The sequence below is a fragment of the Methanobacterium lacus genome (assembly GCF_000191585.1).
GTDB classification, from domain to species: domain Archaea; phylum Methanobacteriota; class Methanobacteria; order Methanobacteriales; family Methanobacteriaceae; genus Methanobacterium_B; species Methanobacterium_B lacus.
This window is the reverse complement of the sequence record NC_015216.1, coordinates 1,304,902-1,420,244: the sequence shown is the minus strand read 5'-3', so window position 1 is coordinate 1,420,244 and position 115,343 is coordinate 1,304,902. Positions and strand designations below refer to the sequence as shown.

Below are 115,343 nucleotides of genomic sequence, written 5' to 3'. Positions count from 1 at the left end.
TAATGGTCAAAGCAGATGGTAATGAGATCACAGTATCTTTTGATGGAAAAATTGGATACGATTCTAGGGGAAATTTTAAACAAACACACTGCATCTTCAAGGATATTACTGCTCAAAAAGTGGCTGAAAATGCCATGAAAGAATCTGAAAAATATTACAAAACCATATTTGAAAATACAGGTACCGCAACCATCATAGTGGAGGAAGATTCAACCATTTCCCTTGTGAACACCCAGTTCGAACATTTATATGGAGTTAAGTGGGATGAGATCGAGGGGAAAATAAAATGGACAGATCTGGTAACGATCCAGCACCTTCCGAAAATGTTGAAATACCATAAACTCAGGAGATCAAACCCTGAAGAAGTTCCTAGAAACTATGAATTTGACTTCATCGACAGTTCAGGAGTCATCAAAAATATATTTGTGACTGTTGCCATAATTCCTGAAACATCCAAAAGTTTAGTTTCACTTCAAGACATCACCTGCATGAAGGTAACAGAAGACACATTAAAAACCACCATAAATGAGAAGGACACCTTACTAAGGGAAATACATCACAGGGTGAAAAATAATTTGCAAATAATATCCAGCCTTTTGAACCTTCAATCCAGATATATACATGACACAGATACATTAGATGTTTTCAAAGAAAGCCAGAACAGGGTACGTTCCATGGCAATTGTCCATGAAAAGTTATACAAATCTGATAATATTTCTAAAATAGATTTTGGAGAGTACATCCAAGATCTTGTAGGCAACCTTCTTTACAATTACGACATTGATCCCAATAAGATCAGATTTAATACAAACATCAAAAATATCTTCTTTGATGTGGATACATGTACTCCATGCGGACTCATTGTGAATGAACTACTAACCAACTCCGTTAAACATGCATTTCCAGGAGATATGAATGGGCAGATCAGTATTGATCTTAAGGATAATGAAGGCACCTATACATTATATGTGAGTGATGATGGTGTTGGTTTTCCTGAAGATGTTGACTACACAAACACCGACACCCTGGGACTGCAACTCGTAACCAACCTAGTAAACCAACTGGACGGCAGTATAGAAATTATAAATAAAGGTGGAACCACGATTAAAATCGAATTTAAAGACTTTAATATGTGAAATCTCAAACCAAAAGCAAATTTTTATTTTCCATTAACAACATAAACATATTAACAGATTCTAATCAAAGAATTTGGATGCTCAAACTGAACTATAAAAATCATTTATAAAAAGTTTAGAACGAGTTTGGATTAATTCATCGAAGAAATGAAAAAAAATTCCTGTGGGAGTTGGATTATTTTATGGCTGACCAAGAAAAGTATGAAACTGCAAGTTTTGCTGCAGGTTGTTTCTGGGGAGTAGAAGCAGCTTTCAGAGAATTGAAGGGTGTTATTGAAACAACGGTGGGTTACATGGGTGGACACACTAAAGACCCAAACTACAACGAGGTCTGCACAGGCACAACAGGCCACGCAGAAACACTTCAGCTCAAGTACGATCCAGATGAAATAAGCTTTGAAAAACTGTTGGAAGTGTTCTGGAACAAACACGACCCAACAACAAAGAACAGACAGGGTCCAGATATTGGAGAGCAGTACAGATCAATAATTTTTTACCATAACCCCGAACAAAAAAAATTGGCTGAAGAATCCAAAGAAAAACTTGATTCATCAGGTAAGTACAGAAATCCAGTTGTAACAGAGATAATTCCAGCCGGAACTTTTTACCCTGCAGAGGATTACCACCAACAGTACCTAGAAAAACGTGGCAGAAAGTTCTGTGGAATCTAACTCTTCTGCAAACAATACTTTCTTACACTTTCTTTTTAACAGGAATGGAACATTTTCTTAAGCTTTGAATAATTTATTCTTAAATTATCATAATTTAAAAAGAAATCCATCCCATTCACATGTTTTTAGCTTCTATTTTTTTAGAGTTTTCTGTGCAAGTTTTCATCATCCACAGTTAACCAAAATTTCATGTCCATTTATAGATCATCAAATTACCCCTAAAATTAAATCAAAAATCATTAGTTAACTCTATTTAAATTTATCATAAAAAAAAAGTAAATCAGCTCATGCTAACTGGAAACAAATAATCCATTCAATTATATTATGTTTTTATAATTTTCATATAAAAAAAAATGGATCTTAATCTTTTATTTGTATGCAGGTTCTTGAAAAGGTTAGATCCAAATTAATAACGTTCCATGATTACCTGTAAAATCTAGGTATGGACTGATTGAGGGATGTTGATTGCCACCATTGTGGTACGAGGAATAATGTCCATATCCAAAATAAAATTACCACGATGTTCAGGACAACTATTATAATTCCATGGGTTTTGGCATTGGAATTGTTTTGTTGGTAGGTTTTGTAACCAAGAATTAATCCCACTATACTTAAAGTTCCCAATGAAAACAGTCCCAATATAATGAAAACATATCCAGATATTTTTAAGAGATTATATTCACTTTCTTCGCTCTTGATGTTGTTTAAAATATTATCTAAATTAGCATGACAATTTTTACATTCTTTAACATCTTTTGGATTTTCAGTTCCACACACCGGACAGTAAACCATTACTAACACCCCAAAGATCCATCAATAAACTAAGTTAATTGATCCTACAATTTCAGTTATTATTATGTTCAGATCAACATATATTTTTTTACAAATCTGCCATGATTTTATCTTCCCTGATCTCGATGGGATAAGTTTTAAGATCTTTTGGAGACTTGAATATTTTGGCTGCTGTTAATTTAAGCCCTTTCCAGTCGGTCCATCGAATTACATGACCATCAACAAGATCAAATTGACTGTGATGTTTGGGGCAGGTAATTACAGTGCCTTCCAATTTCCCCTTGGATAGGTCACCACCCATATGTGGACAACGATTATCAGAAACCATGAATTCATCCCCAACCCTGGCAACTAAATATTCATGTCCATCTATATCCACCATTTTAAGTCCACCATCTTCCAATTCAGACTTCTTTAAAAGTTCTACAAAAACCATTCTTAAACTCCCTCCAATAATTGCTATTTTCTTTTTAGGGACCCACAGAGTCCTAATTAAATGATTATCTAAACACCAATTAATCCACTCAAAAAAATATGGAATAAAATCTTTACGGATTTGATTCGTACACCCTTTAGCTTGGGGCGAATATTCCGAAGAACACTATCCATGCCAACATTGTTTTGGCAACGAAGCTCAGGATTATGTAAACCCTCTCACCGTAGAGATAGTCTTTCCACTTGGAAACACCTTTGTACTGGAGTATCATGTTTATTGAGAAGGTATTGAATAGAATGAAGTAGAACAACAGTATGTAGTATACAAAGGCTGGTGGTTTAGTCTGTGAAGAACCCAATTCTGCTATGAAATATGCAGCAAGCACTATCCATGGTGTGAAACCTGCTAAACAACCCAGAAGATATGCTGACCAGTCAGTTTTCTTTGTGTGGAAGTTTATTTTCTCCATCAAATATCCACACAGAATCATGGTTGCGTTTAAAACGAAGATCATGACCAGCGACCATAGATCCCAAACACCAACGAAGGTTGCTATTATAACCAGCATAATTGAACTGGTGATTGCATACTCATACCAACGGTAGGGATTCATACCCTTTTTCAGATTCTCTACGTAAGGCTTATACTTGACAAATCCAATTAATAGAAGAGCCAAACCCGAGATAAGTAGGAAGGATGATAGTATCACACCAAGGTGAGTCAGGGTGTAAACAACCTGAGGATCGGGTTGTATTGAAAATGAAGGAGGAACAACACTAATAATTTTAAATTTAAGGTAGAACGTATAAATATCCTTGTTCCAAGTAAGAAGGTATCCTAATACAACCATCAAAATTCCCTGGACAAAAAGAAAAATTCCAGCACCAATATTAAGCTTCCTTAGACTTGAAAAAGTTATGGATGATTTAGCTATTAACTCACGACGCATATCATTATCCAAGAACATCAAACCCCCATATACATATTATATGCATTTGAAAGTTATTAAAATTTTTTCATAAATTTAAGGTTATTGCAGTGAAGTGTAATCTATGATCTAAATTTTCTCGCATTTATATTCGTAATTACAATGAAGAACTTGAAAGTTATCGATTCCCAAATACTCAAACCATAGTTCTACATTTTTTGGATATTCATACTCTATCTTTATACATCACTTCTTTAAAACTGATTTTAAATTCTGTTCCATCGGTTCCATTAACTTTTAAATTCCCTTCCAGTTGGTTCACAAGATTTTTCACTAGTTCAAGACCTAAAGTATCAATGTTCTCTATGTTAAAGTCTTTTGGTAATCCTATTCCATTATCAGCAACTGTGAGTTCCATATCTTTTTTTGAAGAACTCAATTTAATGGTTATAATTCCATTTAAGTCTGGAAATGCATATTTAACACTGTTAGTTACCAGTTCATTGATGATTAGTCCCAGTGGCATTGCAGTGTCAATATTTAAATTAATATCTTCGATGATCAGGTTGGTTTTGATCATCCTTCTTCCATAACTGTAGAGTATGTCGTACACGAGTTTCTCCGTAAATTCCCTGAAATTGATTTTACTCATGGAGGATGATCCATAGAGTTTCTCATGAACTGTGGCCATGGTTTTAACTCGACCCATGCTCTCCTTTAAGACATTATCTGCACATTGATTATCGTTAATTTCTTGCAGGTTAAGTAAACTAGCAATTATTTGGAGATTATTCTTCACTCTGTGATGAATCTCACGAAGAAGAACTTCTTTTTCATCAAGAGACTTTTTTATCTCGGTTTCTATTTTTTTACGTTCTGTGATGTCACGGGCAACATGAACCACTCCCCTCAGTTTTCCGTTATTGTCGTTGAGCGGTGAAACACTAACTATGAAATCACCACCCAGATTATCCTCATGGATCTCTGATGTATGCTCGTGACCATCTAAAAGCAGTTTACTAAATGGACAGAAGGAGGGCACTGAATTTATACCATGCACCACCTCATGACATGTGAGTCCAACCATTTCTTCGGGTGTTGTATTAAATTTCTTTGCCATGGCCTTGTTTGCACGAAGAACCTTGAAGTTAGTGTCTAATATGACAATCAGATCAGGCACAGCATTAAAGGTGTCCTCCCATTCTTCCTTTGCACGAATAATTGCATTTTCAGCCATTTTACTTTGGGTTATGTCACGTATTATGCCCCTGTAACTTGTAATAACACCATTTTTCTTGACTGCTGTTAGAGAGCAGTGGGTGATCATTTTTTCATGATTTTTCTTCTTGACAACCACCTCGTACTCTGCACTTCCTTGATCATTAACTAGTTTTAGAATCTTAGCCCTATCAGTGGGATCATCGTAAACGTCCTCCATGAGATCAAGATCCAAAATTTCATCTTTTGAATCATATCCAAACATTTCTATCCCTTTCTTGTTCATATCAAGAATTTTTCCATTTGGTGATGTTATAAACAAACCATCAAAGGATTCTTCATAGATTTCCCTGTATTTCTTTTCACTTTCACGAAGTGCTGTCATTACCTTTTTGTATTCTTTGATGTCCCTTGCTGCTGCGAACACTCCGATGATCCTTCCAGTTTCATCGTTGTAAACGGATGCGTTGTACAAAACAGGGGTTTTTGTTCCGTTTTTGTGTTGGATTTCCAGGGAATAATCCTTCACAAATCCTTCTTTGAAAACTTTTTTATACCCTTCATCTGCTTTTTCAGGTTCTGTGAAGTAGTTTGAGAAGTTTGATCCGATTATTTCTTCCTTTAAGTAGCCTGTTGCCTTTTCTGTTGCACTGTTGACATCTGTTACCTTTCCATCTGGGCCTATGGTCACTAGAGGATCTAAACTGGCCTCAATTAAACTTCGGTTGTAGCGACCCGCAAGTTCAAGTTCATTTTCTATTTTTTTACGTTCTGTGATGTCCCTGGCTATGGTTGATATGGCAATTAAATTTCCATAATTGTCAAAAACAGGGGAGAGTGTTATTGAAACATTTATTATGGAACCATCCTTTTTCAATCTGATGGTTTCATAGTGCTGAATTTTTTCGGATTTTTTTATTTTTTCAATTAAACTGGATATCTCATTGCTGAGGTTTATTGGTGCTATTACAGAAATATTTTCTCCAATTACTTCTTCGGCAGAATAACCATAAATCTGTTCTGCTCCTTTATTCCAGCTTAATATGGCACCATCTAGGGATTTGATTATGATAGCATCATCTGTTGACTCCACCACATTGGCCAGTAACTGATTGTTCTTTTCTGCTTGAATTAATTGACTAATATCTCTTGCTGCTGCGAACACTCCGATGATCCTCCCGGTTTCATCGTTGTAAACAGATGCGTTATACAAAACAGGAATTTTTGCTCCATTTTTATGCTGGATTTCAAGTGGATAGTCCTTTACAAATCCTTCTTTGAAAACTTTTTTATACCCTTCATCTGCTTTTTCAGGTTCTGTGAAGTAGTTTGAGAAGTTTGATCCGATTATTTCTTCCTTTAAGTAACCAGTTGCCTTTTCTGTTGCACTGTTGACATCTGTTACCTTTCCATCTGGCCCTATGGTCACCAATGGATCCAAACTGGCCTCAATTAAACTTCGGTTGTAACGACTTGCAAGCTCAAGCTCAGCTTCGGCTTTTTTAAGTTCTGTTATGTCTGTATGTAAAACAATACTCGGATTATTCTTCCCGATATCCTCGTACAACGGTGAATGCTTTGCTATTGTCCAAAGTACTGATCCATCCTTTCTCTTGAATTTGCATTGTATTTCAAAGGTTTCACCATCGAGAATTTTTTTAAGAGATCCTTCCATTTGGGGCAGCTCACTCTCATCAATGAATTTTAGTAGATCGTGGCCAATTAATTCTTCTTTTTTGTATCCAATCATGGCCTCAAAAATCTTATTAACATAAATAAAACCGCCTTCAGGAGCTATAATTGTCAATCCTTCAGGCAAAGTATTTAAAGTATCAGTGTACTGTTTTTCATCACCTTTCAATATATTTTCAATCTTATTCCTATGCATGGCAACATCTAGGGCATATTTAAGATCACGGGATTTGTGGGCTTGGATTATGTATCTGTAGTGGTTTATCTGATTGATTAATCTAATTTCAGAATCTTTAGAATGAGTATTTAAATAAATAATTGGGATGTTTGATTCGTAAATCTTAGAAAATGTGTTAATAGATTCTATTTCTTCTTTTTGGGTTATGTCCATTAAGATAATGTCTGGAATTATTTCTAGAGCTTTCTCTACAGCTTCTCTGGCACTCGATGTAACATATTGAACTTTATAACCAAAGAATTCCAATTTGTTCTTAATATTTGTGGTTTTTGAGTTTTTGTCCACCAACAATAAAATATTTACACCAAACAATATGAACACCCAATTAGATTTTTGTATGAACTCCTTTATTTTATTATTGTGATTCATTTATTCTGATTTTTTATTCATTATCCCTTTTAGCTAATCATACAGATTGGATAAGGTTTAAATAACTATTTAAATTTATTTAACGGTTATATTTGGCTTTTTGTTTTTGAATATAGGTTTAAGTTGTTGAAAGGGCACTGAATGATTCTTTTCGTTCTTTAGATATGAAGAAAAAATATATATGTAATGAATGATTAGTCAGTCATAATAGATGATTAGTCAGTCGACAAATATTTGAGAAAAGGGAGTGGATTAATTATGAAAATCGGAGAGAATGTATATGCTTTAGAATCGACAAAAGGTAGCTATTCATATTTAATAATGGATAAAGAACCAATATTGATAGATACTGGATATCCTGGAAAATTTGAGGATATTTTAGAAGAAATCAATTCTTTAAATTTGGAACTAAAGAGTATAAAACACATACTTTTGACTCACCACGATGTTGATCACGTTGGAAATGCTGCTTTACTGCAAGAGGAAACAGGTGCCACATTATGGGCTTCAAAAGATGATATTCCCTATATATTGGGAGATAAATGCAGGCCCGGTATTAAGAAGTTAGTATCATTTATCTTGAGACCTAAAAAACCTGAAAAAATACAAGTATATCAGAATACTACCATTGGGGATGTTCAGATCATATCAACTCCGGGCCATACACCTGGCCATGTTTCGTTTCTCTACGAAGATATTTTATTTGCAGGAGATCTTGTTGGGAATACCAATGGAAAACTAAAGAAACCTCCAATATTCGGGAATTCCAACACAAAATCTATTGATGAATCCATTATTAAAATGAACGAATATGATTTTAACTGGATATGTCCTGCCCATGGTGAACCTATAGAACTAAAAGATGAGTGGAAACAGTTGTTAAATAATATAAGGAGAAATTGAATGTTTCATCAAAAAAAACACTTATACCGTGGGTATTGATGTAAATGATTGATTTAAATTTAGTTTTACTTCCCTTATTTGGGCTGTTAATAGGCCTTCTTGTATCCATGTTCGGTGGGGGTGGGGGTGGATTGTATGTTCCAGTTTTAATATTGATTTTTGGAGTCACTCCACAAGTTGCAATCGCTACTTCCCTTGCATCTGTTTTACCAACCTCAGTGGTGAGCTCTATAAGCCATTTTCGAGAAGGAAATGTAGATATCCGTACGGGATTAATTCTGGGAATAGGTGGCGTAGTAGGTACATTAGTAGGGGCAGTGATAGCCAATCTAATACCTCCGGTACTTTTAGAAAAGATCATGGGAATATTTACACTTATCATGTTAATTCCTATGTTGAGAAGTTTGGTACAAAGACAACAAAAAATGAAGGAATTAAACGGAGAAAATCAAGAAAAAACTACACTTAAAGGTCCTAAAAGAGCTGTTGCTTCTCTATTTGGAGTTGCATCTGGATTGTTGGCAGGTGTTTTTGGAATAAGTGGAACGCCTCCAATTATTGCAGGACTTTACAGTTTAGGGTTACCAGCGCTTATGGTTGTAGGTACATCTGTCTTTGTGCTTATCTTCAATTCACTTGCTGGAATAGGAGGTTTTTATTTATTAGGCAGGTTAAATCTTACTTTAATCATACTATTAGGTGGCAGTGCTGCGGTAGGTGCTTTTATAGGGCCACTATTGCTTAAAAAAATTAATCCCAATACCTTTGAGAAAATCTATGGACCTGTAATCATGGGAACAATGATTATTTTCGCCTTAGGATTGATAATTGCTTAAAAAATATTTTATAGATCAAACTTATTTTGAATCTAAAAAAGGAAAATATTCTAAAGTTTAAAGATCAAATCAGATACAATTGATCTATGATTGAATAAACCAGTTTAATGTGGTTAGAAAAATGGATGCAAAAGATAAAAAAAACAGAATTCTGGATGCGGCATTGAAGTTATTCAATGATAAAGGGATAGATAACACTTCAACTTCCCTAATTTCTAAGGAAGCCGGTGTTGCAACGGGAACTCTATACATATATTTTGAAACCAAGGTAGATCTCATCACTGAATTAGGTAAATCCATACAGGAAGAAAGTTTGGAAAGTTTTAGGGATCTTATTGGATCTTCAGCTGGGCACAGTTCATTAAAAAAATATTGGCTCGATAAAGTGGAGTGGGGAGTAAATAATCCTGATAAACATAAATTTATGTTACAATTTAAATCATCACCCTACAATAAAAATATCGAACTAAAAATTCCTGATCACGAAGAAAAACTTACAAATTTTATTAAAAATGGAATTGAGGCTAAAGTATTGAAGGATCTATCTCCAAAATATGTTTCAAAGTTTTTTTCAAACCATGTTACATTTACAGTCGAGTATATCATCCATACCAATACTCGAGAAAGGGAAAGATTTTTTGAAACATTTTACGATGGAATAAAACATGAATAAGCTCTTAAAATTTGTTTAAGAATTTAATGGATATTTAAAACTATATTAAATGATTATTTTAATTTTTAAAAAAATTGAGAATTTAATGAAGATTTTCTTGGTTACAAATTGATTAAGAACAAGAAGTAGATAATCAATGCTACTATAACAATCACTACGTTTGTTACCAATCGTTTCAAAAAATTATCTCTAAGATACTTTACATCAACAAAGACTATTAAAGCTACAAATAGCAACACAAAAACTATATTTACTATTATATTTGCCATTAAACACCCCAATTATTATATAATGATCAGTGGAGCACTTCAATGTTTTGTTTTAATATCCATACAACGGGGGGGGTATTGTTAACAACAATTTGACTGGATGTTGATGAATTTGATTATGGAGTGTCTGGTAGTAACTGTTTAAACACTATTTTCAAACAATTTAACCAGAATTTATTCATTAAATTCGTTACTCATGTAAATATCCTTTAAGAAGAAACATATTACAAAACCCAGCAGGTTCATTATTAATGCAGCAATGAATACGTTATGGAGTGCTGTGACTAGTAGTGTTGATGCCATATTTGCTGTGCTATTTTGCAGGTTGTAATTCAGTGTGGTGTTCATAATTGAACCTAGAACTGCTAAACCAATAACACTTCCGAGTTGTTCGAAGTACATCGACGACGAAGTAACTACTCCTAAATCCCGTTTTGAAACCGCATTTTGGACTGCAATCATGAATATTGGCATGGCTAATCCTGCACCTATACCAGTTATGAGTTCGTAGATTATGAGCTCAAGGTTCGTTGTGCTGGGGGTGAGTGTTGATAGTAGGAACATTCCGAGGGCTCCTGTTGCAAAGGAGACGATGGCCAGTTTTTTGTAAGTACCTGTTTTTGAGATTATTTGTCCAGATAAAATTGCAGTCACTATCATGGAAAACATCAGGGGAGTTAGAAACAAGCCTGAAATTTGAGGACCCATTCCCTGAACCAACTGAAGAAAAACAGGTATATAAACTGTTCCTGCTAGGGTTATGGCTCCTAAAAGAAAGACTGAAACAGTTGAAACAGTGAACACAGAATTTTTAAACAGGTATAATGGTAATACTGGTTCTTTGGCCGTTTTCTCAGCATATATAAATCCTGCGAGCATGATCAACGAGACAAGCCATAGTAGCTCCACGTAAATTGGAGCGACAGTACTCTGCTGGCTGAAGGTTAATGCAGCCAGAAACGATGTTAAGGCAACTGTAAAAGTTATTAGGCCATTGTAATCAATTATTTTATCTTTAACAATAACTCCTAATTCAGGAAGGTAGGGAATGATTAAGCTAAGTGTTATTATTCCTATTGGAACATTTACAAAGAATATCCATTGCCATCCAAGGAAATCTGTTATGAATCCTCCGAGTGTAGGGCCGACCACAGTTGAAATACCGCCGGCCACACCAAATAAACCCATATATTTTCCTCGTTGTCTTGGTGGGAACATTTCTGCAATTATTTTCTTTGGCACAGTCACGATGATACCTGCACCCAAACCCTGCAGAGCTCTAAATAGTATGAGTTCGCCCATGTTTTTGGAAAATCCGCATAGAACAGATCCAACTATAAAAACCATCAAGGCAACTATCAATATTTTTTTGCTTCCATAGAAGTCTGTGAGCTTGCCAGAAAGCATGGCAGAAATAATTACAGTTGTGAGGTATATTGTAAAGGGCCAAACATAGTACTTTAAACCACCTAGACTTGCAATAATTTTAGGCATGGCAGTTGTGGTAATTGTACTGTCTATTGCAACAATTAAGAGACTGATAATAAGTCCAGATAATATCAATTTGTAATGTTTTATAAGATTATTTTGAGTGTTTGTAGAGTTCATGGATATTTTCTCCATATCCAGCTCAGTTTCTATGCTGGATTTTTTTAAAGGTAAATTAATAATTTTGTGTTGAAAATTTTTTTTGAGAGCCCTGGCTAACCTTGTATAATATATTTAGAAAAGTTAGCCTAGTTGGCTTAATATTAAACTGTTATCTAAGTTATTTGATTGATTTTTTTAGTTTCTCGAGTCTTTCTATCAAGGATTCTATTGAGTCTTGGTAAGGTGTTATATCCTCTTTATTTGCGTCTTCCATGTATGATACATGCCAGTTTATTGCAGTTAATGAATTTTTTAAGGATATGGGTAGTGGATCTCCATTTTTTTGTGATTGGAAGTGTTCAAATAAATTAGTCGTAACAATATGTCCCTTTTTTGTTAATTCATATCTTCCATCTTCTTTTTTTGTTATTAAACCTTCAGATACCATTTTTTTTAGCATGGGATATATTGATCCTGGTAAGAGTTTTTTTGATTTTATATCTGTTTCTGGATGGGGATGTTTATGGGTGTCATTGTGCCATTGTACCTGCAGATCGTAGTGTGCTTGGACATTGGCCATGATTTCAACACCGTTACTTGGTCCAGTTTCATCTAATACATGAAGTATCCACATCCTCAATTCTCCAACTTGTTTCATTTCATATTCTCCCAGAATTCAAATTCTCTAAAGATATTAATATCAACTTTTTGATATCAATAATTTGATATGAATTACTTATATACCTTTGGATAATCTCAAAAGTTCTTCAATAAAATACCTTAGAATTACCAATTTTAACATAATAGATGAATTCATCTTTCAATCATTTAAAATCAATATATACATACTTTAACCATAAATTAAATCAAAAAATAGGATTATTAGCTGGACATCATTGATAAATTCATTAGGTTTCGGTTGTTTACTTATTCCTCATCAATGTTTTAATAATCATTGCGAACTCGAAAAAAATATCCCACAATTAAAACATAAATTATCTTAGGTTACTATTTGGATAGGGGTGAAAAGTAATGGTTGAAATTAAGTGGAAGCCTGTTTCAATTGGTTTAGTAATTGCCATTGTAATAGGTTTGATCCTTGGAATTTTAACATCTTGGGGAGATTTATTAGGCTATTTAATAGGATCAGCAGTTGTTGCCTACTTGGTAGGTGGGACCTACAAAAATGGAGTGATCTATGGAGCAATCGTTGGTTTGGTTGCTGCAGTGGTTGTCCTAGTAGTAGGTTTAATGGGTTTGAGTGTTGCCTATACCACTAACCTGTTTTTAGTTGGATGGATAGCAATATCAACAGTCATAGTCCTTTCCATAATTATTGGAGCAATTACGGGTGCAATTGGTGGAATAATAGGAATAATAATAAAAAATAGAAGCAACTGATATTCGGGGGCTAATGCGATCTTAGAATTTTTAAGCACGGATTTAAAACACTATGAAATGAAATGACAGAATCATTTTGTTGGTAAACGGGTTTTTACTTAGTTATCTATGGGTATGGTGAAGTAGAAGGTTGAACCTTTTCCAAGTTCTGATTCTGCCCATATTTCCCCACCTTGTTGTTGCACAATTTTTTGTGCTATTGATAGTCCTATTCCTGTTCCATCATATTCTTCACGAGTATGTAGTCTTTAGAATATTGTAAATATTTTATCCAAGTGGTCAGGGGACATCCCAATCCCATTATCTTTGATACTGAATAAATATTGGTTCTTTTCTTTTTTTGCAGATACATGAATTTGTGGGGTATAAAATAAAAAAAGGATTAAATAGGGATGAACTTTCTACTTATATCCATAGAATCACTTAGATATAAATTAAACCAACTAATGTCCTGAAAGATGGAACTAAACGATGTTAAATGTTGTTATTAAACGATATCTTAAATCTTTAATTAAAAAAAGGGTTCATTTAAGAATAGAAATAGAAAAACTAGAATGCCCCACCTCCACCTCCACCAGAGCCTCCACCAGCCCCACCTGCTCCTCCTCCGCCTAATCCTCCAGATCCACCAGTTACATCATGTCCTATTATATAGGCTTGCATTGCTCCATATGCTCCCATGTAGGAGATTAAGGTTGTTCTAAATTGTTTGTATTCACTTGAATTTTGGAAGATGTAGAGTGGAATGTTCAAAAGATCCTCCTCTGGAAATTTTTTCCCAATTAACTTCGTGATATTATCCCCAACACCCAGGGCAGTTCCATAGATGATGTAATTATCAAAGGCCTTCGGATCTTCATAATGTTTTGAATTTTTCATGTATCCCTTGTAAGTCTTCCAGTTGGCTCGGTACTCCTTGCCAATATCAGTCCATTTTACATTGACTTTGGAAGTAATGAAAATGGATAGAATTGAAACTGGAAGCAGTAATATCCCGGAATAGAAAGAGTAAGTACTCCCAGGAATGGGATTGTTGTAGGTCATTGCAATTATGAGAATGGAACCTAGTAGGGTGACGAAGCCATAAATATACATTCCAAGGTTATTTCTCTCGACAAACATGGTCTTTAACCTACCACCTTTGAGTTTTTTATTAACCTGCTTTCTCCAATCCAGGAACTTCTTTTTAAAATGGGCTTTTTCAATGTTGTCACCCATGTTATCCATATGTATGATTCCGTTTTTCTCAAAATTCCTAAGGAAATCTAGAACAGTTTTTTCAAAACTCTTAAGATGCTTAACATCCTGATTTTTATTAATTTTAAGTTTAAGACCTTCCTCTTCGTAATAGTAATGATCCACAATTAGGTACCTTCTTTTTATCAGGTCCATTATGGTTGCAAGGAATCCATCAATTCCAGGATCGCCTATTTGTTTTGAAATTCCGTTCCCACAGATTGCGTTTACAATTGCGGGAGGATCATTTTCTGGCAAATTGCCTGTAGATCTACCCTTAGTTCTGAGTTGGCCTCCCCATGATTGGTATATTATGTAGAATGGGTAGATCAAGCTGATCAGTACTATCAGCGGCAGTATGGTGAATAGAAATTCTTCAAACCATACCATGTTAGCATAATCATGTTGAATATTCTCTATGGCAAGGGCACCATTTTCATTCACCTTTTGACCTTCACCATAACTTGTAAACTGATTTAAGGGAATGGCCATTCTTACTTCATACCAGTTATTCCTTGGTATGTTTGTACTGGTCACCAGAAGATTTGAATTGTTCCATGATGAATTTTCTGTTAGATATGGGGGATTAAACCAATATTTAACTCCATCTTCAGATCTAAGATGTACCACTGTGTTTACACGGCCCACCGGAACTTTCCAACCTTCTCCCCAGACTTTGTACTGAAGTTCTGCAACATCGTTATAAAACTTCACAACGTGAAGCATATCATAACTGTAAACAACATCAATATCCCTGTCCTGAATTGGAATTGTTTTTTCAGGGTCTTCAAACAGATAAACATTCAGTTTTATTTGATTACCAGTATTCTCTGTTGTGTAGTTGTAGTAGGCACCAGTCACGTTAACCCTGATGTTATCGATGTTTTCATAACTTTTAAGGGGTATGTTTCTGTTAACACCATTGTAAGTTCCTGTAAAATGGTAATGGATTATCTCAGTTACATGCAGTGCACCATTATCCCCAACAACCAAATCCATATTTGCCCAGGGTATGGAGTAGTTTCTATCATCCGCATAAACTGAACACACAATTCCAGTTAACATGAGCAAAATAATAATCGCTGTAAATATTATATTTCCCTTGAAATTCACAATTCGGTCTCCAAACTTGTAGATCATCAATAATTTTACTTAAAAAATTTTAATATTCTAAACAGTGTAGATTAAATTACTATAGAAGAGTTGGACCAATTACAAATATAAATACATGGCATAATAGTGCCAATTATTTCATACGATACTTTGGCAAAGTACTGGGCTAATGTTATTAGAACCACATATTTGGATTAACATACAATGTGATTTGGACAAGTTATTTGAGATTTAATTAATTATTAGGTTTGAAATTTTTACGATGTCTGTAAGCAGGTGTGTAGTCAGATTTAAATACATTGATACTAAACCTTTTCATAAATAAAATCTGTTTAATGAATTTTTTGGATAAAATAAAATTTAGAAGGGGGCGGGGGATTATATCGATAATAATGGAATATTTGAATGGTATAAAAGGGTTAAAAACCAGTAAAATAATGTTATTTGCCCTGGTTTTAATTGGTATGGTACTTATTTTTTCAAATGGTATGGGTGATGCTTCGGCAGTTTCAGTTAACGACACCTACAAACCAACCATCAGTGCTGTTGACCCGGCAAACAATGCTGTGGGTATTTCCACATCTAAGACTGTTAAACTAACATTTAGCGAAGCTGTTAAAAAGGGGAATATGTGGATAGAATTTAAAAACAGCAAAGGACAGGCTGTGCAATTCACATCTAACCTGACTGGTAAGACACTCTACATCAAGCCAAAATCTCAATTGGCACATCAAACCAGTTACACAGTAACTCTCCATTCTGGCAGTATTAAAGACCTGGCTGGAAATGGAATTGCATTGTACTCAACAAAATTCACCACCGTAAAAGCAACTAAAACCTATTCTGATGGTCAAATAAAGTTTAATTATCCAGCTACATGGCACTTAGATTCGGATTTAAAAGATGGGGATAAAATTTTGTTCGGCATGAAATATTATGGCACATTATCTCCTCAATTTCAATTGGAAATACAAAAAACTCCTTATGGCATGAGTGACCAGGATATGGAGGCTTCAATGATATATACTGAATATCCAAAGGGTTATACTATTATTTCCAAGCAGTGGTATACTTTAAATGGAAACAGAGTATATGAAGAAGTTTGTACAATCAAACCCGATAAATATTGCCCTGTAACTCTGGAAAACAAGGAAATGACAATTATAAAAAATCACAAAATCTACACATTTGATTTTACAGCACCTCTAAAAACTTTTTCAAACTCAAAAACAGACTTCAACACTATTGCACAGAGCTTCAAGATCCTATAAAAAAACAATAATCTACATTTTCACTTTTTTTAAAATAATCTATTTTTTTTATCTCTTGAATTACTCATTTCCTATTGGCATATTACCTATCAATGATTTATTTTTTTATAAAACTCCAACCAATTCATAGATAAATTTATATAATATAACTTTTAAATGGAAACTTCGGATTCATTAACCTATTCAATCCATGGAAATCCCAAGGATTTCTGAACAAAACTGTAAAAAAAAATCATTGTATTTGTAAAAGAGGGACCTTAAAGAAATGTAGTATGATTTAAAAGTAGAATGGAAATATAACCAATATCAACTATTTAAACCGTAATTCAAAGTATGGGAGTTTTTTTTAAATATTAAAGCATTATCATAGGGTTGCCATGCTTATCAGAGTACTGCTTTGAATTTGCTAAATTAAAATTTAAAGAGAAACAGGGCAAGATCCATTGAAGACTTGCCATTACGAATTTAAAAAAATACATAAATGAAGATTTAGTATTTGATGTGAGGTGATGCAATGAAGATACGCCCTATTATGGGGATATTAATCATATGTTTAATGTTACAGTACAGTATGGGTGGTTTGTGTGCAAACGCAGTATTATTAAACGATTCACAGGGTGTGAATAACAGCGTCACTGTTTCAGAGAATACTACGGCAAACAAGTTAAATGCAACTGCTAAAACTACAGATAACAACACCACAGTTAACAACACAACTTCAAATTATAATAAATACCCCTTGAATTGTCCCAAGTGGGAAGATTACAAAGATAAATATAGTTCACCCATAACGAGCTTCAAACACTACTTGAGCGATCTCGAGGAGTTAGTAAAGAACTTCAAACAGATTGATGATAACAATGTTGCACTCTCTAAGGCTAACTATGAAAATAACACGGGTTACTTCAGTGGAAATCCGGTGAGCGGTGATACAGATTACAGGTACATGCCAACCAGTGAACTGAACGAAGCTTACGGTGCAGCATCCCTTGCAAAATCAAGGATAACCATAGCAAACTCGTTGAGCACGAGTTTACAATCCCTATACACCATAATATCAATTGTTTTAGGAATAGTGTCCGGTATTCTCGGTGTAATAACTGCCATAGCAGGTGCAATCACAGCTGCAAGTGGAGGTGGAGCTTCACCATTTTTAATTGTCTGTATAACCTTCACAGCAATATTGGTGGCCACCACCATAGCCATTGGTACCTGTACTGTTGTCATGACCCTTACCAGTTCAGGTATAAATGAAGAGTCTTCAAAAATTGAAAACCGTCTCGTAATGATGAATGCAGAGTTAATCTACAGGGCTACATTACCTGTAAAATGTACTGAAAATCTAGCCAGTGCAAACGCAACAGTTCTCAACCATACCAATATGACTGACAACTCTTCAACAGTTAATCAAACATTTAACAACACCACAGTTCTCAACACCAGCATCAACATGAGTCTTAATTTGCAAAATTTAACAGTTTCAAATGGAACGAAACAGAACAACACAAACTCTAGCAAAACTAACTCTACAAATGGAACTGTTTCAAAAAATATCATTGGAATTAACGATGTTTCACCTTCAACTGCACCGATACCAGGAAATGTAACTTCCACACGTTCCGGAACATACCTTGATGAGATCTACAACGTTGATTTGTCAGGATTACCACAGGAACCTTCAAAACCACATCCAAAATGGTATCAATTCTGGAAGTGGATTGAATACGGAGCTCAATACGTGGGATGGATCGCTAAAGTAGCAGTCTGGGGAATAAACCACACTGAAACATTCAACATAATAATTGGAATGTCCAACCACATCATAGATGATTCCATGAGTTTGAACGATTAAACCCTATATTTCAACCTTTCTTTCTTTTTTTTTGTAGATAAAATTTGAATTGAACTACTTAATTTTGTTAAGATCCAGTGCTGGAAATTTCAAGAATTGCATATGAAAAGAAATTTATGAAGTTAAAATAAGCCTGATCAACGTTGATTTCCTGTGTTGGATACACCTAAAAAAATTCTTCGAATGGTTTTGAGTACTTAAGTACACCGTTCACACGGCTTAGGGTATCGGGTACCAGTTCATACACCATAAAAACATCTTCAGGTACTTCAAAAGGATGTTCTATCCTGTTTTGCTCTGCAGAAATGAAGCCAAATCTTGGATAGTATCCTGGATGTCCCACCAGTATTATGATGGAATGGCCATGATTTCTACATTCAATAATCCCGTTTTCAACAAGTTTGGATCCAATACCCTGTTTTTGATATTCTGGTAAAACTGCTATGGGGGCGAGTATGAGTGCTGGGAAAGATTCTTCATCATTTTCAATGGTTAATGGGCTGAAAAGTATATGGCCAACCACTTTATCTTCATGAACAGCCACCAATGAAATTGTATCCATAGAACTTCTAAGCTTATCAACTAGGGTGGCTTCAATATCGGTTGGAAATGCTTTGAGATTTATTTCCCGCACTGCTTCGTGATCCTCAATTTTTTCATTACGTATAATCATAAACTAACAACCCTCAAGTGTTTATTATTAATTTATATCCCAGATCATTTATATAGTGGGTTCTTGAGGGTTTATTAGTAAAATTTTAGATCCACAATCCAAATATTCAATGGAATTTTATAACTGAATACGTTGATCATGAGGAATAAACAAGCAGCTTGATTGTTCATAAAATATTTTTTATGAAATAAACAAACAAGTTTAATCCGATTAGGCTATAAATCTATTAATAGTCTTTACAGTGATGTTTAAATTACAACATCAATTTAATGGGATAAATGTTGAACTTATGACATTCAGAATGCTTTGGTCCGGTAATTTATTGAATTTAAAAGAAAAAAATTAAAGAAAGAAGGGAAGTTATTATACGTCCCAATATGCTGTTTTAACCTTTTTTAAGCTGTTTTCTTAGGTCATTCCAGTAGTACCATGTCACAGAGTGTTTGGTGTAAACAATGTCCACATATGGTTTTCCTTCCATTGGTGGGCTGAGTATTCGGATTTTATTTGCGGTGATCTTCTTTAGATCCATCCAATCACTGGCACCATTTCTGTAGTATTTTTTGGTTTTTTTGTTGTAGTTGTAGTAGTATGTATGGATGTAGAAATGGTTTAGAGCATATTTGTACACTTTGTAGGTGGCAGCATCTCCACTTTGACCTCCACCAGGATATTTAACCATAAATTTATCTGTCACTTGTTTATCGGATACATGTGCCGCAGATACAGCAGGTGCGGCTTGAAGTCCAACAACTACCATTGCAAAAAACAAAGTTAAGAAAATTAATTTAGTTTTTATTCATATCCCTCCAATATTTTTTTAACAACCCTAAAAATTTTTTGGTTCTCACAACTAGCAGAAATCCTAACTGACTCTAGAAATCATGGCAGGTGGTTGAATAAAATAAAAATGTTAAACACATACGTGTTTTCAGTGTATAATGATCTATGATGTTTATGTAACTGCTAATTGTTTCAATTAACATTTTATATATATAAACACACCAGTATATAAAATTTTATCATACCTACAGAAGCTGATCAAAACAACTGAAACTTCGTATGAAACCATAATAAAACATATTAAACCTTGAAACAATATTATAATCCGGAGTTTAGAATTATATGTCTGATAATATATTTATTCTGTGTATAAATTTTGGATGTTTTTATCATGTTGGAACCAGAACAGATCAAAGAATTCTTTAAAAATGATAAACTTGCAGCCTACCTTGGAATTGAACTTGTCGATGTCTCTGAGGGGTTTGCAGTTTCAAAGATGGAGATCAAAGAAGAGCACTTAAACGGTATCAACACTGCGCATGGAGGGGCCATATTCACACTAGCAGATTTCACATTTGCTGTGGCAGCCAATACACACGGAACTGTTACAGTGGCAATAAATGGGAATATGTCTTTCATGAAAGCAGCATTTAAAGGTGGAATTTTAACTGCAACAGCCACAGAAGTTTCCATCAATCCCAAACTCGGAACATACACGGTCAACGTCACAGATGATAATGGAGATTTAATAGCCATATTCCAAGGAATGGCCTACAGAAAACGGGATAAAATTAAAATATAAACTTTCATTATCGATAAATTATTTAATTAAGATTTGAATCCAACTATTTTTTTTATGTCCCATGTTCCTGCTTATAATCCCGTCCAGAACCCTTATCTTATGTGGATGACAAATATATTTTTAACATTCCTATGATGAATACCATTTTCTGGGGTGGATAATTTTGAAAAATGATGAAATTATCAGATTTTTAAATGAGGATTTCGTGCGGGAACTCGAAGCTACAATGATATACGTTTACAATTCCTTTGTTATGGAGGAATGCGACCCAAGCCGTGTAACAGAAGCCATATCAGTAGATGAAATGAGGCACATGTGGTGGCTTTCAGATCTCATAACCAAAAGGGGTGGAAAGCCCACAATGGAACATAAGGAACTGGATTTTGGGGGTAAAGATCTCAAAAGTCAGCTCGAGCATCAGATACAACTCGAAACCAATGGCATCAACAGGTACACAGAACAGATCAAAATAATCGATGATGAAGAGGTTGTCGGAGTTTTAAAACACATCTTGGATGAGGAAAAACGGCACAGAAAAGAGTTTAAAACCCGGCTTGAAGGACTTGATTGACGAGAACCTTTTCAAAATAGTTACTCTTTTTAATTCATTTTTTTTTTAATTAGCTTAGTTATCACTTACCATAATTATTTATTTAATTCATAAAATAAGTTCCAATGAATTTTAAAATATAATTATGGGGTAAACCTGTATAAAGCGATAAATAACATATGGCAAAGATTAGCCACTCTTCTTGGACCAATATTGTTAACTCTTTTTGTGAGCATCAAATTCACAGATCCTAATTTTTCCTGGCTGGCCTTTTTATTCTGGATTCATTTACCACTCATAATGATACACGAAACTGAGGAGTACATTCTATCCCCAACAAGATTGAAAAATTTGCCAATTACGATACAGTACTGAGCAAGGATCCACCAGAGGAAAAATTACCATTGTCCCCTGCCTATGGATTATTCGTTAACATATCCATATGTATATGGGCTATTTTGGGAGCATTACTTGTAAACTTCTCACCATGGTAGGTATGGGATTAATATTCTTCCAATTACTCATAAATGGTGTACAGCACACCATAATATTCCAGATAAAAAAAACAGGATACAATCCAGGGTTTCTAACTCCATGGCTGGTTTTAAATCCATTCTGCGTAATAACTATTTTCTATGCCTACTACATCCATGCCTTAAGCTCTCTAGATTGGTTACTTGCAATAATATTGGGAGTTGGTTTTATAGGAGTATTGTTTGCAAAAACCATGAGTAAACGTAAATAATTGCCTTCTTCAATTTTTTTGATTTAAAAATATGATTTAATTTTTTTTAACTTTCTAAAATTATTTTTCCAGTATTTTTAGCATTTTCAAATTTAGGATCTAATTTTAATGCTTTATCATAACATTTTATTGCTTCTTGATGTTTTCTAAGTTTATCAAGCATTACTCCCCTGTTGTGCCATGCTACAGCATCTTTTGAATCAATTTCTAATATTTTATCAAAGCATTTGAGTGCTTCCTGATTAAAATTACGTTTTGAAAGAGCAGCACCTTTATTATTTAAAGCTTTAATATCCATCGGATCTGTTATAAGATCTTTTTCAAAGGATTTTATAACATGTTGATAGAGATCCATCTCCTTAATAATCCCATAAGTTTCATAGATAGTTGTTAAAATGAAGACCATCACAATAATGTATGAATATTTATTGCTTCCATGATATTCTGGCGAAGAAGCTTGATTAAGAATTAATGTGGTCACAACAACCAGAATTATTGCTGTTAAAATTAAATAAATCATATAATTATAATATTTCATTTTCAGGAAGATACCAGTCATAATAAGCCAGGTACTACTTCCCAAAATAAATAAAAAGAAAATGTATGTGATTGATAATTTTTGATCAGATAGTAAAATAGAATATACAAATAATGACAATAATAAAGATAATCCCCCGTACACTATCCATTTGTAGCTACTATCCATGTAATCCCTTGTTCAAATAAATAACGTTATATTATTTTTCCAGATAATAAAGCTTAGGAATCTAAATAAGGGAATATTCATTTTTTGATGATAAAATAACCATGAAAAATACTATTTATCAATTTTAACCATCTTTACTTCAGCATTACAGTATTATAATAAATGTGTTATTGATCATTTGGAACATTTTAATGTTTATAAATACTAAAAGTTGATTTAAAGATTGAGGATATTCAATTAATGGGTGGTTTGATGGTTTCAAATAACGAGATTAAGCAAATTCTATCAGAGAGGCGGCAAGGAATTTTTCGAAATGGATATTTGGTATGTGATACTTGCCAAGGTGTGTATGAGCTAAAGGATGGAGAAAAACCTGATGACTTCAGTGAGGAATGTGAATGTGGAGGTCATTTATCATACACAAGAACTTTAGAACTTGGTGAAGAAGACCCAGATGAGGATTTCTTTGATTCACCTACTTTAAATTGGTTGAGTAAACGTAGAAATATCCTAAAAATTAGAATTGTACTTAGTACAATTACATTTCTATTCATAGGGGCGTTTTTACTTATTATGATATTGATGAAATGATTAATAATGTTGAAGGTTAAGATGAGGATTTATTATATGAGTAACAATAAAATAATTTTTAATATGTTATTTTCTTCAATAATATTATACAACAAATACAGTATGTTATTGGATACTCCAATTAAATATGAGATAAAAGGAAAAATTCTAGTGACTTAATTGTTGATGTTAATTGGTATAATTTTTCTTATGGTTGGTTATATATGAACATCAAAAACTTCAAATATTTCTGTCGGTTAATTGCTGTAAATCTAATGTAATTTAAAATAGCAACGACTGTATACATAATATAACGATTTGTTTGATTAATAATCCTCTAAAAAAAACTTTCTTTACTACCTCATGAATTTGATTAGTAAAATAATAGATATAATTGGTATGAGAATGCCAGATAAACTTATATTATAAATAAAATGAGCAAGAACAATCCAAATAATATTTATAATCCAAATTAAAAAATAGTGAGTTTTTAATGTTGTTTCATTTTTCATTGAGCCTGAACTTTTTATTAAATCTACTAAGTTTCTGATAAATCCATTAAAAAAATAAATCCACAATATTGCACCGGGGATTAATGTAATGAGAGTTAATATGATTTGAAAGTTCAAATTCATGAATACATAAAATCTTGGAATCAAAATTGTTCCTAATATAATTAATGCTATTGAAAAGTAACCCGATAAAATTTTTCTTCTATATTCATCAGGGATCTTATATTTATTTTGACTAATTTTAATCATTTTAACTCCAATTTGGATATAATTCTGTTTCATTTAAATTTATGTTTCTATCACTGCAATGAATGATATAACATCCCCATGATTATTAAAAACAATATATGAAATGAGTTATGAGTTTATCGAAGTTAAAAAAGTTATATACAATTATTTTATGAATATCCTAAAAATAGATCAAACTATAAAAAATTGATCAAGAACTTAAGAAATAATAAATTTAGATGTAATAAATGAAAGCTATACGAAAAACCAAAATTTAAAGAGAATAAATTATAATAATAATATTAACCCTTTTCTGTTAAATTATTATTAAAGTGATATAAAATGAATACAAATTATATGGTACTGTCAATTTTGGGTTTAACTTTTATAGTTTACAATAGTATTAGACTTAAAAAATATGGTCAATCAGGTAATATGCGAGCATTTATAATATATATCGTATTTGGTTTTATTCTGATCATAACCTCAGTATGGGGTTCTATTTTTTTATCATAGGTTAAAAAATCCAAAGATGTTCCTATCCAAGAACTAATAAATCGATAAATGATCAGACAACACACTGTTATTAAATAACATCTTGTTATTTTTAATATAGATACGAATTTAAAACTTTGAAGTTAAATTGAGGTTCATCATATTTCTATTCAGCTCTCAGAACGTATCACAGTTAAGTTTGCAGCGAATACAGTGGTTAAGAACTGTAAAAATGGTGATATGAATATCATGAGAATTATCCAACCTATGAAACTTGCAACAGGATCGTAGAGTATCATGGGAAGGCCAAAATGGGCCATGTCCGCTGTAGGTCCCCAAATCATTGGAATTATTCTGCCCCATGCAATTATCATCATTAGAAATGTAAATCCTGAAGTTATTAGTGAATATTTAAATATTTTATTTAAAAGTGTTTTAACACTTAAATCTGGACTGTACAGTCGTTTTGAAACGTACCATCCCACTGGAAATCCTAACAGTATTGAAAAGAAGGGCACAGTCATTCCTAACGGCCCTAAACATATTAGATCTACTATTATGTAAATAATGAAAGCTTTTTTAAAATTCAAATTCCATAACCAGTCCATTTATATTTCACCCAGTATACAGTGTATGGATTGAATTGTGTACATAAATTTATATAGCTTTCTATTTCATTGTAACATTCCCTATTTTTTATTATCTTGGATGATTGGCTTTGATGAAGTTAATTATTTCCCTACGAACATCATCTGGCAGACCTCTAAATGGTCTGGGCTTCATGGTTCCAAAGTAGATATCCTCGAACACTAGTCCCTCAAATTCCACTGCATGATCGTACCTTGGAATTAGGTGCCAGTGAACATGGGGATCAGGTGTTTCTTTAAGGTAGGATGCATTCATAAGCGATCCCCAGTTGAACAGGGTAACATCAAAACATTTCTTAAGGGTTTCTTCCATTTCTCTGACTAACTCTCCAAAATCAAGCCATTCCTCCCTTGTGAGTCCTGAAAGATCAGATTCGTGCCTGTTTAAGGCCACCACACATGTTCCAATATTGCTCTGCTGTGGAGCTAGAAAAATTATCCAGTGTGTAGTTTCCATTATGAAATCGCCAAAATCGTACTTCTCAAGTTTTTTGCAGTATGAACAATCCAAACACCCATTCCCCCATAAAATACATAATGTAATTCATAACTTCAATACTTTTTTGTACACACTACCATAAATAATTCAATCATGAAATTTAGTTTATACAACTAAACTGCAGAGTTCTAAACTACTCCACTACTTGTATTTCCATATCCAATGGATGGGGGTCATGTTTAACACTAATTTAAATATTATTTCATCCAGATAATTCAATGTAAATAATTGGTTTAAATTTGAACATTTGCTTAAAAGTTTGCTATGAAACATGAAACTTTTTGAAAAGGGGTAATTTTTTGTGATGAACAATTTTAAACTACAATCTATATCAATACTCTTGGTACTGTTGTTATTTTTCAGTCTGCTTTCATTCGGTATTTTATTCCAAATATTGAGTTTAATTCTGTTTGGGGCCATGATAGCCTATATTGTAAGGCATTTAGCAGGAAAGTTACATCCATTTGTAAGGTTTGAAACGCTGGCAATTTTTCTGGCCATGATTATACTGGCAGTACCCATAGTACTGGTTGCCTACTTCACAATTCACCAGCTATTCCTAGTTGCAGTTGATATTACAGGTGCGTTACCTGCTCCAAATACCAATACAACTATGATTAATCAAACTATGGTAAGCAACGATGTTCAAAGTGCAGGTCCAATAAACGGTGTTGCAGCCAACTTATTGGATGAAATTGCTAACCTGGTTGCCCAGTCTGTTGTGTGGTTGGTTGGTCAAATAATTTCCTTCGTGGCATCACTTCCAGCACTCTTCACAGATGTTATTGTGCTTCTGTTTTCGGTGTTCTACTTTGCCAAGGAAGGGGATAAATTCGTTGGATTCATAGAGGATCTCCTACCAAAAACTCCCACTTTCTCAGAGATCTACAGCGAGGTTGATGCCATCTTGAAATCCATCATGATAACTAACATCCTCTGTGCTGTGATCCTTGGTTTACTATCGGTGGTTCTTTACTATATACTGGGATATCCTTACATTCTTTTATTGGGAATTTTAACGGCATTTTCAGAATTTGTACCTGTGGTTGGGCCCTGGATAGTGTACGGGGCCCTCGGAGTTGTGGACATCCTAACAGGCAATCCAGTCAGGGGAGTCATAGTGATCGTTGTGGGCTGGCTCATTGACACGGTTGTTGACATGTACATAAGACCCAAGCTTGCAGGTGAATTTACCAATGTACACCCCCTAATATTCTTGGTGGGATTTTTATTCGGAGCATTAACATTAGGACTTCCAGGACTGTTCATAGGTCCTTTAATTGTGGGAGTAACCTACGTACTATTTGAGAAGTACAGGGAAGAGAGATTAAAAATCAACCAACAAACAAAATGAGGGTAAAATAAACGCTATTGCTTAAATTAAATTCTAAATTATATTTGATAAATAGCTTTCATTAACCACTAAATTGAATTATATCTTATGTAATAATAAAAACTTTGAGGAGAATTTGAAACCATGAGCTTTCTTAATCCAGAGGAGAAAGATGTTAACCAATTTGAAAGAAAAATCCTGATAATTATGAGGGTTTTCCTATTGATTGCAGGTATTTATATCACAATTTTTGGCGGTATTAATGGCAGTGAAAGAATTTTCGGTGTTCTAATACTCTTTGCACTTTTGATCATCAATGCACCTGCATTTTTCACACGACATAAAATACGGGCCATACCAATAGAAATTGAACTTTTAATCCTATTTATGGTGCTGTTTGAACTTGTTTGTGGAGATGCACTGGGACTCTACGTTAAACTACCCCACTACGACAATTTCATGCACTTCATGCTACCATTATACGTTGCATTGATTGGTATGATGGCAGTTTATACCATGTACTACTACGGCAGACTCAAAGCATCCTACTGGGAAATGGCAATACTCATTGTGATCATTACCATAGGATTTGGGGGTATGTTAGAAATGGGAGAGTACACCTATGACAAGTTTTTGGCCAATGGCCCTGTGGGAGAAATAACAGGCAACACCCAAATGCAGGGTTCACCCACCCAGAACGCCCTTGATGACACCATGAACGACTTATTCACAGACACACTGGGAGGAATAGTAGGTGCTGTACTCGGAGTGTTCTTCATAAGAAGAGCTGAAAAATCAGGAGGCCACTGGAAGGTGGCTGATGAGATAGAAAGAATGGGAGAACCATAATAAAAACTTATTAATTCCATTCAATTCTTTTTTTTAGGATGAAATGAAATTCGTTTTTCTTTTTTTAAGTGCAGGACTTTTTAATCTGTATGTAGGACTCTGAAGCTGCGTTGTTTAGACTATCTTGTATAGATGATCTGTCCCCTGTTTTTAACCAAGTCATCCAGTTGGCTGTGCTGTTGTTGTAGAGTTCATCCATGGACTGGTTTTCGCTCATGTTGATGTGGGGTGTGAAACAGAGTGCTTCTAATTCAAACTTGGTGTGCAAGTATCCAGTGTGACCCCCTCCTGTGTGGGGTGGACACAAACCATCTGAGATGTAATGTGACGCAACACCAAAACAGTAGCTTGCATTACCATAATCCTGGTTTAAATAGTAGTTTCTGCCCTGGTTTAACCAGTAATCTGCTTTAACTTGACTCTGGGGATAGTGGTGATTTTGAAAATCTAAAAATCTAAGATCTGGATCTCCCGCACCTTCCATCATCTCAAAAAGGCTTAAATTTTCATGAACATCATCAGGCAGGGTGTAGTAAACTTGATAGACAATTTCATAATGATTAGGTTCGGCCCAAGCAGCCGCAGGTTCAATTTGAACCATAAAAACCAACATAAAGCTCAGAAGAATTAACAGTTCAATCTTTGTGTTTATTAACTTCACTCTCCAAACAACTCTCTAGTAATGAAACTAGTGTTCAACTAATAAAATTTAATTGTTTCACTATCCAATCTATTGATACTACTGACATAAAACAATCTTGATATCCTAGAAATTGAAAAACCAAAACTAATTTTGGTACGGTACACACTACTTGAATGATATTTACTTGAAAGTCACATATAATTAATTTAAAAAATATAATCTATAGGTGGACTCAATGGCAACTCAATCAATTGAAATAGAGGAATTAGAAGAACAACTCATCCTGCTTTACAGATTTGTAGCACAAATAAACAGTCTTAAAAGATTTTATTACAGTGGAATGGATTACAAACCAGTGTTTGAAGATGATACAGGAATACTAACTGAACTACTGGAGAACGAAGAGTCTGAGGAAATACTCAAAACCTGCATACTGGAACTTGAAGAAGATAAGGGAAACAAAGATCTGAAGTTCCATGAAGTCCTTGACTCCTACGATGTTGAAGAACTCTACAACAAATATGAACTCCAAGACGTGGTGGAAGTGAACAAACTGGATCTCAAAAAAATTGTGGATTCTCTTTAAAACCACTCAATTAAGCCACTTTTTTATAGGACCTTGAATAATTGTTTGATTATTTAAAGCACTAATAGCCTGTAACATAATTAACAAGTATTGTTATCATTAACAAGAATAGTAGAATGGCAATATTTGTAATTTGAGAGTAGTAGGGCTCTTGACCCCTCAATTCGTCTTTCTTTTTATAAAATAGGATGTAGAAATAAATTGTAAACAATGAGCCAGTAATCAATAGAATTAAATTTAACATTACTACAATAGGATTTAGGGGTGTATGAAAGAAGTAGTTGTATATGATTGGGATAAAAAACGGCACAATCAGAAATGTTATTGCAGTAAAGTATATGTAATACATTTTTTTAAACTGATTTTGCATCTTATCTCTTGTGGAATCCGATGATGATGACTCATTTAGTCCACAACTACAATATCTACAATACTCTGCATCATCCTCATTTTCTACGCCACAGTTTTTACATCTCATGAACTTAACCCAACTTAATTTTCAGTAAATTTTTTTTAAAAATTATTTCAATGACATTGCTTTTAATTGTGTTCCAACCCGATACTAATCTTAATTTAGATTGAACACATTATTTAACGATTTATTTTGATTTAATTTGAAATATTTAATATTTCTTTCTTTTAACCATCTTTATAAATTCTTTGATTAAGTTTTTTTACATCTTAATCAATTCAAATTAGTTGAAACCACCTAATATCTGCAGTTAATTTTAAAACTTTAGGGTAAGAGTTTAAGTATTTAAACATATCTAGTAATTACATGTACCAGCGTGCTTATGAGAGAAAGGAAAAATTTAAAAATTCATTTAGATCTTATGTTGATAATTATTTCGGAATTACCAAGTACAATTCCAGTGTTAAAACAGAGATTTTAGCAGGTTTAACAACATTCATGACCATGGCCTACATTATCATAGTCAATCCACTCATACTTTCAACTGCAGAGATGGATTACAAGGCAGTTTTTGTAGCAACCTGTTTGTCAGCGGCAACAGCAACTCTGTTCATGGGTTTAATAGCTAAAAAACCATTTGGTATGGCCACGGGTTTGGGATTAAATAGTGTGGTTGCATTTGGTCTTATTTTAACCCTCAACATTCCTTGGCAAATAGCCATGGGCCTGATATTTATAGAGGGATTTCTGGTTTTTATCCTTGTACTCACAAATCTCAGGGAATTGGTCATGCATGCGATACCCCAGAGCCTTAAAATGTCCATAGGTGTGGGTATTGGGATGTTCATATCCTTCATAGGCTTTAAACTGGCCCACATAGTAACTGCGAGTCCTGAAAATCTTATAAAATTTGGCGATGTTACGAACCCAGTTTTTATAATTGCGGCCCTTGGAGTGTCTATCATAATGGTGATGATGGCCCTGAAGATCAAGGGAAGCATACTCTACGGTATCATTATAACTGCTCTCATAGCCGTTGGAGCCTGTGTCGTTGCTGATTATTTTCATGTTGCCTTTAACCTCTTTGGAAATCCTAATTTACCTTCGAGCATTGCTCCACTTGCATCTGGAATGTCTAACCTTCCGCAAACATTTGATGGAACCCTTCTTGAACTGCCCAATGCACAGAGCCTTTCAACCATAGGACATCTGGATATATGGGGTGCCTTGTCACTGAGCTTTGTTCCAATCGTTTTTGCCCTCATGATGGTGGACTTCTTCGATAGCCTTGGAACTGTGATGGCTGTGGGAACACAAGCGGGCCTGGTGGATAAGAAAGGGAAACTACTGGACATTAAAAAGGTACTGGCAGTTGATGCCATGGGTGCCATGATTGGAGGATTCATGGGAAGCAGCTCAAACACAGCCTACGTTGAAAGTTCAGCTGGTGTGAGGGAAGGTGGAAGAACTGGACTCACATCGGTGGTTATAGCATGTTTATTTTTAGTTGGAATGCTCTTTGTTCCACTGGCCTACTACATTCCAGCAGCTGCAACAGCACCGGCACTCATAATAGTGGGCTTTTTCATGATAACCATGATACAAAAGATAGAGTGGGACAACTTTGAAGAAGCACTACCTGCATTTCTCACAATAACAGGCATGACCTTCACATTCAGCATATCCAAAGGCATAGGATTTGGATTTATATCCTACTGCATAATAAAATTAGCACTTGGAAAATGGAGAGAAGTACATCCCCTCATGTGGGTCGTGTCGGTCATATTCCTGATTTACTTCATATTCGTCTCCAACATGATCTAAACCGCCCCTTAATTCTTTTTAATAGATTATAAAAGATTTGAACCCATTGATTCACAGATTCATGGAAAAATCTAATAGAAATATCCTCTCAAGAAAATTCAAAAAAAATAGGCTGACTTTTAAGTCAAAAGGGGATGTTAATTATTTTCTGCCAGTTGATACGTATCATATGCAGCATAAATTGAAATTATAATTACGATAATCAGAAACAAAAATGATACAATTAGAAAATCATTTTCAAGTAATTTATATCCTAGCCATAGAAAAGCATATGAAAAAAGAAAATAAAGACCTTTTTTTTCATAACCCAGCAGTAAATATCCAACACCAGGGATAGCCAATGATATCAAAGCTAAAAAAATTGGATTAAACAATGAACTTTCCTTTGTTATATAAATCCCTCCATAAATAATATTTTTAATAAGAATGATATACAATTTCTGTCTTGATGTTCTTAATCTCATATATGACGATAAAAACTAAGAAAAGATTATATTAACAATAGTATGTTTAATGAAGGACTATGAGATATGAGAAAAAAAATTAATCTAAAATTAAGAGTATATTCTTAATATATAACTTGGTAATGTAATGATCTCGAAATAGATACTAAATGAGATATATTCACATTTAAATTCTCAAGATTATTGGAGATACGCAACAATAAGGTTTGAAATTTGAGAATATTACAAAATAGTGATTTTCCAGGGTGTACATATTTTTATAAGAAATTGAATACCCATTAACTCAAAATAATTGTATCATTTATTGCATTACTTAATATAATTAAATTATTACTGCATATTAAGTATGGTACTATAGTTGGGTATAGTAATGCTCAAAAAAAAAATTTCGAAATTATAACAACTTATATTAATTCATGGAAATCTTAGTAAATCATTAAATAAAATATGGATGGAATAAAATGGTGAAAAAAGATAGAACTGAAAGGGAAAAGGAGATTTACTCAACATATTACTCATCACCAATTGGCTCATTAATGATAGCAAGTGATGGTGATAATATCATTGGTTTATGGATGGAAGGCCAAAAATATTTTGCAAATACCTTGACAGAAACAATAACAGAAAAAGATGATTTAGAAATATTTGATACAGCGAATAAATGGTTAGATAAATATTTTGCTTGTGAAAATCCTCCTATTTCTGATTTACCTTTAGCTCCCAGAGGTGGAGAATTTCGAAAGGTTGTGTGGAAAATTTTACGTGAAATTCCATATGGTGAGGTCATTACCTATGGTGAAATTGCTAAGAAGGTTGCAATTCAGATGAACAAAGAAAATATGTCCAGTCAAGCAGTTGGCGGAGCTGTAGGTCATAATCCGATTGCTATTATCGTTCCTTGTCATCGTGTTGTGGGTACAAATGGTAGTTTAACAGGTTATGCCGGAGGTATTGATAAAAAAGTTAAACTTCTTGAGCATGAAGAGGTAGATATGTCAGGATTGTTTATCCCTGCTAAGAGTACAGCTCCTTGATCTTCATGCAATGCAGAATTAACTGTATATTTGAGAAATTTTACAATTTTGCTAAACAGTAAAAACAGAATTAACATGAAATAAAATAATGTTGGGTATGTTTTACTTATCTAAATTAAAAAAAAATAATATCATGAGAAGGTAATTAATTCTAGATAAAAATTTCAAATTTAAGTATTATGAATAATTAAATACATATTACGATGACTTCGTCAAACTGTACTATAACGAAGTAAAGAAAAAACCTTGTTCATTTTTACAAAATATTAAAATTATTATAATTTATTTTTTTTCTTCTGTCTTAGGAATATACCAATAATTATCAAAATAATAATTAAACTAATAATAGCTAATTCTGAACTTGTAATTGTCGTAGTGATTGTTGTTACGGTTTTAATCATGATTTGCCTCTGCTAAATATTATATTATACACTCATATTTAAATTCAATTAACAAGTCATGATTTTTATGATAATGGATATGGATTCTTTAAAAAAATTGCGTATAATAACTGCAATTCATATTTTAAAAAGTTATATACACTGTATTAATAACGATGTTCAGTACATCATACCAATTTTTTCGGTGATCCATACCGATCGAAAAATTGGCCAAATTAGAAAATCGCAGAAATGTGCATATTTAATGCAATGAGTATAGATGGCATGATGTATTTAGGCCTAATTTGACAGTTTTATATTTTATAGTAAAATTGACCTGTTTTTTTAAAAATAATTCTAGATTTTTTTAATTTCTTTGAATTCCAAACAAAAAACTGATATAACAATTCATCCCCTGTTGAAATGGATAAAGTGGTGTCCAAAAAAAAATTTCGTGTTTTGATTTAGTATCAGTCAGTTTTAGATCTTCAGTTAACAAAAAAAAGTTTAGGTCTAAATAATTGTAGCTTCAAACTTGCATGACTTCTTCGTGCTGATCGTCATAATTATTTTTTGATTAAATTTATTTATCCCTCTCGTAGTAGTGCTTCACGAGATATGGATTTAAAACTTCAACTCTTTCGCATTTAAATTTAATATCTCCAGAAATTCCATTGAAGAGTGGTATTCCCTCACCAAGGATAACGGATGCTGTTGTGATGATCATCTCATGGATTAGATCTTCCTTGAGAAATCTTTGGATGGTTTGTCCCCCGTCTATGTAGAGATTGTTAAATTCCTTTGAATTTAGCTCTTCTACAATTTTTTTGGGATGTCCATTTAGTACTTCAACCTTTCCACGGAGTTTATTTGGTACGGTTTGTATGGTGGTGCTCAATACAAAAACGGGTTTTGTGAAGGGCCATTCATCAAATTTTAACACTGATTCAAAAGTTTTTCTGCCCATGACTAGTGCATCAATTTTATCTATAAAATCTGAAAAACCATAATCGTCTTCGGGGTCATCCAGATTTTCAAGCCAATCCAGACCTCCGTCTGGCCTTGCTATGAAACCATCTAAACTGATTGCAATGTACACGTAGTTCATATATTATCCCAACTTTTGAGATTCTGTTTTTCAATTTTAGTATGGTTATTTCCATCTAGTATGATGCCATGAGGTATGCGAGCTTCATGATCTGGAATAGAATCGATACAACTGATGCCAAGATTCCTATGATTAAAATTATTTTAAGTCCCAACACAAGGATGAACTGGTTTATGACAAAGGGGAATACAGTTAGTAGGGTGAAAGCAGCAACCAATGCTGTGATGTTCATGATAATTTTAGAACATATCTTGAACCACCTTGGATCGTATAGTATGAATGAAACGTTGGCAACTACGGCCACAATGAGACTGAGGTTAACTGCCCATAAAACGTTGGAAAAGGAAGCTGCAATAAAAGAAAGGTTCCAGTAGATCAGGTTGTTAGCAATGTAGAGAAGTATTAAATTTAGCAATATTGCAAAGAGGTAGTCGTACCACTTCTCCTCTTTATCCTCCTTTAGCGATCTCTTTATTCCACTAAGAATATTGTTTATATCTTCTGCCAATGCTATCCCCCAATTTGTTAAATTTGATAGTTTTTATTCATCTTAAACCATGATGACATGTGAGGTTTAATTTTTTTATTTCAGTGCAGTCTAATTAAGCTTTAGAATTTTTTCTGGTGTCACGATCATATTTATTTTCTGGTCGTGCTTTTCTGTTGGTACAGTTTCAACTATTTGGAGATCGTGAACTGTGCTTACTATGGGTGTGTTTGGGGTTATAGATCCTGTTCTTTTGAGATATTCGATTTCCCTGTCACCGTAACCCCCTCCCTTTCCGAGTCTTCTACCATTTTTGTCAACTGCAACCGATCCTTCTACAACCAGGTCTACTCTAGGGAGCTGTTCTATTTTTTTGCCGTATTTGAAAGCTCCTTCAATTGTTGACGCTTCTCGTTCTCGTCCCTTTAGATCTTGAGCTTCGAGTTTCAGGTATCCATTTTCTATTTTTGGTGTTACCATGATGAGGATCTTTCCATCTTTGAGTGCATTTTCACGAACCCTTCTCTGGGCCGTGTCTGGACTGCTAAACATTATTTCGCTTATCTTCCATTCCATTGTGGATCTCAGGTTGTCTGCGGCTTTTTCAGAACCCTTGAAGTCTGGTATTCTTCCAATGTAGTGTGGGGTGCTTATATGGTTTTCTATAAGCCTGGTGTACACCATATTCCTTAGTTCCTCTTTGTTTTGATCCATAGTTTGCCGTCCATTTTTTTTATTGCTTTTATTTATGGATGGAAACATTTATATATGAAATATAACAATTGTTATATAATGTTATAACTATCGTTATTATAAATTGTCACGATCATTTAACATTGAACAACCTACAATTCAAGGTGCATAACATGTGTAGCTAAAAAAACAACATACAAAACATAAATACGCCGCTAAACTACCACAACCAATGTTCGAGAGGTGTATCAAATTATGTGTAGCTATAAATTGAATTAAAGGTATCAAGAAATTGAATCAAACAAATCTAAACAAACATCCACAACAAAAAAAATTGAAAAAATTAAGGTCCAAAATCAGAGGTGGTTAAGACCCTTACTGAATGGGGCATGATAAAATGTGTAGTTTATAAACACCAAAAAATTAATAATCTGAACATCACCAACAGGTAATCTTCATAAAAAAAAAGTTGCTCTTAGAGTTGTAAAAAACGGGACAAAATAGCCATGAAAAATGTCCTCCTGCCATAGTATCATCATATAATACAACATCTAAGAGTAAACGACTGCCAACTTTTTACCCAACCAGGGTATGTTGATGTCCTTTATAAAAAAAGTACCAATTCACCCTGGTTGGGCCTACTTCTCCATACACAAATCATAAAGATCAATTTTAATCTTAAGATCTAAACTAATTTTTATAATTATTCAAAAAATACTTATTATATTGATGATCAAAAAAAATATTAACTTAAGGATTCAAGATCCATGTAGAAAAAAATTAAAGCAGATTTAGATATATTAAGAGCTATAAATTGATCATATTAATTATTCCAAATTGAACAATGAATATTCAAAAGATCGTAATGTTTTAAGACCTTTAAAAGAGGGATTTGAACCATAAAATATGAATATTCGTGATACTGTTAATAAATTGATAAAATGGATAATTGAAAGTTATTATCCATTAAATCGTTTAAAGACCCATTATCCAATTGTATTACTATAACAAACTTTATAAGCATGTTTGACATATCACTTATTACTGTATTTTTTTTAAATGATACGAAATGAAAAATTAGATGGGACATTCATAAATAAAAAACTAATCTGTATAGAATATAAATAAAAAAACAGAAAAAAATCCATCAATCAAGATTACATAGGTTGTGATATTAAATGGCAGGAATTGTAGGATATGGAGTGTACATACCTTCATACAGAATAAAAGTAGAGGAAATAGCAAAGGTCTGGGGAGATGATCCCAAGGCAATTTCAAGAGGTCTAGTTGTCCAAGAAAAATCTGTTCCAGGACCAGACGAAGACACAGCAACAATATCAGTTGAAGCTGCTAGAAACGCTCTTAAAAGGGCAAAAATAGATCCACAAAAAATAGGTGCAGTTTACGTTGGCTCAGAATCCCATCCATACGCTGTTAAACCAACTGCAACAATAGTGTCCGAAGCTGTGGAAGCAGCACCAGAATTAACAGCAGCAGATCTTGAATTTGCATGTAAAGCAGGTACTGCAGGTATGCAAATTTGTATGGGTCTTGTTGATTCAGGAATGGTAGAATACGGACTGGCAGTAGGTTCAGACACTGCACAAGGAGCACCTGGCGATGCACTTGAATATACAGCATCAGCAGGCGGAGCCGCATACGTTATAGGAACTGAAAACACCCTTGCAGATTTCGAGGGTACCTACAGCTTCACAACAGACACACCAGATTTCTACAGGCGTGAGGGTAAACCATACCCAAAACACGGTGGAAGATTTACAGGTGAACCAGCCTACTTTAAACACGTACTTTCAGGAGCAAAGGGACTTTTCGATAAGATGGGTACCGAAGCATCAGACTACGACCATGTTATATTCCACCAGCCTAACGGTAAATTCTACATAAGGGTCGCTAAGAAGTTGGGCTTCAACGAAGAACAGTACAAAACAGGACTTTTAACACCTGTTATAGGTAACACCTACTCCGGTGCAACACCACTGGGACTCGCAGCAGTTCTCGACATAGCAAAACCTGGAGACAGAATCATGGCAGTTTCCTATGGATCAGGTGCAGGAAGTGATGCCTTCAGCATAACAGTCAACGACAGACTGGAAGAGGTTAAGGAAGAAGCACCATTTGTAACAGACATGGTTTCAAACAAGAGCTACGTGGACTACGCAGTTTACGCCAAGTACAAAGCCAAACTCAAAATGGCATGGACAGAATAAACTCTGTAGCAAAAAAAATAATTAAAATTCTTAGAAAATTTAAAATGAAATTATTTACATGGGGTTAAGGGGTACGAAATAACTTATCCAACACCCCCAGTTATTATTTGGAGGAATTACTTTGAGAGATGTTGCAATTATAGGAGTCTCACAGACCAAATTCGGCGAGCTTTGGGAAGTATCATTCAGAGACATGATAACAGAAGCTGGAATGAAGGCTATTGGAGATGCGGGCATCGAAGGAGACGAACTTGAAGCCATGTACGTTGGAAACATGAGTGCAGGTTTGTTCGTTGAACAGGAACACATAGCATCTTTGATAGCAGATCATGCAGGACTTACACCCATACCATCAGCCAGAGTTGAAGCAGCATGTGCATCCGGAGGATTAGCACTTAGAAATGGTATAATGGCTGTTGCTTCAGGATACCATGACATAGTTATCTCTGCAGGGGTTGAGAAAATGACAGATGTTGTTGACCCAACACCCGCAATAGCAACTGCTTCCGACCAGGAATGGGAAGCACAGCAGGGAGTAACCTTCCCTTCACTCTATGCAATGATGGCTAAGCGTCACATGCACGAGTACGGTACAACTAGGGAACAACTTGCAATGGTATCTGTACTGAACCACAAACACGGTGCAAAAAACCCACTTGCACAGTACCCAATGGAAATATCCGTTGACTCTGTGTTAAACTCAAGCATTGTTGCAGATCCATTGAGGTTACTCGACTGTTCACCTGTATCAGATGGTGCAGCAGCAGTGATCCTTTGCCCAGCAGAAGATGCAAGGAAGTACACAGACACACCAGTCTATGTCAAAGCATCCACACAGGCATCTGGAACCATAGCACTTCACGACAGAAAGGACATAACAACCATTGATTCAACTGTCAACGCATCAAGAAAAGCCTACGAAATTTCAGGCTACACACCAAAGGACATAGGTGGAGTGGAAGTTCACGACTGTTTCAGTATAAACGGACTTCTCGCAATAGAAGACCTTGGATTTGTTGAAAAAGGTCAGGGAGGACCTGCAATCGAGGATGGTATGACTGAACTCGACGGTGAAATACCAGTAAACCCATCTGGAGGACTTAAAGCCAGAGGACATCCATTAGGTGCCACAGGGATAGCCCAGGCAGCAGAAATTGTATGGCAACTCAGGGGAGAAGCAGGTAAAAGACAGATTGAAGGTATTGAAGTGGGTATGACCCACAACATAGGTGGAACAGGCGGTACTGCAGCAGTACATATCCTGTCACGTTAAAAAAAACCTTCAAACAAATTTCTTGGAAGGTAAACCTTCCAAAACCCATTTTTTTATTTACATAAATCTTTTTTTTATAAGAAATCCATTTAGCTCCAAGGTAGTTCGCTGTATTCAATTAATTATTTTTTTAGTAATTATTTTCAGGTTCACTAAACTATTTTTTTAGATATTGGATTGGATACGTAACTTTTTGGTCATTGGAAGTAATTTCCATTCGATATGTAGGCCAGCTTACTTGGATGTGATTGATTTGAACACCAGTTTCAAGATATGTTAAAAGAGCTATGATTTAAATAAATATATATCGACCAATAGTCACTATAATAACCATGATTATGATATAATTTAGGGATGTAAAATTTTAGGTTGATTTGTATGCCCAAGGTAGTACCGGAGTACAAGGAGCTTGCTAAAAAAAAGATAATTAAAGCATCTTACACTCTTTTTGAAAGCAAGGGATATCATTCCACTAGCATGGATGATATTGCAGCCGAAGTTGGGGTTAGCAAAGCTTCCCTCTACTCATACTTCAAAAGTAAGGAAGATATACTGCTGGTCACAGTTGACCTGGCAATCACTGAACCATTCATTAAAACATTCAACGAAAACAAATCTGTGGATGCATTTAAAGATTACTACCATACCCTAACTGTTTTTGAAGGTTTATTACACTTGAACTATGTTTTAACATCCCTTGCAAACGATAGTGATGATATTAAATTTAAGTTAATTGAAACCTATGAAACTAAGTTAAAGCTTCTCACGCGCTTTGTTTCAAAACAGCAAAGCCTAGGTGAGTTAGGATCAGATCTCGATCCAGGTGCAGTTGCCCAGTTTTTAATTGCAGTTTACGGAGACATCTCACTTCAGCTAATAATGGGTGTTGATGAGAAAAAAATATCCAATGAATTTGAGGGCGCACTCAAATTAATACTGGAAAATAAAAAGATAGACAAAGATCAAAGCACCCTAAGCAGTTTCTTTTAAACCTTAATTGGAAGACCTTTATTGATCCACTTGGTGATTCCACCCTCCATGTTCTTCACATCAGTAAAGCCCAAGTCCATCATAATCTTAGTGGCATTTAAACTTCTCATGCCAGATCTGCAGTATACTAAATACTTACCATCCCTCTCAAGCTTTGATACTTCATTTTTAAAGGTATTTGAATTGTAATCAATGTTTTTAGCATTCTCAATCCGACTTTCAGCGAATTCTTGTGGAGTTCTAACATCTAAAATCATGAACTTCGGCTTGGATTGATTCTCGACAATCAAATCGTATGCATCTAAAATATTTATATCATAATCTTTCTTTTTTCCATATCCAAACATATAATTATATTGAACTTAGGATTTCTTAACCATTACCATACATTTCTATCTCAACCCAGTACACTCAATTCGTAAATAAATTTAAAACTTAAAAGTTTTAATATATAAACGTTAATAAAGTTAATATAAATTTGAGATAATGGAGATGAAAGAACAACTATGGTGGTTGATATTGTATGGACATGAAGAAAATTATGCCTCTATTTTCGATAATTATGGTGGTAGGGATTATAACCATGGGTGTGCAACCTGTGGTAGCACATACGAGTGAAATAAAATTTTTAAACAATGATTATAGTGTCAAAACAGATGACTATGTATTAAACAAGACTGCAGAAAAATACAATGAATACAACATCCGGGCACAACTCTATGTAAACGGAGAATGGCAGGGATACAGATTTATATACTTTGAATTATTAGATTCTAATGGCACCTGTTTACTGTCCCAATCTGGGATGTTAACACAACCTTTCATGAATACTGGAACTTACTGGCAGATATGGTACTACGAATGGAAAAATTTACAGCCCGGAACCTATACTGTTAAAGCCAGCTACACTGGATATTTATGGTATCCATCCACAGAAAAAACTATAAAGTTGCATGTGGTAACTTAAAATAATCTTTCTTTTTTTTTAGGAGTTATTACTCAAAATTTTTATGTTTCCAGTCAACGATTACTCAATTCTGCAGTTATGATAAAGAATTTAAGAAGTTTTTATTCCGATTATGCTTTTAACATCAACCAGTTTCCATATGTAAGATCTATCTTCGTTAACAATGGATTCTAACTCATCATCTGGTGAGTGACCTAAGGCAGCCAAAACGTTTTTTGAAAGAGATTTATTCTGTATAAGATTTAAGAAACATTTTTTAACTTTTAATTTCTCTTCAATATTTTCTACCTGTTCTATCCTTCCCTGTAATGTTACAAAACGATACTCTGAGAGATCATCTTCATACTTTTCTATTTCAACTGCTACATTTGGATTTGCCTGAAACCTTTTGATTTTCTTCCCATATTTGGTTGACATGAAGTAGATGAAATCACCATCAAAAACATATAAAAACGGAGCTATATAGGGATATTCTCCTTTAAAACCAATTCTACTAACATAATTTTCTTTTATGAACTTATCATATTCCTCTTTGCTCATCAATGGAATCTTATGGATTTTCATCATTATGCCTCCAACTAAAAAAAAATTTTACTTAATTAATATTTATTATTACTTTAAATATAACTATTTACTGAAGGATGAACTTTCAAAGACTTAACTCCAAAGAGTTTAAGAAATTGAACGTCCTACTAGATGGATGTTAACCTTAACTGGGAATAACAATAGTGTAACTTATTTATTAATCAAGATGGTATTCCCCATTTATAATTGGCACTCTGAACTCAGATCAAAATCTAGTTTTGATAATTACCAGATCAAACTTTAGCTTTGATAAACAGAAAATCAAAATTTAATTTTGTTTATATAGTAGGATTTACATATAAAAAATCATGAAGGAAATTGATGAATCTCATTCAGTACCTAGAAATAATGAATTCTATGTATTATTGGGAGATGTAGTTTCTTCCAGAAAGATAGAAAACCGGGAAAAATTCCAAAATCACTTAATAAATACTTATTCTGAGTTAAATCAAATTTATGAAACTGATCTATATGCCAAATTAGACATAATAAAAGGTTCTGACGAGATTGGATGCGTACTCCATAGAATAGACCACTTATATGAAATAATAAGTTCCATAACAAACAAATTAAATCCCCATTATATGCGGTTTGTATGTGTAAAGGGTATTGTAGATGCAGGAATATCCACAAAAAAAATTTCGCAAATGGATGGGCCTGTTTTTCATAAAGCATCCGATTTAATGGATTCATTAAAGAAAGAAGAACTAATATTTCGAATGAATACCGAAAACAAAGTCATTGACAGTTTGGTAACTAACAATATAAACTTAATATATCTAATAAAAAGTAAATGGTCACTGAAAAAATTTAAAATAATAAATGAATATGAACGATCTAAAGATCAAGTTAGCACAGCTGAAAAATTAAATTTAACACCACAAGTAATTTCATATAATTTAAAATCAGCTAACTGGAGTGAATTACATAGAATAGAGACTGATCTTAAGGAATCCTTAAAACTAATAGCTCGATACCATGAATAATATAATAGTTTTAATGGGTTATGATGTAACCAATGGAATAATAATCATCACAGGCTATGCACTATTACTTTTGACCAGTGGTGTACTTGTAAGGTTAGTGTTATCTAAAATTTCACATAAGGAGAAAAAAGAAATTGCTCCAGATAATCTATGGGATACTGGTGCAGTAATTGGTAAATGTGAAAATATATTAATAATAACCTTTATATTATCTAATGAATTCACAGCATTAGCCATTATCTTTGCTGCAAAGACCATAATAAGAAAGGATGATATCGAAAAAAATTCTCTTTTTTATTTAGCAGGAAACATGATAAACGTAACCTACTCCATTGTATTCGGAGTAATTTTAAAATTAATAACAGGGATCTAATAGGCTTCAACCTCTTAAATTTTGGCATAAATTATTGACATGAAATACCTTTTTTTATTTTGATCCTATTTTTTTATATTTTTTGAATTGTTTAGAAAGATCCAAATGTCATGTTAACTATTAACCTCATCAGAATCAAAGACGACCATGTTAAAAATGAAGATCCTATTCATGATTTATTTTATGTTGTCCTATCTTCAATGATCAGGGGTGTGAATTAAACAGACAGGATTACCATCATTTTGGTGTAGCTGTGTGGCTAAAGTTTAGGATCTTTAACAAGTAACTGATTTTGAGAAAATAATAATAAAAATATCTAGCTAAAAAAAATTTAAAAAATAAAGAAAAAAGGGATGTAAAATTTATTATTACATCATTGGTGGCATTCCACCAGGCATTCCGCCCATTCCTTCATCAGGCATTGGTGTTTTGTTTGATGCTATCATATCATCGATACGTAGTATCATTTCAGCAGCTTCGGAAGCTGACTGTATTGCCTGTTTCTTAACACGCTGTGGTTCGATAACTCCAGCTTCTTTCATGTCTGTGACGTCGCCTGTAAAGACGTTAAGTCCCATGTAAGCTGAGGATTCATGTGCAGCTCTGAGATCAACTAGTGCGTCGATACTGTCGAGTCCTGCGTTTTCAGCGAGGGTTTTTGGAACAACTTCTAGTGCCTTTGCAAATGCACCTATTGCCAGCTGTTCTCTGCCGCTTATGGTGTCTGCGTAGTCTTTGAGTCCCTTGGCTATTGCTATTTCAGGAGCTCCTCCACCTGCAACTACTTTTCCATCTTCAAGAGTTGCTGCTACCACACCTATGGCGTCGTCAACTGCTCTTTCAACTTCTTCTGCAACGTGTTTGGTACTTCCCCTGAGTATGAGTGATACTGCCTTAGGTTCGATGCAGTCTTCCACAAATAGAAGTACTTCGTCGAAGATCTTCTTCTCGTAGACTTTTCCTGCTATTCCAAGGTCGTCGCTTGTTAGGTCTTCTAGGTTGGTTGCAACCCTTGCACCTGTTGCTTTTTCTAACCTTTCGATGTCGGATTTTCTTACCCTTTTAACTGCGAGTATTCCTTCCCTTGCAAGGTAGTGCTGTGCTAGGTCGTCAATACCTTTCTGACAGAATAAAACGTTTGCTCCGCTTTCTATAACCTTGTCAACCATGTCCCTTACCATGGTTTCTTCCTGTTCTATGAATGCCTGCATCTGGGATGGGTCTGTGAGTTTGATCTTTGCATCAGTTTCTAAGCTCTTAACTTCTATTGGGTATTTTAGAAGTGCGATCTTTGCGTTTTCTACTTTCTTAGGCATTGCTGGGTCTAACCTGCCTTTGTCGATAACAACTCCGTTGACTATTTGGGATTCTTCAACTGTTGCTCCCTGGATCCTGTTGATGTTTATCTGGTCCTTGTCAACTTCTCCATCTTCTTCAACCATCTGAACAGCTTTAACAATGAGTTCAGCCAATGGTTCTCTGGCTTTTTCAGTTCCCTTTCCAGTCATTGCTGTCATTGCAATCATCTTTAAGGTGTCACTGTCTACTGCATCTATGGAGATACTTTCAAGTATTTCCTGTGCTTTTAATGCTGCTTTCCTGTAACCCATGGATATGATTGTTGGGTGTATTTCCATTTCCAGGAGTTCTTCTGATTTTTTGAGGAGTTCTCCAGCTATGATAACTGCTGTTGTTGTTCCGTCTCCCACTTCATCTTCCTGGGTTTTTGCAACTTCCACAAGCATCTTGGCTGCAGGGTGTTCTATGTCCATTTCTTTGAGTATGGTAACACCGTCGTTGGTAACAACTATGTCTCCAAGACCGTCAACTAACATTTTGTCCATTCCCTTAGGACCTAATGTTGTTCTTACGGTTTCTGCTAAAGCTTTACCTGCCATAATGTTCATTCTTTGAGCATCTCTACCCAGAAGCCTTTCGGTTCCTTCTGGTAAAATTATAATTTGCTGGCCTTGGCCACCTATATTTGCCACAAGTATCATCTCCTATTATTAGTTAATTATCATGTATTGTATTTTATCAGTGGGTTAGAGGTTATATAAATAGTTTGTTATATTGACTCCTTAAATAATGGAAAAAATACCCCTAAAAATGGAAAAAATTGTTATACACATTTAGACCAATTAAAAAACCCTGAATTTAACGGTTTAATAACTTATTCTTCCATATGGTAAAGAACTTGTAGATATGGAAATACAGGGTTTTAAACTGTTTCATTGATGAATACAGTCCCATGTTTTTCCATTCAATCAACTTGTTATTATTAGTTTTCGAAGGATTTTATTGCGTTGTCCACAACTTCGATTATGGCCTTGTCAAAGTTTTTGTTGTTTCCATCTTCAATATCTATTGGTATGTTGTCACAGTAAATAACTTCGAGCCCAGCTTTTAAAGCGTCCTTGGTTGCCACATCAACTGCTGCTGCTTTAAGTTCGGTTAACATGACATCAGCTTCATCTATATATTTTTCTATGTCCTTTTGAAGCAGTGGCCTGTTTGATAGGTAGGGTGTGGTTCCAACAACTTTGCAGCCGTAAAAGTCTTCAAGGTGTTCTATTAAAACTGATTTTATTGAGTCTGGTGCTGTGGTTGCAAATAGCACATTTTTACCCTTAACATCTCCTAGGGGTTTTGGTCTGAACACCGTTGCAATAACAGTTGCTTCAGGATTTATTTCTTGTATAAAGTTTTTAATGGTTTCAACCTTTTCTGTTGATGCCATTGGTTCTTCGCACATGGTTATGACCACCAGATCCGCGAGTTTTATTCTGTAGGGTCCGAAGTAGTTTTCGATGTTCACGATGGGTTGGTTTGCACCAACGAGAACCACTTGTTTATCTGTTTTGATAGGTGGTATGGCAGCTCCACTTCCCTCCATTATTACGAAGTTTGAATCTACATCGTTTGCAAGTTCTGCGCCTCGTTTCATGTTGGTGATGAATACTTCTCCAACCATGCCTCCTCCACATCTTCTGCAGCCTATGGTTAGTATACGGCTCATGAGGGCATCTTCCCAATGGTCACTTGCAGCGTGCACACCCTTGTCTGACTGTTCCATTAGGTACTCTGGAGTGATCTCTATCTTGTCTCCATGAACAATTTCAGGTACTTCAGGTCCACCACGTCCCATTGCAACAATACATGGGTTGTATTCATTTTTGTGGATGAGTCTGGCTGCGTAGGCTGAAACTGCTGTTTTCCCAATTCTTTTACCTGTACCTAAAATTTTGAGGGATGGTTTCTTAAGTACCTCGTGTTCTGTCACAGGTTCGAAGTTGAAGTCTGGTCCTTCGTAGGGTATTCCCTGGGATAGTACGATGTTTGCAATTTTGAATCTTTTAGAGTAGTCAACAACTGGTTCATCAGATAGGTCCATCACCACATCCACGTTGTAGCGGACTATGAGTTCATCTATTAATTCGTAGGGAATGTTGTGATGATCTGGTCCGAAGTGTACTGGTCTCTCTAGTTGTTTGGAAATTCCATCTTCAGATGCGTCCCTTAACTTCTCTGTTCCTCCTATGAATACAGCTGCAACAACTTCGTTATGTTCCAGGCTGTCCAGCATATCTAGTGCTGATTTGGTTACTGGAAAATAATGTTCTCCATCTACTAAACAAAGCATTCTTCTCAGGGTTTTCATGACAGTTCACATCCATTTTTAAACTATTATATTTTTTCCACAGGGCTTGAAACTACAAAACATCCACAATTCCATTAATTATAATTCCATTATACCAATACAAAAATTATTGATATAACATCTAAATTAATTTTTAAGCCCAAATTTAAAGGTCAGGATTCTTTAAATGATTAATAATTTAGATCGTGATCTTTGATTTTATGATAGGTTGTACATTAACTTATTCACATTAAGTATTACATCAAATCTTTGATTATGCCTAAAATTTTTTAGTAAGTTGGTTTTTAGATGTGTTAAATTTTTAAAATAGGATTATATTTAGCATTTAATTGAATGGTGGATAGATGTTAAAAAGATTTTAAATTAGGAATATTTCTATCAATTTTCAAATTGGCCATTTTGCAGATTAATGTACTATCTAGCCAGTTTGTGAAATAGGTAACTATATATTTTGATTTCAATTTTTTTTTCATCAATTTCTAATATTTAGAGCTTGATCTTCTGGTTTTGATACCTTAAAGCACCGTCATCTTGGAACTTAATGAGTTCTTTTTTTGATCGTTTTACCAGTTCACCGAGTCCATTGGATATGTTAGTTGAGGTTCCACCGTTGTTGTTTGCTATGATCTCAGATATAGCTGTTGAAAGTACAAAAATAGCATATTTATGTTCGGCTTTTGTTCGGTGAATATGGTGTGGACTGATATTAAGACAAATATAATCTTTACACTCGTCTTTTACAGTGTACTCGTTTTCCAAGTTTTTTAAAACGTATACCAGAAACTGATGTATTTGTATGAGCTCATCCTTGTACATATTACAGACACCTTCTATTTAAGGAACAATCTACGAATTGTGGCATGTCATACATTATCAGTAACTTTCCCTAATAAAATAAGAACATAAGGGATTGACGCGTTCATATATAAACTAATTTCCATGCCTACATCGTGTAAAATAAAATTGATTATCATTATTCTTAAAGGTTTGGGATGCTGTAACATTCTATGAGTTAAAGTGGCTACAAATAAACTGCTTGGTGATATGTATCACAATGCTGTTGACAATTTACAACAGCTACACATAGAAATATTTAACATTGAAGGAGTCAAATATTTTTCTGATAAGATGAAACTAGTACAATTAAATGATCACAAAACTCAGGAACTCATTGAAAGGTCAATGCTGGATGAAAACACAGCCATCGACACTGTAACAGCCATAATTAATGAGGTTAAAAACAGGGGAGATGAAGCCCTAGGTGATTACACTAAAAAATTTGATGGTGCCGAATTGGACACAATAAAGGTTGATGAGGAAACCATCAACTCCAGCCTATCTAAGCTAGACAATGACCTTGTAAAAGCCCTTGAGCAGGCAGCATCAAACATTGCTAAATTTCATGAAAACCAAATACCAGATGAATGGTCAACAGAGGTTGATGAAGGTGTTACTGCTGGACAAATTGTCAGGCCACTGGACTCAGTAGGATGTTACATTCCTGGTGGAAGGGCAGTTTACCCATCTACAATACTCATGACTGTTATACCTGCCAAGATAGCTGGTGTTAAAAGGATAATATGCTGCACACCACCACAACCCGATGGAACAGTTAAGGATGTTGTACTGGCCGCTGCAAAGGTTGCAGGTGCAACAGAAGTTTACATGGTTGGTGGAGCTCAAGCAGTGGCTGCAATGGCATATGGAACAGAATCTATCCCACGGGTGGATAAGATCGTGGGGCCCGGCAACATTTTTGTAACAGCAGCGAAAAAACTGGTTTATGGACAGGTGGACATTGACTTTCCAGCAGGACCCTCAGAGGTACTCATAATAGCCGATGAAACAGCTGATCCAGCTTTTATTGCCATGGATATCATGGCCCAGGCAGAGCATGATCCAAATGCAGCCTGTGCACTTGTCACAACGTCTAAAAAAGTTGCCAAACAAGTGGATATCCTCATAGCTGAACAGTTGAACAACATGGAAAGATCCGAAATCATAACAGAATCTCTTAACTCCAATGGTTTAATAGTGGTGGCAGACATTATGGAAGACGCAATTAAATTTTCCAATGCCTACGCACCTGAGCACTTGATCATTATGACAAGGGATCCTGAAGCAGATCTTGAAGAGATTACCAATGCAGGTTCCATATTTTTAGGTGAACTCACACCTGTGGCTGCAGGTGACTATGGATCAGGTACTAATCATGTGTTGCCAACATCAGGATGTGCAAGGATGTACTCAGGTCTATCTGCAGAATCATTCGTCAAAAAACCAACTGTACAAAGGTTATCAGAACAAGGAGTTCTGAATCTTGATGAGATGGTTACTAAACTTGCAGAGTACGAGGGACTACATGCACATGCAGAATCCTTCAAGTTGAGAACAGAGAAGGTCAAAAAGGAGTTGAATTAGTAAATAGTATATTTTGGATGTAAAAATATTCTTATTTAAATTCCCAGTATCCCATACTAATATATAGGCTGACATCAAAAATAATGTGATCAAGGATTCTAAATTTTATATAAAATAATTTTGCATGGAATTTAGATTAAAATTTTAATGGAAGCTTAGTTTTAGCTTTTTTATGGATATTATAGAGGTGAATAATATTGACAGATTTATTGGAAGATTGTAGAAGAACTCATTATTCAAAACAAATTAAACCAGAAATGAAGGATGAAGATGTTGTTATCATGGGATGGATCCATGAGATGAGGGACCTTGGCGGTATAATATTTGTACTGCTTCGTGACAGAGACGGTGTAACACAGGTAACAGCACCATCCAAAAAGATAGAACCAGAACTCTTTGAAGAACTTAAAAAGCTTAAGAAAGAATCTGTGATAGCTGTTAAGGGCCGGGTTCAAGAATCAGCCAAGGCACCGGGTGGAGTGGAGATAATACCTGAAACAATCAAGTTACTCAGCGAATCTAAATTACCACTTCCTTTGGACACAACAGAAAAGGTTAGGGCAGAAATTGACACGAGGCTCGATTCAAGATTCATAGATCTTAGAAAACACAGTGTCAGCGCAATATTCAAGGTCAAAAGTAGAATGCTTCATTCAGTTAGAAATTTCCTGGAAAGTGAAAACTACACCGAGATCAACACACCAAAACTCGTTGGATCCGCAACTGAGGGAGGAACAGAACTTTTCCCAATCACCTACTTCGAGAGGGAAGCATTCCTTGGCCAGAGTCCTCAGCTCTACAAGCAGATGATGATGGCTTCTGGATTTGATAACGTCTATGAAATAGCACCAATATTCAGGGCAGAAGAACACGATACACTCAGACACTTAAACGAAGTAATATCTATCGATGTTGAAACAGCATTCACAGATCAAATCGATGCAATGAACATCCTCGAGAAAATGGTTGTTAAAGCCATAACAGATGTTAAGGAACACTGTAAGGATGCCCTCGACACACTGGAATTCGATCTTCAAATACCTGAAACACCATTCCCAAGGATAGAGTACGATGAAATGGTTGAAATGGTGAACAACAAGGGTGTTAAAATGGAACATGGTGAAGACATGTCCAGAGCAGCTGAAAAAGTAATGGGAGAATTGATGGATGGTTACTACTTTATAACAGCATGGCCAACTGATATAAAACCATTCTATGTACAGCCAAGTGCAGAAGATCCAGCTAAAAGCTGTGCATTCGATCTGATGTACAAGGACCTGGAAATTTCCTCTGGAGCTATGAGGATTCACAACCACGACCTACTGGTTGAAAAAATTAAGAGCAAAGGATTAAACCCAGATTCATTCAACAGGTACCTGGCAGCATTTGAATATGGAATGCCACCACATGCAGGTTGGGGTGTTGGAGCTGAAAGGTTCACCATGACCATGACTGGCCAGACCAACATCAGGGAAACAGTACTGTTCCCAAGGGACAGAAGGAGACTTACACCGTAAAAATAGTTTCCACATTTTTTTTTATTTTTTTAAATAAACTCAAAACAGAATAATCTCAATTTGAAGTACTGATTCTACAATTAATATTAATACCCTGACAGTTAGGAGTTGAAAGTACCATGAATAAAATCATAGACTTGGCAGTTGTAGGGGCAGGCCCTGCAGGAATGATGGCTGCAATCACAGCATCATCCAACGGTAACAGTGTAATATTGATAGAAAAGAATAATTCAGCCGGTAAAAAACTCCTTATCACGGGCAACGGTAGATGCAACCTCACAAACACTAAACCAATGAATGATTTCCTCAAAAAATTTCAGAAGAAGGGCAGTTTTCTGAGATCTGCCTTCACTGCCTTGACAAACAACGATCTCATTGACTTCTTCGAAACTCGAGGACTCAAACTAAAGGTAGAATCCGATGGAAGGGTGTTCCCTGTAACAGACAATTCAAGGGATGTCCTCGGCATACTGTTAAAAGAACTTAAAAAACAGTTCGTGAATATAAGGTACAGCACAACTGTTGTTTCAGTTCATCAGGATCCCCAGGGCTTTAGACTTATATTGGATCATGGCGAGGATATAATGGCCAAAAATGTGGTTTTAGCTACTGGTGGTGTATCCTACAGTGCCACTGGAAGTGATGGTGAGGGTCATAAAATTGCAGAGGAAACTGGACACAATATAACAGCACTTGAACCTGGCATCGTTCCAGTTTTAACACACGAATTTTGGGTGCGTGAACTCAGCGGATTACAATTAGAATCTGCTGCTGCAGTTATAAAACATTCAAAGGGCAAAGTTAAATTGGAAGGAGATTTACTCTTCACACATCAAGGTTTGTCAGGGCCGATGATTCTCAACAACAGTGCAAAACTGGTGGAAATACTGAGGAGGGATGAGAGGATACTTTTAAACATTGACATTCACCCCGAAAAAACTGTGAACCAGCTTTCAGAAGAATTTTTAACTGCTAGAGAAGAACATGGAAAGGTCGATCTGGGCAATCATATGAAGTTAAAATTGCCAAACAGGATGATACCATTGTTTCTTGAGATGGCAGGGGCCGATCCCAAACTTAAGATGAATCAACTGGGAAAAAAGGAGAGAAACAACATAATAAATCTTCTAAAATCATTTCCCCTCACAGTGACTGGCACTTCTTCAATTGATAAGGCCATGGTTACTTGTGGTGGAGTATCAAGCAAGGACTTCGATCCTAACACCATGGAATCTAAAACTGTTACAGGTCTTTTTTTTGCTGGAGAACTGGTTGATGGTTGCGGACCTAGTGGAGGATACAACTTACAGCAGGCATTCTCAACTGGCTTCCTCGCAGGGTCAAAAATTAATAGATAAATACGATAAAATCAATCATAATCATTTTTTATTTAAGAACCATTTCTTTAATTTTTTTGTATTTTAACTTGAATTATTGTTTAGTTATTAGGTTTTTTCTATATTTTTCTTTACCATAATTTATTAATATTAAGTAATATATAATTAGTAATACTTATAGTAGATTCTAAAAATAGGGAAATTGTATTTTTTGCAAGGTGGTCACATGTCCTATGGAGAAAATGAAGGAGAAAAAAGGAAAAAACTAAAAACAAAACCCAAATCTGATGAAGTTCTAGATGAAGAATCTGAAATGTTTCCAGATGCTGAAGAAGAAAGGATGAAAGTTGCCCCTGCAGATCTTCTAGAAAAAGAAAGACCAGACCTTCTTGAGAAGGAATATGGAAAAAATGTGAAGGTAAACCCACAGAAAAACAAGAAGAATACTTAAGAAATAATATCCAATAAAGAATCAATTAAAATCCTTTAAACTAGAGCTAGTAATATTAAAAAAAAGAAAATGTGGAGCTGTATCCACGTGGATCTTATTTACTCTTCATTTTTTGCCTTGCCGTACTCTTCAATCGATCTTGAAATGAAGTAGAATACAACTATTATACCCACTATCCATGTGAAATTTTGGACTATTCCCTTCACTGTTCCATCGTTTGGAATCTGTATACTTCCAAAGGTTATGAGGGGTATGAAGATAAGATAAACCACTATAACTGATGTTGTTATTGCTTTTCTTATTTCTCCTGAGTTGAACTGTCCTGTGCCAGACATGTAGTTTGCAATTATCAGGGTTCCAAAGAATGTTACCACACCAATTCCTAAAAATATCCACAGTATTGACAAGCCCAGCAGGGTGATGATGAGGGGTATGATGAGAAGATCGATGACGCCAAGTATAAGGATCATTTTAACAGTGTTGAACCATTTTTTGTGTCTTGAATTTAATACCTGTCTGTTGAGATTTTCTTTTTCTCTTTCCATTCGTTTTTTATCTTTGTCGAGCCATTCAACCTTTCTTTGAAGTTCTTCGTTTTCCTTTTCGAGTTTTATTATTTTGGCCCAGTCTAGATTCCTGATATCGTTGTTAAGTTCGTTCCGTTCATTGAGAAGTTTTTTTATTTCTTCATCCAGCTCTTGCTTGTTGGATTCATCCATCCTATTACACCCCACTACTATGATAAATAAACCTGTAAATTGTAGTCAAAAAATATTTAACAGTCATACTTAATTATGTTGGGTTTAGTTATTTAAATTATGAGCAAATACTCGTTGATTTCGTTTAATTTTAGTAGTTACTGTTTTAAGATTTGCAGGTCCAATCCAATAATAGTCTAGGCTCAAGGGGAAAAATATGATAAAAATTAGTTACGATATCAAAGTTTATAGGCAAGAGTTAATAAATAATATTAAGAAAGCAGATGTTGTTGTTGAGCTTGGATGTCATGTAGGTAATTCAACAGCTATAATAGCTGAGCTTTCACCAAATGGAAGGGTAATTGCACTGGATAACAGTCCTGAAGCTATAACTCCCATGAAATTGTTAGAGGAAAACAATTCCAATATAAATTTTTACAAGGCCGATGTAAGGCTTCATGAAACCCTTGAAATGGTTGCTAAACAAATTAAAGAAATAGGTAGATGTGACGTACTGTCTGTTGACCTTGGAGGAGGATACCATCCTGACACTGTGTTCAAGGTATTTTTCATATGGTCATCAACTTTAAAACCACGTTTAACTATAATTAGAAATAGGGGATTAGTAGATTTTATACATTCAGCTCAAGCAGAAGAAGAGATTAAATCCCAAGAGGGATGGCTGGAATCATCAGGAAATGATGGGATACCACCAAGATTGAAGGAGTTCAAACTCTGGTCTTCAAAATTAAGTTAAGGATGGAATGTTTATGATAGGTAAAAGAATCAGGATCGAACGTATATTAAACAGAAAAACAGGAAGATGCGTCATAGTACCAATGGATCATGGTATGAGCATTGGACCGGTGGACGGAATAATAGATATGGCAGAAACCATTGATGAAGTTGCAAGCGGAGGAGCAAACGCTGTAATAGAACATAAAGGAATGGTTGGCAAAGGTCACAGAGGATACGGTAACGACATAGGTCTTATCATCCACCTGTCAGCAAGTACATCGGTGGGACCAGACCCTGACCACAAGGTGCTAGTAACCTCGGTGGAAAAGGCATTGAAACTAGGTGCAGATGCTGTTTCAGTCCACGTGAACATTGGTTCAGAAAAGGAACCTGAAATGTTGGTGCAGATGGGAACCATTGCAGAAACATGTGATGAATGGGGAATGCCACTCATAGCCATGATGTACCCAAGGGGAAAGAAGATAGAAAACGAACACAGTGTAGATGTGGTGAAGCTAGCTGCAAGGGCAGGAGCAGAACTCGGAGCAGATATCATAAAAACCAACTACACAGGAGATCCACAGACCTTTAAAGAGGTTGTTGACGGATGCCCAGTACCTGTTGTAATAGCAGGAGGACCAATGGTAGAAACAGACAAACAACTGCTTGAAATGGTTAAAAATTCTGTTGATGTCGGAGGAGCAGGTGTTGCAATTGGCCGTAACATATTCCAGGCTAAATCACCTAGCAAAACCACCAGGGCCATAGCTGAAATTGTTCATAACAACATGGAAGTTGAAGATGCACTCAAGATACTAAACGGCACAAGCTAACTAAAGATTCATGAATCAACTCCTATATTTTTTTAATTATTTTTTAGAAGGTAACACCAATGAAATTCGCATGGATTAAGGCAGAAGGACAAAACTGGGACGAAAAAAAACTGTTAATAACAGCGGCTCTTGAATCTGGAATTGACCACATCGTAGACTACGAAGATCCAGAGAAAATAGCCAAACTCGGAAATCTCAGCGTAGTGTCCAACACAAAGGATTCAGACATACACATGGTAGGAATTAATGGAGAAGGTGATGGAACCTTAACCATTCCCGACGATCTATCCAACTCCAAGGATCTTGCAGATTTAACAGCCCTTAAAGCTAGTGGCAGTACAGTTGCGGCTTACATGGAAATAAATAGTAAAAAACACGAAGAACTAGCAAGTAAACTCGGGAAAACTGCAGATTATCTGGTTCTTCAAGGTAAAGATTGGACTGTCATACCCCTTGAAAACATCATAGCAGAACTCCAAGGCCAGGACGTCAAGATCATAGCAGCTGTGAAGGATTTTGATGAGGCCAAACTTGCACTTGAAACACTGGAATACGGTACAGACGGTGTTCTTTTAATTCCTAACGACATATCCCAGATAAAAAAGGTTGCAGAATTCATAGAGAAAATAGACTCTGAAACCTACCAACTCGTTGCAGCGAACGTTACCAAGGTTGAACCAGTTGGATCTGGAGACAGGGTATGTGTAGACACCTGTTCCATGATGCAAGTAGGCGAGGGAATGCTGGTTGGCTCCTACTCAAAGGGCCTTTTTTTGGTTCACAGTGAATCATTAGAAAGTGAATATGTGGCAAGCAGACCCTTCAGGGTAAATGCTGGACCTGTACATGCATATGTAATGACACCTGGCAACAAAACCAGATACCTATCAGAGATAGAAACAGGTGACGAAGTATTAACGGTTGACTCTAAAGGAAACACCAAAACAACAGTTGTGGGACGTGTTAAAATAGAGAAAAGACCTCTCATGCTGGTTGAAGCTGAACATGAAGGTGTGAGTGTAAGGACTTTGCTTCAAAATGCAGAAACCATTAGACTCATCAATCAAGACGGTGACCCAGTGTCAGTTGCTCAGCTCAAGGTGGGGGACAGGGTCATGGTTTACTTAGATAAATCAGCCAGACACTTTGGAATGGCCATAGAAGAATCAATAATAGAGAAGTAAGATGGAGAAATCTTCACCACCCGTGAATAAAGTTTATGAATTATATTTAATGATTAAAATGTTTGATCCTTAATAATTTGGATAAAACCCAAAACACAGGTGATTCTAATCATGACGGGATACACTGTTAAACTAATAGAACCCCAAGCAAAGGATGACATGTTTGACGAGCTTGTAAGCAAAGTCAGATATGAAAGAAAGGCCAATATAAACGGGGCTTGTGTTAAATTATTAACAGACAATCATGACTTTAAGGAAGAGTGGGAAGACAACTTCAAATTTATGAACGAAGATATAAGGCCCCACGCCAAAATTTTCACCGTTGATGATGGGGGAGAACTCGAAGTTCTCTACGAAACTGTTTCCAAAACCTGTATCATTAAAAATTGTGACTACTACGGATGGGTTAAGAGCATAGCTCTGGCTGTTATATCAGATTTCTTTGAAGAGTACCATTCTGTACACAGGAGATACTCGGTCCACGGATCAACAGTGGACTACGAAGGACATGCCATAGCACTTATAGGTCCTCCAGGTACAGGTAAAAGTACGTTGACCTATGGATTACTCCAAAACAAGGATTTTAATTACATCTCTGATGATTGGTTTTTCACCAGACTGTTTGAAAATGCGACTGTTGTTTACGCATCTGAAAAAAATAGTTACATCAGAGACGATATAATCAATGTGTGGACATGCTTCACAGATGAACTCAAACGTGTCAAGCTTGATAATAAGGGCAGAGGATTGGCAGACGTTAACACCCTATTTAAGGGTAGAAGTAGGGAAAGCTCTACACTCATGTCAGTTGTACTCCTTGAGAGAGATACTAACCATCCTCCATTTAAAAAGCTTGAACTTGAAGAGGCCATGAAGTTCATGGAAGAAAAGGATTTCTGTAATCCCCATCAACTGGTAAAAGACAACAGAAAATTTAAACTCAGATACAACTTCTTCAGGGAAGTATTCAGCAAACTCGATGTTTATCTATTAAATATCATTGAAACCCCTGAACAAAGTCTTGAAAGAATTAAAAAACTCGCAAAAAGGTGATCGAACAATGAGGGCATTTCTCGCGGTGGATTTAGATCCAAACTTAACCTACAAAATAATGAACATCCAAAAACAGCTGGCACAGGTCAGTTCCAACATTAAACTGGTTGAAGAAGAGAACCTTCATTTTACCTTCAAATTTCTGGGGGATATTACCCCTGAAAGGAAAGATACCATAGTGGAAATGACAGAGGAACACATCAAAGACTACGCTCCATTCAACATAAACATCAAGGGATTGGGAGCATTTCCAAGCACAGATTACATCAAAGTTGTATGGCTGGGTGTTGAACATCCTGGTGCATTTTCAAAGGTCCAACGCGAACTCGACATGGAATTCTCAAAAATGGGCTTTAACAAAGAAAGAAGCTACATACCTCACCTCACTATTGGACGTGTTAAAGGAACTAAAAACAGGGATGAACTCAGTGCGTTGGTAAAGGAACTAGAAAATATTGAGATAGGATCCATGAACATAGATAGGTTAACACTTAAAAAAAGTGAACTAACTCCGGTAGGTCCTATTTACACTGATCTTCACGATATTTTCTTGTGAAAATATAATTTTTTGTATGGTATGAATTTATTGCAGTGTAAGGAACCATTGTATTTTTCATAATTTTTTTAATATTTAAGGTGAGTTTATTGTCAGAACTAGATTACGATACTATTTTAAAGGGAATTAAACCCTCAAAACAGGAACATGAAGAAGTAATGAAACTCTCAGGAGATCTTGTTAATGTTATAAATGATACTGCTTCAGAACTGGGTGTTGAAGTAGAAGCTGCACTTGTAGGTTCTGTTTCCAAGGGAACTTGGCTTTCAGGAAATGCTGACATTGACATTCTAATGAAATTTCCACTAGATACATCAACAAAACTTTTAAAGAAGTACGGCCTTGAAATAGGTCATGAAACCATAAAGAAAATGGAAGGGGCAGCTGAGGAACGCTACGCTTCACATCCCTATGTAACAGGTTACATCAATGATTACTACATAGATTTTGTGCCCTGTTACGATATAAAATCCTACAAGGAACTTAAAAGTGCTGTTGACAGAACATTACTCCACACCAAATATATTCAGGCCAACTTGACCCCTAAACAGGAGGATGAAGTTGTTTTGCTCAAGAAGTTCATGGAATCTGTGGGCACCTATGGTTCAGAGTTTAAGGTGGGAGGATTTTCAGGGTACCTCTGCGAACTCATGATACTGGAGTACGGAAGCTTCAAAGAAACCATCCAGAATGCGGCTCTTAACTGGAAATACGGCCACACAATCGATCTCATGAACTACCAAACAGGGGGAAACTTCAAGGATCCTTTGGTAGCAGTTGATCCCGTTGATCCAAACCGGAATGTGGCCGCAGCACTCACCCTCCAGAAAATGTCAGAATTCGTGGTGGCTGCAGTGAACTTCCACCAAGAACCCAATGAATCTTACTTCAAACAAAAAACCCATGAAATGGATGAGGAAATCCTTAAGGAACTCTTCAATAATAGAAAAACCAAAACTGTACTCATAACATTCAAACCTCCAAACATACCTGCAGATGCTGTTTATCCGCAGATTAAAAAGACCGAACATTCCATTGTTAGGATGGTTGAGTCTGAGGGTTTTGAAGTGTTTGGAAGTGCATCTTGGACAGATGAAATCAACGAAGCTGTGATGTTAATAGAATTTGAAGTCTGGGAACTACCAGTTCTTAAAAAACATTTAGGACCTAAAATTTGGATAAGGGAACATCAGAAAAGATTTTTAGATAAGTACCCTGATAATGCTTGGATAGAAGAAGATAGGTGGGTAGTGGGTGTTCCAAGGGAATATACGCAAGTCTTAACCCTTCTCTCTGACCTTATGTCAGGTAAAAAATCTGGATATCTCCAGTTTGGGAAGCATCTTAAAAATAGGATCATGGCCGATCACCAGATATTGGACGTTAAAAATATCTTGGACTCCCAGTCCAACACATCGGGATTCATCAAATTTTTATACGAATATTTACACCCTGGAGACAAAATATTCCGGTAAAGAATTAGTATGAATGGTTCATTTTATTTATAACCTTCCTTTTTAACTTTTTTTTATTTCAACTCTTAAACTTGCTGATCATGGTGGACCTTCTTTGCACATTATTTTAGATGAAATTTGGTTGCCACATCCTTTTTTATCATGAATTGGAAATCCTTTAATAGTTATTATTACATATTATAATATAAGTAATAACTATTATGGGTGATGCATATGAAATGGAATGATATGTTGATACTGATCAGTATCTTCGCAGTTGGAATTGTTCTGGCCCAACACTTGAATGTTGTTTCATCTGAAAGTATGGAACCCTTACTTCACAAGGGAGACATTGTCATCATAAACTACGAAACCGACAATATAGATGTTGGAGACGTGGTGGTATACAATGCAACATGGTTTGACCATAAACCAGTAATTCACAGGGTAATAAATAAACAAGCAGTAAATGGAAGTTATATCTATACATTAAAGGGTGATAACAATCAAAAAGAGGATCCAGAAATAGTCTACCCCAAAGCTGTGATTGCAAAGGTAGTTAAAATAAACCATCAAATGCTAATCTTGCCAAAACTAGGGTACATCTCATTCTGGTTCCATGAACTCATGGAATATTTCTTCGGACAAACCATTCTTTACTATCCCTCCTAAACAGTATTCCACTTGATTTTGACATCCTAAACTACGATGAAATTGAAAGTAGGCTAAACTTTGATTTGCTGCTTTCATATTTTTCTAGAAATTATTTGATTATCCTCATTTAATTTTCGTTTTTAGAAGAAATTTTTTCAATAGCTTACTTATGCATTAAACTTGACTGGAAGTTTCTGATTGAAGATTTGGTTTCTATATGATGGTTAAAGTTGTTGACTGTGTTAATTGTGTCTTATTTCCATATAAATAACTGTAAGTCATTTTAAATAACTACCAGTCAACTATTACTATTTTTAAATGAAATAACAACTCTTTAATATGGGCTTTATTTTAGAAACAAGGTCATTTAAAGCTGTTTTACGGGAAAATAAAATAAAAAGATTTATATGATATTTTGGTTGTAAATAATAATTAACCAAACCTCATTGTAATAAATGATTGGTTGGGAAACGGGGGAATTGCAATAAGGAAAAAATTATTATATTCCATCACAGCTCTTTTATTTTTAGTACTGATCCTGAATATAGGTGCAGGTGCTGCAGCCTCAACAGCTCAAGCATCGGGTTCAACAACTGGAACCATTAAAACTACAACCACCAGTAACACTACTCTTGTTAGCGGATTAACCTCTGCTCAGATCAAAGATGGATACACCAGGGCACAGAATTTTTACAACACCAACCACAGACTTCCAAACTACGTGAGCTATGGTACCAAGAAGGTAATGATATCAGACTTCCAGACCATACTCGCAACCCAAGGACTCAAGATAAACATGTACTACTCAAGGCCAGTTTACATAACAAGTGACAATATAAACAACAAAACCGCAGATAACACAAGAATAAACAACATAGTAACAGGACTAAAAGCTCTGGGCATTAAAGCCTACAACATGGGAATAGGTCCTAACACCCACGTGAAAGTGTTGCAAAATACTAATGTACCACAAAATGCACTCATTGTAGATATCTATGGTGGTGCAGATGCAGGAACTCTTCTTGAAATGGGTCAATCTTGGTATAAAAAAATAAAGGGTGCAAGATCTGTTTACAGTATATTTTGGCCACCTTCAAAGGTAATAACTGGTTTAGCATTTTTAGAACGAGCTCATGATGACAATTACAGTCCTGCTTCATTTACTGGACTGGCTAACCCAGATCAATATTTAATAAATAATGGTTACAACTACATCTACTCTAAAGACATTAAAACCATTGTAAATAGTATATTCAAACAAGTATCAACTAATTAATATACTATTTTTTTATCCTTTTTTGAATTCCATAAGCTAAATTGAAATAACGATTTTAATCAACCTTATCTAATATTACAGTCTACTTAATTAATTTGAGCTGTTAAGCTTTTAACCATCCTATTAATCCAGCCATTAAATCATATTTTAGTATCCCTTCATGTAATTATCAATTAAATCATCATCTACCCTATATAAATCTTCTCGGAAATATTCTAAAAAAAATAATAGAGCATAAATTACATTAATTATGTGTGCTTTTGTGCATTTTGATTCTTTATATTATCTATAGTGATAATATTACATACTAAACATGAAAAATTCTAATTCAAAAGTTTTTTACGTGAATTATAGATGATATCAACTAATTTACATTTAATTGAAATTAGTTGGTAGTATATAATCTGTAAAGTTTAAAGGGGGAGATTAATATACCTGGAAAAATATTGGTTGTGGAAGATGATGGTATACTAGCCACAGCTTTACAAGTGAAACTTGAAAATTGGGGATACAAAAGTCCTGTAGCCTTTACTAGTCAAGATGCAGTGAAACAGTTTCACAAAACCAAACCTGACCTTGTTATTATGGATATAACTCTTAAAGGTAAATTAAATGGTATTGAAACAGCTGAACTCATTGATTCTGAACTTCAAACCCCTATAATATATTACAGTTCAAGCACCGATAAAGAACTATCAGCCAGACTTAAAAATATTCAAAATAGGGATTATGTGTCTAAAACATCTGAAGATGAGACTTTAAGATCATCAATTGAAAAACATATCAAATTAAAATCTAACCGAGATTTTGAAAAGTTGATGACCCAAAAAACTTCAAGGAAAGATCTCACTGATTTTAACAAAGAAGAGGGGGATGTGAACACGAATAGAAATTTAAATACACTGAAAAATAACGTATCCTATCCAGATACAGAAAGTTCTAAACCAAAGAATGTTGAAGCCATGAATGACAAATGTGCTGAAGCTAACTCTGTTTCGTCTGTTGGAACATTTAACAATGTCAGTAACTTCGATGAGTCCATTGAAGCTAAAAATTATGGATCACATCAAACCATCGAAACAGAACTTAAAAAACTGGAAACAAATTTCACTAAGATATTTAAGGACTCCAAATCACAGCATCAGAAGATTGTTGAACTAAACAATTTAGTGGAAGAATATAAAGGATTGTTGGCAGAGAAAGACATCCAAATAAATGAATTAAAGGCTGAACAAACTAAATTAGAGGAAAGATTAATTGAATCTAAAGATCAGTTCCGAACAGTTTTAAATGAGATGTGCAGTGTAAACGATCAGATAAACAAATTTATTGGAACTCTTAATGATTAACTAAACTTGGACCAACCTACTGATGTTCTGCAAATAATTCAAGTTAGAAATTTAAGAGCAAAAGAATTTATTGAAGATTCTTTGACTGTCTGTAATATTTGCTTTTATAAGATCAAGGGATGATCCTTAACTATATATCACGGAATATGGAATTAATAAATACATTTGTAAGGAAAAAATAAATTAGAGATAATGAGCTGTTTTAATGCTTATAATAGAATAGCGGATCATGTTCTTCATTAATATTTTAAGAGTAGAACCCAAATTATCTTTAGAATATTTTATTTCCATTTTTTTCTAAATAAAATGGATTTTTCAAATGCAGCTATTCATAAGTTGTTATGAGGATACTGAATATCAATTAAATGGCATAATTAAAATGGGGGGTCAAAGTTTATGGAAGATTTTGAATTGAATAATGAAGGATTACCAACGATACCAGAAATTGCATGGGAATTTATCTTTGATTCCATCGAAGCACCCATCATGATCTTGGATGATAAACATAGGATTGTTCGTATAAATGAAAGTATGAAGCAGGCATTTAATATTCCGGATGATCCCATCCTGGAGAAGTGTTACAAGATCGTTCATGGTACAGAGAATCCACCAGATTTTTGTCCCCATTCTCAAACCTTAAAAAATAATCAACAGTGCACCGAAGAAGTTGAGTTATCAGATATCGATGCTTGGCTCTTAGTAACAACCAGCCCTATACAAAATAATGATGGCGAACCTATTGGAAGCACACACATAGCTCAGGACATTACAAAACTAAAACAAACACAAGAAAAAAACCAACAATCCTTGGAATTGAAGGATTTATTGATAAAAGAAACACATCACAGGGTGAAAAATAATTTAGTCACATTGTCAAGCCTTCTTTACCTCCAAGCAGAGCATGTAGAAGATCAAAAAGCTAAAGATATTTTGTTAGACTCTAAAAATCGTGCCAGGGCCATGGCAATCATACATCAAAAACTTTACAGCAATAAAAATTTAGAAACCATAAACTTGAGCTACTACCTCAACCAGCTCATGGACGAGGTATTAAAATCTTATTCCATAACAGACAAGATCAAATATATCCTAGATCTAGACAATATTATTTTAGATTCTAGCACTGCGTTAATCGTAGGATTAGTTGTCAATGAATTGGTTTCAAATTCCCTGAAATACGCATTTCCAGATGATGCATTGGGAGTTATCAGTGTAAGCTTTCATGAAAATGATGGTGAGTACATCCTAAAAATTTCAGATAACGGAAAAACCATTCCCCAAGATGTTGATATAAACAACATAGATTCATTCGGACTAACCATTGTGAACCTTCTTGTTAATCAAATAGAAGGCCAAATTTCTGTTGAAAGGGTTGCAGGAACAACTTTTACGATTAAATTCAAAGAGAAAAGAGAAAACTAAACTTACATGTCTAAGGCACATCTATCAAAACTAAAATTAACGAAAGAAAATTTTTATTTTGTAGGGAGTTCAAGTTTTCTTGTAACTCCCAACACCCTATCTACCTCTCCATTTTCATTGTACAGAAAAGATGTCACCACTTCGGTTGGTATTTTAGAACCATTTTTATGGGTTTGATCAACCAAGTGTTTGCTGACTTTCAATGATTCGTCTCCTGACAAAATTGATTGAATCCTTTCAGGCAAAGCTTTCATTATTCTTTGATAGGATTCCTTGGTCAGTACATCTTCCATTGATTGTTCTAGTACTTCATCAGGAGTGTAACCCCTTAGACCTTCGACTGAATCACTGACATAATTAAATTTAGCTGATTTCAGATCTAAGATCCATATCACATCGCCAAGATTTTTTGATATGATGCTGTGAAGTTCCTGTTTTTCATCAAATTCCTTTTTTAGTTCTTGTTTTTTTAGTGCAAGCTCTATTGCAAACTTCAACTCATTGTCATCGAATGGTTTAATGATGTAAGCATAGGGGGATGTTTTATGGGCTCGTTCCATGATCATTTCTGAGGAATATGCTGTTACATAAATAATAGGAATATCTACATGTTTTTGAATATTTTCGGCTGCTGTTATTCCATCTTCATTTCCATATAGCACCACATCCATGATAATCAAATCTGGCTTATTTTTAATGGCAGTTTCCACGGCATCTGACGATGATTTAACATTATCTAGAACTGAGTATCCCCAACTTTCAATTTTCATTCTCATTTCTAGTGATGTTATCATTTCATCTTCCACTATCAATATTTTCTTCATATGGATTACACCTGATTACGAATTTTGAAAATTGTTTTTGATTTTTATTGAAAAATTTGTATAGAATAAAGGTTTATATTTTAACTTATTTTATTTTTTATACCATAAACTTTGTTATAGTTGTAATTATAAAAAAACAAGTGCAATGAAAAGAGGATTATTTAATGTTCTGTATTTAAATCAAAAATAATTCCATCGATATGAGTAATTTCACCCTCATCCCCATAGACGGGTTGACCCATTTCATGGAAATAATTTATTTTATTATTATTTCGGATTCTGTAGTTCATTGTGAAGGAAACCTTTGAGTTCAATGAATTATTCATTGTGTTTAATACATTTTCCTGATCTTCTTCTATAATGAACTGTTCTAGAAAATGACCTTCAAAATCAGTTAATTCTCTTTCACTTAGCCCAATTATAGATTCAGATGAGCCATTAATGAAATTTACTTTTTTATCTTTAACAAAGAACCGATACAACAACCCATGCAGATTGTCCAAGACTTCGTCTTTAATCTCAACCCTTTTTTGCCTTTGATATGTATCAATGGCAGTTTCTATTGTGAATTTTAGTTCCATCTCATCTAAAGGTTTCACCAAGTACCTGAACGGTTTAGTAGTTTCAGCCTCTTCAATTAACTCATGGCTTGAATATGCTGATAAGTAAACCACCGGCACATCTATCTTTTTTTGTATTTCCCTAACTGTCTCAATACCGTTCATTTTTCCTGCTAATTGAATATCCATTAAAATTAAATCAGGATTTAAATCAACAACATTATCTACAGCTTCTTCACCAGTTTGAAAATGACCAACAACCTCAAATCCAAGTGACATTAATTGTAGAGTAGTTCCCACTCTTAAAATTCCCTCGTCCTCTACAATCAATATTTTTCTAGACATTGATTTGATTTAGTTATTAATGTTATTAAAATATTTTCCATAAATTAGTCTATAAATATAAAATATTAAAATAAACTGCTGATACTCAAGTTTTCTCTTTTAACAGAAATGTAAATCCTAAAAATAGAAATTTTAAATTACTGGCAATTAAATCATTATAATTTAAATATAGTCCTTAAAAAAAAAAAATAACCCTAGAAATAGGGTTCCCAATTGGGGTTAAAGTTTATTTCCTTTTATTAGATACAAAAGCTCCGAATATCATCACTAATGCCATGAATAGCATTGGCAATGGTACACCTGTTCTTTGCATTGGAATAGTGCCAACTTCAGTCTGATTTTTTACTTTTGTTGGAGTCACATTCTTAACTGGATCATCAACCGGTGTCATAGTAATATTAACTAGTACTACGTCACTTCCACCTTTACCATCGCTCACAATTATTGTGAAGCTGTCAGGGCCATTGTAGTTTGCATTTGGTGTGTACGTGTATGTACCATCAGCATTAACAACGACTGTACCGTGCGTTGGGTTAGTGTTCTTGGTATAGGTTAATGTATCTCCATCAACATCTGTACCAGTTACTTTTCCAGTTGCCTGGGTATCTTCGGGTATGGTTTGACTGTCTCCGGTGCCAACAGGGGCATCATTAACTGGTGTTACATCGATTGTAACAGTGACTACGTCACTTCCACCTTTACCATCGCTCACAATTATTGTGAAGCTGTCAGGGCCATTGTAGTTTGCGTTTGGTGTGTATGTGTATGTACCATCAGCGTTTACTACAGCTGTACCATGGCTTGGATTAGAGTTTTTGGTATAGGTTAATGTGTCTCCATCGACATCTGTTCCAATTACTTTTCCAGTTGCCTGGGTATCTTCCGGTATGGTTTTACTGTCTCCGGTGCCAACAGGGGCATCGTTAACAGGTGTTACATCTATTGTAACAGTGACTACGTCACTTCCACCATTACCATCGCTCACAGTTACTGTGAAGCTGTCAGGGCCATTGTAGTTTGCATTTGGTGTGTATGTGTACGTACCATCAGCATTTACTACGGCTGTACCGTGGCTTGGATCTGTGTTTTTGGTATAGGTTAATGTATCTCCATCAACATCAGTACCAGTTACTTTACCAGTAGCCTGGGTATCCTCAGGTATGGTTTGGCTGTCTCCGGTGCCAACAGGGGCATCATTAACAGGCATTACATCTATTGTAACAGTGACTACGTCACTTCCACCATTACCATCGCTCACAGTTACTGTGAAGCTATCTGGTCCATTGTAGTTTGCATTTGGTGTGTATGTGTACGTACCATCAGCATTTACTACGGCTGTGCCATGGCTAGGATTAGTGTTTTTGGTATAGGTTAATGTGTCTCCATCAATATCTGTTCCAGTTACTTTTCCAGTAGCTTGGGTGTCCTCTGGTATGGTTTTACTGTCATCGTTACCTATTGGTGCATCGTTGACTGGTGTAACGTTAATATTTACGGTGACTACGTCACTTCCACCATTACCATCGCTCACAGTTACTGTGAAGCTATCTGGTCCATTGTAGTTTGCATTTGGTGTGTATGTGTACGTACCATCAGCATTTACTACGGCTGTGCCATGGCTAGGATCTGTGCTCTTGGTATAGGTCAATGTGTCTCCATCAACATCTGTTCCAGTTACGTTTCCAGTAGCTTGGGTATCCTCAGGTATGGTCTTACTGTCATCGTTACCTATTGGTGCATCGTTGACTGGTGTAACGTTAATATTTACGGTGACTACGTCACTTCCACCTTTACCATCGCTCACAATTATTGTGAAGCTGTCAGGTCCATTGTAGTTTGCGTTTGGTGTGTATGTGTATGTACCATCTGCGTTAACAACGGCTGTACCATGGCTTGGGTTAGAGTTTTTGGTATAGGTTAATGTGTCTCCATCGACATCTGTTCCAGTTACTTTTCCAGTAGCTTGGGTATCCTCAGGTATGGTTTTACTGTCATCGTTGCCTATTGGTGCATCGTTAACAGGTGTTACATTGATTGTAACAGTTACTGTATCTGTTCCACCATTACCATCGCTCACTGTTACAGTGAAGCTATCTGGTCCATTGTAGTTTGCGTTTGGTGTGTATGTGTATGTACCATCTGCGTTTACTACAGCTGTACCGTGGCTAGGATCTGTGTTCTTGGTGTATGTTAATGTGTCTCCATCGACATCTGTTCCAGTTACTTTTCCAGTAGCCTGGGTATCCTCAGGTATGGTCTTACTGTCTCCGGTGCCAACAGGGGCATCATTAACAGGTGTTACATCTATTGTAACAGTGACTACGTCACTTCCACCATTACCATCGCTCACAGTTACTGTGAAGCTATCTGGTCCATTGTAGTTTGCGTTTGGTGTGTATGTGTACGTACCATCAGCATTTACTACGGCTGTACCGTGGCTAGGATTAGTGTTCTTGGTATAGGTTAATGTGTCTCCATCAACATCTGTTCCAGTTACTTTTCCAGTAGCCTGGGTATCCTCAGGTATGGTCTTACTGTCTCCGGTGCCAACAGGGGCATCATTAACAGGTGTTACATCTATTGTAACAGTGACTACGTCACTTCCACCATTACCATCACTCACAATTATTGTGAAGCTATCAGGACCGTTGTAGTTTGCATTTGGTGTGTATGTATACGTACCATCTGCGTTTACTACGGCTGTACCATGCGTTGGGTTAGAGTTTTTGGTATATGTCAATGTGTCTCCATCGACATCTGTTCCAGTTACTTTTCCAGTTGCCTGGGTATCTTCTGGTATGGCTTTACTGTCTCCGGTGCCTATTGGTGCATCGTTGACTGGTGTTACATTGATTGTAACAGTTACTGTATCTGTTCCACCATTACCATCGCTCACAATTACTGTGAAGCTGTCAGGGCCATTGTAATTAGCATTAGGCATGTACGTGTACGTACCATCAGCATTAACAACGACTGTACCATGCGTTGGGTTAGAGTTTTTGGTATATGTCAATATGTCTCCATCAACATCAGTACCAGTTACCTTACCTGTCGCCTGAGTATCCTCTGGTATGGTTTTACTGTCTCCGTTGCCTATTGGTGCATCGTTGACTGGTGTAACGTTAATATTTACTGTGACTATGTCACTTCCACCTTTACCGTCACTCACAATTACTGTGAAGCTGTCAGGGCCATTGTAATTAGCATTAGGCATGTACGTGTATGTACCATCAGCATTAACAACGACTGTACCGTGGCTAGGATCTGTATCTTTGGCAAATGTTAATGTATCTCCATCAACATCAGTACCAGTTACTTTTCCAGTAGCCTGGGTATCTTCTGGTGTGGTTTTACTGTCTCCGGTGCCAACAGGGGCATCGTTTACAGGGGTCACGTTAATATTTAAATTTCCTGTGGCGGTGTTACCTGTATTATCACTTGCAGTGTAAGTTATAGTTGGAACTGGTCCATTATAATTACTTGCTGGAGTGAATAAATAACTACCATCAGAATTAATCACTATCTTTCCAACTCCAGGTATGTTCACAGTACCAGGTGCATAGGTCGTACCGTTTATTACGAAATTCACTACTGTGACAGGTCCATCTGGATCTGAAGCAGGTAAATTTCCAGATATTGGTGTGTCTTCAGGTGTTGTTTTAGAGTCGTTGTTAGCAGTTGGTAAACCATCAACAGTTGTTATAACTGGTGGGGCTTGATTGTTATTAGTATTAGGATCAGTAATTCCTGAAGGTACCTGTACACTAGCTGTGTTGGTTAAGGTTCCTGTTTTTGTTGAATTAACAATTCCAATTATGGTTAAAGTCACATCTTCTCCATTTGCGAGAGTTACTCCTGTCCATGCACCTGTTACTGGGTTGTAAGAACCTTCACTAGGTGTGTAACTGGTTGCAGTAAATCCTGCAGGTAAGTTGTCTATCACAGTGAATACATCACTGGATATTATGCTTGAAGGACCATTGTTGTGTACTGTTATGGTGTAAGTTAAATTTTTACCAGCCACAACTGGGTCTGGACTGTCCGATTTGGAAATTGAAAGATCAACAGGGGCTTCTAATTCCCATAAAAACTCTAATCCATCAGCTTGACTGTCTGCACCAACACCCCACCATGAAAAAGTCACACTGGTTATGTTAGTTCCCATTATCTGAACAGTTCCTGCTGCTGTTCCTCCCAATGGATCCATGGATGCTTCAGTACTTGTAGAACTGATGGTAACACCCGGTGTTCTCTGGATGGTGCTGCTTGTAACTTCAAAACTTGTTGGTCCTGATAATTTAGTTAAATACATTCCCGAGTTAAGAAGTGTTAAAAGAGCTGATGACGATGTAATTGTGCCTCCATTTTGCAAGTTACCACCTATTCGGTCTATGTATAAAATAGGATTGTTCACTGGTCTGTTGAAGTTGAAAGTTATGGTTCCATTGTTAGCTTTGGTCAGTGTGTTCCAGCTTAGAGTTACTTCTAAAGAACTGTGTCCAGCTGCTGAAGCGTTACTCCAAAAAGCGGTATTTGTGTTGGTGGTACCTGTGGGTGTTGCAGTAACTGTAGCAGCACCATTGTGTTTTTCTGTGAAATTTACTTTTACTGGTCCTGCTGTGGAATTGTAAACTCCATTAGAACCACTCCAGGTGCCTGTCATATTTGCAGCACTTGAAGTACTCAATATACCAAAGAACATAAAGGCCATTATTACCATGAAAATTGTTACCTTTTTGATCTTTTCACCTCCTTTTTGTTTATTAGCCCATTAATCACAATTGAATAAAGGGTATTATTAGTAGGAGGAATTGATTTAAAAAACAGAGGCTCATATGATTAGTACACATGATCACATAACAAAAAGAGTTATATAACATAATTTTTTTTAAACAATATATTCACTTTAATAAAAATTATCATGGGTGATTGGTTGAAAAGGATTACAATATCGATTGAATCTGAATTGGACATGAAATTCAGAAAAAAAGCTTCACAGAAATACCAATTTGAAAGAGGATGGTACAGCATTGCAGTAGCAGAAGCCATGACTTACTGGGCAGAAGGAAAGGATCAAGAAATAGCTAGCAACAAATCAGGACCAAACACTCCATTAAAGGATCATTTAGATCAAGCCATGCTGGACAAAATAAATTCAGAGTTGAACTTGGAAGATGAAAACTTGTTTGAAAATTTTGAAAGCTTGATAAACCACATAAACAATGACACTCAACACAAGTTATTAATTGAACGTGAAAAAGGTAACATAGTCATAAAAATGGGGAATGATAATGTTTCAGATTTAAAAACAAATTTAGAATCGTTCATGTTTTTATATCGCAGTCTCGGGGTTATTTTGTCAGCTTTAGAAGAAACATCCAAGGAAAAATTTGGTATCGTAGGCATGGGGGAAATACCTCCTGTTTACATAAAAAAAATCACAGACTGAACAAAATAATTGTAGAAAGTTTTTAATTGTTTAAAACCGTTTTAAAGTATTTTAAAGGGTGAATTGGACAATTTACTTGATTTTATGTTTTATTGTTTTTTCTATGATTGGTGTTACGTTTCACTTAAAATTATATTCCATTGGAAACATATAATGAACTAGAATATTTATCAAGAAGGGGTTGATATTATGGTAGTGAAAAATAAGGTATGTAACACCCGTAAAAAACAGCGCAGATTACTTCAAAAGTATATTAAAGGTAAAAAACCAGTTAAAGCCGTTGAAAAATGTAAAATATGATTTAAATTTTTTTTTATTTCCTAAGGTCACTATCTAAATTATCTACCAGATTCTAACCTACTTTCTTTCGTATACAAATTTTGGTACGGCCTCTTTGAAGGGATCGAAATCTTCGATACTTTTAACTTCCATGCATTTCATGCTGACCATAGAATGCAGTGAAGATGGTAGTCTGAGTATTCTTTTTAGATCTATGGAAACCTTAGCATCAACCAAACTCATGTTCAAGGCAGCAATACCTTTTACAACCTTTTTATATCTTTGAGGTCCAATTTTACCCTTGAAAACACCCCATTGATTGTTAGCTATCAGATTTCTGTTTTTTAAAACATCACTTAGGAGTTTTTTATTCACATCATCTAACTGGGCTTTTTTGTTAAGATGAAGTATGGTGAACTTAACACGATCTGTAAATACTTTAGGATATCCAAAAGGAACAACGAAGTGTTCATAGGAAACCCTTTCAAAATCGAGACTAAACTCATTTTCAGGAACGTCTGCACCGACAATATACTTCACGATCTGGGCTCTGACATCACTGTCTGCTTTGAGCACAGTTGGATCGAGAATCCTCAAATGATATCCTCTGCCTGAGTAAACCACATGTATATCCTTCAGCCCAAGATCACCCTTCAACACATCGATTAGTCCGCATACTATTTCTCTGGCTTCGTTTAGACATATCTCACATACACCCTCACATTCACAGGTTCTAACTGGTATGTCCTTGGCATCAACATCGAAAACTAATTCTGCACCGTTCCATCCATCTCTTCTCTGGGGTTTGTCATAAAAAGCCACAGATGAGTAGGCTGCAAAGGGTGTTCGAACCTTTAAAAAACGTCTGAGAAAATCAGGTGTCCTAAAGATCTTGTAACGATCGTTAGGTCCCCTTCCTACATGGTCGAAACCAAATTCCCTATCTTGAATAGTGTCGGATATGAAATCCGGAACCTGTTTAATGTTCCATTCCTCTTTATAATACCTTTTCCTTTCTTCAGGTGTTGCAGGAGTTAAATATTCTATTTTTACCATCTCACACAGTTTTTTATTATTATCCACATTTATTATTATTCTTATCAAAAAACTTATTTAGAGTCCTTCTGAGTTTTAGAGGTTTTGGCTTCTGTTTTCCCTGCTTCATTTCCTGTTGACTGTTGGGATTCTTTTCTGATTATCCAGGTCATTCTGTTGTAGTAGGACAGGGGGTTGCCAATTTTTTTACAGTGTTCATCTGGTTTACAAAGACTTGGAAGGTGTAGTTTAACCTTTTCACAGCTCATGGGTGTGTACCAAGTTGTTTGTCCTTCGTTTTTAAGATCAGCTGTTTCATGCATACCAAAACCAAGTTTGGCAATGAGGTTCACCTTGTCCTGTGGTTGGTCTTCGAACAATGGAGGTGTACACCTCTCTGCAGCTCCGAATATGAGGGGCATTACCTCACCTTCAACCACGCTGAGATTTGGGTCGATGTCCGATACTCTTTTGCTTATGTTTTCGCTAAACACAGATGGATAGAGTCTGGCATAGGATATGAATGGCGTTAAAAACATGATTATGGCATCGTTACGTCCGCCTGATTTAATTCCTTCCATAACATTTTTGACGCACGGTGGAAATGCCTTGGGATTTAAGGCTGAAGCTCTGATACTTCCTCCCCTTGAACCTCCTCCGAATCCATATGATCTTGCAGATTCTGCCAGAACCTCTGAGATTTTGTCTGCCAGTTGCAGTAGTATGGGGTTAGGTTCAATTTCCCGTTGGGACTTTGCTGAAACATTGGAAATGTAATCCTCAGTGTTTTGCATCACCATTTTGATCATGACCAGTTCCTTTACCCTGGTTCCTATCAATGCTTCGTACATTTTATCTGGTTTTCTTCCATGGATCTTTGAACTGAATCTTTCTAGGAAATCATCCTTGTCGAGGATCACTTCTCCGTTGTCCAGTATCATTTCATGGAGTCTGAGTTTTTTTGAGCCGAGCAATTCTTCAAAAAAGGTCCATCTAGGGTGTGAAAGACTCACAACACTGTTTAGTATGTTGTTCACAGCAAGAGTTTGCTCTGATTTGGATAGTTTACCTAACCTGTACTCCATGATCTTTCCCTGTGATTCAACAAGGACTCTGCTTTCCCTGGAGTTTGAACCGTATTTGGCTCCAACAGCTTGGCAGAGAAGGTAGTAGGATATTATATCAAATTTGTATATTTCTGGGTTGAAAAGAAACTCGTATATGTTGTTGTCAAAGTTTCTATCGTTTTTCTTTTTAACGTACCACTCGATCCTTTTAATTGCTAGATCGATGTAGTTTCGTGGTATGAATGAATCGTCTGATATTTCCTGGGATCTGCTTTCAGTAACAATGCTTATTAACTCGTCATTATCTGCTAAAACCCTTTCAAAATCTCCTAACTCACGAACAACATTCTTTCCCTCGTCTGAAAGTGGATTTATAAATGCTACTGATAACATGATATTTCCTTTGCACTTTAAATATAAAGTAACTTATGAGAGCGTGGGATAACAACTTAAAAATAACAATAAAATTTACCCCTATTCATAAAACTAACCATGAGTAAATTATATTTTTAGGAATCTCAAAAGTTTCTGATTCTTCTTTAAAAAAATTATACCTGTGTATACCTTGAATTTAGTGTATTTAGCTTAATATGGATGGTTCCAGGGTGTAACCACTTATGATTGATATTACTATGATGGCCAGGTTTAAAAGCACTTTCATAGGATTCAATGTGAAACCACGATTACTGTAACGTGTTGCACAGGATTTTTCACTTCTGTTTAACATTACTCCAATTTCCTTAAAGTTGTATCCTTCCTGACGTAACTCACACATTTTAATATCTTCTTCAAGTGTCCATCTATATCCTAAACGGCTGTCATTTTTTTTCATCACTATTCTTCCCTTTCATGATTTCCTTTAAATTGTCTTAGGATAACATTGTCAGATATCAAATATACAAATTTCCATTGATGCCCGAAAGAAAGTGTGAAATTAACTTCATATTTAATAATTTTTTTGGAATTTGTTAAGGGTTAAATAAAAACATATATAGAATAATATTCGATACATTTATTGAGTATATTAATGATATCATAAATAATATAAATTGGTTCTTGTATTCTACAAATCAACTAGTTTGTACCATTAATAAAACAGATTTTAAAATGATACCATTTATTTAGAGATTCATTAAAGATTCTTTAAAAATTTATTTAAGGATATATTAAGCTTCTAATTATCCTAGTTTTCCATTTGATTTGACTCATTAAAACCATAAAATTATTGGAGGAATTTAGTTTGACCAAGGTACTTATTTCATCAGCACTTCCCTATGCAAACGGACCGTGCCATCTGGGACACCTCAGATCCACCTACATACCTGCAGATATATATGCCAGGTACAACAGGATGAAGGGAAACGATGTACTTTTTGTATGTGCAACGGATGAACATGGAACACCCATAGCTGTCAAGGCAGAGAAAGAAGGTAAGCCGCCTAAAGAAGTAGCAGGCAGATACCATGAGATGATAAAAACTGATCTAGAATCATGCAACATATCACTCGACAGCTTCACCAGGACAACAGATCCCAAACACTACGAAATATCACAGAACTTCTTTTTAAAACTCTATGAAAAGGGTTATATCTACGAAAAAGTAATAAAACAACCCTACTGTGAAGAGTGTGGCAGATTTTTACCGGACAGGTACGTGGAAGGAACCTGTCCATTTTGTGAAACAGAAGGTGCAAGGGGAGACCACTGCGAAAGCTGTGGAAGACACTTGGAACCAACCCAACTTTTAGAACCTCAGTGTCAAATATGTGGCTCAACACCAGAGATCAGAGAATCCAAACAGTACTTCTTCAAACTAAGCCACTTCCAAGACCAACTTCAAGAGTGGATAGAAGGAAACCACGAACTACCACCAAACGTCCGAAACTATGCACTACAATGGCTTAAAGAAGGACTCAAAGATTGGATACTCACCAGGGACATGGAATGGGGAATACCAGTACCCCTTGAAGGTGCAGAGGGAAAAATTATCTACGTGTGGGGAGAAGCATTTCTAGGCTACATATCCTCGGCAGCCCAATGGTCTGAAAAAACAGGAAAACCATGGGAAGAGTACTGGAACGACAGACCACTACACTTCATTGGTAAGGACATAATCTACCACCACAGCATATTCTGGCCAGCACTCCTCATGGCCTACGGATGCAAACTACCCTACACAGTTATAGCAGGAGAGTACCTCTCCCTGGAAGGCAGTAAAATGTCAACCAGTAAGAACTGGGTTATATGGGTATCGGATTTCATAAAGAACTTTGACAGCGACATACTAAGGTATTACCTTGTTGCAAACGCCCCACTATCTAAGGACACTGACTTCTCATGGGACGACTTCCAGCGAAGGGTTAACGACGAACTTGCAGATGTTATAGGAAATTTCCTACACCGAACCTTCACCTTCACAAACAGGTTCTTCGATGGAAAACTACCAGCACCTGGAGAGTTTGATGACTACGACAGGGAATTTGAAACCAAGATCAAAGCGTTACCAAAACTAGTTGGAGGGCTCATTGAAGAGTTCAAGTTCAGAGAGGGAATGATGGAAATAATCAAACTTTCCAAGTACGGTAACAAGTACTTCAACGACAAAGAACCATGGAAAGCTGTTAAAACTGATAAGGCAGGTGCAGCAAACTGTTTATACTTGGCCAATCAACTGGCTAAAACTCTTGCAGTCTCACTCACACCATACCTACCTGTTAAAACCCTTGAAATATTTAAAACACTCAAAATCGACCCAGTTCTAAATTGGGATGATGGAGCAAAGTTCATGGAAGAGGGCCATGAAATTGCCGAACCAAAACCAATCTTTTTAAAGATAGAAGATGATGTTATAAACGCTCAAAAAGAATTACTGTACGAAAATTTGAAGGAAGAAGAAACAATGAAGGAAGAAGTATCAATAGACACATTCGCATCCATGGATCTCAGAGTTGGACAAGTATTAGAAGCTGAAAATGTTAAAAAATCAGACAATCTACTCAAACTAATGGTGGACATTGGAGAAAGCCAGATCCAAGTGGTTGCAGGAGTGGCCAAGAAGTACACACCAGAGGAAATAAAGGGAAGAAAGGTAATAGTCCTTACAAATTTACCACCAGCCAAACTGTTCGGCATCAAATCAGAGGGCATGTTGCTTGCAACCGACAACATGAGTCTTTTAACTGTTGAAGACGCTGATGTTGGTGAACAAATAAAATGAATGAATCAGTACTGATTGCAAAAACAGAAAAATTCCTAGACGGAATAAGACGCAACCCCCTTAAAATTGACAACATCAACAACTTCAAAGACTTCATAAACATCTACCACCAGCTTAAAAACACCTTGGACGACTTGTTAGAACTGAGGGATACCATGGAGATCAAGGGTTACAAAACACCCTATAAATCTCTCATGAAGTACGGCAGAACAAGCAAATCAGAGATGAAGGTTGATGACATCTACGATGTTAACAAACACACACAGTACTTCAGAATGAATGCTGCAGCTAAAAAGAACATACTCGACAGGGTTAAATCTGCCATTGCATCCCATAAAATAGCAATTGGACATCTTGAGGAGTACGCAGTATTTTCCTGTGGAAACTGTGGTGAGAACATTAACGGCCACGAACTTGAAACCCTGGTAAACGGCAACTGCAAATGTGGCTCAGACCAGATACAAATGAAAGTGAATGATCAAGGTATTTACAGGCTTGAAATCATCAACTACCTCCCACTTTCCGGGGATTATATGGTTAAGATGAGTGAACTCAGCCCCCTAGGAAGGGATGCTTTTAGAAGAATAGTGAGAAGCCTCAAACAGGAAAAAAGAGGGATTGTCAAAACAGTTTCCATGGTTATCAAGGTGTTCCAGGGAGATAGATGGGTTAGAAAACGTGTTAATATTGATGCAGACGATCAGATGAACTACGAACGTGAAATACGTAATAAATACGGATCAGATGCAAGAATAGAGTTCATGCAGTTTCACAGGAAAAAACCATCACTCATAAATGATAAACATGTTCAAACTGCCCTTTCCATAGCATACGTTAGACTAGCCGAAAACAAAGCCGGCCAAGTTTTTGGAAGTGTGTTGGAGGCCAATATAACGAACATGAACAAACTTGAACGTTACGATCACGTGTTGAAGGAATCAAGGGAACTTGCAAGGAAACTGGTTGAAGATCCAGATGATATTGAACAGATCAAAAAGGAAATACTCGAAGACAGACTCTTCAAGGAAGGACTAGAAGAGAATGGTAAGCTCGATAAAGAACTTAGAAAGGACATAACAGTCCGTGAAAAGTTAAGATCTGAGATCTACCTGGAGGTACCGCGAATACTCATACTCTGGGATATACTCAGATGGTACATCACATCAAGCTTCGACAGAAGAAACAAGTATGTAGGACCCTTCCCAAACATCAGACCATCACTAGACACTAACCAGCTCAGAGCCTTTGAAGACTTCAATCCCGATGTAGTGGAAATCTTAAAGGGATACATGCACGAGAAAATTGAATACGTTTCAAACATGAAGAATGTCCTCATGAAAAAATTTGAAATAGAAAACAAGATGAAGGGCCTTCACGTTAAAACCAATCCCAATGCAGCTGGAGCAGCACTTTTAAACACCGAAGGCAAACTACCGCTTGAAGCAGCTGCTAGGGTGTTCAACACAGACCCTAAAGATGTAGAAGCTGAAATAACTAAGTTTAAAACCTTCGGAAAACCCCAGACTAAGAAGGCTAAAAAATTCCTTGATTTAATAAAGAGTTAATAATATAAATTTTTAAGAGTTGATTTCATTTGACGGAAATACTGTACATCAATGAACCGCTTTCATCTAGAAAGATTATGGAAGTGCTGGACAACAACCCTGATCTAAAGAAGATCAACTGTCCCATAAGTATCTACTCCAGAATAGCTAAGAAGTACATCGAAGCACTGGATGAACTTGGTATAGAGGTGGAACCAGTACTTAAAAGAGGCAGGCCTAAGAAGTACAGCTCTTCAGAGGCCTCAAAAATTCAGGTAATGCTTGATAAAGGTGAGAGTCCCAAGGAAATTTCAAAGAAACTCAACCTCCCAGTGAAGACAGTATACTACTTGAAAAACAGCAGCCTAAAAAGGGGTCGTAAAGTAAAGTACAGTGCAGAAAAAACTAAAGAGGTTAAAAGACTCTACAGCAAGGGAATGCCCGCCAAAAAAATCTCTGAAAAACTTAAAATACCACTTAGAACAGTTTACCTACTCTTGAAACGTTGATAAATCTATTCTTTTAATATTTTAAACATCTTATGTAGATCGGCTGAGAAGTTTTAGATGGATTGATTTCCTATTTTTGATTTATATTTTCAACCATTCTCATGAGGTAGCTCATCATCTCCTCCCTTTCGGAGTTTGTAAATCCCTGAAACAGTTTTTCATTCCATTTTTTGGATAACTTCTGAACCTCGGTTTTGATGTGATGGGCTTTGGTTGTTATGTGAATATTTTTAGATCTCTTGTCTGATTCGTCCCTCTTCCGGTATTACAGTTGATCAGAAAAACCATAAAACATCCACTTTTATGATTTGTAATTCATGTTGGTTTGTTACAATTGCATAGTGATCAGTGTTTTAAATCACTGATTAAAAGCTGAAATTAAAGGTAAAATAGTTTTAAAGGTGTAAAAAAATGAAAATTATAGGTTTAACAGGTAGTCCAAGAGAAGGAAGCAACACCGAAGTCCTGGTTAATGAAATACTTAAGGGAGCATCAGAGGCAGGAGCCGAAACAAAAAGTTATAATTTGGTTAAAATGGACATAAAACCATGTATAGCATGTATGCACTGCAAAACTCACGGTAGCCAATGTGCTACAGAAGATGATATGCAGGAGTTCTACAAAGAGTTAAGAGAATCTGATGGTTTTGTCGTGGGTTCACCACTCTACTTCGGTCAGATGTCGGCCCAGGCCAAACTTTTAATAGACAGATTATTCGCATTTTACAATCCTGAAGCCGGAGATATGGAGAGAAAGAAGGTGGCATTCACATTTTCACAGGGTAATCCTGATGAGGCCACGTTTAAAGATTACTATGACTACATCAGAAACGTGTTTGAAATGGCCTACGATCTGGTGGATGTTCTAGTTTCCAAGGGAAATCAATTGCCGGGAGATGTTAAAAATAACGAACACAACCTTGCAAAGGCCAAAAAAATAGGCAAAGAAATGGCCAGTAAAATGTTTTAAATAAATAACAATAAGAGGTTCTGGAACTTTTCTTAAGTTTTTAAGAAACACTACTTTTTTTGATGCATTCGATTATCATGATTTAACTGTTTCTCAAATTTTCATGGTGCTGATTATTTTTTTTGAGCGTTAATTACTCTTCGTAGATAGTGTTCATGAGTTTTATAGCTTTTTCTTCTCCAGATATGTTATTTATCTGCCTCAAGAGTTCTATGGATTTTCTGAAGTTTTCAGCCACAATATCCATGTTTCCTGTGATATAATGGGCAGTACCTATTAAAAGCATTGCAACTGCTTCTCCAGTGAAATTATTGGTTAGTTTAAACAATTCAAGACCCTTCTTGAAATCTTCCAATGCTTCAACTGGTTTGGATTCTTTAAGTGTTAAATTGCCCTTGATCATGAGTATGGTGGCACTGGCATCGTTATCACCAATCCCACTGGACATTTCATAGGCATTTTCGAGCTGTTTTATTGGATTTTCATGGTTAGCATAGGACATGTAGGTTTTGGCCCCGTTTAATATCCCAATAACTTCCTCAATTTCCGTGCTTATCCCTATGTAATCATCTGTACTGACTTCTAAAGGAGCTTTCTTTTGGGGTTTGACACTTGAAAGTGTGGATTTTGATTGGACAGACACCAAATCCTTTTCAGTTTCATTTATCTTGGAGATGATATTTTCTTTGGTATCTGAATCTGTTTCTGAGTACAATTTAAAGGCTTCTTTGTAGTACTCCAGAGCTGTTCTTTTTTCATCTGTGTTGTAATAAATATCTCCCATGATATCCATCACCAAAGCCTTTTTCTCCAGATAATCAAGCCCATCGTAGATTATGATAGCCTCTTCAAGATATTTCAAAGATTCTTCCATGTTTTCATTTTCGAAGTAAATGGTTGCAATGTTGATGAGTATATCTGCTTCAGCATCCCTGTATTCATTTAAAATGTCTAGATATTCATCCAAGTCATATTCTTCGGATTCATCACCAGGGTCATTTTCTTTTTCTAGTCCAGCGAACCTGTCAAAAAACCCGTTTACAAGAAAAAATTCCATCATAACATTAACACTCCAAAAAATTTTTTTTACTTCTTCAATGACTTATAATAATATTCAAACACGAACAGAAACTAAAGGGCTTTGAATCAAATATTTAGACATTATTTTCATGGCAACTACTTTCTAGTTCTTTTGGTTTTGAATTTTCTAATTCGTGAAGTCCATTATTTTGTTTTATGGATTGAGTTTTCAGTGTTCTACCACTATTCCATTTTCACTAATGCTGTAAACAGATTTGAAGTTGTCTGGCTTTTCAGATTGATTGTACTCTGATCTTATGGTGATGGTATTTCCATCCATCCGTATGAGATTGTCAAACAGGGAGAGGAGTTGTTGTTCTGTTTTGTCTGTGGTGGATCCCTCGGTGTAGGTCATCAAACCAGCACCCCCAGCTTCATTGTTACGTCTAATGTACGCATTTAATACTCTTAGAACCATCTGTTCCTGGTTAAATGCAAACATGGTTGTAGCAGAGTCAAGTACAGATCGGAACTCGGGACTTTTTCTGTACACGTATCTTGAACCTATACCTACCTTGATCATCAATTCTGCAGGATTTCCTATGGTGGTGGTTTTGTAGTTGACGCTGTCGTCAAGCTTCACACCTCCGAGCTGAGATATACCATCGATGATGTATATATCACCACTTTCTATGTACCTCTGCAAGAACCAGTTAAATTCCATCATGCTAGTTGTTAGCTGTTTAATTCCCTGATCTGCAGTGATATATAGGCAGGGAAGGTTGTTCTCTAATCCATCATAGGTGAACTGGTTTGCAAATATAGTTTTACCAGTTTTAGGAGGGCCATAAATTAATGTGGTTCTGCTAAGAGGAATACCTCCTGGAAACTCATCAGTGCTTGTTAATTCATCAAATCCAGGAATTCCGGATTTTGTAGTTTTAATCAAATTGTTCACCTGTAAACCATTGTAAATTTTAATAATTTCACTAAATATGTATTAAATTTCAAATTCAGTACAATAGGCATTTTAAACCTGCATTTTAACTGTACTTACTTATTACTCCAACATGATTCCATCTTCTGTAATGGTGTAATTGGTTTTAATCTTCCCAAATCCTTTCATGGCTTCGACTTGTAATTCATTTCCATCCATCCTTATGATGTTGTCCACCATGGATTTAAGCATGGTTTCTATGATATTATCCGCTGAATCTTCGGTGTAAGTTATTAAAGATGTTCCTCCAGCTTCTTTAATCCTCATGAGGTAGGCTTTAATCACCCGTACAATCAACATACTTTCGTTGTATGTCAAAAGGGTGGTTGCAGAATTTAAAACAGATCTGAACCTTGAATTCTGATTTCGAACCACGTTTATCTTGGATCCTATGTTCACCATGAGATCTGTGGGGTTGTTTATCTCCGAATTAACAACTGTGCCTGTTGGTTCTACTTTTTTCTCTAAAATGTCTGATATTGTATCTATGATGTGCAGAGAACCATTCATCATATATTCATCGACAGAAAGGTTATAATCATTCATATCTGATTTCAACATCTTTAATCCCTTGTTGGTTGTGATGTAAAGGCATGGTTCTTCATTTACCAGCCCATTGAAACAGAATTGATCACTGAAGATAGATTTTCCTGTTTTTGGAGGTCCGTACACCAGTGTACTTGAGTTTTCGGGTATTCCTCCCATGAAACTGTCTGTGCGTGTCAGTTCATCAAATCCAGGGATTCCTGATTCAATACATGCAATCATAGTAATCACCCATATAAAAGTTTTAGAAGTGTATTCAACGCTTGGTCAACACCGGTTTTAGTAGTTACAACTGTGGGCAGTATGGGAATTTTTTCGTCAAGATTCATTTTTTCCCTTATTTGTTCAGGTGAAAGTGCACCTTCTAAATCCTGTTTGTTGGCAACTATAATGTTTGGAATGGCCTCAGAATGTGTTTTGTTGATCATTTCCTTGGCCCTTGCAAATGTTTGGGGAGCACTGGAATCTACTAGTATGAATGCACCAACTGCTTCCTTGGCCAGAATGTCCAGCATGAGATCGAAACGTTCCTGTCCAGGAGTACCGAATATGTCTGCAACGAACCCTCCATGATCCAAATGGCCAATATCCATTGCAATGGTCGTTGGAAATTTTTCAAGGGCCATTCTATCTACTGATACCGATTTTTGTGATATGGCCTTAACAAAACTTGATTTCCCCGCATTGTACGGGCCTGTTACCAGTATCTTTGGTATGTATATCTTCACGCCACCGGGCTGCATAACAAAGAAAAGCACCATGTTGGTTTGGGGTTTGGTCCAGGAAGCAGATGTTACCATGAACCCCTGTCCTATTATAACTCGTTCTTCGATGCTGTTTAAACTCACAACACAGTCGAAACATTTCATTATGGATTCAACTAGATTTGCTTTGTAATCCCACTCCGTGAATAGATAAACAAGAACAGTTCCCCTTTTGGATGCTTCTTCGTTCCAACCGTTGATTAATGGTATGATCTCCTTTGGATCGTTGTAGTCTATCAACGTTGATAGGTTGTTGATAATTCCAACTCCACCTTCAACATCTTTAATTGCATTTTTAACCACTTCATATACATCTTCATGGTTATTTATTACGTACTTTCCTTCTGGAGGCATTCCTATGAAACTGCTTGCCCCGTCAATGAAAAATGCATCTCCTTGCTTGATACCTGTTTCAAGATCCCATCCATACCTGCTGAATTCATAGGTGATGTTTGAAGGTTCTGCAACATTGGTAAAAATGAATCCTTTGTTACCGTCTTCTATAAATCCATTGAGTATTTGGTAACCAAATGCTTCACATTCAACTCCTGGAACAGCACTAAACAGAAGGGAAGATCCTTTAGGAACTCCTCCACCTAGGAAGTCGTCTAGTTTGGGGATGTGAGTTTTTTTCATGCTTCACATCTCCCTTAGAATTTGATCAACCATCTTGGCCCTCTGTTCCATTTCATAAAAGATCAATCCAATTTGGGCTTCAGGTTCTGTTAAAACTGTTAAAATAGCCTTTTGTCCTGCTGGTATCAATACTATTGTCCCTTTTTCAGTTTTTAATGAGATTTGGCTCACAATTCCCGTTGTCATCTGGCCAGATGCTGCTTCAGCAGCACCCATTATGGTGGAACAGAGTGCTGAAAAAATTCTAGCATCCACATCTGGAGGTGTTCTCGAGTTTATTAAAAGACCTTCCTTCGAAACAACTGCACAGGCTTTGATCTGTCCAACTTTCAAAAGACCCGATAGTACATCATCCAGTTTTTCCTTCTTAGTTATGGTCATAAAGTATTCCCCAATTCATTTAAAGTTACATGATTTAAAATCTGGATAAAGCACGGCCTCGATGGATTGTCTAAAACACCATCACAAATAAACTTTCAAAGTTTAATTGCTAACTACTCCAATTTACTCGATAGAATATCCATCATAAATTTCTGATCATCTTTAATATGGAACTATATTTATATTGAAATTATTAAATGTTTTGTTACTATTTAATCTTATAAAAAGTAGTTAAACTCCCTCACAACGGTCATGTACTTAAAAATATAACATAAAGTACTTAAAACCATGTGAACAAACTAAAATGAGTTAATTAACATCACACAGGGCAATGTTCCATGTTATCAGTCTAATGATTGTGTATGATATTCTTTGGAAATCTTTGAAAATAGAACAATTCACTTGTTAAACTTTTTTATTTTTGATTTCATGCTATTTTTAATTTGTTGGACATTTTTTAGGGAGTTTGATGATTAGACCCATTCTACGTTGGACGTTGTGATGATGTAGTGGTCTGAAAATGCAGGGTTGTAGTAAATGTTGGTCATATTATCTGTTTTAAATGTTTCGCATATATTTTTACGCACGTAGTAATTTATTCTATCACCTAAACAGTCCCTTTCTATCTTAGTCATCTGGTCCTGAGTCGATGCCCTGATCTTTATGAGTATTTTTGTTTTTTGATAGGTACTGTCGTAGCCCATGTTCAACCATTTCGTGTCTATGTACACTGTTTTTGAACAAGTTTTTAGCCTTGGATAGGACTCGGAATATTTTTTAAATTTTTCAGATGGATAAACTGCCAAAGAATCCAGTGCAATGCCTTCAGTAACACCGTTTCTTGCTGCTGACATTACTGTGTTGAGTTCCACTGCTTCGAAACTGGCATGTGCAAATAGAAGGGTGCTAACTATTCCAATTCCCACCAACAATATGAATTCTGCACTCATCTGTCCATGGTCATCCAAACCTACCAAACCTCCTTAATAACGATCCATGTGTTTTTAAGCGTGTCCTGTTTACTCGTGATGTTGTAGCTTGTATCTGGTTTCAGTGTTACCTCAAGATCCCTCATGTAATCTGAACCTGTGACCCTCATGAAACTAAGGTAGGAGTAACATGTCTTACCATTTACAAATATATACAATCCCGAAGAGTTGATGTGGACATGGTAATACTCGTGAAATATGGTACTGGGCGTTCTGTAGATTGTGTAATATCCCGGTCCATTTGAGTGTGTTGTTTCTATTTGTTGGGCTATATTTTCCCCCAATACTCTAGATTCAGATGCTTCTTCAATTGAATTAACTGTATCAATTCTATTGCCCACTATATTGATTAAACTAGTGATTAAGATAATTAAAACTAAAAATGCTATAAGAGCGTCGGCTGATAACCAGCCTTTAGAATCCATCATACTTACGTTAATGTTATTTAGTATTAAACCCATATTAATAGTAACCTAGTGACATTAAAATTTGGAGGTGTTTGAATGAAGAATACTGAAAAATTTGATCTGGTTGTAAAGTTCAACAGTTCGAACCTAAGTAACGAAGGATCAATCTATGATACATATGAACAAATCGATGAAATAGAAGGAATTGATGAGATAGAAGGTGCTTTAACCCTTAGAGACCCGGAACTTTACATTAAAGAATCTGAATCATTCGATGTTGTACTTGTTGAGCTTGGTACAGATTCTCTTGAAGCAGCTAAGTTACTTAGGAATTCTAATCCCCGGATTGTTTCCACTGTTATTCCAATTAGAAGAGTGGTGAAAACTGATCTCAGGGAAATAGGTCGCAACCTAAAGGAACTGGCAATAAAAGAAATGGAACCCGGTGATGATTTTACAGTTGAAACATCTGTTATATCTCATAAAACCATTGAATCCACCGATATTTTGGAAAAAGTTGAAGATGAGCTCAAAGAAATTAATATGAACTTTGATGAAACTGATCCCAAATGGAAAATTTATGTGGAAGTAATAGGTGAAAGTACAGGATTAAATATCTTAAAATCTGAAGAATCCATTCTATGCATGTCTAATTAAAAATATAATTAAAATTTTATCACGGTCCACAAATAAAATCAACAAAAACCGCAGAATAGAACCAATACGTAAGACTGTTAAAAACGATGCACTTGATGTGGCTACCAATAGTATGACTAAATTATATGACTATTTTTTAATTATATTGGTGGGGGGATTTTAATTTTTTTAAATTCGAGTATTCATCTATTTACATATCTCAAATTGCTTAAAATTTATAAAACAAGATGGAAAATTCCACTTTAAATCAAAAAGAACTCTAATTTTAAGGGTTGTTGTCAAGTTCGAGTTTTATAATGTCTGTAGTAATTTAAAAAAAAAGAATGGGTTTGCCATGGGTTACATGGCTTTTGGCCTAATGGTACACATTTTTTAGTGATGTTACCATTTTAAGCTTTAACAAGGTAAACTTGTGATCCTGATGCTTTGCATCTTCCACAGTTACAGAAATCTGCATCACATTTGGAACAAGTCCATTCACCTTCGTATGTATGTTTAGGGTTGTAGGTTAAACAGTTGTACGAATGACAGAATGGACAGTAGTCCTTCCATGTTCCGCCTGTTTTGTACCATCCCTTTGAACATGAATTCCAACCGTAGGCTGTGACTGTTTTTACATTGGAATTACTCACAGCTTTCGATTTAACTGTGTAAATTTTAAGGCCCTGTGTGGCTATTATCTTTTGGAACTCTGAGATAGTTATCTTTTTAGCTCCAAATGATACTGTGTTAGGTAATCTGTTGTTTTTGTTGTAAAAACTCTGTACACGGGATATTCCATCCTTCATCTGTGCCTTGCTTATTGGTGACACAGTGAACGTGTATCTTAAAAGTTGATTCCCATTTCCTGAACTGTCTGTTACAGTGTTGGAATGTATTATCAAGCTGTATTTAGTGCTTGTGGATAATGCATTTTTCGATGTTATTGTGAGTGTGTTCCCGTTAACTGTTGTTGTAACAGGTTTTGACTTTCCATTAGCACTTAGTTCTACGGAACCTGTGCCAGATTTGATTTTTTCATTAAAATTAACTTTTATCGTAACTTTTTTTGATTTGTCACTCAGTACCACGCTGTTGTTTACAGGGTTTACCGATGTAACCTTTGGTTTTGCTTTATCTGTAGTAACATTAGTAGCTGAAGCAAAATTTACATTCAAGACAAGTGCTAACCCGAATAGTAGGAGCACTGATAAGAATAATTTTCGCTTAATTATACCGCCTCCATGTCCGGTTCTTCCAAACAAGTTTGATTACTGTCTGGAACAATGGACTTACCACTACATCATTCATGAACACATATAAAGGTTGTGGTTCAAAATCTAAAAAAACACGTTCTAATAGTCTTTTTTTTAATTTAAAGCCATCTTAAAGGTTTTTATATGGTGCTAGTGTGATGGGGATTTGTACAAACTTATCTTGAGTAAATCTCCCCTAACTATTCCCTATTTGAATAAATTGGGAACAACCTAAAGATATATCAAAGTGACTCATTATTCCTAAGGAGGAACATATAGAGCATAGACATTAAACTTGTCTTAAAACTGGAAATAACCTTTTATATTGACTTAAATTATGACTAACCCCTTCGATTTAATATCCAACTCTTTAGGCTTATTATTGTAGATCTGACATTAATTGGGGTTTATTCAAAGAAATTACTAATTTTTTCTGTTATTTGTAGATCCAACTTGGGACCCAAAAAAAATACGGTACCACCCCGTGGATCAATGAAATATCCAAACCATAATATGTCTTGAATTCGAATATTAATACTATGGTAGAGTTTAAACAAATTCATGTATCTGTATCCATTAGATTTTAGTGTAGATCCTAGTTTAATAACTGGAGATATGGTTATTCATATACTTTCAAAGTAATAATGGACGGTATTTTTTATGTATAAAATATTCGTATTTAACGGTGGAGTATACAGGTTTGAGGAATTGGAGGAGTTTGTAGAAGATTCTGGAGGTCTAATCCTTCGTAGGGATGATTTTCATGTTAGCCGTGGAGTTTACTTCATTTCCCAAGAAGTTCATGTTGTTATAATAATGCCTGAAGAAGCGGTTCATGATTTGAATCTTTTAGCAACTGAAATCAAGGGTGATATTGAACTCATTGAAGTGGATTATGAAGATAAAATAAATTTGGTGTCTCTGTTACCGATATACAATATTTTAAGCAGAAAAGGAAACTGGACCAGTATTCAGACAATTGAAGAGATACTTGAATGTCCATGTGTGGATGGAGTTTGCCAAGAATTTGAAAAAACATCCTGCATTGATGATATTAAAAAAACTCTTGAAGCACTGTCACGTATGGAAATTGCAGAATCACGAGTGAAAGATGGGAATGATGAGTTCAGACTCAAACCAGATGAATAAACAGCTTGGTTTCATCTAATAATTATTATTAGAGTATGTGAATTTTAGGAGAAATAAATGAACAAAAGACCTCCATTGTTAGGGTTTACATGAGTATTCTGGTGGCCTTTATTTGGCTGTTGGCTTTGGCATTTAGCCTATATTTTACGCTTCTAAATTGGGTTTGTTGCAGAATGTGGGAGTTTTTCTCGCTTCCATTGTGGTGGCAGCTATTTTTGGAGTTTGATATGTACCTCTGGGCCATGAATCAGAATTAAACTTGCTATATTATAATTTATTTAATAGTACTTCTTTTTTATTTCGATTGTTGATTCAATACTCTTCTTCATATGACTCATGATGAGGAGTAGGATTAATATTATCAAAATCAAAGGTATTTTAGTTTACATTTTACTTCTTTATGGAAATGTTGTACTTTGTTCCTTTGGAAGTATTCAGATTTATGTTTCCATTAAGCTGTTCTACTAAATTGGTTACGAGTTGAAGACCAAGAGTATCAGAGTTTTCAAGGTCAATATTTTCAGATATGCCAATACCATTATCTGCAATAATAATATCAATCAATTCTGATTTAGATTTAATTTTGACGGATATGGTTCCTTCAGTTCCTTTAAATGCATATTTCACGATGTTTGTCACGAGTTCATTGATAATGAGACCGAGCAGTATTGATGTATCCATGTTCAGATTTAAATCTTCGATATTCAGATCTGTTTTAATGGTTTCCAATGAACCATAACTGTACAAAATATCATGAACCAGTTTTTCTACGTAGTCTTTTAAATTGATATTGGAATAATTTGGAGATTGAGAGAGCTTTTCCTGAACCATTGCCATGCTCTTCACACGACCCTGGCTTTCCTTTAATACATCCATCGCATCTTCACTTTCAGCACAGCCTTCTTGGAGGTGGAGTAAACTTGAGATTATCTGTAAATTATTTTTAACACGATGATTTATCTCCCTTAAAAGGACTTTCTTCTCATTTAAAGATTTTCTAACCTTTATTTCAGCATTCTTTAGATCAGAAATATCCACAACAGTTATCATAAAGGATGGACATTTCTCTTCACTGTTACTGTTTAAATTAATTTCCATTATGACTGGGAACGGTTTTTTCTCTTTTAAAAGTTCAAGTTCACATTTAATTATTTCCTTGTAACTAGTCACATTCTCAATTAACTTTATGAATTTATTTCGCGAATCATGGGCAACAAATTGGATAAAAGCCCGATTTATAAGGTATATCTTATCTATTCCCATGAGGGATGTGCCTGCAAAGTTAACATCAATAATCATACCATCCGTATCTATGGTAAAATAACTGCATGGTGCGAAGTTGTAGAGTTCAAAATATTTAATATTAGAGGTTTGAAGTTCGATCTGACTCTTCCTCAACTCTTCATTCTGCATTTCCAGTTCTATATGATGAATTTGAAGTTCGTGGATGAGTTCATTAATATTCTCGGGCATTTTGGAATCATCGATCTCAAGTTCATTAATTTTCTGATTAAGCAGTTCTTCAGCCTTAAATCTCAACTTTTCGACATTTTTTTTATTTTTGATTCTTATCATCCCATATTGTGTTTGATAAACTTACATTATTATAAGAAATTTGCATTAATCAAAATATTATTTAGCTTATGTAAAAAATTTCATACTGTGTTCTCTTTTTTAAAACTAAGAAGTAGTAAGCGGTTCATTTTCTAAGTAGGATTGATTTAATCTCGTCGTTCTATTGGGAATTGAGAAGTAGAAGGTTGTTCCATTACCCAGCTCTGATTCTGCCCAGATCCTTCCTTTATGTTTTTTTACAATCTTTTCAGAAATTGCCAGACCAATACCAGTTCCCTCATATTCATCCCTAGAATTTAATCGTTGAAAGATGATGAATATCTTATCGAGATATTTTTTATCGATCCCAATTCCATTATCCTTAACAGAGAATATGCACTCATCCTGTGCATTACTGGAAGATATATGTATTTCAGGTTGTTTTTCTCCATGATACTTAATTGCGTTGCCTATGATGTTTTGGAAAAGCTGATTCATCATGCGGCTGTTTGCAAAGATAAAAGGTAAATCATCATGGGTTATAACGGCATTATTTTCTTCAATTAGGGGTTTCAAATTGGTTAAAACTGTTTCTAATATTTTTTCTGAGTTTAAATACCCAAATTCTTCGGATTCTTTTCCTATTCTTGAATAGTCTAGTAGGTCATTTATCATCATATCTAAACGTTTCGCACCATCTACAGCAAAATCTATGTATTCATTAGCATTTTCATCAAGACCCACTCCGTAATTCTTCTTTAATAGATCTAAAAAACTTGTTATCATCCGGAGTGGTTCCTTCAAATCATGGGAGGAAACATAAGCAAACTGTTCAAGCTCATTGTTTGAAACCTTGTATTTCTCGATCAACTTTTCTAGTTTAATTTCAGATTTCTCAAAATCCCCTATTTCAACGTTCAACATCTTGTTGATATTTTCAAGTTTGTTTCCACGTTCTTCTATCAACTTTTCCATCTTTCTGCGTTTAGTGATATCCCGATTAGCTTCAATCACTATATCCGTAGAATTATCATTTATTAGTTGTTGGTGACTTTCAACAATGATCTTAGTACTATTCTGTGTAGTATGAACTACTTCACCTTTCCAAATCCCATCATCATATAATTTTTGCTTAATATCTTTAAATTCCTCTGGAAATTCTGTTTTTAAGAGTTTGATGTTATTATGGCCAATAGCTTCCTCGGCACTGTATCCATACAAAATTTCAGCACCATGATTCCAAGATATTATTCCATCATCATATTCCCATGAATAAATAGCTTCATTTGAAAGATTTAAAAGGGCAGTTTGTCTTTTTAAATTGTTTTCCTTATTTTTCAGTTCTGTGATATCCGTTACTGTTACTCTGTACTCCTTGAATGTTTCATCTTCATTTAGAACCTTAACAGTTTCTAAAAGTCCATAAAAAAAGTGGTCATTATTTTTCAATAGTTCAAGTTCAATGGTTTGTTTTCTGTTAGTTTCTAATACTTTCGAGAGGTATTTATGAAATTTGTTCCGCTCAGCACTGATTATATGATGAATGAAAGCATTTTTATTTAGATAAATTCTTTCTTTTCCAAATAATGCTGCTCCAGCAAGATTAACATCCATTATGATACCGTTTTTGTCAAGGGTAAAATAACCCACTGGTGCAAAGTTATAAAGATCAAAATATTTTCTACGAGCTTCTTCCAGTTTAATCTGAGCTTTTCTAAGCTCCTCATTCTGGAGTTCTAATTCAATTTGATGAACATGCAGCTCATGGATGTACTGATCATCTTCTGACGAATTATCTTCACGATGTAACTGTTTTCCGATTATTTTTTCAGCTTTTATACGTAAAGGACTACTCTTATTCTTATCTGTTTCCATAATTTTTCCAAAATTCTGAATTAACTTATATACACATAGATAACCATATAATTAATAATTATGTAATAATTGGGAATAATCAATATATTGTATAAATAATCATTTCATTTTACATATACAAAAATAGGTGGATTCATGACTGAAAATAGGGATAACGAACATAAGACCAGTAATAATTCTTCAAACATTTTATATGTGGGCTTGGGAGCATCTGCAGGTGGTTTAGATGCTCTTGAAAAACTTTTATCCAACATACCAGAGAAGAGTGGAATGGCATTTATAATTGTTCAACATATGGATCCCACACATAAAAGTGGTTTGGTAGATATTTTATCCCGTTACACTAAATTAAAGGTTCAAGAAGTTGAAGATGGAGTAGAAGTTATCGAGGATCATGTTTATATTATCCCACCTAACAAGGACATGGGAATATTATATGGAAAACTACAGCTCATGGAACCTCTTGAACCACACGGACTTCGAATGCCTATTAATTATTTTTTCACAACCCTAGCTCAAGATCAGGAGGTTAATAGCGTTGGTGTAATTCTTTCTGGGTTTGGAAGTGACGGATCCATTGGATTAAAGGCTATAAAGGCTAAGGGAGGAATATCAATTGCACAGGATCCTGCTACTGCAGCTTCTGATGGAATGCCCAACAGCGCCATAAATACAGGCCATGTGGATCTTATTTTAGCACCCGAAGAAATACCAAGCAAACTTTTATCCTACAAGAATTCATCTGGAAAGATCATAAAAAAAATCTTGAGCACAGAAGATGAAGCAGAACAGGCCCTCATGAAAATATTTATTCTCATCAGGAATAGGACTGGGCACGATTTTTCACAATACAAGAAGAGCACAATATACCGGCGTGTAGGACGTCGGATGAACATCCATCAAATAGAAGAAATGTACCAGTATCTCAGATACCTCCAGAAAAATCCCAACGAGATCGATCAATTGTTTAGGGAATTTCTCATAAATGTAACTAGTTTCTTCAGAGATCCTGAAGCCTTTGAATCTTTTAAAAAGGTAGTTTCAAAGTATATTATTGATAAAAAATCTGAACTCGACACATTAAGAATATGGGTTCCGGGCTGTTCTAGTGGGGAAGAGGTTTATTCAATTGCAATTGTAATACAGGAAATCCTTGAAGAAACCAATGAACATTTAGAGGTTCAAATATTCGGGACAGATCTAGATTTAAATTCCATTAAAATTGCACGTTCTGGAACGTACTCCGACATCATCATCAAGGATATTAGTCCTGAGCGTCTGAAGAAATTCTTTTATAAGAATGAGAATCTTTACACCATCAAAAATAATGTTAGGGACACAGTTGTATTTGCAAATCACAATGTACTTAAAGATCCTCCCTTCACAAATTTAGATATCCTGACTTGTAGAAATTTGCTCATCTACCTTGAAACAGAGGCTCAGGAGAAGGTTCTTTCAAAGTTCAAATATTCTTTGAAAAAGGATGGATTACTCTTTTTGGGACCTTCTGAAAATATTGGGGAGTTCATAGACACTTTCACAGTCTTGGATAAAAAGTGGAAAATATATAGATCAATTAAATCCAATGGATCCAGGTTTGATTTTGTTAAGAATCCAATATTTTCAGTTGAAAAGAATAGTTTAAACATCGGCAGTTCCAAGTTTGATCCTCAAGAAACTAAACCCGGTGCATCTATGAATATTATTAATACAGCAAAGAATAATTTGGTTGATATATTTGCCCCTCCATCGGCCATAATAAATAATTTGGGTGAAATTTTATATATTCACGGACGCTTAGGTAAATATTTAGAACCTTCACCAGGAAAGGCTCGTATGAACATTCTTGAGATGGCTAAAAATGGTATAAAATTAGGTTTAAGTTCTGCTATTGGGAATGCTGTATCAAATAACAAAGAAACCGTGTTTGAAAGCCTTAAAATTGATGATGAGTTGGGAGAAAATTATGTAAAACTCACAGTAAGACCTATAAATGAACCTGATACAGTTCAAGATTTATTCATAGTTTCCTTCGAACCCGCAATACCTGAAGATAAAAATGAGGACAAAATAACTCTAGATCCACTTTCTAAGAGCAGTGAACATATCAAAGCCCTTGAGAATAAGTTGAAGTTGACTACAGAACGTTTAAACAGCACCATTGAAGAGATGACCACATCCAACGAGGAACTTAAATCTGCCAATGAAGAACTCCAATCCATGAATGAAGAGTCTCAAAGCACCAATGAAGAATTAGAAACTTCCAAAGAAGAGTTACAATCAATTAATGAAGAACTTACCACTGTGAACAATGAACTCCAGATGAAAATCGAGGAACTCTCCACAGTTAACGATGATATGACCAACTTGTTTAACAGCACAGAAATAGCAACCATATTTGTTGATAACGATATTAATATCCGAAAATTCACAGAAGAATCCACGAAACTCATAAAATTAATCGAATATGATGTTGGACGTCCTCTCAGCGATATAACTTCCCAGATAAATTACCCCGAACTTATTGAGGATATAAGTCAGGTAATTAAAAAAGTTGCCTTCAGGGAAAAAGAAGTTAACACATCTAAGGGAGAATGGTACAAAGTAAGAATCATGCCGTATAAAACTTCTAAGAATGTTATCGACGGTGCCACCATTACGTTTGTGGATATAAGCAATATAAAAAATATACAGGAAAAAATGCAATCTGCATTAAACTATGCTGAAGATATAATAAATACTGTTCAAGAACCGCTACTTATCCTTGACCATAAATTGGCTGTAACATCTGCAAATCAAGCATTTTATGAGACTTTTAAGTTGAATAAATCCGATATTGAAAATATGAAATTGGATAAAATAAATGATGGAGATTGGAACATTCAATCCCTCTTAAAACAGTTGGAACTTACTCTTAAGGAAAATATTGAATTGAAGGATTTTGAATTTCAAAACAACTTCAAGGATGTGGGTCACAAAAAGATTGTTTTAAACGCACGGAAGATATATCGAGGAGATATTGACACTGAACTGATATTACTATCAATGCAGAATATTTTAAAAGATAAATGAACTCGTATTTAACCTTTTGTAATATTGATTAAGTAATATTATTTTCTATTTCATTACTTTCTATGTGTACATTTTCAATGGGTATTTTTATTTGTCTGCCTTTGGTACTGAATTCAAACGGAATATCGTGTTGAATTAAATAAACTGCTAATCTAGGTAATTCTCCCTCATATGCAATAATATATTCATTCCTAATATCCAATGTTCCATTTAATACTCTGTTTAAAGTATTGAGTGAAGGTTCCTGTTCTTTATTTATTTTAGTCATGTTTATCACCAGATTATATAAATCAATTTCATGAATTTATTATGTATTTTGTTCCATTTATTATTTTTCAGAATGGTTTATTACAGAATGGGTGATTAATAAAATGAAATTCATAGCACAAACGTTCCAATTGAATTTTTAGTTCAGATAACTCTTTTAGAATAATTATAGAACATCTTTTTGCAAAAGAATTGATTTAAGATTTCGAGTGGGTGTATTAGAATAATAATGTTTACTAATGTGTGTAACTATGATATTTATGTTGTGATTTATTCAGGGATTTATATTTTACCTTTTTATTTAAAAGATCAACTATGATGTCTGCATTATCCTGATAATTTAATGATTCACCGAACTTAGAGCATGAAAAGTTATATTCAGATGCTTTTTCAAATTTGTATCTGTGATTATTGGTTTTACAGGAAAAAAACATATTACTCTTTTCATATTCAATTGTTTTATCAATTTTTGACCCTAACTCCTTATACTTCTTATTGATAATATCTGACACCTTACTCTGGTCAAATTTCCAATTATATATGTCCCCATTTGTTTCTGGATCATTTGATTTTTTATATGATACTATACCTGCATCACTAATTTATACAGTATCTTTGGACTGTTGGTAATTTTATTTCTGTTTCCTCCGCTATATCTATGTCGGATGCTCTACCATTTAATAAAGCACTAAGGATTGTATAACAATTTTTTTTCATCATCGGTTATTTCTATCTAAATTTCTTGTACAACAGGGTCACTCAACATTTATCGTTACCCCTTCTTAATCTGAATTTATTTATATAGCGATCAACAGTTTAAAATGGAATTTTAAAAGATCAAAATTCAAATTGAGTATTGGTTCAATTTATATGATTCAAATTAGATCCAAAAAATCAATTAATCCCCTCTATTTGAAAAATAATAAATATAATATAAATTACAATGGTTCTAATGTTCTGATCAATCTTTCAGCTGCATTTTTTAGCTCAGGATCATCAATTTCATCACTTCTTGCTATTTTCAGAGCCATTTCAAGAACTTTTGGAACATCTTCTGCAGAAATGTTTTCAACCATATTGGTATAATTCTGCCCAGAATCATCTTTCATTCCAACCTTTTTATCTTCCATAGTCTTTAGAAAGACAGTACATTCTTTCATCAATGACGGATCATCCTTCATTGATTCACATTTAATTTTAAGTTCATTCCTTTTTTTATTATCCATAATACAACTCCCCCTAAATCTATTTCCTAATAATTTATATTGATTGAATAGAAATTTCAAATAAGTTATTATAGTAATATTCTGAAGGAATGCATTTAAAAAATTACTAAATTTGCATTAAAATTTCATAATACCATACTAGGATCCTTTAAAAAGATATAATGAATTTATTATTGAATTCCTTCAATCTTTTGATGGAAAAAATCTGTGAAATTCTGTTTAGTTTCTTCGATCAATCCATTTACCACTTTTTCATCCAGATATGTTGGATAGTCGAATTCAATTGTTACAGCGAAATATGTTTTATTATCCCTTTCCACTGCCTTACTATAGTAAGCTTTAGCATCTGAATGTTCAAAATTCCAAACCTTTAAATTTTCATGCAGTCTTGTTAGATCTTCTCCAAATTTATTTTCAATTGAAAAATACAAGAAAACACGAGCTTCAAAAGGTACATCCTTCACTAATTCAGTATGTTCTAAATTTAAATTTTTATTCACCATCAAACTCACTTCCCTTTTTTTTCAAATAAAATAATGAAATACAATATTTCATCCTAATGATATTTACAAACCATTTTTAAATGAACGAGGAAACAATAAATCTATATTAAACCTAATTAACCAAAAATAATAACGAATAAAAATAATTTTTCTCACATGTAGTATATTGGATAGCTTACTATATACAATTTACCATTCAACTAGACTATTGTTAATTTCATAGCATTAATACAGTATCTAATATTTAAATAAACAGGTAAATCATGTAAAAAGCCATATTTCATAGAGCTAAACTTAATGATCCTATATTCATTCTTAATCTTAGGCTACTATAAAAAATGGAATGTATTAGATAAAACCGCCTTAAATCTCTTTAATCATGGTTTACAAGAATTTTTGATAATGATTCAAAAATATCCACTTTGAAAAATTGTTTGTATTCAAATCATCACTCCTTCTCTGTGAACAGTTTAATTGATGTGAAAATGAGTAATCCTCCTAGTATCAATTTCAGTAAATCCGATGGTGCATATATTACTAAGAATGCTCCGATTGATGCTCCTATTATGGATGCTATGCCCATGGGCACAACCAGGGATGTGATCTATGATTTTGCATTGTACATTTTATTTCTTGTGTGTCGTGTGATACTAACTATCAGGGTAGGTATGCTGATAAGCAGGCTCATTGTACCGGCTAATTCACATCAATTCCAAATACTAGTATGAGTATAGGAATTATGACCTCCCCACCAGCAACACCTAACAGGCTGCTTATGATTCCAATTATAACTCCAAGGATCACAGCCACCACAAACTCCACGTACAAACTACCAAATATTACTCCAACAGAACCGAGGTTTATGAAGCTTTCGATGATAAGAAGTGAACCCCTGATGATGAGCAGAATTAACAAGACCTTTTTAAACATTGATCCGATATTTTTTTGGACAGCCTATTCCGTAGTAGGCACCTGTTGTTGAGCCTATTATGATCGCGACCATCAAAAATATCTGGGGATAGATTAAGGACATATCAAAGTTGTTTAATCTAAAGTAATATGTTGATATAACTGTGATTAAGCTTATTAACATGTTCAGTGCAACGGCATTTTTCGCTGTTTTGCTGAATCTTTGAAGTAGGAATGGTAGCCTAAATTCGGCCTCTTCAAGACCTATTAAACCACCCACCATACCAACTGGTGCACCTATAAGAAAGAAAGTTAGTGATGTTTTTTTTATTATCCCTTGATAAAAATTAATATTAATCTTAATATTAATCTATATAAACGTATTACTAAATTCATATGTACTATGACAATATCAGGATTTAATAAATAGAAAGTAGATTTACTTTAAGCATACCTCCATGTACTTGGCTGCCTTCTGAATTACTAGATTTTAAACTTTACATCATTGAAGAGTTTCTATTATATAGAACATAATCTGCTAACGTATATTTGATATAATTTACAATATTGGATCAAAAAGAATTTGTGTGGATTATTATTATATCAGAGTAGTGAGTTTATTTAAACATACTAAATTGAATATTTAATCTTTATATTATATGATTAGGTGAATTTAAAATGGTTAACTCTAACTTACTCATTTTAGCTGGTTTTGGAGTGGTGATGCTGGGTATCATAATGATATTCCTAGGATCTTTACTTCACTCCCAATCAAACAATCAATCGAACTCCTCAGATTCAGATAGTTCTAAATTTAATATTCAAACTGGTGGAGTTATTATGATCGGTCCTATTCCTATAATATTTGGGAACAACAAGGGAATGGTTGGCGTGTCCGTTGTATTCGCCATTATCCTCATGATAATTTATTTCCTACTGTTTTACAGGGGAAGAATATTTTAAGTTTTAAATTTTGAGTTTCAAATAGTGGATTCATTATTTATTTTCTTTATGAACGATTTATGGTTGATTAAAACTCCATCTGTAGGTGTTCTGACATAAACTTATATACCTACAAATCATATTAGGACTGTTAAATTTCTTTTAAAAGTTTTATAGATGAAAAAAGTACACATAAATTATTATAATTTTAAATATTCACAAGAAGTTCCGAAGAAAATTTAATTACACAGAAGTTCTTAAAACAAAATATTATTTAGTAAAAGTGATGCTATGAAAATTTCTATCGTTATACCAGCCCTCAATGAAGAGGGAATAGTTGGAAAAACTGTAAGATCTGTTCCAGTGGAAGAATTGGAAAGAAACGGACTTGAAACAGAAATAGTGGTTGTTGACAATGCTTCCACAGATAACACAGCCAATGAGGCAAGGGAAGCAGGTGCAAGGGTTGTGCTGGGTCCGAAAAGGGGTTATGGAAATGCCTACCTCACAGGATTTAAGGAAGCTAAGGGTGACATAATAGTTATGGGAGATGCTGATGGAACCTATCCATTTCCCATGACCTACGAATTTATACAACCAATTCTAAAGGGAGAAGCAGATTTTGTGATGGGATCCCGGCTCAAGGGAGATATTAAACCCGGGGCCATGCCTGCACTTCACAAGTATGTGGGAAACCCATTTTTAACATGGATACTAAACTTCCTGTTCCATGCAGGAATATCTGATGCTCACTGTGGAATGAGGGCAATAAGGAAAGAAACCGCTGAAAAACTTGAACTCAAAAGTGGAGGCATGGAATTTGCATCTGAAATGGTTATAGAGGCAGCTCGGAAACATGTAAAGATAGCTGAAATACCTATAGAATACTATCCAAGAGAGGGTGAATCAAAATTAAGCTCATTTGCAGATGGATGGAGACATTTAAGGTTCATGATGCTTTACCGTCCAACTCCATTCCTGTTTGCACCGGGAATCGTGGCACTTGCAGTCGGAATATTTCTAACACTCACAGTTGCAGCTGCAGGAACATCAAGACTACACACCCTCATACTTGGAAGTTTACTACTTATTATAGGCTACCAGATGGTTCTAGCTTGGCTGCACTTCGGTGCATTTGGAAGTGTCTACGGCTACTCCAAAAGTTCCGGCATAATCGAAAAGATAATGAGTTACCATTCACTTGGAAGAGAATTGTTCATAGGTTTTTTAATCCTTGCAGTTGGTGTTGTTGGAGGTTTATACGTACTATACAGCTGGAGTGTTACTGGCTACGGATCACTTTACCAGTTACAGTACGCAATGATGGCACTCATACTATCCATCCTCGGAATTCAAACCATATTCAGTGGAATGTTTTTAAGCCTACTCCTACTTGCCAACGATTACAAAACAGACGATTAATAGGGTTAGAAACATTAAATTAGGTTGTAAACCATGAAAATAGCATTCATCTACGATGCTGCATATCCCTGGGTTAAGGGAGGTGCTGAGAGAAGGATCTACGAACTCTCAACCAGACTGGTTAAACAGGGACATGAGGTTCACTGGTACTCCCTTGCTTGGTGGCGGGAGGAAAGGAAGCTAATGGATATTGAAATGGATGGCATCAAACTCCATGGAGTATCCAAACCCAAACCCCTCTACACTGAGGATCGAAGATCCATTAAGGAAGCTATTTTTTTCAGTCTCCACCTTATAAATCCCATCATGAAGGAAAAATTTGATGTAGTTGATTGTCAGGGATTTCCATTCTTCTCAAGCTTCGTATGTAAATTTCACCAGGCAATTGGAAGGTCTAAAATGGTTATAACCCTCCACGAGGTTTGGGGCGATTACTGGTACGAGTACCTTGGAAGGGCTGGAATATTCGGAAAACTAGTTGAAAGATCCATGCTCGCACTCACAGACAGATTTATCACTGTGAGCCAAAAAACAGAGAGGGATCTTCAAGCCATAAAAAGAACAGATAAATCCCATGTTGTACCCAATGGAATTGACCTAAACCAGATAACAAATGTGAAACCAGCAGAAACAGGATTTGAACTGTTGTTTGCAGGAAGGCTTATTAAGGAAAAAAAAGTTGATCTACTCCTTAGATCCCTTCCAAAGGTCTTAAAGACCTGTCCAGATATTAAGTGCATGGTGGTGGGTGACGGACCTGAGAGATCCAGACTCGAAGGACTCTGCAAAGAATTGGAACTCACAGCCACTGTGGAGTTTTCAGGTTTTATGGAGGGTTACAACGAACTAATAAGCATCATGAAATCCTCTGAAGTACTTGTACTCCCATCTGAAAGGGAAGGATTTGGAATGGTTGTTGTTGAGGCCAATGCCTGTGGAACTCCAGTTGTGGTTGTTGATTATCCCATGAACGCAGCCAAAGACTTGGTGCAGGAAGGACGAAATGGATACATATCAAAACCAGACCCTGAAGACCTGGCCCAAACCATAATAAAAACCCTTAAAAACAGGAAAAACATGGTTGAAACCTCAAGATCCATGTCTAAAAACTATGATTGGGATAGAATTGTAGATGAACTGGAAAACGTGTACCTCCAAACCCAGAAGGAGTAAAAACTTTAACTGCAACCTAGGGAAACTGATTATTGAGACTGTGAATATATAATATGATACGAAATTTTAACTCTTACATTAATGATTGGTTAACAAATAATTTTTCTAGATTGGATTCATAAGATTATGTGAGTGATTAAAAATGAGGATAGTTCAAACACCTGTGCGATTTTATCCCTTCATAGGAGGGGTTGAAAACTACGTTTACTACCTTTCCAAAGAACTTGTAAACTTAGGTCACAACGTTAAGGTGGTTTGTGCAAACGAACCAAAGGTTGAAGCAGAGCAGAATGTTGATGGAGTGGAAGTATCAAGGCTCAACTACCTCTTCAAGGTAGCCAACACCAACATCACACCAGACTTACCACTTAAACTTAGGGGAGAAGAATTTGACATCATACACACCCACATACCAACTCCTTGGAGTGCAGATTGGAGCAGGATCATAGCCAACAGAAAAAACAAACCATTGGTTGTTACCTATCACAACGACATAATAGGCACGGGATTTGCCAATCACGTGGCTAATTTTTACAACAAAACCGCCCTTAAAAAACTTTTAAACCGAGCTGACAAGATTATAATAACCCAGCCCAACTATCTAAACTACTCCCCCTATCTTTCAAGCTATGAAAAGAAGGTAGAAGTCATACCAAACGGTGTTGATGTGGACAAGTTCAAACCACTAAACATTGAAAAGAAACAAAATACACTGTTCTTCTTAAGTCTTCTCGATGAATTCCACGGATACAAAGGACTGGACTATCTCCTGGAAGCTTTGCAAATTGTTAAAAAATCCATAGCTGATGTGAAACTCATTGTCGGAGGTAAAGGTGTTCTCATGGATCATTACATTCAAAAGGCAGAATCCATGGGTTTGAAAGCCAACGTGGAGTTCCATGGTTTTATTCCAGATGAATCCATGGCCATGTACTACAGTCAGGCCAACCTTTTCGTACTTCCATCAATTTCATCACTCCAGGAAGGCTTTGGAATAGTGGCCCTGGAAGCTCTTGCGTGTGAAACACCAGTAATTACAACTGATATTGTTGGAGTATCAGCAGATCTTAAAGAGAAAAATGCAGGACTTAGTGTGGCTCCTAAAAACTCCCAAGTACTTGCTGAGGCCATAATCAAACTCCTCGATGACCATGAACTACGAACCAAGATGGGTGTTAATGGCCGTAACCTTGTGAAAGCCAGTTACACTTGGAAGGGTATTGCCCGGAAGATGGAAAAGGTTTATTATGAATTAGTATAAAATTAATTAAATCAACAAACTGTAAACGCATAAAATTTAATTTTAATACATTTTAGGGGATATTTAACAACTCCCATTTCATAGATTTTCTGGAGATATATTATAATGATGGATACACTAAAGAATTTTGGGATAAAAAACTGGATATTAACCCTGTTTGCTCTGCTATTAGTAACAGACCTCATGGTTGTCCTGAACATTCCATACCTCAGGGAATTAACTGTTTTTATAACGCTCACAATCGTTCCTGGCCTTTTGATAGTGCATATCATGAGGCTAAATAAACTGGAATTTCTAAAGAAACTGGTTTTAAGTGTGGGTCTGAGTATTTCTATCATCATATTTTCAGGCTTGGCACTAAACACCCTTTACCCATTGATATTAAAACCACTTTCACTCATCCCTTTACTGGTTCTATACAACATCATCATATTAGTACTGGGAGCAATAGCTTACAAACGAAACAAAGACGATTTCGTGCTTGGAAAGTTCCTAAACATTGATATAAACTTCGATGGTAAATCCACAGCCCTCATGATAGCACCATTATTTTTCCCTGTCATGGCTGTAATAGGCACCTATCTCATGAACAACTTTGAAAACAATTCTGTTCTCATTTTAATGCTTTTACTCATGCCTGTTTACATGATTGTTCTGGCAGCCTTTAGAAAACAGGTTTCAAACTCCACCTATCCAGTTGCTTTGTGGTCAATTGGACTGGGAATTCTTTTGATGTATGGTTTAACAAGTTCACATATCATGGGTAGAGATATAAACAGTGAATATTACTGTTTCTTTTTAACCATTACCAACAACCACTGGAACATAATGGACTTTTACAATCCATACAACGCATGTTTGAGTCTTAACATACTTCCATCTGTTTACCAGGTGCTTTCAGGATTAGATCCGGAGTACGTTTTCAAACTCTACAACGCATTTATCGCATCTGTAACACCACTTATACTCTACATCGCTGCAAACAAGTACCTGAATAAGAGATATGCATTTTTTGCTTCCCTCCTCTTCGTGTTCCAAATATTTTTCTTCAACTTCCTGGGAGCCATAAGACAAGAAATAGCCATTCTATTCTTTTTCCTAGCATTCATGGTTATTCTAAGCACAGATTTCACGAAAACCCAGAAGAAGGTTTTGTTTTTAATATTCATGTTCTCTCTCATTGTTTCACATTACAGTACAGCTTACGTTGCATTTGCACTCACAGTACCCCTACTGCTCTTACCACTTCTAAGGAGTTTGTACCATGATCGCAAGATGAGTTATGAAAATTTCGACATCATCCTGGTAACCCTGGTTTTCATTGGAATATGGTACCTCCTATATGCACATATACAGCTGAGTGCAGGTACCCAAGCTGTTCAAACAACCATAGCTGCTTCAACTGGACCAAGCAGTGGCTCGAGTTTTGCAACGAGTAAAGGAGATTTCGTTTTAGGAGTGCTTGGAATCAAACTTAAAAGTTTACCAAACACCTTGAGTGTCATTGCCCATGACCTGATATTTGGAACCATACTCATAGGTCTATTGGAAATTGTAAGGAGGTTAAGGCACTACAAAGAAAAATTAGGTACAGAATTTATAATTGGAGTGGTAATTTCACTTCTCTTACTAGTGATGTTCATTGTACTGCCCTACATATCCCTTGCTTACGACCCTGCAAGACTGTTCTTCCAGGTGCTCATATTCCTTGCTCCTGTGTTCATAATTGGTTGCATGGCCATGGCCAAATTCATACACAGACCTAAATGGGACATTGCAATAATACTCTTCCTATTAATATCTCTCTTTAGCTGTGCCAGCTATTTACAGTACCATTTCACAGGCATGCCCTACTCTGCTACCTACGATTCCAATGGAACTGTGAGGGGTGAGGTGTTTGTAAATGGAAGTGAACTTTCAGGTGTGACATGGCTTCAGAATAACAGGATCGATGGTCTTCCAATCTATGGAGACATGAGGGAAACCAGTAGATTTGGTCTTGCTAACTTCAGAGAGGCCAATTTAAACACCAGTTTCTTCCAGTGGAACCAAACAGTACCATCACAATCAGGATACATCTACATGGGAAGTCTGAACGTTAACAAGAATGAAGTGCTTCAGATCTACGATGACATCCAGATAACAGACATGACCATATACGAATACATTTTACAGGGTAAAGATGTGATATACAACAGTGGAGGCAGTCAGATATGGACCTGAAATCTGCCGCTGGATCCGTTACCAAGTCTGATACTAAAATATTGATGGTTCACCACACCGCAATGTGGTACAGAAAACCTTTTTTTCGAATGTTAAGTGGGATTTATCCCATAAAATTTTTGTTCACCAACGTTGAAAGTTACAACAAGACCTATGACACAGAACTATCCCAAGAAATTGAAGGATTGGATGGTGTGGATTACACCGTTGTTAATAGTTATCACGGACTCGCACTTGGAGCCATGAAGGCAACCATGGGAGATTACGATGTTTTTGTAGGTGGTAGCTGGGATACCTTGACAGATCTCATTGAAACCCTGGTTTACTTTGCTGTGGTTAAAATCAGAAGGAAACCTTTCATTCTCTGGAGGGAAGATTGGGATTGGAATGTTAAATCCCTGAAGAGATCCATGGTTAAGAAGTTTGCAGGTTTTATTGGTAGAAATGTGGATGCTGTGTTGGTTCCAGGAACTAAGCACAGGGAATTTTTCACTAAATTAGGTGTTAAACCTGAAAATATGTTCATAATGCCTAACGTGAGCAATATTAAAGCTAAAGAAGTGGATGAACTTAACATGGTCCAGATACAAGAAGAACTTGGACTGGAAAACAAGAAGGTTGCTCTTTACGTAGGCAGACTCATCGATCTTAAGGGTGTAGATTATCTCATCAAAGGTTTTAAGGGAGTCACTGAAAAACTTGATGATGCTGTGCTTCTAATTGTTGGTGAGGGTCCTGAAAAACCGGCCTTGGAATCCTTAACATCGGAGCTTAGTATGGATGGTGAGGTTATATTCACGGGAAATATTGATAACTCCAAACTTGGAGCATATTACATGGTTGCAGATCTTTTTGTTCTGCCCTCAATCACAACCTACTTTGCAGATGCGTGCCCACTGGTTGTAAATGAAGCCATGTACTTTTCTAAACCCGTTATAACGAGTGATGCTGTTGGAACCACCTTCATGATAAAGGATGGTGAGAACGGGTACGTTGTACCCGAGAAAAATTCAGAAGCCTTAAAAACTGCTATTTTAACTGTGCTATCTAATCCCGAACTCATAAAGAACATGGGCATTGCATCTAAAAATCTTATTGAAACCAACTTCAAGTATGACAACATGATCCAAGGGTTTAACAGTGCTATTGAACATGTTCAAAGGGAATAAATACATTTCTTTAAATACATTAAACTATTCCAAAAACAGCTATTATATGGGATAGCTTCCTGATTATACTGGTCCATGTAGATGGAACGTTTATTTTGTAAGACATTTCAATGATGCATATGTTTTAGGCCAGAAACCCCTTAGCAAATAATTAGTTCAAAGTGAAATGTTGTATATAAAGATGTGTTTGTACAGTATTCTGTAGCCTTGAGAAAAAAATAAATCTAATGGTTAACGAATCCCCTGATAAATTAAAATTATTTTTATAATTTCTAAACTATTTTCAATAATTTGACATTTATATTCATGCTAGTTTGTTGTTAAAAAAATGAGATTGGAATTCAGTTTTACGATTTATTATTAATTTTTTAATTTTCATTTAAAAAAAAAGTTTTTGATGGACATGTTTTCATTCCATCCATCAAATTTATTTATTGACAATTTCATGTTTTTTCGAGATCCTGACTAACTTACCCTGTTGTATATCACATCATGTTTTTTCTGATTTTAGTCTGGATTTTGAAAACAGGTACACTCCCAGGACAAACAGTATGGCTGTGAGTACTACTGCTGCAGCCATGTTGTAGACTATACTGTCCCAGCCCCCACCATTGGTTAAAACTGTTCTTAGTGCTGTTGCAATCTGATACCATGGAAGGATAGAGTATATTTGGACTTCTTGGCCCATGAAAGTTCCGATAACCACTTGTGGTAGTTGGAAGAATGCTCCAACTAAGAAACTAACAGGCACTGCTATCAGAGTTCCAAGCTGACTTGCTTGTGGAGGGTTTTTAGCAAATGATGCTATGATCATACCCAAGGATATTGAAGCCACACCACCAACGACACCAATTATTGCAGCTAATATTATGCTGTTTAAACCTCCCTGCCAATGGAATCCGAACATTATGGCAACTGCCAGGAGTATGATTATCTGTGCACCTGCCACAAGGGACCATGGTAACAGCCCTCCGAACAGGTAGTCAAATGAAGTCATTTCCGATAGTTTAAGCCTTCTGAGGGTTCCACTCTCAACTTCCTTGGTTAACATTGCTGCAACACTGGTTGAAAGCAGTAAAATTGCAAACACCATCATTCCAGGAGCTATGTAGTCGAAAGCTGTGAAGGATTGGGTTCCAGGAATACCTTCCACACTGGTCTGAATAAATTCTTGAGGCTCAACCCCACCCATTGCACCAATGATACCATCTTGATAGGATCCCACTGCACCAGTTAGTATGCTGAGGGAAGTTCCAAATCCACTGTAACCCTTATCACCACGAATAACGAGTTTACTCGTAACATTACCAGTTGAACTGTTTAGTGTCATAGATCCTGCTGAATCTGTGCCCTGAGCAGTTTGTGCCATGTCAACCATTGATTGAGAGAAACCAGCAGGTATGATCAACTCCAGATCCACATTTCTCTGCTTCACCAGGTTGGTTGCATTGGCTTCCGATGTTTGTGTTATATTGAACAGGTTAACATCGGTGTCCTGATACTTCAGACCCTTCATTGTGTCTGTGAAGTTGTTACCGTAGTTCACAGTTGTTCCGTTGGGCAAGGTCACTCCCGTATCAAGGTTTACGACTGCTATGCTGTTGGGTTGATTGTCTTGACCCATGGTTCCAAATGCGAAGCTGAATATAAGCATGAAGAATATTGGAAGGAGTAGTATGAAAAATAATCCTCTTCTGTCCCTCAGTAATTCTTTTAAATCTTTTGAAGCTATACTCATGAATTTCATTTTATATTCACTCCCTTAGTCCTGTTCCTGTGAGTTCGATGAAAACATCTTCCAGGGTGTTCTGTCTGACTGATAGGTCATCTATCTGGATGTTGGATTTTTCAAGTTCTGCCACTATCTTAGGGAGTTTTCCCACTGCATTGAAGGCCCTTAAATTTATCTTTCCATCCACTTCAACGACGGATATCGTGTCTTCAAGGGTTTCAAGGTAGTTCATGACGTATTTCTTATTATCTTTATCTGGAATGGTTAATTCTATAATATCGCCCTCTCCTATTTCTTTCTTGAGATTTTCAGGTGTGTCTAGTTTGAGAAGCTTACCATGGTCTATTATGGCTACCCTGTCGCTTAACCTGTCTGCTTCGTCCATGAGGTGAGTTGTGAGGATTACTGTTTTTTGATGATCATCCCTGAGAGATCGGATATAACTCCAGAGCACCCTTCTTGACTGAGGATCTAATCCTTCGGAAGGTTCATCCAACAGCACAATTTCAGGTTCGTGAATAACTGCCATGGCCATGTTTAAACGGCGTTTCATACCACCGCTTAGATTTGAAACTCTTGTATCTGCCTTTTCAGTGAGGTACAGATCCCTCAAGAGTTTTTCGATTCTCTCGACTAGAATAGCTTTAGGTACTGTGTACATGTCTCCCATGAGCTTTAAATTTTCATTACAGGTTAAATTTTCCCAGAGAACCAGTTCTTGAGGACATATGCCTATGGTTTTCTTGTCCATTTCTTCAACGTCACTGTTGTTCACAAGTACCTTTCCACTTGATGGGCTGAGAAGGCCCACCATCATATTGATGGATGTGGTTTTACCAGCGCCGTTGGGGCCTAAAAAACCTAGAACTTCTCCCTTTCTTATTTTCAAGTTTAATTTGTCCACTGCCAGAAAATCCCCAAATTTTTTGGTTAGATCCTGGGCCTCCATTACATACTCATTCATTGAATATACCTCTTCATAAGTTAATTACCTTGAAATTATAAATTTTAATCCTAATTTTTTCATATGATACATTATTTAAACCGATTTTATGTACTTTGAAGTTGTTTGAAGTTTTTTTAAGTCCTTGTCTTTGTATCTAATTTCTATTTGTTTTCTAAGAATTTGGGAATGAATTTCCGCCTTACAAAGTGTATGCTCATTATAACCAGGTACACTATTATGGCCACAACTACAAAGGGGTAGATTGATATGTCTTTGAAGATGAGCTGGAGTACTATTCCTATTATTCCGGCAGCTACAATGAAGAAGATCAATGATCTGGCTATATATTTTAATCCATCAATTATCTTGTCTTTACCTGCCTTTTCCTTGGGGTACATGGCAGCTATATCTTCTGCAGGTCCCATTCTGGTGATGGTATCTTGAATTATTGTGTCATCCACTTCAACATGTTTTTCCTCTGCCAGGGCATCTGCACTGTCCCAAATATGTGCCTTTAACTCTCGAGCTACTTCTTCTCGTTGTTTTGACCCCATGTTCTTGGTTACGTTGTTGATATATTTTTCAATAGGATCACTGCGCATTTTTAGACACTCCTTTGTCTTGAATATTGGTTTCAAGTTGTGTTATTGTGTCCATGAGTGCTTTAAATGTACTTAACCATTTCAATCTGATTTCCTTCCCAAGGTCTGTTATGATGTAATATTTTCGTGGTCTGGGCCCACCAGTTTCCCATCTGCTGATTAATAATTCGTTTCCCTCAAGACGCCTGAGAAGCGGGTACAAAGTGCCTTCTTCAACCTTTAATCCTGTATCATTTAGGTTTTTGATTATTTCATAGCCATATTTCTCTTTATCAAGGAGGCATATCACTGCTAACTGCATCACACCCCTCCTCATTTCTATCTCAAATTTTTCAAAGACTTGCTTCATTGTCAACCCCACATTATAATATAATACACATATTTGTATCACATACTATACTGTACGATACTATGTATATAAAGTTGATGCCAACTTTCAAAGGTGAGGTAAGTCTTTTTCAAAAAAAATATAATACTTCAGAACAACAAATATAAGTAGGGATGTATTAAGATGTTACTAAGTGCGATAGAATTTTAAGGACTCGGTTTTTAGTATTATTCTGTGTGGAGGAACAAAAATATGAAATTCAATGAGTTGGTTAATAAAGAAGTGATTGACCAGAAAGGCAACGTTCTAGGTAAAGTAAAGAACATTGAATGGGATACTGAAAGTAAAGAAGTCATAAACATAGAAGTTAGTAGTGGAGGGTTTAAAGATACGCTTGGAATGTCCGAACATCAAATATTATCCTACGACAGCATCGAAAGCATAGGTGATAAAGTACTACTAAAAAAACAAATCATCGAACCAGTTAAAACACCTGCAAAAGAAGAAAATGAAGAAACTACTGATAATTTAGACTTTTACAGCTTATAAATTCTTAAACTATTTAATTTTTTTTAAATTGATAATGATATAAAAATCTAATAGGTTCAGTTTTATATTAAATCCAGAAAATGGTACACATAAGGTGGTGATACTGCGAGTTTACCCATTTTAAGTGTTTCAGTTGGCTTGATCACAGTTTCATTAGAATTTCCCAACTAGAACCTTGGTGTAAAGTGCAGCCACCTGTAAGAGGTAGACTGGCAGGTACCAGTAATAGTGTTTGTTGTGGAGTTTTAAAAATTTGAGGTTCACTTCTATCTCCATCTTCACCTTCTTAATCACGGCTGAACTTCTCTTCTTTCTTGATACTCCTTCCTTATGCCATATTCTTGAACTGTGCACGTTAATTATTTTGTAACCCATTGTTTTGAGGTTTATGCACATGTCTATGTCTTCGTTTCCAAAGAATAGTTGGTTGTTTAGGTACTTGATTGGAACTTCCTTGGTTTTGATCATCATGGCAGCACCTGAAACCCAGTCACATTCAAGGTTACCTGGTTTCACAGTTGGGTCTTGGTCCACCATATCGTAGTAGCCAGGGTAGTGTTTGATGTTCACCACTCCGCAGATATTTGATGGAACATCAGTTCTTCCCTTGTAGTCATAGTAGTATATGGTAGGACCCACCACCCCTACTTGTTCATCTTCCTCTGCAACCTCCACGAGCTTGTTTAAAAAGTCGTGTTCAACCACTGTGTCGTTGTTTAAAAGCATTATGTAGTCGGGATTGGATCGAAGGGCTACTTTGATTGCTATGTTGTTTCCCTCTGCAAATCCGTAGTTCTCATTATTTTTGAGTATGTAAAGATTTTTAGCATCCACACCGTCTGAAGTGTCCAACTGAGGATACCTGTCCTCAGAATATTCTAAATATTTAATTGGCTTGTTATCAGGATCGTAATTTAAAAATTTAGATTCAACCTTTAACTTACCATCCAGGTACATGTGGATCTTATCTATTGATTCGTCCTTGGAGTCATTGTCAACTACGAGCACATCAAAATTTGGATAATCTATTTGATACAAAGATTCTAAACATTCTATTGTATCTTCCCAACCATTCCAGTTGAGTATTATAATTTTAACTTTAGGATTCATGGTTAATCACTAGAATTCATATAATTATATATCGTAGCATTTTACACATTTGTTTGGAGCTGTTCATTTGGTTTTTGATTAATAATGATGGATTTTGGTTGTAATGATTTATTTAAACAGACTTTTTATTCTGTTTTTGGCTCCTGAGTAAATTTTGTTGGTGAGCCAGAACCTTCGTTTTTCCAGGGTTACAGGGTAGCTGGTGTTCCAGTTTGATACTGTGGTGTGTATGGTGCCGTAGTTCTTTTTGTATTTTTTAAACAGTTTTCCAAGTGTTCTGTAGTACTCGTCTGCAAAGGGATCTCCTGAGGATTTATGGATGATTGGTAGGGGAAGGACGTAAACATCTAATCCCATTTCATCTATCATGAGACAGTAATCTACACCGTAAAGGTGCCAGCCTTCGCATGTGGATTCATCAAATTTCCTCTTTTGAAAAACCTTGTTTGGAACTACCATGAGGCATTCATCGAGTGTCTGTACTTTCACTGGTTTATCTATCTCTTCACCTGCTCTATGTGGTTGGTCTCCATGTTTCACGTTGGTAATGACCTCTGGATTTTTTTCTGATTTACCTGCTATTCCTGCGGCTCCCAGATTTTTAAGTTCGGGTAACAGTTTATTAAGGTCAGCGAGCCAGTCAGGGTTTTCCATGAGCACATCTTGATGTGCGAATATTATGTACTCTCCTCTGGCCTTTTCTCCCCCGTAATTCAGGGCTTGGGCTGCGGATTTAAAATCTGTTTTACTGTCCTTAACCACTATGAGTTCGTAGGGTTCCCTCTGGTTTTTGAGTCCCTTGAGCAGGTAGTTGTCAAGCACTGTTTTGTTGTTGCATGTGCATACTATGGAGATCATTTTCTTCACCCTTGCTTTTGGCTATGTTCATGTGTTTTAATGGCATTTTCAAGGTGTTTCTCTATTCTTTCACCTGCATGTTCCAGTGTCCAGAACCTTTCCACTTCTTTTATTCCATTTCTTCCCATATCGTAGAGTTGGGTTGGGTTGTTTAAGGTTTGTGTTATGGCGTCTGCAAATTTTTGTGGGTCGCGTTCAACCAGTATTCCTGTTTGGTTTTCAAGCACAGTTTCTCTGACTCCACCTTCCTTAACTCCTATTACTGGTGTTCCACATCCCATGGCTTCTATTGGTACCAGTCCAAATGGTTCGAGGTATGGTGCGTAGAGCACAAGTTTGGATGTGTTGTAGAGCTCAACTAGTTTCTCATCATCAACCATGTCCATAATTTCCAGGTTAACATCAAGTTGCTTTGCAAGTTCCACTATGTAGTTCTTCCATTCAAGAACCGAGTGGTTGGCTGCTATGATGAGTTTAGGTCTTACTTCTGGTTTTACGAGGCTCAAGGATTTTATTAAAAAATCGTATCCCTTGGTTGGGGTTATGGTGCCCACAGATAGTACATGGTCTTCAACTGGAACTTCCATCCTTCTGAATATGTTGGTATCTATTCCCAGATAGGATACGTAGGAGTTAAGGCCGTAACCCTTGAGTATTGATTCCCTTGAGAAGTAGGAGTTTGCGAGTATGTACTTGGCGTGTTGGGCATTTTCCATGTCTATTTTCAGATCCTTTTTGTCTGAGTAGTTGAATACTGCACCCTTTAGTTTGTTGGGTTGGTTTTCAACCATTTTTTCCAATTTTTTTAGGATGGCTTCGTCCCTGGTTGGTTGTTGACAGTAGTACACAGTTGGTTTTTTTATGTACTTGAGGAAGAATGGGGACAGTGTGTACTGGTCCTGTTCACAGAGCACAACATCATGATCCGAATCATTGATGATTCCTGCAATATCCCTCTGTGTAGCTTCAAGATCCCTGAGTGAAATGGTTTTAACGAAAGGTGGAACGTATTTAAATGAAGAGTACAGCCAGCCCCCAATAGTATTCTTAACATGGTACAGGTGAACCTCATCAACCAGTTCACTTAATGGTAAAAAATCCTCGTTGGCTGTTGAAGGTAGGTACGCCTCAACATTGTGACCTTTATGAATAAGATAATCTACAGTTCCGTAGAGAGCTCTTTTAGCACCTCCACTTGGTAAATTATGAAATACTGCAATTTTCATCTCTAAACTCCTTAAATATTTGAATCTAAACTAAATTATGACGACAAACCTCTGTATTTATGGATTAAAATCGTTAATTTGTATTCATTTGCCCTTTTCATGAATGTGAATAATAATTGGTAAACCCTTGGCTTTAGCTTGTCAGCTTTACTAATTCCTTTGTAGACCATGATTTAAAACCTTTTGATTGGATTTTTTGCCAGTTTAAAACCGTCTAACATGGCATAAAAATGTGCCTTGGCCATTTTTGAATCTGATTTTCGTATCAGCTGGTAGGTAGTTTCAAACAATATGAATGGTACGAAGTAAGCTAGAAACTTCAAATACTTCCCACCAGATGTATGTTTCTTCATGAAGTAGAGTCTGTTCCTGTTTAGGTAATACATTTTAAATGTGTTTTGGCTTGATGAGCCGTATTTATGTCGTATAACGGCCTGATATTGGTATGCTGATTTATATCCTTCCTCGAAACCTGTTATGCACCAGTCTACATCTTCCCAGTACATGAAGTAGTTGGGATCTAGGCCTCCGATTTTTTTTATGACCCCTGCTTTGACAAGTACACATGCCCCTCCTATGTAATCTGGTTCGATGTAATTATCAAGGGATCCGTCATCAACCTCGTTGTATCCAATTTCTTCAACCTTGGCATGTGTGTAATCAATCATGCCCCCACCTGCTTCTTGTACAATACCTTCCCGGTCATAGAATAGGGTTTTTGCACCGACAAATCCAATTTCTGCATTGGACTCTCCAGTTTTCACAAGTTCATCCAAGAAGTTTTTGTCAACGACAGTGTCGTTGTTTAGTAGTAGCACGTAGTCAGGGTCTAAATTTTCCAAGGCATGATTTATTCCCACATTGTTTCCAGCTGCAAATCCTAGATTTTCAGAATTTTTAAGCAGTATCAAACTTCCATCACCAGTTTCTGGTTTTTCACCATTTTCGAGGAGTTTAATGGGTTTGTTAGATGATCTGTACTCGTAAAACTCTGATCTTATAGGCAGATCTCCATTTAGATATTCTCGTATCTTTTTGATGGATTTATCTTCTGAATGATTGTCAACGAGTATCACGTTGTAGTTGGAGTAGTTTATCTGGTACAATGATTCCAGACATTCTATGGTATCTTCCCATCCATTCCAGTTGAGGAGGATGATAGAAACTTTGGGTTCCATGGTTTCACATATGATCAACCAAGTTTTTTAGTGTTTGGTTTATTTTTCATACCCCAGAAAATATCCATCCAACTTGAAAAGTTTAGACAAGGGGATAGGTGTTTGTTGTTTGCCTTGTTTGGAAATGGGATGATATTTTTTATGTGCTCTGCAGAGATTTTCTAATGGATTACCTTTGACTTTGAATGTACCATTCCTTGGAAACAGAATTATTTATTTGGGGACTCGACTAAGATATTAGATAGAAGAGCATAGTATTTCTAATTGGTATTTACATGTAAACCTGATGTACAATTTTTTTGGAGACTTAAAAGATCATGTTAACTTTATCAGCAATTATTCTCAACTACAAAGACCCTGAACTCACGGCAAGATCGGTGCAAGCCCTGTTGGAATCTGCCCAGGCCATCAATGTTAAAGCTCAAGTGGTGGTGGTTGACAACAGTGCAACTGAAACTGCAGAATCTCTCAAGAAATTGTTGGGAGACGATATAACCTTAATTGAAAATCGGGAAAATCAGGGATTTTCAAGGGCTAACAATCAGGGTATGGAGGTTGCTACCGGCGATTACATATTGTTACTCAACAATGATGCATTTGTCAATTCAGAAACACTTCATATGGGATTAAACTACCTTGATAATCATGAAAAGTGTGGTGTTTGGTCACCGAAACTTGTAGGTCTTGATGATAAGTTTCAGGTTTCCTGTGCAAGGCTTCCATCGCTTCGTGGTTTAATTGCAGAGTACATCCAATTTAAAAATCTTGACTGGTACCCTGACCTTGAGAAGTGGAACGAACCAACAGATGTTGGGAACGTTGTGGGTGCCTTTATGTTGTTTAGAAGGAAACTCTTAGATGAGGTGGGAATGCTTGATGAGGATTACTTCTTCAATGTTGAGGATGTAGATTACTGTAAAAGAATTCATGAAGCTGGCTACGAGGTTATCTATGATCCACGTTACAGTGTGGTGCATATTGGAGGT

The 115,343-nt window shown here is 35.6% G+C and carries 109 protein-coding genes and 1 pseudogene (2 of these 110 only partly in view); 53 read left to right on the top strand and 57 right to left on the bottom strand.

Translation table 11 applies throughout. The features are described 5' to 3' along the window. Together METBO_RS07055 and msrA are read left to right on the top strand one after the other, a co-directional pair. A protein-coding gene (locus METBO_RS07055; RefSeq protein ID WP_013645007.1) for a PAS domain S-box protein crosses the window boundary here: on the top strand, nt 1–1,136 show its 3' portion. It extends 586 nt beyond the left edge of the window; 1,136 of the gene's 1,722 nt are visible here — the last part of the coding sequence; the start codon falls outside the window, past its left edge; the stop codon is at nt 1,134–1,136. Between the two features lie 182 nt (nt 1,137–1,318). Further along, nucleotides 1,319–1,807 (top strand): peptide-methionine (S)-S-oxide reductase MsrA, encoded by a 489-nt coding sequence (gene msrA, locus METBO_RS07050; protein WP_013645006.1) that lies wholly within the window; start codon nt 1,319–1,321, stop codon nt 1,805–1,807. A gap of 423 nt (nt 1,808–2,230) precedes the next feature. On the opposite strand, the gene METBO_RS07045 is transcribed toward msrA, so the two are convergent. The 4 genes from METBO_RS07045 to METBO_RS07030 all read right to left on the bottom strand — a co-directional run bounded on the left by METBO_RS07045 (nt 2,231) and on the right by METBO_RS07030 (nt 7,396). Further along, nucleotides 2,231–2,599, bottom strand: a complete 369-nt coding sequence (locus METBO_RS07045; RefSeq protein WP_013645005.1) for a zinc ribbon domain-containing protein — start codon at nt 2,597–2,599, stop codon at nt 2,231–2,233. 88 nt (nt 2,600–2,687) lie between these two features. After that, on the bottom strand, nt 2,688–3,035 hold the full coding sequence (locus tag METBO_RS07040) for a Rieske (2Fe-2S) protein (RefSeq protein WP_013645004.1): 348 nt from the start codon (nt 3,033–3,035) through the stop codon (nt 2,688–2,690). A gap of 136 nt (nt 3,036–3,171) precedes the next feature. Beyond that, nucleotides 3,172–4,002, bottom strand: a complete 831-nt coding sequence (gene heR / locus METBO_RS07035; RefSeq protein WP_013645003.1) for a heliorhodopsin HeR — start codon at nt 4,000–4,002, stop codon at nt 3,172–3,174. A 187-nt stretch (nt 4,003–4,189) separates the two neighbouring features. Further along, the gene (locus METBO_RS07030) at nt 4,190–7,396 is read right to left on the bottom strand and encodes a PAS domain S-box protein (RefSeq protein WP_227717263.1); all 3,207 of its coding nucleotides are present in this window, start codon (nt 7,394–7,396) and stop codon (nt 4,190–4,192) included. A gap of 342 nt (nt 7,397–7,738) precedes the next feature. On the opposite strand from METBO_RS07030, the gene METBO_RS07025 reads away from it, so the two are divergent. The 3 genes from METBO_RS07025 to METBO_RS07015 all read left to right on the top strand — a co-directional run bounded on the left by METBO_RS07025 (nt 7,739) and on the right by METBO_RS07015 (nt 9,892). Further along, on the top strand, nt 7,739–8,383 hold the full coding sequence (locus tag METBO_RS07025; protein WP_013645001.1) for an MBL fold metallo-hydrolase: 645 nt from the start codon (nt 7,739–7,741) through the stop codon (nt 8,381–8,383). 44 nt (nt 8,384–8,427) lie between these two features. Beyond that, complete coding sequence (locus METBO_RS07020) at nt 8,428–9,219, top strand: sulfite exporter TauE/SafE family protein (protein WP_013645000.1); 792 nt, start codon at nt 8,428–8,430, stop codon at nt 9,217–9,219. A 121-nt stretch (nt 9,220–9,340) separates the two neighbouring features. Then, nucleotides 9,341–9,892 (top strand): TetR/AcrR family transcriptional regulator, encoded by a 552-nt coding sequence (locus METBO_RS07015; protein ID WP_013644999.1) that lies wholly within the window; start codon nt 9,341–9,343, stop codon nt 9,890–9,892. 443 nt (nt 9,893–10,335) lie between these two features. Here the strand turns inward: METBO_RS07015 and METBO_RS07010 are convergent, their stop codons facing one another. Then, complete coding sequence (locus tag METBO_RS07010; RefSeq protein WP_013644998.1) at nt 10,336–11,769, bottom strand: MDR family MFS transporter; 1,434 nt, start codon at nt 11,767–11,769, stop codon at nt 10,336–10,338. A 160-nt stretch (nt 11,770–11,929) separates the two neighbouring features. After that, nucleotides 11,930–12,409: a PadR family transcriptional regulator gene (locus tag METBO_RS13885; protein ID WP_013644997.1), complete on the bottom strand. Its 480-nt coding sequence runs from the start codon at nt 12,407–12,409 to the stop codon at nt 11,930–11,932. Nucleotides 12,410–12,783: 374 nt separating this feature from the next. On the opposite strand from METBO_RS13885, the gene METBO_RS07000 reads away from it, so the two are divergent. Then, nucleotides 12,784–13,152 (top strand): DUF5518 domain-containing protein, encoded by a 369-nt coding sequence (locus METBO_RS07000; protein WP_013644996.1) that lies wholly within the window; start codon nt 12,784–12,786, stop codon nt 13,150–13,152. Between the two features lie 98 nt (nt 13,153–13,250). Here the strand turns inward: METBO_RS07000 and METBO_RS13940 are convergent. Next, nucleotides 13,251–13,508, bottom strand: a pseudogene (locus tag METBO_RS13940) (sensor histidine kinase). Nucleotides 13,509–13,701: 193 nt separating this feature from the next. Beyond that, nucleotides 13,702–15,501, bottom strand: coding sequence for a DUF2207 domain-containing protein (locus tag METBO_RS06995; protein ID WP_144017536.1), 1,800 nt, complete (start codon nt 15,499–15,501; stop codon nt 13,702–13,704). A gap of 392 nt (nt 15,502–15,893) precedes the next feature. On the opposite strand from METBO_RS06995, the gene METBO_RS06990 reads away from it, so the two are divergent. Continuing rightward, nucleotides 15,894–16,772 (top strand): Ig-like domain-containing protein, encoded by an 879-nt coding sequence (locus tag METBO_RS06990; protein WP_048186394.1) that lies wholly within the window; start codon nt 15,894–15,896, stop codon nt 16,770–16,772. A 514-nt stretch (nt 16,773–17,286) separates the two neighbouring features. Further along, nucleotides 17,287–18,624: a hypothetical protein gene (locus METBO_RS06985; protein WP_013644993.1), complete on the top strand. Its 1,338-nt coding sequence runs from the start codon at nt 17,287–17,289 to the stop codon at nt 18,622–18,624. A 166-nt stretch (nt 18,625–18,790) separates the two neighbouring features. Here METBO_RS06985 and METBO_RS06980 read toward each other — a convergent pair whose 3' ends face one another. Both METBO_RS06980 and METBO_RS06975 read right to left on the bottom strand, forming a co-directional pair. Next, a complete protein-coding gene (locus tag METBO_RS06980) occupies nt 18,791–19,297 on the bottom strand; it encodes a GNAT family N-acetyltransferase (RefSeq protein ID WP_013644992.1) in 507 nt (168 codons plus the stop codon). 385 nt (nt 19,298–19,682) lie between these two features. Then, nucleotides 19,683–20,057 carry a hypothetical protein gene (locus METBO_RS06975; protein ID WP_013644991.1) on the bottom strand — a complete coding sequence of 125 codons (375 nt, stop codon included), beginning with the start codon at nt 20,055–20,057 and terminating at the stop codon, nt 19,683–19,685. 414 nt (nt 20,058–20,471) lie between these two features. On the opposite strand from METBO_RS06975, the gene METBO_RS06970 reads away from it, so the two are divergent. The 3 genes from METBO_RS06970 (at nt 20,472) to METBO_RS13935 (ending at nt 22,177) form a co-directional block, all read left to right on the top strand. Continuing rightward, nucleotides 20,472–20,882, top strand: a complete 411-nt coding sequence (locus METBO_RS06970; RefSeq protein WP_013644990.1) for a PaaI family thioesterase — start codon at nt 20,472–20,474, stop codon at nt 20,880–20,882. Between the two features lie 163 nt (nt 20,883–21,045). Continuing rightward, nucleotides 21,046–21,453, top strand: coding sequence for a ferritin-like domain-containing protein (locus tag METBO_RS06965; RefSeq protein WP_013644989.1), 408 nt, complete (start codon nt 21,046–21,048; stop codon nt 21,451–21,453). Nucleotides 21,454–21,919: 466 nt separating this feature from the next. Then, nucleotides 21,920–22,177 carry an HXXEE domain-containing protein gene (locus tag METBO_RS13935; RefSeq protein ID WP_013644988.1) on the top strand — a complete coding sequence of 86 codons (258 nt, stop codon included), beginning with the start codon at nt 21,920–21,922 and terminating at the stop codon, nt 22,175–22,177. 46 nt (nt 22,178–22,223) lie between these two features. Here the strand turns inward: METBO_RS13935 and METBO_RS12765 are convergent, their stop codons facing one another. Continuing rightward, nucleotides 22,224–22,883 carry a tetratricopeptide repeat protein gene (locus tag METBO_RS12765; RefSeq protein WP_013644987.1) on the bottom strand — a complete coding sequence of 220 codons (660 nt, stop codon included), beginning with the start codon at nt 22,881–22,883 and terminating at the stop codon, nt 22,224–22,226. Between the two features lie 252 nt (nt 22,884–23,135). Between METBO_RS12765 and METBO_RS13880 the strand changes: the two genes are divergently transcribed. Beyond that, complete coding sequence (locus METBO_RS13880) at nt 23,136–23,474, top strand: hypothetical protein (RefSeq protein ID WP_013644986.1); 339 nt, start codon at nt 23,136–23,138, stop codon at nt 23,472–23,474. A 335-nt stretch (nt 23,475–23,809) separates the two neighbouring features. On the opposite strand, the gene METBO_RS06945 is transcribed toward METBO_RS13880, so the two are convergent. From METBO_RS06945 to METBO_RS06935, 3 genes are all read right to left on the bottom strand, one after another. Then, nucleotides 23,810–24,214, bottom strand: a complete 405-nt coding sequence (locus tag METBO_RS06945) for a hypothetical protein (protein WP_013644984.1) — start codon at nt 24,212–24,214, stop codon at nt 23,810–23,812. A gap of 644 nt (nt 24,215–24,858) precedes the next feature. Then, complete coding sequence (locus tag METBO_RS06940) at nt 24,859–25,296, bottom strand: hypothetical protein (RefSeq protein WP_013644983.1); 438 nt, start codon at nt 25,294–25,296, stop codon at nt 24,859–24,861. A 91-nt stretch (nt 25,297–25,387) separates the two neighbouring features. After that, nucleotides 25,388–25,846 carry an HIT family protein gene (locus tag METBO_RS06935; protein ID WP_013644982.1) on the bottom strand — a complete coding sequence of 153 codons (459 nt, stop codon included), beginning with the start codon at nt 25,844–25,846 and terminating at the stop codon, nt 25,388–25,390. Nucleotides 25,847–26,138: 292 nt separating this feature from the next. Between METBO_RS06935 and METBO_RS12760 the strand changes: the two genes are divergently transcribed. Both METBO_RS12760 and METBO_RS06925 read left to right on the top strand, forming a co-directional pair. Further along, nucleotides 26,139–27,188: an AI-2E family transporter gene (locus METBO_RS12760; protein ID WP_013644981.1), complete on the top strand. Its 1,050-nt coding sequence runs from the start codon at nt 26,139–26,141 to the stop codon at nt 27,186–27,188. Between the two features lie 123 nt (nt 27,189–27,311). Next, nucleotides 27,312–28,016, top strand: coding sequence for a hypothetical protein (locus tag METBO_RS06925; RefSeq protein ID WP_013644980.1), 705 nt, complete (start codon nt 27,312–27,314; stop codon nt 28,014–28,016). Nucleotides 28,017–28,080: 64 nt separating this feature from the next. Here METBO_RS06925 and METBO_RS06920 read toward each other — a convergent pair whose 3' ends face one another. Further along, nucleotides 28,081–28,617, bottom strand: coding sequence for a zinc dependent phospholipase C family protein (locus METBO_RS06920; RefSeq protein ID WP_227717205.1), 537 nt, complete (start codon nt 28,615–28,617; stop codon nt 28,081–28,083). A gap of 277 nt (nt 28,618–28,894) precedes the next feature. Here METBO_RS06920 and METBO_RS06915 point away from each other — a divergent pair, with 277 nt between their 5' ends. Next, nucleotides 28,895–29,245, top strand: a complete 351-nt coding sequence (locus METBO_RS06915; RefSeq protein ID WP_013644978.1) for a hypothetical protein — start codon at nt 28,895–28,897, stop codon at nt 29,243–29,245. 61 nt (nt 29,246–29,306) lie between these two features. Here METBO_RS06915 and METBO_RS13930 read toward each other — a convergent pair whose 3' ends face one another. After that, a complete protein-coding gene (locus METBO_RS13930) occupies nt 29,307–29,723 on the bottom strand; it encodes a zinc ribbon domain-containing protein (protein ID WP_013644977.1) in 417 nt (138 codons plus the stop codon). Nucleotides 29,724–30,023: 300 nt separating this feature from the next. Here METBO_RS13930 and METBO_RS06905 point away from each other — a divergent pair, with 300 nt between their 5' ends. Beyond that, on the top strand, nt 30,024–31,481 hold the full coding sequence (locus tag METBO_RS06905) for an NCS2 family permease (protein WP_013644976.1): 1,458 nt from the start codon (nt 30,024–30,026) through the stop codon (nt 31,479–31,481). Between the two features lie 137 nt (nt 31,482–31,618). On the opposite strand, the gene METBO_RS06900 is transcribed toward METBO_RS06905, so the two are convergent. Beyond that, nucleotides 31,619–31,945, bottom strand: a complete 327-nt coding sequence (locus METBO_RS06900; protein WP_013644975.1) for a hypothetical protein — start codon at nt 31,943–31,945, stop codon at nt 31,619–31,621. A gap of 461 nt (nt 31,946–32,406) precedes the next feature. Here METBO_RS06900 and METBO_RS06895 point away from each other — a divergent pair, with 461 nt between their 5' ends. Further along, the gene (locus tag METBO_RS06895; RefSeq protein ID WP_013644974.1) at nt 32,407–32,979 is read left to right on the top strand and encodes a methylated-DNA--[protein]-cysteine S-methyltransferase; all 573 of its coding nucleotides are present in this window, start codon (nt 32,407–32,409) and stop codon (nt 32,977–32,979) included. A 963-nt stretch (nt 32,980–33,942) separates the two neighbouring features. Here METBO_RS06895 and METBO_RS06890 read toward each other — a convergent pair. The 3 genes from METBO_RS06890 to METBO_RS06880 all read right to left on the bottom strand — a co-directional run bounded on the left by METBO_RS06890 (nt 33,943) and on the right by METBO_RS06880 (nt 35,668). Further along, nucleotides 33,943–34,467, bottom strand: coding sequence for a dihydrofolate reductase family protein (locus tag METBO_RS06890; RefSeq protein ID WP_013644972.1), 525 nt, complete (start codon nt 34,465–34,467; stop codon nt 33,943–33,945). Between the two features lie 55 nt (nt 34,468–34,522). Next, nucleotides 34,523–34,975, bottom strand: a complete 453-nt coding sequence (locus tag METBO_RS06885; protein ID WP_013644971.1) for a hypothetical protein — start codon at nt 34,973–34,975, stop codon at nt 34,523–34,525. Between the two features lie 90 nt (nt 34,976–35,065). Continuing rightward, nucleotides 35,066–35,668 (bottom strand): 5-formyltetrahydrofolate cyclo-ligase, encoded by a 603-nt coding sequence (locus tag METBO_RS06880; RefSeq protein WP_013644970.1) that lies wholly within the window; start codon nt 35,666–35,668, stop codon nt 35,066–35,068. 1,157 nt (nt 35,669–36,825) lie between these two features. Here METBO_RS06880 and METBO_RS06875 point away from each other — a divergent pair. The 3 genes from METBO_RS06875 to METBO_RS06865 all read left to right on the top strand — a co-directional run bounded on the left by METBO_RS06875 (nt 36,826) and on the right by METBO_RS06865 (nt 40,138). Next, complete coding sequence (locus tag METBO_RS06875) at nt 36,826–37,875, top strand: hydroxymethylglutaryl-CoA synthase (protein WP_013644969.1); 1,050 nt, start codon at nt 36,826–36,828, stop codon at nt 37,873–37,875. Nucleotides 37,876–37,996: 121 nt separating this feature from the next. Next, a complete protein-coding gene (locus METBO_RS06870) occupies nt 37,997–39,148 on the top strand; it encodes a thiolase domain-containing protein (RefSeq protein WP_013644968.1) in 1,152 nt (383 codons plus the stop codon). Nucleotides 39,149–39,526: 378 nt separating this feature from the next. Continuing rightward, nucleotides 39,527–40,138, top strand: a complete 612-nt coding sequence (locus METBO_RS06865) for a TetR/AcrR family transcriptional regulator (RefSeq protein ID WP_013644967.1) — start codon at nt 39,527–39,529, stop codon at nt 40,136–40,138. On the opposite strand, the gene METBO_RS06860 is transcribed toward METBO_RS06865, so the two are convergent. Then, the gene (locus METBO_RS06860) at nt 40,135–40,485 is read right to left on the bottom strand and encodes a rhodanese-like domain-containing protein (RefSeq protein ID WP_013644966.1); all 351 of its coding nucleotides are present in this window, start codon (nt 40,483–40,485) and stop codon (nt 40,135–40,137) included. The two genes, METBO_RS06865 and METBO_RS06860, sit on opposite strands and share 4 nt — an antisense overlap. A gap of 236 nt (nt 40,486–40,721) precedes the next feature. On the opposite strand from METBO_RS06860, the gene METBO_RS06855 reads away from it, so the two are divergent. Then, complete coding sequence (locus METBO_RS06855; RefSeq protein WP_158304895.1) at nt 40,722–41,105, top strand: peptidase associated/transthyretin-like domain-containing protein; 384 nt, start codon at nt 40,722–40,724, stop codon at nt 41,103–41,105. A 90-nt stretch (nt 41,106–41,195) separates the two neighbouring features. Here the strand turns inward: METBO_RS06855 and METBO_RS06850 are convergent, their stop codons facing one another. After that, nucleotides 41,196–41,672 (bottom strand): pyridoxamine 5'-phosphate oxidase family protein, encoded by a 477-nt coding sequence (locus tag METBO_RS06850; protein ID WP_227717204.1) that lies wholly within the window; start codon nt 41,670–41,672, stop codon nt 41,196–41,198. Nucleotides 41,673–41,998: 326 nt separating this feature from the next. On the opposite strand from METBO_RS06850, the gene METBO_RS06845 reads away from it, so the two are divergent. Then, nucleotides 41,999–42,676, top strand: coding sequence for a SatD family protein (locus METBO_RS06845; protein WP_013644963.1), 678 nt, complete (start codon nt 41,999–42,001; stop codon nt 42,674–42,676). Further along, the gene (locus tag METBO_RS06840) at nt 42,669–43,049 is read left to right on the top strand and encodes a hypothetical protein (protein WP_013644962.1); all 381 of its coding nucleotides are present in this window, start codon (nt 42,669–42,671) and stop codon (nt 43,047–43,049) included. The genes METBO_RS06845 and METBO_RS06840 overlap by 8 nt, the downstream gene beginning before the upstream one ends. A 368-nt stretch (nt 43,050–43,417) precedes the next feature. Here METBO_RS06840 and thsA read toward each other — a convergent pair whose 3' ends face one another. From thsA to METBO_RS06825, 3 genes are all read right to left on the bottom strand, one after another. Then, on the bottom strand, nt 43,418–45,049 hold the full coding sequence (gene thsA, locus METBO_RS06835) for a thermosome subunit alpha (protein ID WP_048186390.1): 1,632 nt from the start codon (nt 45,047–45,049) through the stop codon (nt 43,418–43,420). A 281-nt stretch (nt 45,050–45,330) separates the two neighbouring features. Continuing rightward, the gene (locus METBO_RS06830) at nt 45,331–46,710 is read right to left on the bottom strand and encodes a 2,3-phosphoglycerate synthetase (protein WP_013644960.1); all 1,380 of its coding nucleotides are present in this window, start codon (nt 46,708–46,710) and stop codon (nt 45,331–45,333) included. A 486-nt stretch (nt 46,711–47,196) separates the two neighbouring features. Then, nucleotides 47,197–47,526 (bottom strand): UPF0058 family protein, encoded by a 330-nt coding sequence (locus METBO_RS06825; protein WP_013644959.1) that lies wholly within the window; start codon nt 47,524–47,526, stop codon nt 47,197–47,199. Nucleotides 47,527–47,838: 312 nt separating this feature from the next. Here METBO_RS06825 and hisD point away from each other — a divergent pair, with 312 nt between their 5' ends. The 4 genes from hisD (at nt 47,839) to METBO_RS06805 (ending at nt 52,436) form a co-directional block, all read left to right on the top strand. Further along, nucleotides 47,839–49,131, top strand: a complete 1,293-nt coding sequence (hisD, locus tag METBO_RS06820; protein ID WP_048186596.1) for a histidinol dehydrogenase — start codon at nt 47,839–47,841, stop codon at nt 49,129–49,131. A gap of 197 nt (nt 49,132–49,328) precedes the next feature. Then, entirely contained in the window at nt 49,329–50,648 is a 1,320-nt protein-coding gene (gene aspS, locus METBO_RS06815; protein WP_013644957.1) for an aspartate--tRNA(Asn) ligase, read from the top strand. A 119-nt stretch (nt 50,649–50,767) separates the two neighbouring features. After that, the gene (locus tag METBO_RS06810; RefSeq protein ID WP_013644956.1) at nt 50,768–52,006 is read left to right on the top strand and encodes a BaiN/RdsA family NAD(P)/FAD-dependent oxidoreductase; all 1,239 of its coding nucleotides are present in this window, start codon (nt 50,768–50,770) and stop codon (nt 52,004–52,006) included. 205 nt (nt 52,007–52,211) lie between these two features. Beyond that, a complete protein-coding gene (locus tag METBO_RS06805; protein WP_013644955.1) occupies nt 52,212–52,436 on the top strand; it encodes a hypothetical protein in 225 nt (74 codons plus the stop codon). A gap of 98 nt (nt 52,437–52,534) precedes the next feature. Here the strand turns inward: METBO_RS06805 and METBO_RS06800 are convergent, their stop codons facing one another. After that, entirely contained in the window at nt 52,535–53,155 is a 621-nt protein-coding gene (locus METBO_RS06800) for a hypothetical protein (protein WP_013644954.1), read from the bottom strand. Nucleotides 53,156–53,351: 196 nt separating this feature from the next. On the opposite strand from METBO_RS06800, the gene METBO_RS06795 reads away from it, so the two are divergent. The 10 genes from METBO_RS06795 (at nt 53,352) to METBO_RS06750 (ending at nt 63,653) form a co-directional block, all read left to right on the top strand. Beyond that, nucleotides 53,352–53,891, top strand: a complete 540-nt coding sequence (locus METBO_RS06795; RefSeq protein WP_013644953.1) for a class I SAM-dependent methyltransferase — start codon at nt 53,352–53,354, stop codon at nt 53,889–53,891. Nucleotides 53,892–53,904: 13 nt separating this feature from the next. Then, nucleotides 53,905–54,705, top strand: coding sequence for a 2-amino-3,7-dideoxy-D-threo-hept-6-ulosonate synthase (locus METBO_RS06790; RefSeq protein WP_013644952.1), 801 nt, complete (start codon nt 53,905–53,907; stop codon nt 54,703–54,705). 59 nt (nt 54,706–54,764) lie between these two features. Further along, the gene (locus tag METBO_RS06785; RefSeq protein WP_013644951.1) at nt 54,765–55,889 is read left to right on the top strand and encodes a 3-dehydroquinate synthase II; all 1,125 of its coding nucleotides are present in this window, start codon (nt 54,765–54,767) and stop codon (nt 55,887–55,889) included. Between the two features lie 111 nt (nt 55,890–56,000). Next, entirely contained in the window at nt 56,001–56,942 is a 942-nt protein-coding gene (locus tag METBO_RS06780) for a phosphoenolpyruvate carboxykinase (ATP) (protein WP_013644950.1), read from the top strand. Between the two features lie 7 nt (nt 56,943–56,949). After that, nucleotides 56,950–57,498 (top strand): RNA 2',3'-cyclic phosphodiesterase, encoded by a 549-nt coding sequence (thpR, locus tag METBO_RS06775; RefSeq protein ID WP_013644949.1) that lies wholly within the window; start codon nt 56,950–56,952, stop codon nt 57,496–57,498. Nucleotides 57,499–57,587: 89 nt separating this feature from the next. Beyond that, nucleotides 57,588–58,973 (top strand): CCA tRNA nucleotidyltransferase, encoded by a 1,386-nt coding sequence (gene cca, locus METBO_RS06770; RefSeq protein WP_013644948.1) that lies wholly within the window; start codon nt 57,588–57,590, stop codon nt 58,971–58,973. 213 nt (nt 58,974–59,186) lie between these two features. Then, nucleotides 59,187–59,624 carry a signal peptidase I gene (locus METBO_RS06765; RefSeq protein ID WP_048186389.1) on the top strand — a complete coding sequence of 146 codons (438 nt, stop codon included), beginning with the start codon at nt 59,187–59,189 and terminating at the stop codon, nt 59,622–59,624. Nucleotides 59,625–60,069: 445 nt separating this feature from the next. Next, complete coding sequence (locus tag METBO_RS06760; protein WP_013644946.1) at nt 60,070–60,882, top strand: pseudomurein-binding repeat-containing protein; 813 nt, start codon at nt 60,070–60,072, stop codon at nt 60,880–60,882. A 452-nt stretch (nt 60,883–61,334) separates the two neighbouring features. Then, on the top strand, nt 61,335–62,231 hold the full coding sequence (locus tag METBO_RS12755) for a response regulator (protein ID WP_227717261.1): 897 nt from the start codon (nt 61,335–61,337) through the stop codon (nt 62,229–62,231). Between the two features lie 396 nt (nt 62,232–62,627). Continuing rightward, a complete protein-coding gene (locus METBO_RS06750; RefSeq protein ID WP_013644944.1) occupies nt 62,628–63,653 on the top strand; it encodes a PAS domain-containing sensor histidine kinase in 1,026 nt (341 codons plus the stop codon). A gap of 53 nt (nt 63,654–63,706) precedes the next feature. Here METBO_RS06750 and METBO_RS06745 read toward each other — a convergent pair whose 3' ends face one another. The 3 genes from METBO_RS06745 to METBO_RS06735 form a co-directional block, all read right to left on the bottom strand. Next, complete coding sequence (locus METBO_RS06745; RefSeq protein WP_013644943.1) at nt 63,707–64,477, bottom strand: response regulator; 771 nt, start codon at nt 64,475–64,477, stop codon at nt 63,707–63,709. 161 nt (nt 64,478–64,638) lie between these two features. Beyond that, on the bottom strand, nt 64,639–65,382 hold the full coding sequence (locus METBO_RS12750) for a response regulator (RefSeq protein ID WP_013644942.1): 744 nt from the start codon (nt 65,380–65,382) through the stop codon (nt 64,639–64,641). 226 nt (nt 65,383–65,608) lie between these two features. After that, nucleotides 65,609–70,093 carry an Ig-like domain-containing protein gene (locus METBO_RS06735; RefSeq protein WP_158304894.1) on the bottom strand — a complete coding sequence of 1,495 codons (4,485 nt, stop codon included), beginning with the start codon at nt 70,091–70,093 and terminating at the stop codon, nt 65,609–65,611. A 222-nt stretch (nt 70,094–70,315) separates the two neighbouring features. Between METBO_RS06735 and METBO_RS06730 the strand changes: the two genes are divergently transcribed. Then, on the top strand, nt 70,316–70,831 hold the full coding sequence (locus METBO_RS06730; RefSeq protein ID WP_162467467.1) for a hypothetical protein: 516 nt from the start codon (nt 70,316–70,318) through the stop codon (nt 70,829–70,831). A gap of 357 nt (nt 70,832–71,188) precedes the next feature. On the opposite strand, the gene priS is transcribed toward METBO_RS06730, so the two are convergent. The 3 genes from priS to METBO_RS06715 all read right to left on the bottom strand — a co-directional run bounded on the left by priS (nt 71,189) and on the right by METBO_RS06715 (nt 74,044). Next, nucleotides 71,189–72,166, bottom strand: coding sequence for a DNA primase catalytic subunit PriS (gene priS, locus METBO_RS06725; RefSeq protein ID WP_013644938.1), 978 nt, complete (start codon nt 72,164–72,166; stop codon nt 71,189–71,191). 53 nt (nt 72,167–72,219) lie between these two features. Further along, entirely contained in the window at nt 72,220–73,605 is a 1,386-nt protein-coding gene (locus tag METBO_RS06720) for a DNA primase (RefSeq protein WP_013644937.1), read from the bottom strand. A gap of 187 nt (nt 73,606–73,792) precedes the next feature. Next, on the bottom strand, nt 73,793–74,044 hold the full coding sequence (locus METBO_RS06715; protein ID WP_013644936.1) for an SANT/Myb-like DNA-binding domain-containing protein: 252 nt from the start codon (nt 74,042–74,044) through the stop codon (nt 73,793–73,795). Between the two features lie 408 nt (nt 74,045–74,452). Here METBO_RS06715 and metG point away from each other — a divergent pair, with 408 nt between their 5' ends. The 4 genes from metG (at nt 74,453) to METBO_RS06695 (ending at nt 79,451) form a co-directional block, all read left to right on the top strand. Further along, the gene (metG, locus tag METBO_RS06710) at nt 74,453–76,429 is read left to right on the top strand and encodes a methionine--tRNA ligase (protein ID WP_013644935.1); all 1,977 of its coding nucleotides are present in this window, start codon (nt 74,453–74,455) and stop codon (nt 76,427–76,429) included. After that, nucleotides 76,426–77,994: a DUF530 domain-containing protein gene (locus tag METBO_RS06705; protein WP_013644934.1), complete on the top strand. Its 1,569-nt coding sequence runs from the start codon at nt 76,426–76,428 to the stop codon at nt 77,992–77,994. The genes metG and METBO_RS06705 overlap by 4 nt, the downstream gene beginning before the upstream one ends. Before the next feature lie 29 nt (nt 77,995–78,023). Next, nucleotides 78,024–78,482 carry a helix-turn-helix domain-containing protein gene (locus tag METBO_RS06700; protein ID WP_013644933.1) on the top strand — a complete coding sequence of 153 codons (459 nt, stop codon included), beginning with the start codon at nt 78,024–78,026 and terminating at the stop codon, nt 78,480–78,482. A 411-nt stretch (nt 78,483–78,893) separates the two neighbouring features. Continuing rightward, a complete protein-coding gene (locus tag METBO_RS06695; protein ID WP_013644932.1) occupies nt 78,894–79,451 on the top strand; it encodes a flavodoxin family protein in 558 nt (185 codons plus the stop codon). A 133-nt stretch (nt 79,452–79,584) separates the two neighbouring features. Here METBO_RS06695 and METBO_RS06690 read toward each other — a convergent pair whose 3' ends face one another. From METBO_RS06690 to METBO_RS06660, 7 genes are all read right to left on the bottom strand, one after another. Continuing rightward, nucleotides 79,585–80,511 carry a tetratricopeptide repeat protein gene (locus METBO_RS06690; RefSeq protein WP_013644931.1) on the bottom strand — a complete coding sequence of 309 codons (927 nt, stop codon included), beginning with the start codon at nt 80,509–80,511 and terminating at the stop codon, nt 79,585–79,587. 189 nt (nt 80,512–80,700) lie between these two features. After that, nucleotides 80,701–81,420, bottom strand: coding sequence for an RAD55 family ATPase (locus tag METBO_RS06685; RefSeq protein ID WP_013644930.1), 720 nt, complete (start codon nt 81,418–81,420; stop codon nt 80,701–80,703). 111 nt (nt 81,421–81,531) lie between these two features. Then, a complete protein-coding gene (locus METBO_RS06680; protein WP_013644929.1) occupies nt 81,532–82,236 on the bottom strand; it encodes an RAD55 family ATPase in 705 nt (234 codons plus the stop codon). A gap of 5 nt (nt 82,237–82,241) precedes the next feature. Then, on the bottom strand, nt 82,242–83,414 hold the full coding sequence (locus tag METBO_RS06675) for a GTP-binding protein (protein WP_013644928.1): 1,173 nt from the start codon (nt 83,412–83,414) through the stop codon (nt 82,242–82,244). Nucleotides 83,415–83,417: 3 nt separating this feature from the next. Further along, on the bottom strand, nt 83,418–83,795 hold the full coding sequence (locus METBO_RS06670) for a roadblock/LC7 domain-containing protein (protein ID WP_013644927.1): 378 nt from the start codon (nt 83,793–83,795) through the stop codon (nt 83,418–83,420). A 473-nt stretch (nt 83,796–84,268) separates the two neighbouring features. Continuing rightward, nucleotides 84,269–84,772, bottom strand: coding sequence for a hypothetical protein (locus METBO_RS06665; protein WP_144017534.1), 504 nt, complete (start codon nt 84,770–84,772; stop codon nt 84,269–84,271). Then, on the bottom strand, nt 84,766–85,212 hold the full coding sequence (locus METBO_RS06660) for a hypothetical protein (RefSeq protein ID WP_144017533.1): 447 nt from the start codon (nt 85,210–85,212) through the stop codon (nt 84,766–84,768). The genes METBO_RS06665 and METBO_RS06660 overlap by 7 nt, the downstream gene beginning before the upstream one ends. A gap of 75 nt (nt 85,213–85,287) precedes the next feature. Here METBO_RS06660 and METBO_RS06655 point away from each other — a divergent pair, with 75 nt between their 5' ends. Next, a complete protein-coding gene (locus tag METBO_RS06655; protein ID WP_013644924.1) occupies nt 85,288–85,848 on the top strand; it encodes a THUMP domain-containing protein in 561 nt (186 codons plus the stop codon). A gap of 389 nt (nt 85,849–86,237) precedes the next feature. On the opposite strand, the gene METBO_RS06650 is transcribed toward METBO_RS06655, so the two are convergent. Next, nucleotides 86,238–87,092 carry an Ig-like domain-containing protein gene (locus METBO_RS06650; RefSeq protein ID WP_013644923.1) on the bottom strand — a complete coding sequence of 285 codons (855 nt, stop codon included), beginning with the start codon at nt 87,090–87,092 and terminating at the stop codon, nt 86,238–86,240. A gap of 651 nt (nt 87,093–87,743) precedes the next feature. On the opposite strand from METBO_RS06650, the gene METBO_RS12745 reads away from it, so the two are divergent. Then, a complete protein-coding gene (locus tag METBO_RS12745; protein ID WP_013644922.1) occupies nt 87,744–88,232 on the top strand; it encodes a methyl-coenzyme M reductase family protein in 489 nt (162 codons plus the stop codon). Between the two features lie 390 nt (nt 88,233–88,622). On the opposite strand, the gene METBO_RS13005 is transcribed toward METBO_RS12745, so the two are convergent. Further along, nucleotides 88,623–89,807 carry a PAS domain-containing sensor histidine kinase gene (locus METBO_RS13005; protein ID WP_013644921.1) on the bottom strand — a complete coding sequence of 395 codons (1,185 nt, stop codon included), beginning with the start codon at nt 89,805–89,807 and terminating at the stop codon, nt 88,623–88,625. 105 nt (nt 89,808–89,912) lie between these two features. Then, nucleotides 89,913–91,661, bottom strand: coding sequence for a sensor histidine kinase (locus METBO_RS13000; RefSeq protein ID WP_013644920.1), 1,749 nt, complete (start codon nt 91,659–91,661; stop codon nt 89,913–89,915). A 135-nt stretch (nt 91,662–91,796) separates the two neighbouring features. Between METBO_RS13000 and METBO_RS06630 the strand changes: the two genes are divergently transcribed. Then, nucleotides 91,797–94,733: a chemotaxis protein CheB gene (locus METBO_RS06630; RefSeq protein WP_013644919.1), complete on the top strand. Its 2,937-nt coding sequence runs from the start codon at nt 91,797–91,799 to the stop codon at nt 94,731–94,733. Nucleotides 94,734–94,761: 28 nt separating this feature from the next. Here the strand turns inward: METBO_RS06630 and METBO_RS06625 are convergent, their stop codons facing one another. From METBO_RS06625 to METBO_RS12730, 7 genes are all read right to left on the bottom strand, one after another. Beyond that, a complete protein-coding gene (locus METBO_RS06625; RefSeq protein WP_013644918.1) occupies nt 94,762–95,001 on the bottom strand; it encodes a hypothetical protein in 240 nt (79 codons plus the stop codon). 235 nt (nt 95,002–95,236) lie between these two features. After that, nucleotides 95,237–95,542, bottom strand: a complete 306-nt coding sequence (locus METBO_RS14110; RefSeq protein ID WP_394294936.1) for a hypothetical protein — start codon at nt 95,540–95,542, stop codon at nt 95,237–95,239. 396 nt (nt 95,543–95,938) lie between these two features. Continuing rightward, nucleotides 95,939–96,226, bottom strand: coding sequence for a hypothetical protein (locus METBO_RS06615; RefSeq protein ID WP_013644917.1), 288 nt, complete (start codon nt 96,224–96,226; stop codon nt 95,939–95,941). A gap of 170 nt (nt 96,227–96,396) precedes the next feature. Then, entirely contained in the window at nt 96,397–96,732 is a 336-nt protein-coding gene (locus METBO_RS06610; RefSeq protein WP_144017532.1) for a hypothetical protein, read from the bottom strand. 445 nt (nt 96,733–97,177) lie between these two features. After that, nucleotides 97,178–97,312 carry a hypothetical protein gene (locus METBO_RS14105; protein ID WP_144017531.1) on the bottom strand — a complete coding sequence of 45 codons (135 nt, stop codon included), beginning with the start codon at nt 97,310–97,312 and terminating at the stop codon, nt 97,178–97,180. Nucleotides 97,313–97,425: 113 nt separating this feature from the next. Beyond that, nucleotides 97,426–97,659: a hypothetical protein gene (locus METBO_RS12735; protein WP_013644914.1), complete on the bottom strand. Its 234-nt coding sequence runs from the start codon at nt 97,657–97,659 to the stop codon at nt 97,426–97,428. Then, nucleotides 97,652–97,921, bottom strand: coding sequence for a hypothetical protein (locus METBO_RS12730; protein WP_013644913.1), 270 nt, complete (start codon nt 97,919–97,921; stop codon nt 97,652–97,654). The genes METBO_RS12735 and METBO_RS12730 overlap by 8 nt, the downstream gene beginning before the upstream one ends. A 395-nt stretch (nt 97,922–98,316) precedes the next feature. Here METBO_RS12730 and METBO_RS06600 point away from each other — a divergent pair, with 395 nt between their 5' ends. From METBO_RS06600 to METBO_RS06575, 6 genes are all read left to right on the top strand, one after another. Continuing rightward, nucleotides 98,317–98,601 carry a TIGR00304 family membrane protein gene (locus METBO_RS06600; protein WP_013644912.1) on the top strand — a complete coding sequence of 95 codons (285 nt, stop codon included), beginning with the start codon at nt 98,317–98,319 and terminating at the stop codon, nt 98,599–98,601. A 270-nt stretch (nt 98,602–98,871) separates the two neighbouring features. Further along, entirely contained in the window at nt 98,872–100,002 is a 1,131-nt protein-coding gene (locus METBO_RS06595; RefSeq protein WP_013644911.1) for a glycosyltransferase family 2 protein, read from the top strand. 33 nt (nt 100,003–100,035) lie between these two features. Then, the gene (locus METBO_RS06590) at nt 100,036–101,175 is read left to right on the top strand and encodes a glycosyltransferase family 4 protein (protein WP_013644910.1); all 1,140 of its coding nucleotides are present in this window, start codon (nt 100,036–100,038) and stop codon (nt 101,173–101,175) included. Between the two features lie 142 nt (nt 101,176–101,317). Next, the gene (locus METBO_RS06585) at nt 101,318–102,436 is read left to right on the top strand and encodes a glycosyltransferase family 4 protein (RefSeq protein ID WP_013644909.1); all 1,119 of its coding nucleotides are present in this window, start codon (nt 101,318–101,320) and stop codon (nt 102,434–102,436) included. Nucleotides 102,437–102,541: 105 nt separating this feature from the next. Then, entirely contained in the window at nt 102,542–104,659 is a 2,118-nt protein-coding gene (locus METBO_RS06580; protein WP_013644908.1) for a DUF2206 domain-containing protein, read from the top strand. Beyond that, nucleotides 104,650–105,828, top strand: coding sequence for a glycosyltransferase family 4 protein (locus METBO_RS06575; RefSeq protein WP_013644907.1), 1,179 nt, complete (start codon nt 104,650–104,652; stop codon nt 105,826–105,828). Before METBO_RS06580 ends, METBO_RS06575 begins: the two co-directional genes overlap by 10 nt. 490 nt (nt 105,829–106,318) lie before the next feature. On the opposite strand, the gene METBO_RS06570 is transcribed toward METBO_RS06575, so the two are convergent. The 4 genes from METBO_RS06570 to METBO_RS06555 all read right to left on the bottom strand — a co-directional run bounded on the left by METBO_RS06570 (nt 106,319) and on the right by METBO_RS06555 (nt 109,457). After that, nucleotides 106,319–107,575 carry an ABC transporter permease gene (locus METBO_RS06570; protein ID WP_013644906.1) on the bottom strand — a complete coding sequence of 419 codons (1,257 nt, stop codon included), beginning with the start codon at nt 107,573–107,575 and terminating at the stop codon, nt 106,319–106,321. 7 nt (nt 107,576–107,582) lie between these two features. Further along, nucleotides 107,583–108,524 (bottom strand): ATP-binding cassette domain-containing protein, encoded by a 942-nt coding sequence (locus tag METBO_RS06565; protein ID WP_013644905.1) that lies wholly within the window; start codon nt 108,522–108,524, stop codon nt 107,583–107,585. A gap of 143 nt (nt 108,525–108,667) precedes the next feature. After that, a complete protein-coding gene (locus METBO_RS06560; RefSeq protein WP_013644904.1) occupies nt 108,668–109,108 on the bottom strand; it encodes an HAAS signaling domain-containing protein in 441 nt (146 codons plus the stop codon). Beyond that, a complete protein-coding gene (locus tag METBO_RS06555) occupies nt 109,098–109,457 on the bottom strand; it encodes a PadR family transcriptional regulator (RefSeq protein WP_013644903.1) in 360 nt (119 codons plus the stop codon). The genes METBO_RS06560 and METBO_RS06555 overlap by 11 nt, the downstream gene beginning before the upstream one ends. Nucleotides 109,458–109,688: 231 nt before the next feature. Here METBO_RS06555 and METBO_RS06550 point away from each other — a divergent pair, with 231 nt between their 5' ends. Continuing rightward, nucleotides 109,689–109,985, top strand: a complete 297-nt coding sequence (locus tag METBO_RS06550) for a PRC-barrel domain-containing protein (protein ID WP_013644902.1) — start codon at nt 109,689–109,691, stop codon at nt 109,983–109,985. A 153-nt stretch (nt 109,986–110,138) separates the two neighbouring features. On the opposite strand, the gene METBO_RS06545 is transcribed toward METBO_RS06550, so the two are convergent. The 4 genes from METBO_RS06545 to METBO_RS06530 all read right to left on the bottom strand — a co-directional run bounded on the left by METBO_RS06545 (nt 110,139) and on the right by METBO_RS06530 (nt 114,357). After that, entirely contained in the window at nt 110,139–111,095 is a 957-nt protein-coding gene (locus tag METBO_RS06545; protein ID WP_013644901.1) for a glycosyltransferase family 2 protein, read from the bottom strand. A gap of 108 nt (nt 111,096–111,203) precedes the next feature. Continuing rightward, nucleotides 111,204–111,953 (bottom strand): glycosyltransferase, encoded by a 750-nt coding sequence (locus METBO_RS06540; protein ID WP_013644900.1) that lies wholly within the window; start codon nt 111,951–111,953, stop codon nt 111,204–111,206. Nucleotides 111,954–111,958: 5 nt separating this feature from the next. Then, on the bottom strand, nt 111,959–113,179 hold the full coding sequence (locus METBO_RS06535; RefSeq protein WP_013644899.1) for a glycosyltransferase family 4 protein: 1,221 nt from the start codon (nt 113,177–113,179) through the stop codon (nt 111,959–111,961). A gap of 173 nt (nt 113,180–113,352) precedes the next feature. Then, entirely contained in the window at nt 113,353–114,357 is a 1,005-nt protein-coding gene (locus tag METBO_RS06530) for a glycosyltransferase family 2 protein (RefSeq protein ID WP_013644897.1), read from the bottom strand. A 317-nt stretch (nt 114,358–114,674) separates the two neighbouring features. On the opposite strand from METBO_RS06530, the gene METBO_RS06525 reads away from it, so the two are divergent. Beyond that, on the top strand, nt 114,675–115,343 hold the 5' portion of the coding sequence (locus METBO_RS06525) for a glycosyltransferase family 2 protein (protein WP_013644896.1). The gene runs 165 nt beyond the window's last position; only the first 669 of its 834 coding nucleotides appear in the window; the start codon lies at nt 114,675–114,677; its stop codon lies beyond the right edge, outside the window.

Excerpts from the sequence above, each read along its gene's own strand:
- msrA (WP_013645006.1), top strand. The coding sequence starts at position 1,319 with ATGGCTGACCAAGAAAAGTATGAAACTGCAAGTTTTGCTGCAGGTTGT.
- METBO_RS07045 (WP_013645005.1), bottom strand. The coding sequence starts at position 2,599 with ATGGTTTACTGTCCGGTGTGTGGAACTGAAAATCCAAAAGATGTTAAA.
- METBO_RS07040 (WP_013645004.1), bottom strand. The coding sequence starts at position 3,035 with ATGGTTTTTGTAGAACTTTTAAAGAAGTCTGAATTGGAAGATGGTGGA.
- heR (WP_013645003.1), bottom strand. The coding sequence starts at position 4,002 with ATGTTCTTGGATAATGATATGCGTCGTGAGTTAATAGCTAAATCATCC.
- METBO_RS07025 (WP_013645001.1), top strand. The coding sequence starts at position 7,739 with ATGAAAATCGGAGAGAATGTATATGCTTTAGAATCGACAAAAGGTAGC.
- METBO_RS07020 (WP_013645000.1), top strand. The coding sequence starts at position 8,428 with ATGATTGATTTAAATTTAGTTTTACTTCCCTTATTTGGGCTGTTAATA.
- METBO_RS07015 (WP_013644999.1), top strand. The coding sequence starts at position 9,341 with ATGGATGCAAAAGATAAAAAAAACAGAATTCTGGATGCGGCATTGAAG.
- METBO_RS07010 (WP_013644998.1), bottom strand. The coding sequence starts at position 11,769 with ATGAACTCTACAAACACTCAAAATAATCTTATAAAACATTACAAATTG.
- METBO_RS13885 (WP_013644997.1), bottom strand. The coding sequence starts at position 12,409 with ATGAAACAAGTTGGAGAATTGAGGATGTGGATACTTCATGTATTAGAT.
- METBO_RS07000 (WP_013644996.1), top strand. The coding sequence starts at position 12,784 with ATGGTTGAAATTAAGTGGAAGCCTGTTTCAATTGGTTTAGTAATTGCC.
- METBO_RS06990 (WP_048186394.1), top strand. The coding sequence starts at position 15,894 with ATGGAATATTTGAATGGTATAAAAGGGTTAAAAACCAGTAAAATAATG.
- METBO_RS06985 (WP_013644993.1), top strand. The coding sequence starts at position 17,287 with ATGAAGATACGCCCTATTATGGGGATATTAATCATATGTTTAATGTTA.
- METBO_RS06980 (WP_013644992.1), bottom strand. The coding sequence starts at position 19,297 with ATGATTATACGTAATGAAAAAATTGAGGATCACGAAGCAGTGCGGGAA.
- METBO_RS06975 (WP_013644991.1), bottom strand. The coding sequence starts at position 20,057 with ATGGTAGTTGTTGGACTTCAAGCCGCACCTGCTGTATCTGCGGCACAT.
- METBO_RS06970 (WP_013644990.1), top strand. The coding sequence starts at position 20,472 with ATGTTGGAACCAGAACAGATCAAAGAATTCTTTAAAAATGATAAACTT.
- METBO_RS13935 (WP_013644988.1), top strand. The coding sequence starts at position 21,920 with ATGGTAGGTATGGGATTAATATTCTTCCAATTACTCATAAATGGTGTA.
- METBO_RS12765 (WP_013644987.1), bottom strand. The coding sequence starts at position 22,883 with ATGGATAGTAGCTACAAATGGATAGTGTACGGGGGATTATCTTTATTA.
- METBO_RS13880 (WP_013644986.1), top strand. The coding sequence starts at position 23,136 with ATGGTTTCAAATAACGAGATTAAGCAAATTCTATCAGAGAGGCGGCAA.
- METBO_RS06945 (WP_013644984.1), bottom strand. The coding sequence starts at position 24,214 with ATGATTAAAATTAGTCAAAATAAATATAAGATCCCTGATGAATATAGA.
- METBO_RS06940 (WP_013644983.1), bottom strand. The coding sequence starts at position 25,296 with ATGGACTGGTTATGGAATTTGAATTTTAAAAAAGCTTTCATTATTTAC.
- METBO_RS12760 (WP_013644981.1), top strand. The coding sequence starts at position 26,139 with ATGAACAATTTTAAACTACAATCTATATCAATACTCTTGGTACTGTTG.
- METBO_RS06925 (WP_013644980.1), top strand. The coding sequence starts at position 27,312 with ATGAGCTTTCTTAATCCAGAGGAGAAAGATGTTAACCAATTTGAAAGA.
- METBO_RS06920 (WP_227717205.1), bottom strand. The coding sequence starts at position 28,617 with ATGGTTCAAATTGAACCTGCGGCTGCTTGGGCCGAACCTAATCATTAT.
- METBO_RS06915 (WP_013644978.1), top strand. The coding sequence starts at position 28,895 with ATGGCAACTCAATCAATTGAAATAGAGGAATTAGAAGAACAACTCATC.
- METBO_RS13930 (WP_013644977.1), bottom strand. The coding sequence starts at position 29,723 with ATGAGATGTAAAAACTGTGGCGTAGAAAATGAGGATGATGCAGAGTAT.
- METBO_RS06905 (WP_013644976.1), top strand. The coding sequence starts at position 30,024 with ATGTACCAGCGTGCTTATGAGAGAAAGGAAAAATTTAAAAATTCATTT.
- METBO_RS06900 (WP_013644975.1), bottom strand. The coding sequence starts at position 31,945 with ATGAGATTAAGAACATCAAGACAGAAATTGTATATCATTCTTATTAAA.
- METBO_RS06895 (WP_013644974.1), top strand. The coding sequence starts at position 32,407 with ATGGTGAAAAAAGATAGAACTGAAAGGGAAAAGGAGATTTACTCAACA.
- METBO_RS06890 (WP_013644972.1), bottom strand. The coding sequence starts at position 34,467 with ATGAACTACGTGTACATTGCAATCAGTTTAGATGGTTTCATAGCAAGG.
- METBO_RS06880 (WP_013644970.1), bottom strand. The coding sequence starts at position 35,668 with ATGGATCAAAACAAAGAGGAACTAAGGAATATGGTGTACACCAGGCTT.
- METBO_RS06875 (WP_013644969.1), top strand. The coding sequence starts at position 36,826 with ATGGCAGGAATTGTAGGATATGGAGTGTACATACCTTCATACAGAATA.
- METBO_RS06865 (WP_013644967.1), top strand. The coding sequence starts at position 39,527 with ATGCCCAAGGTAGTACCGGAGTACAAGGAGCTTGCTAAAAAAAAGATA.
- METBO_RS06860 (WP_013644966.1), bottom strand. The coding sequence starts at position 40,485 with ATGTTTGGATATGGAAAAAAGAAAGATTATGATATAAATATTTTAGAT.
- METBO_RS06855 (WP_158304895.1), top strand. The coding sequence starts at position 40,722 with ATGGGTGTGCAACCTGTGGTAGCACATACGAGTGAAATAAAATTTTTA.
- METBO_RS06850 (WP_227717204.1), bottom strand. The coding sequence starts at position 41,672 with ATGATGAAAATCCATAAGATTCCATTGATGAGCAAAGAGGAATATGAT.
- METBO_RS06845 (WP_013644963.1), top strand. The coding sequence starts at position 41,999 with ATGAAGGAAATTGATGAATCTCATTCAGTACCTAGAAATAATGAATTC.
- METBO_RS06840 (WP_013644962.1), top strand. The coding sequence starts at position 42,669 with ATGAATAATATAATAGTTTTAATGGGTTATGATGTAACCAATGGAATA.
- thsA (WP_048186390.1), bottom strand. The coding sequence starts at position 45,049 with ATGATACTTGTGGCAAATATAGGTGGCCAAGGCCAGCAAATTATAATT.
- METBO_RS06830 (WP_013644960.1), bottom strand. The coding sequence starts at position 46,710 with ATGAAAACCCTGAGAAGAATGCTTTGTTTAGTAGATGGAGAACATTAT.
- METBO_RS06825 (WP_013644959.1), bottom strand. The coding sequence starts at position 47,526 with ATGTACAAGGATGAGCTCATACAAATACATCAGTTTCTGGTATACGTT.
- hisD (WP_048186596.1), top strand. The coding sequence starts at position 47,839 with ATGAAACTAGTACAATTAAATGATCACAAAACTCAGGAACTCATTGAA.
- METBO_RS06810 (WP_013644956.1), top strand. The coding sequence starts at position 50,768 with ATGAATAAAATCATAGACTTGGCAGTTGTAGGGGCAGGCCCTGCAGGA.
- METBO_RS06805 (WP_013644955.1), top strand. The coding sequence starts at position 52,212 with ATGTCCTATGGAGAAAATGAAGGAGAAAAAAGGAAAAAACTAAAAACA.
- METBO_RS06800 (WP_013644954.1), bottom strand. The coding sequence starts at position 53,155 with ATGGATGAATCCAACAAGCAAGAGCTGGATGAAGAAATAAAAAAACTT.
- METBO_RS06795 (WP_013644953.1), top strand. The coding sequence starts at position 53,352 with ATGATAAAAATTAGTTACGATATCAAAGTTTATAGGCAAGAGTTAATA.
- METBO_RS06790 (WP_013644952.1), top strand. The coding sequence starts at position 53,905 with ATGATAGGTAAAAGAATCAGGATCGAACGTATATTAAACAGAAAAACA.
- METBO_RS06785 (WP_013644951.1), top strand. The coding sequence starts at position 54,765 with ATGAAATTCGCATGGATTAAGGCAGAAGGACAAAACTGGGACGAAAAA.
- METBO_RS06780 (WP_013644950.1), top strand. The coding sequence starts at position 56,001 with ATGACGGGATACACTGTTAAACTAATAGAACCCCAAGCAAAGGATGAC.
- thpR (WP_013644949.1), top strand. The coding sequence starts at position 56,950 with ATGAGGGCATTTCTCGCGGTGGATTTAGATCCAAACTTAACCTACAAA.
- METBO_RS06765 (WP_048186389.1), top strand. The coding sequence starts at position 59,187 with ATGAAATGGAATGATATGTTGATACTGATCAGTATCTTCGCAGTTGGA.
- METBO_RS06750 (WP_013644944.1), top strand. The coding sequence starts at position 62,628 with ATGGAAGATTTTGAATTGAATAATGAAGGATTACCAACGATACCAGAA.
- METBO_RS06745 (WP_013644943.1), bottom strand. The coding sequence starts at position 64,477 with ATGAAGAAAATATTGATAGTGGAAGATGAAATGATAACATCACTAGAA.
- METBO_RS12750 (WP_013644942.1), bottom strand. The coding sequence starts at position 65,382 with ATGTCTAGAAAAATATTGATTGTAGAGGACGAGGGAATTTTAAGAGTG.
- METBO_RS06735 (WP_158304894.1), bottom strand. The coding sequence starts at position 70,093 with ATGGCCTTTATGTTCTTTGGTATATTGAGTACTTCAAGTGCTGCAAAT.
- priS (WP_013644938.1), bottom strand. The coding sequence starts at position 72,166 with ATGGTAAAAATAGAATATTTAACTCCTGCAACACCTGAAGAAAGGAAA.
- METBO_RS06720 (WP_013644937.1), bottom strand. The coding sequence starts at position 73,605 with ATGTTATCAGTAGCATTTATAAATCCACTTTCAGACGAGGGAAAGAAT.
- METBO_RS06715 (WP_013644936.1), bottom strand. The coding sequence starts at position 74,044 with ATGAAAAAAAATGACAGCCGTTTAGGATATAGATGGACACTTGAAGAA.
- METBO_RS06705 (WP_013644934.1), top strand. The coding sequence starts at position 76,426 with ATGAATGAATCAGTACTGATTGCAAAAACAGAAAAATTCCTAGACGGA.
- METBO_RS06695 (WP_013644932.1), top strand. The coding sequence starts at position 78,894 with ATGAAAATTATAGGTTTAACAGGTAGTCCAAGAGAAGGAAGCAACACC.
- METBO_RS06690 (WP_013644931.1), bottom strand. The coding sequence starts at position 80,511 with ATGATGGAATTTTTTCTTGTAAACGGGTTTTTTGACAGGTTCGCTGGA.
- METBO_RS06680 (WP_013644929.1), bottom strand. The coding sequence starts at position 82,236 with ATGATTGCATGTATTGAATCAGGAATCCCTGGATTTGATGAACTGACA.
- METBO_RS06675 (WP_013644928.1), bottom strand. The coding sequence starts at position 83,414 with ATGAAAAAAACTCACATCCCCAAACTAGACGACTTCCTAGGTGGAGGA.
- METBO_RS06670 (WP_013644927.1), bottom strand. The coding sequence starts at position 83,795 with ATGACCATAACTAAGAAGGAAAAACTGGATGATGTACTATCGGGTCTT.
- METBO_RS06660 (WP_144017533.1), bottom strand. The coding sequence starts at position 85,212 with ATGATGGATTCTAAAGGCTGGTTATCAGCCGACGCTCTTATAGCATTT.
- METBO_RS06655 (WP_013644924.1), top strand. The coding sequence starts at position 85,288 with ATGAAGAATACTGAAAAATTTGATCTGGTTGTAAAGTTCAACAGTTCG.
- METBO_RS12745 (WP_013644922.1), top strand. The coding sequence starts at position 87,744 with ATGTATAAAATATTCGTATTTAACGGTGGAGTATACAGGTTTGAGGAA.
- METBO_RS13005 (WP_013644921.1), bottom strand. The coding sequence starts at position 89,807 with ATGATAAGAATCAAAAATAAAAAAAATGTCGAAAAGTTGAGATTTAAG.
- METBO_RS13000 (WP_013644920.1), bottom strand. The coding sequence starts at position 91,661 with ATGGAAACAGATAAGAATAAGAGTAGTCCTTTACGTATAAAAGCTGAA.
- METBO_RS06630 (WP_013644919.1), top strand. The coding sequence starts at position 91,797 with ATGACTGAAAATAGGGATAACGAACATAAGACCAGTAATAATTCTTCA.
- METBO_RS06625 (WP_013644918.1), bottom strand. The coding sequence starts at position 95,001 with ATGACTAAAATAAATAAAGAACAGGAACCTTCACTCAATACTTTAAAC.
- METBO_RS06615 (WP_013644917.1), bottom strand. The coding sequence starts at position 96,226 with ATGGATAATAAAAAAAGGAATGAACTTAAAATTAAATGTGAATCAATG.
- METBO_RS14105 (WP_144017531.1), bottom strand. The coding sequence starts at position 97,312 with ATGGGCATAGCATCCATAATAGGAGCATCAATCGGAGCATTCTTAGTA.
- METBO_RS12735 (WP_013644914.1), bottom strand. The coding sequence starts at position 97,659 with ATGTTTAAAAAGGTCTTGTTAATTCTGCTCATCATCAGGGGTTCACTT.
- METBO_RS12730 (WP_013644913.1), bottom strand. The coding sequence starts at position 97,921 with ATGGTGGGTGGTTTAATAGGTCTTGAAGAGGCCGAATTTAGGCTACCA.
- METBO_RS06600 (WP_013644912.1), top strand. The coding sequence starts at position 98,317 with ATGGTTAACTCTAACTTACTCATTTTAGCTGGTTTTGGAGTGGTGATG.
- METBO_RS06595 (WP_013644911.1), top strand. The coding sequence starts at position 98,872 with ATGAAAATTTCTATCGTTATACCAGCCCTCAATGAAGAGGGAATAGTT.
- METBO_RS06590 (WP_013644910.1), top strand. The coding sequence starts at position 100,036 with ATGAAAATAGCATTCATCTACGATGCTGCATATCCCTGGGTTAAGGGA.
- METBO_RS06585 (WP_013644909.1), top strand. The coding sequence starts at position 101,318 with ATGAGGATAGTTCAAACACCTGTGCGATTTTATCCCTTCATAGGAGGG.
- METBO_RS06580 (WP_013644908.1), top strand. The coding sequence starts at position 102,542 with ATGATGGATACACTAAAGAATTTTGGGATAAAAAACTGGATATTAACC.
- METBO_RS06575 (WP_013644907.1), top strand. The coding sequence starts at position 104,650 with ATGGACCTGAAATCTGCCGCTGGATCCGTTACCAAGTCTGATACTAAA.
- METBO_RS06570 (WP_013644906.1), bottom strand. The coding sequence starts at position 107,575 with ATGAAATTCATGAGTATAGCTTCAAAAGATTTAAAAGAATTACTGAGG.
- METBO_RS06565 (WP_013644905.1), bottom strand. The coding sequence starts at position 108,524 with ATGAATGAGTATGTAATGGAGGCCCAGGATCTAACCAAAAAATTTGGG.
- METBO_RS06560 (WP_013644904.1), bottom strand. The coding sequence starts at position 109,108 with ATGCGCAGTGATCCTATTGAAAAATATATCAACAACGTAACCAAGAAC.
- METBO_RS06555 (WP_013644903.1), bottom strand. The coding sequence starts at position 109,457 with ATGAAGCAAGTCTTTGAAAAATTTGAGATAGAAATGAGGAGGGGTGTG.
- METBO_RS06550 (WP_013644902.1), top strand. The coding sequence starts at position 109,689 with ATGAAATTCAATGAGTTGGTTAATAAAGAAGTGATTGACCAGAAAGGC.
- METBO_RS06545 (WP_013644901.1), bottom strand. The coding sequence starts at position 111,095 with ATGAATCCTAAAGTTAAAATTATAATACTCAACTGGAATGGTTGGGAA.
- METBO_RS06540 (WP_013644900.1), bottom strand. The coding sequence starts at position 111,953 with ATGATCTCCATAGTATGCACATGCAACAACAAAACAGTGCTTGACAAC.
- METBO_RS06535 (WP_013644899.1), bottom strand. The coding sequence starts at position 113,179 with ATGAAAATTGCAGTATTTCATAATTTACCAAGTGGAGGTGCTAAAAGA.
- METBO_RS06530 (WP_013644897.1), bottom strand. The coding sequence starts at position 114,357 with ATGGAACCCAAAGTTTCTATCATCCTCCTCAACTGGAATGGATGGGAA.